Annotated in this window: 108 protein-coding genes and 1 pseudogene (1 of these 109 running past the window's edge); 54 read left to right on the top strand and 55 right to left on the bottom strand. The window is 56.3% G+C overall.

Annotation, left to right across the window (positions count from 1 at the left end):
- The 3 genes in view from DSM25558_RS10340 to DSM25558_RS10330 are tightly spaced (at most 26 nt apart) and all read right to left on the bottom strand, a layout consistent with a single transcriptional unit that may run on beyond the window.
- Positions 1-327, bottom strand: the 5' portion of a protein-coding gene (locus DSM25558_RS10340; protein WP_077104411.1) for a sarcosine oxidase subunit alpha. The gene continues 2,637 nt to the left of window position 1, outside the view; 327 of the gene's 2,964 nt are visible here — the first part of the coding sequence; it begins with the start codon at positions 325-327; its stop codon lies off the left edge, out of view.
- Positions 324-602, bottom strand: coding sequence for a sarcosine oxidase subunit delta (locus DSM25558_RS10335; protein WP_077104409.1), 279 nt, complete (start codon positions 600-602; stop codon positions 324-326). The genes DSM25558_RS10340 and DSM25558_RS10335 overlap by 4 nt, the downstream gene beginning before the upstream one ends.
- A 26-nt stretch (positions 603-628) precedes the next feature.
- Positions 629-1,879: a sarcosine oxidase subunit beta family protein gene (locus DSM25558_RS10330; protein WP_077104407.1), complete on the bottom strand. Its 1,251-nt coding sequence runs from the start codon at positions 1,877-1,879 to the stop codon at positions 629-631.
- A gap of 96 nt (positions 1,880-1,975) precedes the next feature.
- Between DSM25558_RS10330 and DSM25558_RS10325 the strand changes: the two genes are divergently transcribed.
- The 18 genes and pseudogenes from DSM25558_RS10325 to DSM25558_RS10240 all read left to right on the top strand — a co-directional run bounded on the left by DSM25558_RS10325 (position 1,976) and on the right by DSM25558_RS10240 (position 19,204).
- The gene (locus tag DSM25558_RS10325) at positions 1,976-2,950 is read left to right on the top strand and encodes a GlxA family transcriptional regulator (protein ID WP_077104405.1); all 975 of its coding nucleotides are present in this window, start codon (positions 1,976-1,978) and stop codon (positions 2,948-2,950) included.
- Positions 2,951-2,986: 36 nt separating this feature from the next.
- Positions 2,987-3,646: a helix-turn-helix domain-containing protein gene (locus DSM25558_RS10320; RefSeq protein WP_077104403.1), complete on the top strand. Its 660-nt coding sequence runs from the start codon at positions 2,987-2,989 to the stop codon at positions 3,644-3,646.
- Positions 3,647-3,736: 90 nt separating this feature from the next.
- The gene (locus tag DSM25558_RS10315) at positions 3,737-4,642 is read left to right on the top strand and encodes a class II glutamine amidotransferase (RefSeq protein WP_077104528.1); all 906 of its coding nucleotides are present in this window, start codon (positions 3,737-3,739) and stop codon (positions 4,640-4,642) included.
- Between the two features lie 29 nt (positions 4,643-4,671).
- Positions 4,672-5,358 (top strand): GltB/FmdC/FwdC-like GXGXG domain-containing protein, encoded by a 687-nt coding sequence (locus tag DSM25558_RS10310; RefSeq protein ID WP_077104401.1) that lies wholly within the window; start codon positions 4,672-4,674, stop codon positions 5,356-5,358.
- A gap of 15 nt (positions 5,359-5,373) precedes the next feature.
- Entirely contained in the window at positions 5,374-6,702 is a 1,329-nt protein-coding gene (locus DSM25558_RS10305) for an FMN-binding glutamate synthase family protein (RefSeq protein ID WP_077104399.1), read from the top strand.
- 84 nt (positions 6,703-6,786) lie between these two features.
- Entirely contained in the window at positions 6,787-8,094 is a 1,308-nt protein-coding gene (gene glnT / locus DSM25558_RS10300) for a type III glutamate--ammonia ligase (protein WP_077104526.1), read from the top strand.
- Positions 8,095-8,174: 80 nt separating this feature from the next.
- Positions 8,175-9,059 (top strand): formyltetrahydrofolate deformylase, encoded by an 885-nt coding sequence (gene purU / locus DSM25558_RS10295; RefSeq protein ID WP_077104397.1) that lies wholly within the window; start codon positions 8,175-8,177, stop codon positions 9,057-9,059.
- Positions 9,060-9,199: 140 nt separating this feature from the next.
- Entirely contained in the window at positions 9,200-9,901 is a 702-nt protein-coding gene (locus DSM25558_RS10290; RefSeq protein ID WP_077104395.1) for a GntR family transcriptional regulator, read from the top strand.
- 208 nt (positions 9,902-10,109) lie between these two features.
- Positions 10,110-10,712 carry an amino acid synthesis family protein gene (locus tag DSM25558_RS10285; RefSeq protein ID WP_077104393.1) on the top strand — a complete coding sequence of 201 codons (603 nt, stop codon included), beginning with the start codon at positions 10,110-10,112 and terminating at the stop codon, positions 10,710-10,712.
- Between the two features lie 14 nt (positions 10,713-10,726).
- Positions 10,727-11,563: an alpha/beta fold hydrolase gene (locus DSM25558_RS10280; protein ID WP_077104391.1), complete on the top strand. Its 837-nt coding sequence runs from the start codon at positions 10,727-10,729 to the stop codon at positions 11,561-11,563.
- Positions 11,563-12,489, top strand: coding sequence for a flavin reductase family protein (locus DSM25558_RS10275; protein ID WP_077104389.1), 927 nt, complete (start codon positions 11,563-11,565; stop codon positions 12,487-12,489). Before DSM25558_RS10280 ends, DSM25558_RS10275 begins: the two co-directional genes overlap by 1 nt.
- A 2-nt stretch (positions 12,490-12,491) precedes the next feature.
- Positions 12,492-13,532, top strand: a complete 1,041-nt coding sequence (locus tag DSM25558_RS10270) for an LLM class flavin-dependent oxidoreductase (RefSeq protein WP_077104387.1) — start codon at positions 12,492-12,494, stop codon at positions 13,530-13,532.
- A gap of 3 nt (positions 13,533-13,535) precedes the next feature.
- Positions 13,536-14,999: an aldehyde dehydrogenase gene (locus tag DSM25558_RS10265; RefSeq protein WP_077104385.1), complete on the top strand. Its 1,464-nt coding sequence runs from the start codon at positions 13,536-13,538 to the stop codon at positions 14,997-14,999.
- Between the two features lie 5 nt (positions 15,000-15,004).
- On the top strand, positions 15,005-15,337 hold the full coding sequence (locus tag DSM25558_RS10260; RefSeq protein ID WP_077104524.1) for an NIPSNAP family protein: 333 nt from the start codon (positions 15,005-15,007) through the stop codon (positions 15,335-15,337).
- 50 nt (positions 15,338-15,387) lie between these two features.
- The gene (locus tag DSM25558_RS10255; RefSeq protein WP_077104384.1) at positions 15,388-16,398 is read left to right on the top strand and encodes an ABC transporter substrate-binding protein; all 1,011 of its coding nucleotides are present in this window, start codon (positions 15,388-15,390) and stop codon (positions 16,396-16,398) included.
- Between the two features lie 162 nt (positions 16,399-16,560).
- A pseudogene (locus DSM25558_RS10250) lies at positions 16,561-17,331 on the top strand (ABC transporter permease); the annotation flags it as partial.
- Positions 17,331-18,131 (top strand): ABC transporter permease, encoded by an 801-nt coding sequence (locus DSM25558_RS10245; protein WP_077104380.1) that lies wholly within the window; start codon positions 17,331-17,333, stop codon positions 18,129-18,131. The pseudogene DSM25558_RS10250 and the gene DSM25558_RS10245, both read left to right, overlap by 1 nt.
- Positions 18,128-19,204, top strand: coding sequence for an ABC transporter ATP-binding protein (locus DSM25558_RS10240; RefSeq protein ID WP_077104378.1), 1,077 nt, complete (start codon positions 18,128-18,130; stop codon positions 19,202-19,204). The genes DSM25558_RS10245 and DSM25558_RS10240 overlap by 4 nt, the downstream gene beginning before the upstream one ends.
- A gap of 67 nt (positions 19,205-19,271) precedes the next feature.
- Here DSM25558_RS10240 and scpA read toward each other — a convergent pair whose 3' ends face one another.
- Both scpA and DSM25558_RS10230 read right to left on the bottom strand, forming a co-directional pair.
- On the bottom strand, positions 19,272-21,413 hold the full coding sequence (gene scpA / locus DSM25558_RS10235) for a methylmalonyl-CoA mutase (RefSeq protein WP_077104376.1): 2,142 nt from the start codon (positions 21,411-21,413) through the stop codon (positions 19,272-19,274).
- A 203-nt stretch (positions 21,414-21,616) separates the two neighbouring features.
- Entirely contained in the window at positions 21,617-22,618 is a 1,002-nt protein-coding gene (locus DSM25558_RS10230; RefSeq protein WP_077104374.1) for an AraC family transcriptional regulator, read from the bottom strand.
- A 78-nt stretch (positions 22,619-22,696) separates the two neighbouring features.
- Between DSM25558_RS10230 and DSM25558_RS10225 the strand changes: the two genes are divergently transcribed.
- Positions 22,697-23,899: an MFS transporter gene (locus DSM25558_RS10225; RefSeq protein WP_077104373.1), complete on the top strand. Its 1,203-nt coding sequence runs from the start codon at positions 22,697-22,699 to the stop codon at positions 23,897-23,899.
- Positions 23,900-23,973: 74 nt separating this feature from the next.
- Here the strand turns inward: DSM25558_RS10225 and DSM25558_RS10220 are convergent, their stop codons facing one another.
- The 6 genes from DSM25558_RS10220 to DSM25558_RS10195 all read right to left on the bottom strand — a co-directional run bounded on the left by DSM25558_RS10220 (position 23,974) and on the right by DSM25558_RS10195 (position 29,574).
- Positions 23,974-24,285, bottom strand: a complete 312-nt coding sequence (locus DSM25558_RS10220) for a hypothetical protein (protein WP_077104371.1) — start codon at positions 24,283-24,285, stop codon at positions 23,974-23,976.
- Between the two features lie 111 nt (positions 24,286-24,396).
- Positions 24,397-25,362: a magnesium/cobalt transporter CorA gene (gene corA / locus DSM25558_RS10215; RefSeq protein ID WP_077104370.1), complete on the bottom strand. Its 966-nt coding sequence runs from the start codon at positions 25,360-25,362 to the stop codon at positions 24,397-24,399.
- A gap of 144 nt (positions 25,363-25,506) precedes the next feature.
- Positions 25,507-26,535 carry a hydroxyacid dehydrogenase gene (locus tag DSM25558_RS10210; RefSeq protein ID WP_077104368.1) on the bottom strand — a complete coding sequence of 343 codons (1,029 nt, stop codon included), beginning with the start codon at positions 26,533-26,535 and terminating at the stop codon, positions 25,507-25,509.
- Between the two features lie 42 nt (positions 26,536-26,577).
- The gene (locus DSM25558_RS10205; RefSeq protein ID WP_077104366.1) at positions 26,578-27,219 is read right to left on the bottom strand and encodes a ThuA domain-containing protein; all 642 of its coding nucleotides are present in this window, start codon (positions 27,217-27,219) and stop codon (positions 26,578-26,580) included.
- A 17-nt stretch (positions 27,220-27,236) separates the two neighbouring features.
- Positions 27,237-28,337 (bottom strand): Gfo/Idh/MocA family protein, encoded by a 1,101-nt coding sequence (locus tag DSM25558_RS10200; protein WP_077104365.1) that lies wholly within the window; start codon positions 28,335-28,337, stop codon positions 27,237-27,239.
- Between the two features lie 37 nt (positions 28,338-28,374).
- A complete protein-coding gene (locus tag DSM25558_RS10195; RefSeq protein ID WP_077104363.1) occupies positions 28,375-29,574 on the bottom strand; it encodes an ROK family transcriptional regulator in 1,200 nt (399 codons plus the stop codon).
- A 241-nt stretch (positions 29,575-29,815) separates the two neighbouring features.
- On the opposite strand from DSM25558_RS10195, the gene DSM25558_RS10190 reads away from it, so the two are divergent.
- From DSM25558_RS10190 to DSM25558_RS10175, 4 genes are all read left to right on the top strand, one after another.
- On the top strand, positions 29,816-31,075 hold the full coding sequence (locus tag DSM25558_RS10190) for an ABC transporter substrate-binding protein (RefSeq protein WP_244554157.1): 1,260 nt from the start codon (positions 29,816-29,818) through the stop codon (positions 31,073-31,075).
- 74 nt (positions 31,076-31,149) lie between these two features.
- Positions 31,150-32,088, top strand: coding sequence for a carbohydrate ABC transporter permease (locus DSM25558_RS10185; protein WP_077104360.1), 939 nt, complete (start codon positions 31,150-31,152; stop codon positions 32,086-32,088).
- Positions 32,081-32,929: a carbohydrate ABC transporter permease gene (locus DSM25558_RS10180; protein ID WP_077104357.1), complete on the top strand. Its 849-nt coding sequence runs from the start codon at positions 32,081-32,083 to the stop codon at positions 32,927-32,929. Before DSM25558_RS10185 ends, DSM25558_RS10180 begins: the two co-directional genes overlap by 8 nt.
- Positions 32,930-32,942: 13 nt before the next feature.
- On the top strand, positions 32,943-34,016 hold the full coding sequence (locus DSM25558_RS10175) for an ABC transporter ATP-binding protein (RefSeq protein WP_077104355.1): 1,074 nt from the start codon (positions 32,943-32,945) through the stop codon (positions 34,014-34,016).
- Positions 34,017-34,088: 72 nt separating this feature from the next.
- Here DSM25558_RS10175 and DSM25558_RS10170 read toward each other — a convergent pair whose 3' ends face one another.
- The 6 genes from DSM25558_RS10170 to DSM25558_RS10145 form a co-directional block, all read right to left on the bottom strand.
- Positions 34,089-34,493, bottom strand: a complete 405-nt coding sequence (locus DSM25558_RS10170) for a host attachment family protein (RefSeq protein WP_077104353.1) — start codon at positions 34,491-34,493, stop codon at positions 34,089-34,091.
- 146 nt (positions 34,494-34,639) lie between these two features.
- Positions 34,640-34,873, bottom strand: coding sequence for a helix-turn-helix domain-containing protein (locus tag DSM25558_RS10165; RefSeq protein WP_077104351.1), 234 nt, complete (start codon positions 34,871-34,873; stop codon positions 34,640-34,642).
- Positions 34,874-35,127: 254 nt separating this feature from the next.
- Positions 35,128-37,128, bottom strand: a complete 2,001-nt coding sequence (gene fhuB / locus DSM25558_RS10160) for a Fe(3+)-hydroxamate ABC transporter permease FhuB (RefSeq protein WP_143240069.1) — start codon at positions 37,126-37,128, stop codon at positions 35,128-35,130.
- Positions 37,112-37,996 (bottom strand): ABC transporter substrate-binding protein, encoded by an 885-nt coding sequence (locus DSM25558_RS10155; RefSeq protein WP_077104349.1) that lies wholly within the window; start codon positions 37,994-37,996, stop codon positions 37,112-37,114. Before DSM25558_RS10155 ends, fhuB begins: the two co-directional genes overlap by 17 nt.
- A gap of 89 nt (positions 37,997-38,085) precedes the next feature.
- The gene (locus DSM25558_RS10150; RefSeq protein WP_077104347.1) at positions 38,086-40,248 is read right to left on the bottom strand and encodes a TonB-dependent siderophore receptor; all 2,163 of its coding nucleotides are present in this window, start codon (positions 40,246-40,248) and stop codon (positions 38,086-38,088) included.
- Between the two features lie 133 nt (positions 40,249-40,381).
- Positions 40,382-41,266, bottom strand: a complete 885-nt coding sequence (locus DSM25558_RS10145; protein ID WP_077104345.1) for an AraC family transcriptional regulator — start codon at positions 41,264-41,266, stop codon at positions 40,382-40,384.
- Between the two features lie 169 nt (positions 41,267-41,435).
- Between DSM25558_RS10145 and DSM25558_RS10140 the strand changes: the two genes are divergently transcribed.
- A complete protein-coding gene (locus tag DSM25558_RS10140; protein WP_077104343.1) occupies positions 41,436-42,248 on the top strand; it encodes an ATP-binding cassette domain-containing protein in 813 nt (270 codons plus the stop codon).
- 8 nt (positions 42,249-42,256) lie between these two features.
- Here DSM25558_RS10140 and zwf read toward each other — a convergent pair whose 3' ends face one another.
- The 3 genes from zwf to DSM25558_RS10125 all read right to left on the bottom strand — a co-directional run bounded on the left by zwf (position 42,257) and on the right by DSM25558_RS10125 (position 45,336).
- A complete protein-coding gene (gene zwf, locus DSM25558_RS10135) occupies positions 42,257-43,765 on the bottom strand; it encodes a glucose-6-phosphate dehydrogenase (RefSeq protein WP_077104520.1) in 1,509 nt (502 codons plus the stop codon).
- A gap of 72 nt (positions 43,766-43,837) precedes the next feature.
- Positions 43,838-44,419 (bottom strand): histidine phosphatase family protein, encoded by a 582-nt coding sequence (locus DSM25558_RS10130; protein WP_077104341.1) that lies wholly within the window; start codon positions 44,417-44,419, stop codon positions 43,838-43,840.
- A gap of 68 nt (positions 44,420-44,487) precedes the next feature.
- The gene (locus tag DSM25558_RS10125; protein WP_077104339.1) at positions 44,488-45,336 is read right to left on the bottom strand and encodes a GGDEF domain-containing protein; all 849 of its coding nucleotides are present in this window, start codon (positions 45,334-45,336) and stop codon (positions 44,488-44,490) included.
- Between the two features lie 75 nt (positions 45,337-45,411).
- Here DSM25558_RS10125 and DSM25558_RS29250 point away from each other — a divergent pair, with 75 nt between their 5' ends.
- Both DSM25558_RS29250 and DSM25558_RS29245 read left to right on the top strand, forming a co-directional pair.
- Positions 45,412-45,636 (top strand): RNase H family protein, encoded by a 225-nt coding sequence (locus DSM25558_RS29250; protein WP_244554152.1) that lies wholly within the window; start codon positions 45,412-45,414, stop codon positions 45,634-45,636.
- Positions 45,637-45,675: 39 nt separating this feature from the next.
- Positions 45,676-45,936 carry an RNase H family protein gene (locus DSM25558_RS29245; RefSeq protein WP_256387060.1) on the top strand — a complete coding sequence of 87 codons (261 nt, stop codon included), beginning with the start codon at positions 45,676-45,678 and terminating at the stop codon, positions 45,934-45,936.
- A gap of 99 nt (positions 45,937-46,035) precedes the next feature.
- On the opposite strand, the gene DSM25558_RS10115 is transcribed toward DSM25558_RS29245, so the two are convergent.
- Together DSM25558_RS10115 and DSM25558_RS10110 are read right to left on the bottom strand one after the other, a co-directional pair.
- Positions 46,036-48,507 (bottom strand): glycoside hydrolase family 3 C-terminal domain-containing protein, encoded by a 2,472-nt coding sequence (locus tag DSM25558_RS10115; protein ID WP_077104337.1) that lies wholly within the window; start codon positions 48,505-48,507, stop codon positions 46,036-46,038.
- 73 nt (positions 48,508-48,580) lie between these two features.
- Positions 48,581-49,864: an MFS transporter gene (locus DSM25558_RS10110; protein ID WP_077104335.1), complete on the bottom strand. Its 1,284-nt coding sequence runs from the start codon at positions 49,862-49,864 to the stop codon at positions 48,581-48,583.
- Between the two features lie 206 nt (positions 49,865-50,070).
- On the opposite strand from DSM25558_RS10110, the gene DSM25558_RS10105 reads away from it, so the two are divergent.
- Positions 50,071-50,712 (top strand): TetR/AcrR family transcriptional regulator, encoded by a 642-nt coding sequence (locus tag DSM25558_RS10105; protein ID WP_077104333.1) that lies wholly within the window; start codon positions 50,071-50,073, stop codon positions 50,710-50,712.
- Between the two features lie 67 nt (positions 50,713-50,779).
- Here the strand turns inward: DSM25558_RS10105 and DSM25558_RS10100 are convergent, their stop codons facing one another.
- The 10 genes from DSM25558_RS10100 to DSM25558_RS10055 form a co-directional block, all read right to left on the bottom strand.
- Entirely contained in the window at positions 50,780-51,598 is an 819-nt protein-coding gene (locus DSM25558_RS10100; RefSeq protein ID WP_077104331.1) for an alpha/beta fold hydrolase, read from the bottom strand.
- An 86-nt stretch (positions 51,599-51,684) separates the two neighbouring features.
- On the bottom strand, positions 51,685-52,602 hold the full coding sequence (locus DSM25558_RS10095; RefSeq protein ID WP_077104329.1) for a LysR family transcriptional regulator: 918 nt from the start codon (positions 52,600-52,602) through the stop codon (positions 51,685-51,687).
- Positions 52,603-52,806: 204 nt separating this feature from the next.
- Positions 52,807-53,472, bottom strand: a complete 666-nt coding sequence (locus DSM25558_RS10090) for an RraA family protein (RefSeq protein ID WP_077104327.1) — start codon at positions 53,470-53,472, stop codon at positions 52,807-52,809.
- A 12-nt stretch (positions 53,473-53,484) separates the two neighbouring features.
- On the bottom strand, positions 53,485-54,306 hold the full coding sequence (locus DSM25558_RS10085) for a carbon-nitrogen hydrolase family protein (RefSeq protein WP_077104518.1): 822 nt from the start codon (positions 54,304-54,306) through the stop codon (positions 53,485-53,487).
- A gap of 29 nt (positions 54,307-54,335) precedes the next feature.
- Positions 54,336-55,070 (bottom strand): HpcH/HpaI aldolase family protein, encoded by a 735-nt coding sequence (locus tag DSM25558_RS10080; RefSeq protein ID WP_077104325.1) that lies wholly within the window; start codon positions 55,068-55,070, stop codon positions 54,336-54,338.
- Between the two features lie 25 nt (positions 55,071-55,095).
- Positions 55,096-55,887, bottom strand: coding sequence for an ABC transporter permease (locus DSM25558_RS10075; protein ID WP_077104322.1), 792 nt, complete (start codon positions 55,885-55,887; stop codon positions 55,096-55,098).
- A 13-nt stretch (positions 55,888-55,900) separates the two neighbouring features.
- Entirely contained in the window at positions 55,901-56,791 is an 891-nt protein-coding gene (locus DSM25558_RS10070) for an ABC transporter permease (protein WP_077104320.1), read from the bottom strand.
- A gap of 3 nt (positions 56,792-56,794) precedes the next feature.
- Positions 56,795-57,916, bottom strand: coding sequence for an ABC transporter ATP-binding protein (locus DSM25558_RS10065; RefSeq protein ID WP_077104318.1), 1,122 nt, complete (start codon positions 57,914-57,916; stop codon positions 56,795-56,797).
- A 154-nt stretch (positions 57,917-58,070) separates the two neighbouring features.
- Positions 58,071-59,009, bottom strand: a complete 939-nt coding sequence (locus DSM25558_RS10060) for an extracellular solute-binding protein (protein ID WP_244554151.1) — start codon at positions 59,007-59,009, stop codon at positions 58,071-58,073.
- 326 nt (positions 59,010-59,335) lie between these two features.
- Entirely contained in the window at positions 59,336-60,229 is an 894-nt protein-coding gene (locus DSM25558_RS10055; RefSeq protein WP_077104314.1) for a LysR family transcriptional regulator, read from the bottom strand.
- A 125-nt stretch (positions 60,230-60,354) separates the two neighbouring features.
- On the opposite strand from DSM25558_RS10055, the gene DSM25558_RS10050 reads away from it, so the two are divergent.
- The 6 genes from DSM25558_RS10050 (at position 60,355) to DSM25558_RS10025 (ending at position 67,720) form a co-directional block, all read left to right on the top strand.
- Positions 60,355-61,275, top strand: coding sequence for an ABC transporter permease (locus DSM25558_RS10050; RefSeq protein WP_077104312.1), 921 nt, complete (start codon positions 60,355-60,357; stop codon positions 61,273-61,275).
- A 10-nt stretch (positions 61,276-61,285) separates the two neighbouring features.
- Complete coding sequence (locus DSM25558_RS10045) at positions 61,286-62,125, top strand: ABC transporter permease (protein WP_077104311.1); 840 nt, start codon at positions 61,286-61,288, stop codon at positions 62,123-62,125.
- A 27-nt stretch (positions 62,126-62,152) separates the two neighbouring features.
- On the top strand, positions 62,153-63,730 hold the full coding sequence (locus DSM25558_RS10040) for an ABC transporter substrate-binding protein (protein WP_077104309.1): 1,578 nt from the start codon (positions 62,153-62,155) through the stop codon (positions 63,728-63,730).
- Positions 63,731-63,831: 101 nt separating this feature from the next.
- Positions 63,832-65,478 carry an ABC transporter ATP-binding protein gene (locus tag DSM25558_RS10035; RefSeq protein ID WP_077104307.1) on the top strand — a complete coding sequence of 549 codons (1,647 nt, stop codon included), beginning with the start codon at positions 63,832-63,834 and terminating at the stop codon, positions 65,476-65,478.
- Complete coding sequence (locus tag DSM25558_RS10030; RefSeq protein WP_077104305.1) at positions 65,475-66,155, top strand: RraA family protein; 681 nt, start codon at positions 65,475-65,477, stop codon at positions 66,153-66,155. The genes DSM25558_RS10035 and DSM25558_RS10030 overlap by 4 nt, the downstream gene beginning before the upstream one ends.
- A complete protein-coding gene (locus DSM25558_RS10025; protein WP_077104303.1) occupies positions 66,155-67,720 on the top strand; it encodes a gamma-glutamyltransferase in 1,566 nt (521 codons plus the stop codon). The genes DSM25558_RS10030 and DSM25558_RS10025 overlap by 1 nt, the downstream gene beginning before the upstream one ends.
- A gap of 43 nt (positions 67,721-67,763) precedes the next feature.
- Here DSM25558_RS10025 and DSM25558_RS10020 read toward each other — a convergent pair whose 3' ends face one another.
- Positions 67,764-68,135, bottom strand: a complete 372-nt coding sequence (locus tag DSM25558_RS10020; protein WP_077104302.1) for a DUF4406 domain-containing protein — start codon at positions 68,133-68,135, stop codon at positions 67,764-67,766.
- Positions 68,129-68,725: an NUDIX domain-containing protein gene (locus DSM25558_RS10015; protein ID WP_077104300.1), complete on the bottom strand. Its 597-nt coding sequence runs from the start codon at positions 68,723-68,725 to the stop codon at positions 68,129-68,131. The genes DSM25558_RS10020 and DSM25558_RS10015 overlap by 7 nt, the downstream gene beginning before the upstream one ends.
- Positions 68,726-68,786: 61 nt before the next feature.
- Here DSM25558_RS10015 and DSM25558_RS10010 point away from each other — a divergent pair, with 61 nt between their 5' ends.
- A complete protein-coding gene (locus DSM25558_RS10010) occupies positions 68,787-69,551 on the top strand; it encodes a DeoR/GlpR family DNA-binding transcription regulator (protein WP_103585938.1) in 765 nt (254 codons plus the stop codon).
- Between the two features lie 18 nt (positions 69,552-69,569).
- Here DSM25558_RS10010 and DSM25558_RS10005 read toward each other — a convergent pair whose 3' ends face one another.
- From DSM25558_RS10005 to DSM25558_RS09985, 5 genes are all read right to left on the bottom strand, one after another.
- The gene (locus DSM25558_RS10005; protein WP_077104296.1) at positions 69,570-72,761 is read right to left on the bottom strand and encodes an autotransporter domain-containing protein; all 3,192 of its coding nucleotides are present in this window, start codon (positions 72,759-72,761) and stop codon (positions 69,570-69,572) included.
- Positions 72,762-72,925: 164 nt separating this feature from the next.
- Entirely contained in the window at positions 72,926-73,876 is a 951-nt protein-coding gene (locus DSM25558_RS10000; RefSeq protein WP_077104294.1) for a sugar-binding transcriptional regulator, read from the bottom strand.
- A gap of 20 nt (positions 73,877-73,896) precedes the next feature.
- Complete coding sequence (locus DSM25558_RS09995) at positions 73,897-75,363, bottom strand: FGGY family carbohydrate kinase (protein ID WP_077104292.1); 1,467 nt, start codon at positions 75,361-75,363, stop codon at positions 73,897-73,899.
- A 69-nt stretch (positions 75,364-75,432) separates the two neighbouring features.
- Positions 75,433-76,389, bottom strand: coding sequence for a transketolase family protein (locus tag DSM25558_RS09990; RefSeq protein ID WP_077104290.1), 957 nt, complete (start codon positions 76,387-76,389; stop codon positions 75,433-75,435).
- Positions 76,386-77,198: a transketolase gene (locus DSM25558_RS09985; protein ID WP_077104288.1), complete on the bottom strand. Its 813-nt coding sequence runs from the start codon at positions 77,196-77,198 to the stop codon at positions 76,386-76,388. The genes DSM25558_RS09990 and DSM25558_RS09985 overlap by 4 nt, the downstream gene beginning before the upstream one ends.
- A 230-nt stretch (positions 77,199-77,428) precedes the next feature.
- On the opposite strand from DSM25558_RS09985, the gene DSM25558_RS09980 reads away from it, so the two are divergent.
- The 5 genes from DSM25558_RS09980 (at position 77,429) to DSM25558_RS09960 (ending at position 82,615) form a co-directional block, all read left to right on the top strand.
- Entirely contained in the window at positions 77,429-78,409 is a 981-nt protein-coding gene (locus tag DSM25558_RS09980; RefSeq protein WP_077104286.1) for an ABC transporter permease, read from the top strand.
- Positions 78,410-78,525: 116 nt separating this feature from the next.
- Positions 78,526-79,455, top strand: a complete 930-nt coding sequence (locus tag DSM25558_RS09975; protein ID WP_077104284.1) for a sugar ABC transporter substrate-binding protein — start codon at positions 78,526-78,528, stop codon at positions 79,453-79,455.
- Positions 79,456-79,491: 36 nt separating this feature from the next.
- Complete coding sequence (locus DSM25558_RS09970) at positions 79,492-80,970, top strand: sugar ABC transporter ATP-binding protein (RefSeq protein WP_077104282.1); 1,479 nt, start codon at positions 79,492-79,494, stop codon at positions 80,968-80,970.
- Between the two features lie 22 nt (positions 80,971-80,992).
- Complete coding sequence (locus DSM25558_RS09965; RefSeq protein WP_077104280.1) at positions 80,993-81,781, top strand: SDR family oxidoreductase; 789 nt, start codon at positions 80,993-80,995, stop codon at positions 81,779-81,781.
- Positions 81,782-81,832: 51 nt separating this feature from the next.
- Positions 81,833-82,615, top strand: coding sequence for a glucose 1-dehydrogenase (locus DSM25558_RS09960; protein WP_077104278.1), 783 nt, complete (start codon positions 81,833-81,835; stop codon positions 82,613-82,615).
- Positions 82,616-82,643: 28 nt separating this feature from the next.
- Here DSM25558_RS09960 and DSM25558_RS09955 read toward each other — a convergent pair whose 3' ends face one another.
- From DSM25558_RS09955 to DSM25558_RS09925, 7 genes are all read right to left on the bottom strand, one after another.
- Positions 82,644-83,591, bottom strand: coding sequence for a sugar kinase (locus tag DSM25558_RS09955; RefSeq protein WP_077104276.1), 948 nt, complete (start codon positions 83,589-83,591; stop codon positions 82,644-82,646).
- A gap of 6 nt (positions 83,592-83,597) precedes the next feature.
- Positions 83,598-84,656 carry an ABC transporter ATP-binding protein gene (locus DSM25558_RS09950; RefSeq protein WP_077104274.1) on the bottom strand — a complete coding sequence of 353 codons (1,059 nt, stop codon included), beginning with the start codon at positions 84,654-84,656 and terminating at the stop codon, positions 83,598-83,600.
- A 29-nt stretch (positions 84,657-84,685) separates the two neighbouring features.
- Entirely contained in the window at positions 84,686-85,507 is an 822-nt protein-coding gene (locus tag DSM25558_RS09945) for a carbohydrate ABC transporter permease (protein ID WP_077104272.1), read from the bottom strand.
- Positions 85,507-86,445, bottom strand: coding sequence for a carbohydrate ABC transporter permease (locus DSM25558_RS09940; protein ID WP_077104270.1), 939 nt, complete (start codon positions 86,443-86,445; stop codon positions 85,507-85,509). The genes DSM25558_RS09945 and DSM25558_RS09940 overlap by 1 nt, the downstream gene beginning before the upstream one ends.
- Positions 86,445-87,773 (bottom strand): ABC transporter substrate-binding protein, encoded by a 1,329-nt coding sequence (locus DSM25558_RS09935; RefSeq protein ID WP_077104268.1) that lies wholly within the window; start codon positions 87,771-87,773, stop codon positions 86,445-86,447. Before DSM25558_RS09935 ends, DSM25558_RS09940 begins: the two co-directional genes overlap by 1 nt.
- Positions 87,774-87,857: 84 nt before the next feature.
- On the bottom strand, positions 87,858-88,517 hold the full coding sequence (locus DSM25558_RS09930) for a GntR family transcriptional regulator (protein ID WP_077104266.1): 660 nt from the start codon (positions 88,515-88,517) through the stop codon (positions 87,858-87,860).
- Between the two features lie 11 nt (positions 88,518-88,528).
- Positions 88,529-89,413 (bottom strand): dihydrodipicolinate synthase family protein, encoded by an 885-nt coding sequence (locus DSM25558_RS09925; protein WP_077104264.1) that lies wholly within the window; start codon positions 89,411-89,413, stop codon positions 88,529-88,531.
- Positions 89,414-89,847: 434 nt separating this feature from the next.
- On the opposite strand from DSM25558_RS09925, the gene DSM25558_RS09920 reads away from it, so the two are divergent.
- The gene (locus DSM25558_RS09920) at positions 89,848-92,385 is read left to right on the top strand and encodes a DNA translocase FtsK (protein ID WP_371479789.1); all 2,538 of its coding nucleotides are present in this window, start codon (positions 89,848-89,850) and stop codon (positions 92,383-92,385) included.
- A 57-nt stretch (positions 92,386-92,442) separates the two neighbouring features.
- On the opposite strand, the gene DSM25558_RS09915 is transcribed toward DSM25558_RS09920, so the two are convergent.
- Positions 92,443-94,440 carry a putative bifunctional diguanylate cyclase/phosphodiesterase gene (locus DSM25558_RS09915; protein WP_077104516.1) on the bottom strand — a complete coding sequence of 666 codons (1,998 nt, stop codon included), beginning with the start codon at positions 94,438-94,440 and terminating at the stop codon, positions 92,443-92,445.
- A gap of 309 nt (positions 94,441-94,749) precedes the next feature.
- Between DSM25558_RS09915 and DSM25558_RS09910 the strand changes: the two genes are divergently transcribed.
- Positions 94,750-95,796 carry a class I SAM-dependent methyltransferase gene (locus tag DSM25558_RS09910; RefSeq protein ID WP_077104260.1) on the top strand — a complete coding sequence of 349 codons (1,047 nt, stop codon included), beginning with the start codon at positions 94,750-94,752 and terminating at the stop codon, positions 95,794-95,796.
- A 129-nt stretch (positions 95,797-95,925) separates the two neighbouring features.
- Entirely contained in the window at positions 95,926-96,747 is an 822-nt protein-coding gene (locus DSM25558_RS09905) for a bifunctional allantoicase/(S)-ureidoglycine aminohydrolase (RefSeq protein ID WP_077104515.1), read from the top strand.
- 37 nt (positions 96,748-96,784) lie between these two features.
- On the opposite strand, the gene DSM25558_RS09900 is transcribed toward DSM25558_RS09905, so the two are convergent.
- The 3 genes from DSM25558_RS09900 to DSM25558_RS09890 all read right to left on the bottom strand — a co-directional run bounded on the left by DSM25558_RS09900 (position 96,785) and on the right by DSM25558_RS09890 (position 100,392).
- A complete protein-coding gene (locus DSM25558_RS09900) occupies positions 96,785-98,221 on the bottom strand; it encodes an endo-1,3-1,4-beta-glycanase EglC (protein WP_077104258.1) in 1,437 nt (478 codons plus the stop codon).
- 108 nt (positions 98,222-98,329) lie between these two features.
- Positions 98,330-99,124, bottom strand: coding sequence for a hypothetical protein (locus DSM25558_RS09895; RefSeq protein WP_083716399.1), 795 nt, complete (start codon positions 99,122-99,124; stop codon positions 98,330-98,332).
- 131 nt (positions 99,125-99,255) lie between these two features.
- Positions 99,256-100,392: a citrate synthase gene (locus DSM25558_RS09890; RefSeq protein ID WP_244554154.1), complete on the bottom strand. Its 1,137-nt coding sequence runs from the start codon at positions 100,390-100,392 to the stop codon at positions 99,256-99,258.
- A gap of 14 nt (positions 100,393-100,406) precedes the next feature.
- On the opposite strand from DSM25558_RS09890, the gene DSM25558_RS09885 reads away from it, so the two are divergent.
- The 3 genes from DSM25558_RS09885 (at position 100,407) to DSM25558_RS09875 (ending at position 104,450) form a co-directional block, all read left to right on the top strand.
- Positions 100,407-102,614 carry an EAL domain-containing protein gene (locus tag DSM25558_RS09885; protein WP_083716396.1) on the top strand — a complete coding sequence of 736 codons (2,208 nt, stop codon included), beginning with the start codon at positions 100,407-100,409 and terminating at the stop codon, positions 102,612-102,614.
- A 127-nt stretch (positions 102,615-102,741) separates the two neighbouring features.
- Positions 102,742-103,554 (top strand): amino acid ABC transporter substrate-binding protein, encoded by an 813-nt coding sequence (locus DSM25558_RS09880; RefSeq protein ID WP_244554150.1) that lies wholly within the window; start codon positions 102,742-102,744, stop codon positions 103,552-103,554.
- Positions 103,551-104,450 (top strand): amino acid ABC transporter substrate-binding protein, encoded by a 900-nt coding sequence (locus DSM25558_RS09875; RefSeq protein WP_244554149.1) that lies wholly within the window; start codon positions 103,551-103,553, stop codon positions 104,448-104,450. Before DSM25558_RS09880 ends, DSM25558_RS09875 begins: the two co-directional genes overlap by 4 nt.
- Before the next feature lie 45 nt (positions 104,451-104,495).
- Here DSM25558_RS09875 and pcaF read toward each other — a convergent pair whose 3' ends face one another.
- From pcaF to DSM25558_RS09860, 3 genes are read right to left on the bottom strand one after another with little or no spacing between them, the layout of a single operon-like run.
- Positions 104,496-105,701 carry a 3-oxoadipyl-CoA thiolase gene (pcaF, locus tag DSM25558_RS09870; RefSeq protein WP_077104255.1) on the bottom strand — a complete coding sequence of 402 codons (1,206 nt, stop codon included), beginning with the start codon at positions 105,699-105,701 and terminating at the stop codon, positions 104,496-104,498.
- Positions 105,702-105,711: 10 nt separating this feature from the next.
- The gene (locus DSM25558_RS09865; protein WP_077104253.1) at positions 105,712-106,413 is read right to left on the bottom strand and encodes a CoA transferase subunit B; all 702 of its coding nucleotides are present in this window, start codon (positions 106,411-106,413) and stop codon (positions 105,712-105,714) included.
- Positions 106,410-107,117, bottom strand: a complete 708-nt coding sequence (locus DSM25558_RS09860; protein WP_077104251.1) for a 3-oxoacid CoA-transferase subunit A — start codon at positions 107,115-107,117, stop codon at positions 106,410-106,412. The genes DSM25558_RS09865 and DSM25558_RS09860 overlap by 4 nt, the downstream gene beginning before the upstream one ends.
- Before the next feature lie 119 nt (positions 107,118-107,236).
- Here DSM25558_RS09860 and DSM25558_RS09855 point away from each other — a divergent pair, with 119 nt between their 5' ends.
- Complete coding sequence (locus tag DSM25558_RS09855) at positions 107,237-107,995, top strand: IclR family transcriptional regulator (RefSeq protein ID WP_077104249.1); 759 nt, start codon at positions 107,237-107,239, stop codon at positions 107,993-107,995.
- Positions 107,996-108,001: 6 nt separating this feature from the next.
- Here DSM25558_RS09855 and pcaQ read toward each other — a convergent pair whose 3' ends face one another.
- Positions 108,002-108,916 carry a pca operon transcription factor PcaQ gene (gene pcaQ, locus DSM25558_RS09850; protein WP_077104247.1) on the bottom strand — a complete coding sequence of 305 codons (915 nt, stop codon included), beginning with the start codon at positions 108,914-108,916 and terminating at the stop codon, positions 108,002-108,004.
- Positions 108,917-109,007: 91 nt separating this feature from the next.
- On the opposite strand from pcaQ, the gene pcaD reads away from it, so the two are divergent.
- From pcaD to DSM25558_RS09810, 8 genes are all read left to right on the top strand, one after another.
- The gene (gene pcaD, locus DSM25558_RS09845; RefSeq protein ID WP_077104245.1) at positions 109,008-109,805 is read left to right on the top strand and encodes a 3-oxoadipate enol-lactonase; all 798 of its coding nucleotides are present in this window, start codon (positions 109,008-109,010) and stop codon (positions 109,803-109,805) included.
- Between the two features lie 3 nt (positions 109,806-109,808).
- A complete protein-coding gene (gene pcaC, locus DSM25558_RS09840; protein ID WP_077104243.1) occupies positions 109,809-110,225 on the top strand; it encodes a 4-carboxymuconolactone decarboxylase in 417 nt (138 codons plus the stop codon).
- Entirely contained in the window at positions 110,222-110,962 is a 741-nt protein-coding gene (pcaH, locus tag DSM25558_RS09835) for a protocatechuate 3,4-dioxygenase subunit beta (protein WP_077104241.1), read from the top strand. Before pcaC ends, pcaH begins: the two co-directional genes overlap by 4 nt.
- A 1-nt stretch (position 110,963) precedes the next feature.
- Positions 110,964-111,584 (top strand): protocatechuate 3,4-dioxygenase subunit alpha, encoded by a 621-nt coding sequence (gene pcaG / locus DSM25558_RS09830; RefSeq protein WP_077104239.1) that lies wholly within the window; start codon positions 110,964-110,966, stop codon positions 111,582-111,584.
- A 7-nt stretch (positions 111,585-111,591) separates the two neighbouring features.
- A complete protein-coding gene (locus DSM25558_RS09825; RefSeq protein ID WP_077104506.1) occupies positions 111,592-112,644 on the top strand; it encodes a 3-carboxy-cis,cis-muconate cycloisomerase in 1,053 nt (350 codons plus the stop codon).
- Positions 112,645-112,853: 209 nt separating this feature from the next.
- On the top strand, positions 112,854-113,075 hold the full coding sequence (locus DSM25558_RS09820; protein WP_077104504.1) for a hypothetical protein: 222 nt from the start codon (positions 112,854-112,856) through the stop codon (positions 113,073-113,075).
- A 38-nt stretch (positions 113,076-113,113) separates the two neighbouring features.
- Positions 113,114-113,674, top strand: coding sequence for a type 1 glutamine amidotransferase domain-containing protein (locus DSM25558_RS09815; RefSeq protein WP_077104237.1), 561 nt, complete (start codon positions 113,114-113,116; stop codon positions 113,672-113,674).
- Between the two features lie 910 nt (positions 113,675-114,584).
- Positions 114,585-114,941 carry a hypothetical protein gene (locus DSM25558_RS09810; protein WP_077104235.1) on the top strand — a complete coding sequence of 119 codons (357 nt, stop codon included), beginning with the start codon at positions 114,585-114,587 and terminating at the stop codon, positions 114,939-114,941.
- On the opposite strand, the gene DSM25558_RS09805 is transcribed toward DSM25558_RS09810, so the two are convergent.
- Positions 114,938-115,343 (bottom strand): hypothetical protein (locus DSM25558_RS09805; protein ID WP_210189138.1); only part of this gene is annotated, 406 nt, incomplete at its 5' end. The two genes, DSM25558_RS09810 and DSM25558_RS09805, sit on opposite strands and share 4 nt — an antisense overlap.

The raw sequence follows: 115,343 nt of genomic DNA, 5'->3' as shown, positions 1-115,343 counted from the left end.
GATGTCGAATTCCAGCGTCGGCCAGCGGCTCTGGCTTTTGGCTTCCAGCCCTTGGTAGAGCTCCTGCATCGTTGCGCGGGTATTGGCTTCCGTGCGTCCGCCGCGCCCGATTGTCATCAATGCGTTCGGCTCTGCCGAACCGGCCGTTAGAATGCCGCGTGGACGGTGATATTTGAAACTGCGCCCGACCAGCAATTGGCCATTGGCCAGCAAGGCGGAGGCGAAGCTGTCTCCCTCGAAGCCCAGCATGCGTTTGCCATCGAAGGTGAAGGAGACGGGTGTCTGGCGATCGATCAGGCCGCCGCTTTCTAAACGGTAGGATGTCATGGGCGGATATCCGATGCCTGCGCGATTGCCACGTCGCGGCTTTTTTCGATCTCATTGGTCGCTGTGTCACGTGTCACAACCAGCCAGCGTCGGCAGCCGGACGTGTGGTGCCAGTATTCTTCATAGAGACCGCGCGGATTGTCGCGCAGATAGACGTAATCCATCCAGACATCCGTTCCTGCATCCGGTGACGGCCGCGCAAGAGCAGCACCCTTGATAGTGAATTCTTCCTTGGGTCTTGCACCGCAATGCGGGCAGGGGACGAGACTGGCCATGTCAGGCTATTCCTTGTGCTGCACTGTCAGTGAAGATTGGGCTGGGCACCTTGGCCCTTTTCATCCAGCATGTGGCCGCGTGCGAAACGATCCAGCCGGAAGGCCGTTGCAGTTGCCTGCGGCACGTCCCGCGCCAGAAGATGGGCAAAGCAGAAACCGGAGGCCGGTGTCGCCTTGAACCCGCCGTAGCACCAGCCGGCATTCAGGTAGAGATTTTCCAGATGCGTGCGGTCGATGATCGGTGAACCATCCATCGACATATCCATGATGCCTCCCCAGGAGCGCAGAACGCGAACGCGCGAAAGGGACGGGATCATGGCCTTTCCGGCTTCCGCCACATGCTCCACGGTCGCAAGATTGCCGCGCTGGGCATAGGAATTGTAGCCATCGATATCGCCACCGAAGACGAGACCGCCCTTGTCCGACTGCGAGACGTAGAAGTGCCCGGCCCCGAAGGTGACGACGCCATCGATGAACGGCTTTAAACCTTCCGAGACAAAAGCCTGAAGCACATGGCTTTCGATCGGCAGCTTCAGCCCCGCCATTTCAGCCACGCGTGATGAGTTTCCAGCCGCCGCAAGGCCCAGCTTGCCGCAGCCGATGAAGCCTTTTGTGGTCTCGACGCCGGTGACGCGTCCGTTTTCGCGCCTGATACCGGTGACTTCGCAATTCTGAATGATATCGACACCACGCATGTCAGCCCCGCGTGCATAACCCCAGGCAACGGCATCATGGCGCACGGTGCCGCCACGCTTTTGCAGCAGGCCACCCTGTATCGGGAAACGGGCATTGTCATAATCGAGGAAGGGCAGCATCTTGCGCACGGCGGCCTTATCCAGCAGATCGGCATCGACTCCGTGCAGGCGCATAGCATTGCCGCGCCGCGTGTAGGCATCGCGCTGGGCATCCGAATGGAACAGGTTGAGCACGCCGCGCTGGCTTACCATGGCGTTGAAATTGAAATCCTGCTCCAGACCTTCCCACAGCTTCATCGACAATTCGTAGAATGGGTTGTTGCCTTGAAGCAGGTAGTTGGAGCGAATGATGGTGGTGTTGCGCCCCACATTGCCGGAGCCGATATAGCCCTTCTCCAGCACGGCGACATTGGTAACGCCAAACTCCTTGGCAAGATAATAGGCCGTCGCCAACCCATGCCCGCCACCACCGACGATGATCACGTCATAATGCGGTTTCGGCTCTGGCTGCCGCCAGGCAGGTGTCCACGCCTTGTTGCTGCGAAGTCCGTTTAAAAGCAGGGAAAGAGCCGAGTAACGCATTGTATTGCCGCATCTCTACATCAGTTGACGACGAGCTTATGCCACGACGGACGCGGCGGATTGCATAAACGGGACGAATAGATGTAGAAATGAGCCATGTCGTTTTCTGATCCACAAAGCTTGCAACGCATCGGCTTCGTGCTGATGCCGAATTTTGCGCTGATGTCCTATGCATCAGCAACGGAACCGCTTCGTGCAGCCAATCTGATCGCGGGTTTGCCGTTATACGACCTTATGCCGCTTTCAGCCGACGGACAGCCGGTTCGCAGCTCTTCGGGGCTAAGCGTCGAATGTGCGGATATGGTTGCGCAGGGCAGTGAGTGTCACACAATCTTTGTTTGTGCCGGTGGAGGTCACGCGGACTGGGGCGATTATTGCGGGCTTCATGCGAGCTTGCGAAAACTGGCGCGGCAGGGCATGCGCATTGGCGGCATTTCCAGCGGCGCTTATATTTTGGCCGCTGCCGGTCTGCTGGAAAACCGGGATTTCACCATTCATTGGGAGCATGCAGGTGTGTTCAGGGAGGCGTTCCCCCACCTCACGCCGCGCCAGGCGCGTTATGTTATCGATGGCGATAGGGTGACGTGCGGCGGCGGTGTGGCACCTCTGGACATGATGCATGCGATGATTTCGCAGCGCATGGGGTCGCATTTCGCCCGCAGGGTCAGCGACTGGTATCTGCACACCGCAATCGCCGAACCGACGGCTCCGCAGCGCGGCTCGACAGCGCAGCGCTTCGGCACACATCATCCGGCATTGCTCATTATTCTTGAAAAAATGGAAGCGACGATAGAACAGCCCATGGACCGCTTAACGCTTGCGGCGTTGGGTGGCGTCAGTGTCCGACATCTTGATCGGCTTTTCACCGAACAACTCGGCAAGACGTTTCTGGAAACCTATCGCCTTATCCGCCTTCGCCATGCCCAGAACCTGCTGGAACAAAGCGCCCTGTCGATCTCTGAAATTGCCTTCGCTACCGGCTTCTCCAGCGCAAGCCATTTGTCACGTGTTTGCAAAGCCGTGCTCGGCAAATCCCCAGGCGCTTTTCGTTTGAAGTTTCTTAGTGATTAATAGAATATTCCTCTCAGGATAATTTAAGGAACAGATATGGCCGACACCAGTGCTAAAGACGGGACAATAGCGGTCTTGTCACAGGACCCGCACGCTGTCAAAGAGCCACGCGGCAACAATCTGGAAATGGCCATCGGTCACGAGGTGCGGACCTATCGCAAGAAGCTGGGGATCACTGTTACCGATCTCGCGGCTGCCACCGGTGTGTCCGTCGGCATGCTGTCGAAGATCGAAAATGGCAATATATCGCCATCGCTCACAACGCTACAGACCCTTTCACGCGCACTCGGTGTTCCGCTGACAGCGTTTTTTCGAGGCTTCGAGGAGCCACGCAGTGCCACCTTCGTGAAGGCGGGCGAAGGCGTCAATCTTGAGCGTCGCGGCACCCGCGCGGGTCACCAGTATAGCCTTTTGGGCCATATCGACAACAACAGTAGCGGTGTGACCGTCGAGCCCTATCTCATCACGCTGACAACCGACTCTGACGTCTTTCCGACGTTTCAGCACGAGGGCATGGAGTTTCTCTACATGTTGGAGGGAGAGGTTGTCTATCGCCATTCGGAAAGCCTCTACGCCATGCAGCCCGGCGACAGCCTGTTCTTCGATGCGGATGCGCCGCACGGCCCGGAACAGCTGGTGAAGCTGCCTGCGCGCTATCTTTCAATCATCTCTTATCCCCAGAACAAGACGCCATAAATTGCCTTAGAAGAAAATATTATTCTTCATAGTTGATATATGGAATGCCATATGCTAGCAATTTTCCATCGAAGAATGGAGATGCTGGCCATGTGCGGTATTGTTGGATTGTTCCTGAAAGACAAAAGCCTCGAGCCACAGCTTGGGGAATTGCTGTCGGATATGCTGATCACAATGACGGATCGCGGCCCGGACTCGGCTGGCATCGCGATCTATGGAGCACCGGCATCTGGCAGGGCCAAGGTGACGTTGCAATCGGCCCAGCCGGATGTGGATTTCGCGGGACTGGATGCGGATCTCGCGGAGGCAGGCATCAATGCGACGGTTGCAGTCAAGAGCACGCATGCGGTGGTCGAAATTGCCGCTGACAAGCTGTCATCTGTCCGTGCCGTCCTCTCTGACATTCGCCCCAACATCCGCATCATGGGTTCCGGCGATAGCGTCGAGATTTATAAGGAAACCGGCCTGCCGAAAGACGTGGTCGCTCGTTTCGACGTGCGATCCATGGGTGGCACGCATGGCATTGGCCACACTCGCATGGCAACGGAATCTGCCGTGACCACGCTCGGTGCTCATCCGTTTTCGACAGGTGCAGACCAATGCCTCGTACACAATGGCTCACTGTCCAACCACAACAATCTGCGCCGCGAACTGGTGCGGGAAGGCATGACCTTCGAGACACAGAATGACTCGGAAGTCGCCGCCGCCTATCTGACGGCCGAAATGGCGAAGGGCAAGGATCTGGGCGAGGCGCTGACCGGTGCGCTGGATGATCTGGACGGGTTCTTCACTTTCGTCGTCGGCACCAAGTCCGGCTTCGGCGTGGTGCGTGATCCCATTGCCTGCAAGCCTGCGGTCATGGCCGAGACGGACCAATATGTCGCTTTCGGTTCGGAATATCGCGCTCTCGTCAATCTGCCGGGCATCGAGACCGCACGCGTCTGGGAGCCAGAGCCTGCCACCGTCTATTTCTGGGATCACGACAAGGCCGCCTGAGACAAGCCCATATCGAGAAAGTTCAAATCATGCCAGTTTTCGATCTCTCCACCACGCCCTTGCGAGAACTCAACAGCGCGCTGCATGCCCTGTCCAAAGGCGCGAATGACACCGAATTCGAAGTCATCAACCCGCGCGGTAGCCACTCGGTTGCGGTCGGTATCGATGCGCCCGTGACGGTCGAAGTGCGCGGCTCTGTCGGTTATTATTGCGCTGGTATGAATGATGGCGGCACCGTCACCGTTCACGGCTCAGCTGGCCCCGGCGTTGCCGAAAACATGATGTCAGGCACCGTCATAATCGAAGGCGATGCCAGCCAGTATGCCGGTGCCACCGGTCGCGGTGGTCTTCTGGTCATCAAGGGAAATGCGGCGTCGCGTTGTGCCATTTCGATGAAGGGTATCGATATCGTCGTTCACGGTAATATCGGCCACATGTCCGCCTTCATGGGCCAGTCCGGGCACCTCGTGGTGTTGGGCGATGCGGGCGATGCTTTGGGCGACAGCCTTTATGAAGCCAAGCTCTTCGTGCGCGGCACCGTCAAGAGCCTGGGCTCCGACTGCATCGAGAAGCAGATGAAGCCGAAGCATCTCGCGAAGCTGGCTGAACTTTTGGAGAAGGCTGGCGTGACGGACGTGAAGCCGGAAGAGTTCAAGCGCTATGGCTCGGCCCGCACGCTCTACAATTTCAACATTGATAACGCCGACGCGTATTAAGGCGAGGGACATTTCATGAGCTATCACAATCCCCATACCCCGCCGCGCAAATCCGCCACATTCGATGATGCGACGCTGGCCGAAATCCGCCGTGCGGCCGCCACCGGTATCTACGATATCCGTGGTGCCGGCACCAAGCGCAAGGTTCCGCATTTCGATGATCTGCTGTTCCTCGGCGCGTCGATCTCGCGTTACCCGCTGGAAGGTTACCGTGAGAAATGCGACACCTCCGTCGTTCTCGGCACACGTTTTGCCAAGAAACCGATCCATCTGAAAACACCGATCACCATCGCGGGCATGTCCTTCGGTGCACTCTCGGGCAATGCCAAGGAAGCGCTGGGCCGTGGCGCGACGCTGGCGGGCACATCCACCACGACGGGTGATGGCGGAATGACGGATGAGGAGCGCGGCCACAGCCAAACGCTCGTCTACCAGTATCTGCCATCGCGTTACGGCATGAACCCCAAGGATTTGCGCCGCGCCGATGCTATTGAAGTGGTTGTTGGTCAAGGTGCCAAACCGGGCGGCGGCGGTATGTTGCTCGGGCAAAAGATTTCCGACCGCGTGGCGAACATGCGCAATCTGCCCAAGGGCATCGACCAGCGCTCGGCCTGCCGCCACCCGGACTGGACTGGCCCGGACGATCTGGAAATCAAAATCCTCGAACTGCGCGAAATCACCGATTGGGAAAAGCCGATCTACATCAAGGTCGGCGGCGCTCGCCCCTATTACGATACCGCTCTTGCCGTCAAAGCCGGTGCGGATGTGGTCGTGCTCGATGGCATGCAGGGCGGGACGGCGGCCACGCAGGATGTGTTCATCGAAAATGTCGGCATGCCGACTCTCGCCTGCATTCGCCCCGCCGTTCAGGCCCTTCAGGATCTGGGCATGCACCGCAAGGTGCAATTGATTGTCTCGGGCGGCATCCGCTCCGGTGCCGATGTGGCCAAGGCCTTGGCGCTGGGTGCAGATGCTGTTGCTATCGGCACTGCGGCGCTCGTGGCGCTGGGGGATAACGACCCGAAATGGGAGGATGAATACCAGAAGCTCGGCACCACGGCTGGCGCTTATGATGACTGGCACGAAGGCAAAGACCCGGCTGGCATCACGACGCAAGACCCTGAACTTGCCGCGCGTCTGGACCCAGTTGCTGCTGGTCGACGTCTTGCCAACTATCTCAAGGTCATGACGCTGGAAGCGCAGACCATCGCGCGCGCCTGCGGCAAGAACCACCTGCACAATCTGGAGCCGGAAGACCTCTGCGCGCTGACAATGGAAGCCGCCGCGATGGCGCAAATCCCGCTGGCGGGAACCAGCTGGTATCCGGGCAAGGGCGGTTTTTAAACTACCATACGACAATGGCGAGCCGTGTTTGGGAGGATGCGGCTCGTTGACGATGAGTGTCTAAAATCCAAAAAGGGGAACAAAGTGACACTGGATCTCTCGCAATACGCCGCCGAAAACGGCGTGAAATATTTCATGATCAGTTTTACCGACCTCTTCGGCGGACAACGGGCCAAGCTCGTTCCGGCTGAAGCCATTGCCGATATGCAGGAAAACGGTGCCGGTTTTGCGGGCTTTGCCACATGGCTTGATCTGACGCCCGCCCATCCCGATCTCTTTGCCGTGCCAGATCCATCATCCGTCATTCAGCTTCCGTGGAAAAAAGATGTCGCCTGGGTTGCTGCCGATTGCGTAATGGAAGACAAACCGGTCGAACAGGCCCCGCGCGTTCTGTTGAAAAAACTGATCGCAGAGGCTGCCGAAAAAGGGCTGCGGGTTAAAACCGGTGTGGAGCCTGAATTCTTCCTGATTTCGCAGGACGGCTCGAAAATATCAGACGAATTCGATACCGCAGAAAAGCCGTGTTACGACCAACAGGCGGTCATGCGCCGTTATGATGTCATCGCAGAGATTTGCGATTACATGCTGGAGCTTGGCTGGAAGCCCTACCAGAACGACCATGAGGACGCGAACGGCCAGTTTGAGATGAACTGGGAATATGACGACGCGCTTCAAACCGCCGACAAGCATTCCTTCTTCAAATTCATGGTCAAATCAGTCGCTGAAAAACACGGGCTGCGCGCCACCTTCATGCCCAAGCCCTTCAAGGGGCTGACCGGCAACGGTTGCCACGCCCATATTTCGGTGTGGGATACGGAGGGCAAGGTCAATGCATTCGCGGATAAGGCGATGGATTTCGGTCTCTCCGCGCAGGGACGTACGTTCCTCGGCGGCATCATGAAACATGCGTCTGCTCTGGCAGCTGTTACAAATCCCACCGTCAATTCCTACAAGCGCATCAATGCACCGCGCACGATTTCCGGTGCGACATGGGCGCCGAACACGGTGACATGGACCGGCAACAACCGTACCCATATGGTGCGTGTGCCCGGTCCCGGCCGTTTCGAGCTTCGTCTGCCGGATGGCGCGGTCAATCCATATCTCTTGCAGGCGATCATCATTGCCGCTGGCCTGTCTGGCATCCGCACCAATGCAGACCCTGGTCCGCACCACAATATCGACATGTACCGCGAAGGCCACACGATCACGAACGCGCCCAAGCTGCCGTTGAACCTGTTGGATGCGCTGCGTGAATACGAGAAAGACACAGAGTTGCAGCAGGCGTTGGGAACGGAGTTTTCCGCCGCTTATCTCAAACTCAAGCATGGCGAATGGAACAGCTACTGCTCGCAGTTCACCGCCTGGGAGCATGACACGACGCTCGACGTCTAGGCCGTTGATGCCACGCTGTAAAGTTTGGCCCCGCGCTCTTGTGCGGGGCCTTTTATCGCCGTTCCAAGAGAGATCGCCCGATGACGAAATTCATTCTGACAGTCACATGTACATCGACCCGCGGCATTGTTGCGGCATTGTCCGGTTATCTGGCTGAATTGGGTTGCAATATCCTCGACAGTTCGCAATTCGACGATCTGGATACGAACCGATTTTTCATGCGCATCAGTTTTCTCTCCCAGACGGGGGCGACGCTTGAGCAACTCGCGCAAGGCCTGCTGCCGATCTCTGAAAAGTTTGAGATGGAGGCCGAAATCCACGATGCTTCGCAGCGCATGAAGGTGCTGTTGATGGTGTCACGTTTCGGTCACTGCCTCAACGATCTGCTCTATCGCTGGAAGATCGGTGCGTTGCCCATCGATATCGTGGGCGTCGTGTCCAACCATTTCGATTACCAGAAAGTGGTGGTCAATCATGATATCCCTTTCCACCACATTCCTGTGACCAAGGAAAACAAGCCGCAGGCCGAAGCGAAGATCATGGATTTGATTGAGAGCACGGAAACAGAGCTGATCGTGCTGGCGCGCTATATGCAAATCCTGTCGGACCGCATGTGCACGGAAATGTCCGGCAAGATCATCAATATCCACCACTCCTTTCTGCCCAGTTTCAAGGGTGCCAACCCTTACAAACAGGCCTACCAGCGCGGCGTGAAGCTGATCGGCGCAACGGCGCACTATGTCACCGCAGATCTGGATGAAGGCCCGATCATCGAGCAGGATACGGTTCGCGTCACCCACGCCCAGAGCCCGGAGGATTATGTGTCGCTTGGCCGGGATGTGGAGGCGCAGGTGCTGGCGCGTGCCATCCATGCGCATATCCACCGACGCACCTTCATCAATGGAAACCGCACCATCGTTTTTCCACCAAGCCCCGGCTCCTATGCTTCCGAGCGCATGGGATAGGCACCCTGCCGCTTTCACGGTCAGTTGCAAAGATCATGCGCTCGCAGTATGTACCTGGCACGCCATAATACCAGATGTCGCACAATCGAGCCGCACGGTTCGATAACTGCCACACAGTGTATCAGCACAGGGAGCGGATAATGAATACGATTTTGCAGGCCTCGACAATCAAGGTGGAGCGTCCGGCAAAAACGTTGCGCGAACTGGCCCTAGAGAAAGTCCGCGAAGCGATCGTCAGCGGTCATTTCCGTCCGGGTGACCGGCTGGTGGAGCGTGATCTCTGCGCTCAACTCGGCGTCAGCAGAACCATTGTGCGTGAGGTTCTTAGGCATCTCGAATCCGAAGGGCTGGTCGCCAACCTTCCCAACAAAGGCCCGATTGTCGCTCAGCTGGATCTCAATGAGGCCCGTCAGATTTACGAGATCCGTGGGGCTCTGGAAGGCATGGCCGCGCGTCTATGTGCCGAACGCAACGATCCTGCCATCGTCGCGGCCCTTGAAAAATCGCTGCATGGCATTCGCCAATCCTATCACGAGAAGGATATGCAGGGTGTTCTGACGCATACATCTGCCTTCTACCACGCATTGTTCAGCAGCGTGGAGCGCACGGTGGCGTGGGGTATCGTCAATCTCCTGACAGTACGTATCAACCACTTGCGCTCGATGACGATCAAGACGGAAAGACGCAATATCGATGGTCCTGCCCAGATGGAGAAGATCATCGAGGCGATCCGCAAGGGCGATGGGGAGGCAGCCTATCAGGCAGCCATGAAGCATGTGGCCAGTGCATCGGCAATTGCAGAAGCCGTGCTTTCCGCGCAGCCGCAGATTTCTCGCATTTAACGGCGCTCGATCAAACGGCGGCCGCTGTCGTCGACGTCGTGCGAAAAGGACAATGCAGCCATTTCAAGTTGCAGTTAGTTTCGTTAATACACTGGTTTTAAAAGATAAATCCATAAATATCAATCGCCCGCAATGCGGGCGTAAAAAGCCTATTGACACCCCTATATTATGGCATACCATAACCTCATACAAAGTTTGAGGACGGGACATGACGATCCAAATTCGCAAGACGCTGTTGCAGGTCGAAACCACTCTGATCGAAGGTGGAAGGGCGGCCCCGGTTCCTTTGAAGCTCTATTCCGCCTTCGCCGTGGTGAAGAACCCTTGGGCCGGACGTGGCTTTGTCGAAGACCTGAAGCCAAATATTCACGCCCTCGCGCCCGTGCTCGGTGAGTTGCTGACCAAGATGATCATCGATGCAGTTGGGTCTGGCGAAGCCGTGGAAGGTTACGGCAAGGCGGCAGTCGTCGGTCTCGATGGCGAGATCGAACATGCGTCGGCGCTTATTCACACCTTGCGCTTCGGCAATCACTACCGCAACGCCGTTGGTGCCAAATCCTATCTTGCTTTTTGCAACACGCGTGGACCGGCCAATGCGCCGATCATGATCCCTCTGATGGACAAGAACGATGAGGGACGCCGTTCCCATTATCTGACCATTCACACCGCCATTCCAGACGCGCCAGCCGCAGATGAAATCGTCGTGGCCTTGGGTGCATCCGTTGGCGGTCGTCCGCACCATCGCATTGGAGATCGTTATCAGGATCTGAAAGATCTGGGGAACGACGTCGCCAATCCTGCAGGCGTGTGAGATCGGTTATCGCCATGCACACCAGCCAGACGGTTTCGCCAGAGAATAAAACGGAGCCGCTGCGGTTTCAGCGTCTGCACACGGCTGGCGGCGTCTCTTATGTCGAGATGCGGTCTGGCGAGCCATTGGTTTTGATCCATGGCGTCGGCATGCGGCTGGAGGCATGGGCTCCGCAGATCGCCGTTTTTTCGAAAACGCACCGTGTCATTGCCGTCGATATGCCCGGTCATGGTGAAAGCGCAAAATTGCCTGCTGGCAGCACACTCGAAGATTTCGTTGCCTGGTTTGGCCGGTTTCTGGATGAGATGAACATCGACACGGCCAATGTGGCCGGTCATTCCATGGGTGCACTGATTGCCGGTGGAGCTGCCGCCACGTTTGGAAAGCGCATCAAACGGGTCGCCTATCTCAACGGTGTCTACCGCCGTGATGCTGAAGCGAAAGCTGCCGTGATGGCACGGGCGGCGTCGATCGGAACCACCGGTGTTGACCGTGACGGGCCGTTGAAGCGATGGTTTGGCGATGATGCCAATAGCGTTCATGCGCGGGAACTGACCCGCAATTGGCTGGGGCTGGTCGATCCAGAAGGTTACGCCGTCGCCTATTCCGCCTTCGCGGGCGGTGATGAGACCTATGCAGACAATTGGCGCGATGTTCGCTGCCCGGCTTTGTTTCTGACGGGTTCGCACGACCCCAATTCGACGCCTGACATGGCGCAACAGATGGCGGAGGTAACGCCTAATGGCTGGGCGCGGATCGTTGACGGACACCGGCATATGGTCAATCTGACCGCGCCGGATGATGTCAACGCCCTGCTTGCAGAGTGGCTTGAAACAGAGGAGCCGAAGTGATGCCGGATATCATTGATCCACGCGCATTGAGAGATGCTTTCGGTGCCTTTCCAACTGGTGTTACGGTCGTCACCACACGTGATGCGGATGGTAGGCCGATCGGGTTTACGGCAAACTCGTTCACGTCAGTCTCGCTCGATCCTCCGATGCTGCTGGTCTGTCTGGCACGCACGTCCCGCAATTTCGGGGTCATGACCGGCACGAAAACCTTCGCCGTCAACATTCTCTCGGAAACGCAGAAGGATGTTTCCAACACCTTCGCTCGGCCCGTCGAGGATCGTTTTGCAGCCGTATCGTGGAGCGATGGCCCCGACGGTTGCCCTGTTTTCGATGGTGTCGCTGCATGGTTTGAATGCACGATGGAAAACGTGCTGGAAGCGGGCGACCACGTCATTCTTCTTGGGCGGATTGCAGCCTTCACCAACAGCGGTCGCAACGGTTTAGGTTACGCACGCGGCGGCTATTTTACGCCCCAACTGGCGGGCAAAGCGGTTTCGGCGGCAAGTGAGGGTGCGTTGGAAATCAGCGCCGTTCTTGAGCGCGATGGCGACGTTCTGCTGCTGGGCACCGAACCCCTGTCACTGCCAACCTGCCACAGCACGGATGGCGATCCGACGCTTGTGCTGGCCGCCTATCTTGAAAAGCTGACGGGCCTCAGCATCACAGTCGGCTTTCTGTATTCCGTCTTTGAGGACAAAAGCGATGGTCGCCAGCACATTGTCTATCGTGCTTTCGCCTCCGAAGGAGCGCCGAAAGAAGGTCGGTTCTTTTCGTCCTCCGGCCTGTGGGACCGGACATTCAACACGCCCGCCACTGCCGATATCGTCAATCGTTTTGCGATGGAAAGTTCAATCGGCAACTTTGGGGTCTATGTCGGCAATGAAACGGCTGGACGCGTTCACTCCATCAGCATGAAGGGCGTCTGACCGTGAAATTTTCCCTGTTCGTCCATATGGAACGCCTAGACCCGAGCCAGAACCACAAGGCTCTGTATGAAGAGTTCGTGGCGCTGTGCGAAATTGCCGACAAGGGCGGCATGCATGCCATCTGGACTGGCGAGCATCACGGCATGGATTTCACCATTGCCCCCAACCCCTTCGTGACGATCGCCGATCTGGCGCGGCGCACGAAAAACGTTCGGCTGGGAACAGGCACGGTGATTGCGCCCTTCTGGCACCCCATCAAGCTTGCTGGTGAAGCGGCCATGACCGACATCATCTGCGATGGCAGGCTGGATATCGGCATTGCCCGCGGTGCCTACTCCTTTGAATATGAGCGCCTGCTGCCGGGGCTTGACGCTTGGGGCGCTGGCCAGCGCATGCGCGAGTTGATCCCCGCGATCAAAGGCATTTGGGATGGCGACTACGCTCATGATGGCGAGTTCTTCAAGTTCCCGGCAACGACATCCGCCCCCAAGCCGTTGCAGCAGCCATATCCGCCGATCTGGGTTGCGGCACGCGATCCAAATTCCCATGAATTTGCCGTCGCCAATGGCTGCAATGTGCAGGTCACACCACTTTGGCAGAGTGATGAGGAAGTTACCACGCTGATGTCGCGTTTCAACGATGCCTGCGCTGTGCACCCGGATGTCAAGCGGCCAAAAATCATGCTGCTGCGTCACACTTATGTGGGGTCCGACGAGGCAGACATCGCCCAGGCCGCACATGAATTGAGCGTCTATTACAATTACTTCTTCGCCTGGTTCAAAAACGAAAAGCCGGTCACTCAGGGGCTGATCGAGCATATTCCCGATGACGTCATTGCCGCCAACGAGATGATCTCGGCCAAATCGATGCGCCAGAACAATGTCGTCGGCAATGTCGATGATGTCATTGCGCGTTTGAAAACATACGAGGCCATGGGTTACGACGAGTATTCCTTCTGGATCGACACTGGCATGAGCTTCGAGCGCAAGAAAGCGTCGCTCGAACGCTTTATGACCGGGGTCATGCCGGCATTTCAGGAGTAGATCATGCAGCACTTCCAGCACTACATCGACGGACAGTTTCTGGATGGGGAAGCACGCTTCGACAGCCTCGATCCGGCGACCGGGCAGGTGTGGGCGACCATACCGGAAGCGCGTGAAGGTGATGTCGATCGCGCTGTTTCTGCCGCCCACGCCGCCCTTTACGAAGGCCCATGGTACAAGCTGACCGCCACCCAGCGCGGTAAGCTGCTGTATAGACTGGCTGATCTGGTCGCCGCGAATGCGCAAAAACTGGCGGAGCTGGAAACACGCGATACCGGAAAAATCATCCGCGAGACCTCGGCCCAGATCGCTTACGTGGCTGATTATTACCGCTACTATGCGGGCCTCGCCGACAAGATCGAAGGTTCGTACCTGCCCATCGACAAGCCAGATATGGATGTCTGGCTGCGGCGTGAACCGGTCGGCGTCGTTGCCATGGTCGTGCCATGGAACAGCCAGCTGTTTCTGTCTGCCGTTAAGGTCGGACCTGCACTGGCGGCTGGTTGCACGATGGTGGTCAAGGCATCGGAAGATGGCCCAGCACCGCTTTTGGAACTGGCCCGGCTTATTCATGAGGCAGGCTTCCCGCCAGGTGTCGTCAATATCCTGACCGGCTTCGGTCCCTCCTGCGGCTCGGCATTGGGGCGGCATCCGAAAGTGGCACATGTGGCCTTTACCGGCGGCCCGGAAACGGCACGCCATGTGGTGCGCAATTCTGCGGAAAACCTTGCATCCACATCGCTGGAGCTGGGCGGCAAATCACCCTTCATTGTCTTTGCCGATGCTGATCTGGAAAGTGCCGCCAATGCGCAGGTGGCAGGTATTTTCGCAGCCACCGGCCAGAGCTGCGTTGCCGGTTCGCGGCTTATCGTAGAGAAAAGCGTCAAGGACCAGTTCGTTGCGTTGTTGAAAGCGAAGGCAGAGGCGATCCGTATCGGCGCGCCGCTGGATATGGCAACCGAGGTTGGTCCGCTAGCAACCAGTCGTCAGCGTGAAGGTATTATCGATCTTGTTGGGCGCTCCATCGATGCGGGTGCCACACTCGTCACCGGTGGCAAGGCCATCGAAGGCGAGGGGTTCTATTACCAGCCGACGATCTTGGATTGCGACGGCGTTGCTTCTCCTTCGTTGGTCCATGAGTTTTTCGGTCCCGTGCTGTCTGTAGTGTCTTTCGAAACGGAAGAGGAGGCATTGCGCCTCGCCAACGATACGCTGTTTGGCCTCGCCTCCGGCATTTTCACGCAGAACCTCACGTGTGCGCATCGCCTGATGAAGGGCATCCGGGCAGGCGTCGTCTGGGTTAATACCTACCGCGCCGTTTCCCCCATCGCGCCTTTCGGCGGCTTCGGCATGTCCGGCCATGGACGTGAAGGCGGCATGGCAGCGGTGATGGATTATACGCGCACCAAAACCATCTGGCTGCGCACGTCCGACGATCCCATCCCTGATCCCTTCGTGATGCGGTGATGGCGATGTTTTATGAAATCCGCACCTATCGACTGAAGAACGGAGCGATTCCGGCCTATCTCGACGTGGTCGAGAAGGAGGGCATCGATATCCAGAAATCGCATCTGGGTGAGCTGGTCGGCTATTTCTTCAGCGAAATCGGCACCATCAACGAGATCGTTCACATCTGGGGTTTCACCAGTCTTGATGACCGGGAAAAGCGCCGTGCTGCGCTGATGGCGGACCCCGCATGGCAGGCCTTTCTGCCCAAAATTCGCGACCTGATAGAGGTCGCTGAAAACAAGATCATGAAACCAGCTCGTTTCTCTCCCTTGGGAGGCAGCGTGCCGAAGGCATAGGCATCAAGCATACGCATAAAAAGCTCTAATAAAACAAGGAGTACGGGAACATGAAAATTACATTCGCATTGGCGGCCTTTGCTGCAACGCTCTCCGCATCGGTACCGGTTTTTGCTGCCGATATCGTCTTTTCGAGCTGGGGTGGAACGACGCAGGACGCACAGAAGGCCGCATGGGCCGATAAATTCACCGAAAAGACCGGCATCAAGGTTTTACAGGACGGACCGACCGACTACGGCAAGATCAAAGCCATGGTGGAAGCCAAGGGTGTGACCTGGGATGTAGTCGATGTCGAGGGTGACTATGCAGCCCAGGCCGGAAAGGGCGGGATGCTCGAAAAGCTGGATTTTTCGGTCATCGACAAGTCGAAGCTCGACCCACGCTTCGTCACGGATTATTCCGTTGGCAGCTTTTATTATTCCTTTGTCATCGGCTGCAACGCCGATGCAGTCGAGGCCTGCCCGAAGTCTTGGTCGGATCTTTTCGACACGGCAAAGTTTCCTGGCAAACGCACATTCTATAAGTGGTCGGCACCCGGCGTCATCGAAGCCGCCTTGCTGGCAGATGGCGTTCCCGCCGACAAACTCTATCCGCTGGATCTCGATCGCGCCTTCAAGAAGCTCGATACCATCAAGTCTGATATTGTCTGGTGGTCCGGTGGCGCGCAGTCACAGCAGCTTCTGGCATCTGCCGAAGCACCGTTCGGCAGTGTCTGGAATGGTCGTATGACCGCGCTCAAGAGCAGCGGCGTCAATGCCGAGACATCCTGGGAGCAGAATATTACCGCGGCTGACTCTCTGGTGGTTCCAAAGGGCGCAAAGAACAAGGAAGCGGCCATGCAGTTTATCGCATTGGCAACGTCGGCGCCGGCGCAGGCCGATATGGCCAAGGCCACGGGTTACGCTCCTGTCAACATAGAATCCGCCAAGCTGATGGATGCTGAGGTCGCCAAGACCTTGCCTGACCAGCAGACCGCAAGCCAGGTCAATGCCGACATGAGCTACTGGGCCGATAACCGCGATGCCATCGGCGAGCGCTGGTACGCATGGCAGGCCAAGTAAGCTGAACCTTGTGACATGCTGTAGCCGTTTAATTGGCGGCTACAGCCGGCAACGGAAATTTTGATGCCATCACCGACAAAGGCTTCAACCATGGACACGACAGTGCAATATAAGAGGCCGAGCGGCATGCGGTGGACACTGCCAGCGCTGGTCTACCTGACGCTGTTTTTCGTCGTGCCGGTGGTGGCGCTGTTGATGCGCAGTGTGACGGAGCCGCAACTTGGGCTTTCGAATTATGTCGCTCTGCTGGGATCATCGACCTATCTGAAAATATTTGTCAACACCTTCCTGGTGTCAGCGGTGGTCACGGTCATCTCGCTGCTCATCGGCTTTCCGGTGGCGTGGGCGCTGGCAATCATGCCCGGCAGGCTTGCCTCCGTCATCTTCGCAATTCTGCTTTTGTCGATGTGGACGAACTTGCTGGCACGTACCTATGCATGGATGGTGCTTTTGCAACGCACCGGCCTCGTCAACAAGATTCTGATCGGCATGGGGCTGATCGACAAGCCTCTGGCTCTGGTCAATAATCTGGTCGGCGTCACCATCGGCATGACTTATATCATGCTGCCCTTCATCATCCTTCCGCTTTACGGGGTCATCCGCAAGATCGACCCTGCCATCTTGCAGGCGGCGGCGCTTTGCGGCGCAAATCGAGGCCAGGCTTTGATGCGGGTGCTTTTGCCGCTTTCCATTCCTGGCATGGCCGCAGGTGCCCTGATGGTCTTCGTCATGTCGCTTGGATATTTCGTCACGCCCGCTCTGCTCGGCGGCACGTCCAACATGATGCTCGCAGAACTCATCGCGCAATTCGTCCAATCGCTGGTCAATTGGGGCATGGGTGGCGCGGCCGCTTTGGTGTTGCTGGTCGTTACGCTGGCGCTTTATGCCGTGCAGCTTCGTTTCTTCGGCGATCAACGTTTGGGAGATCGCTGATGCTTCTGAATTTCTCACGCCTCGGCTGGTGGAAATATGCGCTGCTCGGTATCACTCTGCTGACGGCGGCATTCCTGCTGTTGCCTATCCTGTTCATTGCCGCCTTGTCATTCGGCTCCTCGCAATGGCTGATCTTTCCGCCGGCGGGCTGGACGTTGAAATGGTACGCCGATTTCTTTGCCGATCCTCGCTGGCTCGAGTCGGCGTGGACGAGCTTCAAGATTGCCGCCATCGTCACCGTCCTGTCGGTGCTGCTCGGCCTCGTCACATCTTTTGGCCTCGTGCGCGGAAAGTTCATGTTTCGGGAGGCGCTGAGAGCGCTGTTCATGACGCCGATGATCCTGCCGGTTGTGGTGCTTGCCGTCGGTCTCTATGCGTTTTTCTTGCAGATCGGCCTCAACGGCACGATGCTGGGTTTCCTCATTTCGCATCTGGTACTGGCACTGCCATTCTCGATTCTGTCGATTACGAAGGCCCTTGAAGGGTTCGACAAGTCTATCGAGGATGCCGCGGTATTGTGTGGCGCTTCGCCGTTGGAGGCCAAGATCAGGGTTACATTGCCAGCCATTAGCCATGGCCTGTTTTCCGCAGCGATCTTTTCGTTTCTGACCTCGTGGGATGAGGTGGTGGTGGCGATCTTCATGTCCAGCCCGACTCTCCAGACCCTGCCGGTAAAGGTCTGGTCCACATTGCGGCAGGACCTGACACCTGTCGTCGCTGCGGCCTCCACACTCCTCATTCTGCTGACCGTAATTTTGATGGCGCTGTTTGCGCTCGTGCGCAAGGGACTGAAATCATGACGAAACCGTTCCTCGAGATCAAAGGCATCAAAAAGCAGTATGGCCCGGTTGTGGCTGTTCAGAACGTCGATTTGCAGGTGGAGCGCGGTGAGTTTCTGACATTCCTCGGACCATCCGGCTCGGGCAAAAGCACGACGCTTTATATCGTGGCAGGGTTCGAAGACCCGACTGCGGGTGACATCTTGCTGGACGGAAAGTCCATTCTGTCCACCCCCTCGCACAAGCGTAACATCGGCATGGTGTTTCAGCGATACACGCTGTTTCCGCATCTGTCGGTCGGCGAGAACATCGCTTTTCCCTTGAAAGTTCGCCGTCTGCCGAAGGCAACGATAAACGCCAAAGTCAAGGAAATGCTGCGGTTGGTGCGGCTGGAAGGCTTTGAGAACCGCAAACCCGCGCAAATGTCAGGGGGGCAGCAGCAACGCGTGGCGCTTGCTCGGGCTCTTGCCTACGATCCGCCAATTCTGTTGATGGATGAACCTTTGTCGGCCCTCGATAAAAAGCTGCGTGAGGAAATTCAGCACGAAATTCGTCGCATCCATCAGCAAACGGAAGTCACGATACTCTATGTCACCCATGATCAGGAAGAAGCGCTACGGCTATCCGACCGTATCGCCGTGTTCTCGAAAGGTGTGATCGACCAGATCGGCACCGGCCCCGAACTCTACGCCGATCCGCGCACGCGTTTCGTCGCGGAATTCATCGGAGACAGCAATTTCCTCTCCTGCGATCTTGTTTCCACGTCATCGGGTCGTGCAACGGTAGCGCTTGGCAGCCAAGCCATCGTCAGCCAGATTCCGGTTCATGGAGATGTAAAGCTGGGCGCAAAGGCGGCTCTGATGCTGCGCCCCGAACGCGTGCGTCTCTCTCGTATACAGACCGAAAACAGCTTCCCCGTAACCGTGAACGACATCACCTTTCTCGGCAACAACATCCATGTTTCCACGGAGCTGTCCACCGGCGAGCCCCTCTCCGTCCGTTTGCCCTTCGGGCATGAGGCCATCACAGGCCTCAGTCGCGGTGAGAACGTGCATATCGCGTTCGATCCAGAGGCGGCGCATGTGTTTGGTTGAGACGCCGTGCTGAAGTATTTGAGTAAGCGGACTTGGCAACCTCGAAAGGCCGCCAAGCCTTGAAACGTCAAGCGTTTCTAAGGCGTCCCTGCATCAGATCGATGACCGCACGGGCTGCTTCCAGCACGTTGGTGCCCGGTCCGAAGACGGCGGCGACGCCATTGTCGAGCAGAAACTGATAGTCTTGTCTTGGCACCACGCCGCCAACGATGACGATGACGTTCTCAGCCCCCTTTGCCTTTAGCGCCTGTACCAGTTGCGGGGCTAGCGTCTTGTGGCCGGCTGCCAGTGACGACATGCCGACGACATGGACCTTGTTTTCAACGGCAAGGTCTGCCGCCTCTTCCGGCGTTTGAAACAAGGGGCCTGCGACCACATCGAAACCAATATCGCCGAAGGCCGAGGCGATGATCTTCGCCCCGCGGTCATGGCCATCCTGTCCCAATTTGGCGATCAGCATGCGCGGTTGGGTGCCGACAGCGGCAGAGAGCTCGCCGAGACGTGTGCATAACGTTGCATATTCCGGGTCGTCCTCGTAGGCGGCGCCATAGACATCATGCACAACTTCCGGCACCGCAGTGTGGTCGCCGAAAACAACGCGCAATGCGTCGGAAATCTCACCCACCGTTGCGCGGGCGCGGGCTGCTTCGACGGCCGCTTCCAGCAAATTGCCGTTACCACTGCGGGCAACTTCCGTCAAAACAGCAAGCGCATTTTCGACTGCTTTCGGGTCGCGTTGACGGCGCACGGTTTCAAGCCGCTTGATTTGCCCGGCACGAACTGCGCTGTTATCGATGTCGAGAATATCGATGGGATCTTCGTTTTGCAGGCGGAATTTGTTGACGCCAACGATGATTTCCTCACCGCGGTCGACGGCGGCCTGTCGCCTGGTCGCTGCCTCCTCAATCAGCCTTTTCGGCAAGCCGTCATCGACAGCCTTAGTCATGCCGCCAAGCGCCTCGACCTCTTCGATCAACGCCCAGGCTTTTTCAGCCAGTTCATTCGTCAGACTTTCGACGTAATAGGAGCCTGCGAGCGGATCAACCACCTTCGTGACGCCGGTTTCGTGCTGGAGAATGAGCTGGGTGTTGCGAGCGATGCGGGCGGAAAAGTCCGTCGGCAATGCCATGGCTTCGTCCAGCGCATTGGTGTGAAGCGATTGCGTGCCGCCGAGAACAGCAGACAGGGCCTCATAAGCGGTACGGATGACGTTGTTATACGGGTCTTGCTCCTGCAACGACACCCCGGAGGTCTGGCAATGGGTTCGCAACATCATCGATGATGCTTTTTGCGGCTCGAACTCTTCCATGATGCGCGACCATAAAAGACGGGCGGCGCGCAGTTTTGCCGCTTCCATAAAGAAATTCATGCCGATGGCGAAGAAGAAAGAAAGGCGGCCAGCGAAGTCATCGATATTCAGCCCCTTTTTCAGGGCTGCGCGAACATATTCGCGGCCATCTGCCAGAGTGAAGGCCAGTTCCTGTACCAGCGTCGCACCCGCTTCCTGCATGTGGTAGCCGGAGATCGAGATCGAATTGAAGCGCGGCATTTCCTTGGCAGTGTATTCGATGATATCGGCGATGATGCGCATCGAAGGTTCAGGTGGGTAGATATAGGTGTTGCGCACCATGAATTCTTTGAGAATGTCGTTCTGGATAGTGCCGGAAAGTTCAGCTTTCGAGCAGCCTTGCTCCTCTCCGGCCACAATGAAACTGGCGAGAATTGGGATGACGGCACCGTTCATCGTCATGGAAACGGACATGTCCTTAAGCGGAATACCGTCGAAGAGCACTTTCATATCTTCAACGCTATCGATAGCGACGCCCGCTTTTCCGACATCGCCGACGACACGTTCGTGATCGCTGTCATATCCGCGGTGAGTGGCCAAATCGAAAGCAACGGAAAGCCCTTTTTGGCCCGCGGCGAGATTCCGTTTGTAAAAAGCGTTGGATTCTTCTGCCGTGGAGAAACCAGCATATTGGCGGATGGTCCACGGACGGCCCGCATACATCGTGGCGCGTGGTCCACGCATGAACGGTTTGAAACCCGGTAAGGTGTCGAGATGCGGAATGTCTTTTACGTCATCGGCGGTATAAAGCGGCTTTACATCAATGCCCTCAGGCGTATGCCAAACCAGGCTTTCGGGTGAACGTTTCAGTTCTTTTTCGGCAAGTCCCTGCCAGTCCTTCACCGTCTTATCACCTGACATCCATTTCTCCTGTTCAATCAGCGTTTGCCATCTGCGCAGACGGTAACGCTTTACCTCCCGAATTGGACGCATATTTTTTACGACCGCTGGCGGCAAGATATGGAGCCTGCGATACTTGCACAACCAAAACCGGTGTTACTTTCACGAATAAGATCGGACGAACTGCCGCTCCAAAGAGCCACAGGTAACCAACACGTTGAAGGTTAGCCGATGTCAGCGCGGACCATTCGGTCCATGCTTCCTCGGGCTGTCAGCGATCCCGGCGGGTGCCCGATAATGCGTTTGAAGGCGCGGCTAAAAGCGGCTTGAGATCCATAGCCGAGTTTGATGGCCGCGGTTTCAATCGGCATATGTTCCTTGCCGATCCATTGCGAAGCAAGGCGCATGCGCAATTCCGTCAGATAGCGCAGCGGCGTGATGCCGGTGACCTCCAGAAAACGTTCGGCAAAGACGGAGCGTGACGCACCCATCTGGTTGGCGAGTTCTGCGAGGGACCAGTCATGGCCGGGATTGTTGTGAATGGCCAGAATAACGCGGCCAAGACGAGGATCACGCAAGGCTGCAATCCAGCCCGAGGAATCACCGCAGCCGCACTCCACCCACGCCCGCACGATAAAGGCGGCAACCACGTCTGCCAGTCGGGCAAGAATGCCTGCGAAACCAGCTCTTTCCTGTCTCGTTTCCCGCTCCATGGCCTCCAGCATCGGCAAGAGTTCCGGGTAACGGGTGATGAGGGTGTCGACGAACATGACTTCCGGCATAAGACCGACCAGAGGATGCAGGCCGCCCAGGTCGAACTCCATGCAGCCACTAAAAATCAAAACGCGTTTTTCGTTGGGTATATCTGGATTGCAAGCCTTGATATCAGTGACGGAGTTGCAAAGCGGCGCAGCATCGAGCGACCGGATGTTCTTGCAGGGGATGTCAGGACTGGAGATCAGCGAATGCGCGCCACCACGCGGCAACAGAACAGCATCGCCCGTATTCATGGTATGGAGTGTTCCGGCAGGTGATCGCAAATAGACCGGGCCGCATGCTACGAAATGAAACTGCGCACGTCCTTCGACCTCGCCAAAACTCAAACCAAACGGCGCTGTCGCTTCTATTCGACGGTAGTCCAGCCCGACAAGGCGCATGCCCATCAGCAATTCACTGATGAGATCAGGATCAGGCAATAATCGATTTTCGGACTTTTGATCAAGCATGGCGGATTATGTGGCATAGAAAGTCCGGAAAGTCCAGTTTATGGTCAGCGCATTCTCATCCTCCCAAAGGACCCGACTATGAACCCGACTTTTAATAGCGTTTCCACTGACGCAAGTCCGCAAGCGCCCAACTGGGGTGCGGTAACATCCATGGCGTTGGGCGTTTTCGGACTTGTGACAGCCGAGTTTTTGCCTGCAAGTCTGCTGACGCCCATTGCTGCCGAGCTGGGTATTACCGAAGGTGCTGCTGGACAGGCCGTAACGGTTACTGCCGTTGTCGGCATGGTGGCCAGTCTGCTGATCACCTCCGTCGCCCAACGCATCGACCGACGGCACCTGATGATGTTCTTCTCTGCGTTGCTGGTCATTTCCAACCTGATGGTGGCTGCCGCTCCGGGAATGACGGTGCTGTTGATCGGGCGTCTGCTCTTGGGCGTAGCTCTCGGAGGCTTCTGGGCCATGTCGACCGCCATCGTCATTCGGTTGGTGCCAACGGCCAGCATTCCGCGCGCACTGTCCATGGTGTTCAGCGGCGTATCGGCGGCAACCATCGTTGCTGCTCCCGTCGGCAGCTACGTGGGTGAGCTTGCGGGTTGGCGTACTGTGTTCGTCTTGACCGCACTGCTGGGTGTCGTCGCCTTCGTCATGCAGTTTCTGACATTACCGAAGCTTGCGCCGACTGGCACGACCAGCGTAAAAACTCTCGGTGTCGTGCTGGCGCGACCCGGTATTGCGTTGGGGCTTTTGGCTGCAACGCTGGTCTTTGGTGGTCATTTCGCCTTCTTTACCTACCTTCGACCTTATCTCGAGGCGGATATCGGCGCTGGTATTGGAATGGTTTCGGCCTTGCTTCTGGGATTCGGACTTGCCAATTTCGTTGGAACATTGTTGGCGGGATCGCTGATCAGCCGCAGCTTGAAGTTTTCGCTCGCAGCCTTGCCGCTGTTGATGGCGGTGATTGCGCTGCTGCTCGTCACCACGGAGCCACCACTGCCAATTGCCGCTGTCATGGTCGCCGTCTGGGGCTTCCTGTTTGGTGCGGTTCCGGTCTCTTGGTCGACATGGCTGGCACGCACCATTCCCGACGAAGCTGAAAGTGCAGGCGGCCTGCTTGTCGCCTCTATTCAGTTCGCAATTGCCATGGGTGCCGCCGTCGGCGGGATCATTTACGACCTGAACGGGGCCACGAGTGTCTTCGGCACCAGCGGCCTGGTACTGGCTATTGCCGCCATTGGCATCATTCTCGGCGTTAAGCCACGGTCACAGGTCAGCATTGCCTGATATCGTACAGATATCTTCCAACAAAAAAGCCGGGGTTTGTCCCCGGCTTGATGCGTTATAGCAATTATCTTACTTTAGTTAGGGCAAGCGGTACCGGTGGTGCCGGTCGTTGTGGTGTTGCTACCCTGTGTCGACGCTGCACCATTAACGCAGTTGGTGTTATTGGTGTTGCCGCCTGTGCCAGCACCTGTGCCGGTTGCCGAGTTGTTGGAGCCTGTTCCGGTCGTACCGCCCGCTCCAGTTCCGCTCGTGGAACCGTCAGACGTGCCCGAACCTGCGTTCGATCCACCATTGCCACCAGATCCTGTTCCGCCACTCGTTCCCTGCGCGACCGCGAGGGATGCAAAGCTCAACGCAAAGACTGTTCCGATAAGATATTTTTTCATTGTGTTTCCTCCAAATTTTTCTGTTGTCTGCACCGTCCTAACCGGATGGGATGAGCAGAGTTCCCGAAAAAGCGGAGTAAATGGTCGGAGGCAGATTCAGGCTGGCTGGCATTATAGCCAGCCAGCCTTTTTGAAGCGCACGTACAAGACCGAACATAGTGTCGCAATGACAGCGAGCACGATGAAGTACCCATATCTGGTCTCTAGTTCGGGCATATTCTTGAAGTTCATGCCGTAGATGCCAGCAATGGCTGTCGGCACTGCCAAAATAGCGGCCCATGCGGCGAGTTGCCGGGTGATCGCGCCCTGCCGCTGCTGCTCGAGCAAATTCGAAGCCTCGAAAACGGACGTCATGATTTCCCGCAAGCCGCTGACCATACCGTCCACACGCCTTATGTGATCGTGAACATCCTTGAAGAACGGTTGGACATTTTCATCCACGCAGGGAAGCTCGAGGTGGCTCAGCTTGCCAACGACTTCCGCCATCGGGCCGAGGATGCGCTGAAAGCGGATGACCTGCCGTCGCATTCTGAAGATGCGTCTGATCTGCTCCGGCTGTAGCAAGGACATCAGGATGTGCTTTTCCAGCTCCAGAACCTTGTCTTCCAGCGTTTCCACCATGGGCAGGTAACCATCTACGACAAAGTCGATGATGCCGTGAAGCACGTAATCCGGCCCCTGCCGTAGCAGCCTCGACGAATGCTCGAGCTGCTCACGCAATTCCTTGTGCGCACGCGCCGAGCCATGTCTGACAGAGATAAGGTGGTTGGAGCCGACGAAGATAGAGGTCTCGCCATAGGCAATCTTGTCGCCTTCGAGATGGGCCGTTTTGACGACCACAAAAAGCTGGTCGCCGTAAACATCGACTTTGGGCACCTGTCTGCCATTGAGTGCATCTTCGACCGCCAGAGGGTGCAGGCCGAACATGGCTTTCAGATCGGACATTTCCTCGGCGGTTGGATCGACCAGTCCGATCCAGACGAATTCGCCGTCTTTGGCCTCAAATGCCGTCGAGGTCAGTTGTACCTCTTCGGCGCGTTTACCGTCCCGGTAAAGATAAGATGCTAGAATTGTCATCGGAGCCTGTGTGCGGAATAAAAATGCGGACTTCCAAAAACGCGCAGAGCGAATAATCGCTCCCTGATCGCCTCCTGAAAGTTCAGGGGGCGACGATAGGGGTAACGATTGCGAAAGTCTCGGCTTTTCAAAACGAGAACTGAATTATGAAACGCTGACCGGCTTCGAGCGAAGTCTGCTGGCCGTGGCGGGATCGGCACGGCGGCAAAGCTGCGGCGGCAGGCCTTTCATGATCAACTCCGCGTCTGCGACTGCCATGGAGCCCAGTCTGTAGAACGCATCGAGGGTGCCGCCGGTGCGGTGCGCGGAAAGCAGCAGACCGGGGATCGAACGGACCGGATCATCCGCCGCTACTGGCTCATCGGGAAAGACATCGGTCGCAGCGCGAATGTGGCCGGATTTGACGGCCTCTAGCATCGCAGGAAAATCCACCACCGCAGCACGGCTCATCAGCAGGAAGGCAGAGCCCGGCTGCATGGCATCGAACTGGCGTTTTCCGATAAAGCCCTGGTTTTCGCTGGTCACGCTGGCGAAGACATAAACGACGCGGGATTTGGAAAAGACTTCGTCCAGCGTGCTCGGAATACAGTCCAGACGTTCGATGATTTCCTGCGGCAGCCATGGATCGTAGACATGGACCGTGTTCTTGAACGGGCGGGTCAGCTCGCGCAATTCGCGCCCCAGATCCCCGAAGCCGATGATGCCGATAGGTGCACTGGCATAGCGGAACGTATCAACGTTCCCGGCAAGGCCATATTCCTCGGTTCCCTCGCGAAACTGGCGGTCGGCCATGGTTATGCCGCGTGCCAGATCGAGCGCAATGCCAAGCGAGGCTTCAGCGACCGGGGAAGAAAATGCGGACGCGGGAGTAATGACCCAGATGCCGCGCTCGACGCAGGCTTGATAGTCGATATTCGGCAGGAAGTTCGATTCCACATTGATGATCGCCTTGAGCTTCGGCGCGCGATCCAGCCTCTCTTTCGGCATGTCGGTCTGGCCGAAGATCAGGACGGTATCGGGAAGAAGGGCATCCACCTGTTCCGGAGGCATCTGCCGATCTTCCGAAATGACAAGTTCACCCAGCTTTTCCAGCCGCGCGCGAACATCGGGCTCCATGATCAGTTCAAGGGTCCGCGGCAGCGGATCGACCAGCACGATGTTGCGACCTGTCATGATACCTCCACGTATGGGACGGCATCTTCCGTCCCGATTTCGTTACCGCGCGGCCCAGTTTGCGCCACGACGGAAGATTTCCCGCATTTGCGGAACCTCGAACTCTTTCGCCACATGGCCGAGCGCCGAATAGAACACACGGCCCTTGCCGTAGTTCCGCTTCCACGCCACCGGCATCACCACGCCATCGATCCACCGCGCATGATCACCAGTAAAGGTGGTCGTCGCCAGCACCTCGTTGGATGGATCGACATGCATATAATACTGTTCGGACGTATAGGGAAAGTCGGTGATCCCTTTCATGATAGGGTCATCCGGCTTGGTGATGTTGACCGTGTAATCGATGATGTTGCCGGGATGCGCGACCCATTGGCCGCCGATCATGAACTGGTATTCCACGCATTCGCGGAAACTGTCACCCGCGCCACCGTGGTAACCTGCAATGCCCACGCCGTTTTCGACGGCGGCGGCAAGGTTCTTGATCTCTTCCTTCTCGATCTTGGACATGGTGACAATCGGCACCACGAGGCTCAGATCATGTACGGATGGGTCCGCGAAGGCCTCGGTGCTGTGCTCGACATAGACCTTGAAACCTTCTTCCTCCAGAAGATCCTTGATGATGACAGAGCATTCCTGCGGTTCGTGACCGCTCCATCCGCCCCAGACTATCAGTGCTTCACGCATTTCATTCCTCCTTGAAATTATTTGCCGATCTGGCCGTCAACCAGCGATTCCGCCAGCGGTGCTGGACGATCGACGGCAGTGGTGATGGTGATGGTCGTGCCGGTGTCGGATGCGGTCTGGAACGCTTCCATCACCTCAAGCACATGCAAGGCGAGATCGCCATTGGCGCGGTGCTGCCGGTTGGAGCGGATGGCGTGGGCCATATCCGCCACGCCGATGGAGCGGTAATTGCCATCCGCATAGGGCGATGACAGGTCCTGATTTTCGAACTGGCCACCCTTCTTCAGCAACTGCACTTCGCCACCAAAATGGTTGGGGTCCGGCACAATAAGCGTGCCTTCGGTGCCGTAAAGTTCCAGCGGCACATGCTTGTGCCCGGCCACATCGAAGCTCATGCCGACCTGCACAACAGCGCCGTTCTGGAATGCCAAAGCGCCGGCTACGTGGGTGGCAATCTGCACCGGAATCTTTTCGCCATTGCGCGGTTCGCTGGTAATCAGCCGTTCTGTGCGTGGCGAGAAGGCAAAGCCTGCGACTTTGGCGACCGGGCCGAACAGGTTGACGAGGTCGGTGATGTAATACGGCCCCATATCCAGCATCGGCCCGCCGCCAACCTCATAATAGAAGGCGGGGTTGGGGTGCCAGCGCTCATGGCCAGGGCACATGAAGGTCGCCGTGCCGCCAACGGGCATGCCGAGAACGCCCTGGTCGATCAGAGTGCGGGCCGTCTGATGTCCGCCGCCGAGGAATGTGTCGGGGGCAGCGCCGATGCGCAGGTTCTTCGCTTTGGCCGCTTCGGCAAGTTTTTTACCTTCCGCGAAATTGATGCCAAGCGGCTTTTCGGAATAGGTGTGCTTGCCCGTTTCCAGCGCCCGCAACGCCACCTCGACATGCGCCTTGGGGATTGTCAGGTTGACGATGATTTCGATGTCCGGGTCAGCGAATAGCTCATCCACTGTCCGGGCTGTGAGGTTGAACTCCTCGGCCTTGGCCTTTGCCATATCCGCATTCATGTCGGCCACGCCGCGAATGTCCAGAATGGGAAAGGATGCCATCGCTTTTAGATAAGCACCGGAAATATTGCCGCATCCGATGATGCCTATGCCGACTTTCTTCATATTCTCTCTCCCGTCATGATGTGAATTCGCTCCCTCCTCAGAGAGCCGGACCCGTTGTGTTCCACGGCGATTCATAAAGCTCGTAAAGTGCTACGGCAGCCGCCCCCTGCGCCCACAATTCGTCGCTCGATTTATCAAAAACAAGCTCCGCAACACCCTGCAGGGAAGGGGGTACGGAAGTCTCGAAGGCGGTGCGGATGCTGTCGATGAAGGGTGCGCCGAGTTCCAGGCTGGACCCAACGATGATCACCCGTGGCGGCGCAAACAGCGTGACGATATTGGCCAATGTCAGCCCGATGGCCGCACCCGCGCGCTCGGCTGCGGCAATGAGGTCATTGTCTTGCGCCAGCACCAGCGTCTGCGCATGTTGCATGCCGCGGCCCAGCCGAATGGCCTCCGCAAAACGCCCATCAGCATGCCGTGACCCTAAAATGGCATTCTCTCCGGCATGGCTCGCAAGCCGCACGGTCCCTTCCGGGCTGGCAACCAGCACAAGATCCCCGAGATTGTGGCTGAGACCACCGGCACCGCGAAACAGATCGTTCCGGTGCAGCACGCCAAGCCCCAATGTCTGCTCCAGCGAGATCAGCACCATATCTTCCAGGTCGCGTGCCTTGCCGAACCAGTGATGGCCGAGCGTCACGGCATGGGCATCGCTTTCGATGATGGTCGGTGTGCCGAAACGCGCCGTCATCTCATCGGCAAAGTCGATATTCACTTCTCGCAGCACCGGGCTGGAGCGGATTTTGCCGGTGCGATGTTCGATAACGCCGGGCAGACCGAGACATACCATATCGACATCTTCCAGCGACAGCCCGGCATCCACCACGCAGCGCCGCACGCCATCCTCTATCAGATCTGCGATGACGCCAATCGGCTGACGGTCGATGCGGATGGGCAGCGCAAGCGTTGACAGCACATTGCCGCAGAAGTCCGTGACCACGAAAACCATACGGCTCGCCGCGATCTTCGCACCCACAACGCGCGCCGCATCCGGGTTGAGTTCCAGCATCACCCGGGGTCGGCCCCGTGCGCCTTCTGTGCGAATATCTCCAAGATGCCGTGAGAGAATCAGCCCATCATCCAGAAGCGATGCGGTGATGGCGGAGACGGTTGTCGTGGAAAGCTGCGTTCTTTCGGTGATCTCCACCCGCGAGATCGGCCCGTGGCGACGGACGGTGTCGAGGACGTTCAGGCGATTGATCGCACGCATCAGTTCCGGGTCTGCGGTCTTCATGATTTCCAGTCGCGATCAAAGCAAAGTCTGAGACGGTATTTATATCGGATTGCGGATTAAATAACCGGGCAGGGGAGGGGTATGTCAAGCGGAAAGCTGAAAATATCAGCAATATGCCTTGACATTGAGCGCGTCCTTATATGAATTAATCCGCATTGGGGAATAATTGGTGAGGAACGTCCCCGGGAGGAATACCATCATGACTGATAAGCACGCAGGCGCAAGCCTGAGCGGCAAGTGGATGTCGTTTGCCGCGACCACAGCCATCACATTCATGCTCGGAACCGCGGCGGCATCTGCCGCAACAGTCGTCAAATGGATGCATGTGGAGCTCGATCCGAAAGCCGTGGCCGTCTGGGAGGAAATTGCCAAGGATTTCGAAACGAAACATCCTGACGTCGATGTGCAACTGCAATTCCTGGAGAACGAGGCGTTCAAGGCAAAGCTGCCGACGCTGCTGCAATCCAACGATGTTCCCGATTTCTTCTACAGCTGGGGCGGTGGCGTGCTGGAGGAACAGTCCAAGACCGGCGCATTGAAAGATCTCTCCGAGGTTTTCGATGCCGATGGCGGCAAGATCCGCAACGCTTACAACCCCGCCGCCGTCGATGGCTTCTCCTTCGATGGCAAGGTCTGGGCCGTGCCTTTCAAGGTCAGCCTCGTCAGCTTCTTCTATAACAAGGAGCTTTTCGCCAAGGCTGGCGTGAAGGCTGATGACATCAAGTCCTGGGATGATCTGGGCAACGCTGTCAAAACCATCAAGGCTGCGGGTATCGTGCCGATTGCCGGTGGCGGCGGTGAAAAATGGCCGATCCATTTCTACTGGAGCTATCTCGTCATGCGCAATGGCGGACAGGCCGTGTTCGATGCCGCGCGCAAGGGTGAGGGCGAAGGTTTCATGGACCCGGCCATCATCAAGGCTGGCGAACAGCTGGCGGAATTCGGCAAGCTTGAGCCTTTCCAGCCCGGCTACCTCGGCTCCACATGGCCACAGGCGCTTGGCGTTTTTGGTGATGGCAAGGCGGCGATGATCCTCGGTTTCGACAACACCGAAGCCAACCAGCGCAAGAATGCCGGCGACGGCAAGGGTCTTGCGCAGGACAATATCGGTCGCTTCGCATTCCCCGCCGTCGAAGGCGGTGCGGGCAAGGCAACCGATACGCTCGGTGGCCTGAACGGCTGGGCTGTCACGAAGAATGCCTCCAAGGAGGCCATCGAATTCGCGACTTTCCTGACCAATACGGAAAACGAAAAAAAGATGGCCAAAGCCGGTATGATCCTGCCCGTTGCCGTTGATGCAAACGAAGCAGTGACCAACCCGCTGCTGGCGAGTTCCGCCAAGCAACTCGCAGAATCCACCTGGCACCAAAACTTCTTCGATCAGACGCTGGGTGCCGCCGTCGGCCGCGTCGTCAATGACGTGTCCGTCGAAATCGTTTCGGGCCAGATGACATCGGAAGAAGGCGCCCAGCAGATTCAGGATGCCTTCGAGCTTCGCTGATCCCGCCTGAACGACAGGACGCCGCCGCTTTCACGCGGCGTCCTTCGCCCCGCGTGAAAACGAAAGCGGACAAAATGACGAATATTTCCATCAATGCAGCACCTGCATTGGCCAAACCACTGACGAAGCTGAAGCGCAAACAAAGCTCGGTCGCCCATGACCGTGCCTTGACGCTGCTGATCTTCCTGCCACCGGCACTTCTCCTCTTTACCCTCTTCGTCATCCTGCCGATGGGCGAAGCGGCCTGGTACAGTCTTTATCGCTGGAACGGTTACGGTACGCCCACCGATTTCATTGGGCTGAAGAACTTTCAGGTTTTGTTCGGCAATGCTGCCTTCTCGCAGGCACTGATCAACAACGCCCTGATCATCGTCATTTCGATCTGCATCCAGATTCCGCTGGCCATCTGGCTAGCAACCATGCTGGCGCATAAAATTCCGGGCGTCGTCGCTTTCCGCCTCGTGTTCTTCCTGCCCTATGTTCTGGCAGATGTGGCCGCAGGCCTTATTTGGCGCTTTGTCTATGACGGTGACTACGGCCTCTTTGCCGCCATCTCCAACTTCTTCGGCTTTGCCAACCCTTATGTGCTGGCAGACAAGGATGTGGCGATCTATGCGGTGCTCGCCGTTATCGTCTGGAAGTATTTCGGCTTTCACATGATGCTGTTCATCGCAGGCCTGCAATCGGTCGACAAGAACGTGCTGGAAGCTGCCGAAATCGATGGCGCGACCGGCTGGCAGAAGTTTCGCTATGTCACGCTGCCCATGCTCGGCTCCACCGTGCGTCTCTCGATCTTCTTTGCCGTGATCGGCTCACTGCAACTCTTCGACATGATCATGCCGCTGACCGGTGGCGGTCCGTCCAACTCCACGCAGACCATGGTGACCTTCCTTTATACCTACGGCGTCATGCGCATGCAGGTCGGTCTTGGCAGTGCGGTCGGCGTGGTGCTGTTCGTCATCTGCGTCACGCTCGCCTTTGGTTACAAAAGGATTTTCATGCGCCATGACTGATACATCCACATCCATCCGCGTGAGTAAGCAGACGAAGCTTTATCTTTATGTATCGCTCGGCCTTGTCGCAGCCATCGTGCTGGTGCCGCTTTTGACGACGGCGCTGGGCGGCTTCAAGACGCTGGGTGATCTGCGCGTGAACCCCTTCGGCCTGCCTGCCGAATGGCAATGGTCCAACTACGGCGATATTCTCTTCGGCAAGCGCTACTGGTTGCAAATCTTCAATTCACTGATTATTGCCGTTTTGACTGTGTTCCTGACGCTCGTCGTGTCGGCCATGGCGGCCTTCACCTTTGCGCATGTGAAGTTCTTCGGCTCCAACTTCCTGCTGAATTACTTTTTGCTGGGGCTGATGTTTCCAGCCGCCACGGCCATCCTGCCGCTGTTCATCCGCATCCGCGATCTTGGGCTTCTTGATACTTATTGGGGCGTGGTGCTGCCGCAAGTGGCATTCGGGCTTGGCATGAGCATCCTGCTGTTTCGTAACTATTTCAGAAACCTGCCGGATGAGCTGTTTCAAGCAGCCTTTGTAGATGGCTGCGGTTACCTGAAATTCTTCTGGTACATTTCCATGCCGCTCTCGCGCCCCATCATTGCAACGGTTGGCATCGTCTCTTTTGTGGGAAGCTGGAACAGCTATATCCTGCCGCTCATCATGCTCAATTCGGAATCGAAATACCCATGGCCGCTCGGCATCATGGTCTATCGTGGCGAATTCGGCACCGAGTGGCAGCTGGTTCTGGCCTTCATAACCATGACGATCCTGCCCACCATCATCGTCTTTTTCCTTGCACAGAAACACATCATTGCGGGTCTGACGGCTGGCGCCGTCAAGTCCTGATCAGGAGCAGAACATGGCATCCGTCGAACTCAAAGATATCCGCAAGTCCTATGGCTCGCTTGGTGTCATTCACGGCATTTCGCTGGATATTGCCGATGGCGAATTCATAGCACTCGTTGGCCCCTCCGGCTGCGGAAAATCTACGCTTCTGCGCATGATTGCCGGGCTGGAAGAAATCACCGATGGCGACATCATGATTGGCGGAAACGTCGTCAACGAGATGACGCCAAGGGAGCGCAACATCGCCATGGTGTTCCAGTCCTATGCGCTCTATCCGCATATGACCGTGGCCGAAAACATGGGCTTCAACCTCAAGATCGCAGGTCAGCCGAAGGCCGTGATCGAGGAGCGTGTGACTGAGGCCGCCCGCATGCTGGATCTCGCCAGCCTTCTGGAGCGCAAACCATCGCAACTCTCCGGCGGCCAGCGCCAACGCGTCGCCATGGGTCGCGCCGTGGTGCGCAATCCCGCCGTCTTCCTGTTCGATGAGCCGTTGTCCAATCTCGACGCCAAGCTACGCGTGCAGATGCGCAGTGAAATCAAAACCTTGCACCAAAAGGTCGGCACGACGTCTATCTACGTTACCCATGACCAGATCGAAGCCATGACGCTGGCCGACCGCGTCGTCGTTCTCAACCAAGGCCGGATCGAGCAGCAGGGTACACCGCTGGAACTCTACAAGACGCCCGCTAACCTCTTCGTCGCCGCCTTCATCGGCTCTCCCGCCATGAACCTTATCGAATGCATTGTCGATGGTGAAGACGGCGCGCCTGCCGCACGTCTCGATGACGGCACTGCCATCCGCATTTCGCCAGACCGTAGGGTCAAGCGCGGACAGTCGGTGACAATCGGCCTTCGCCCCGAACATTTCGCAATGGGCGGCGGCGGTGATGTGGCGGTATCTGGGCAGACGCTACTGGTCGAACCGACAGGCGCGCAGACGCATGTCATCTTCGATCTGGCCGGTCATCACGTCACGGCGGTGGTGGATGGCGAGCAACTGGTTCGCACCAATACGCAATTTGCCGCAAACATCAGCCATGAGCGTGTGCATGTGTTCGACCGAGCATCAGGTCTGGCACTTTAAAAAACAGGAAAATATTCTTAAGCTGGAAAATAGAAATGGAGCGGCACCAACCGCTCCATTTAACATGATGTCTTACGCAGCAGCGAGTGCTTTTTCGACGTCTTGAATCGAGTGGCCGGTCAGGTCCTTGTCGAGTTCGCCCAACAGAACGTCCGATAGAGACTTGTGATAACCCTTGCGCATCTCACCTAGCGTGCGAGGTGCAGCGACGACGATCAATCCCTTGATGTTACCGCCCAGAACTTTCTTATTCAGCATTTCGGCAATACCGGCACTGAAGCCGTCTTCATCCTGCTGGCTGTCATCAGGATTTGCGGAACTGCTGGAGTGACGTGCACCGGAGGGAATTTTGGAGCTGTCCACGTCCGCATCTGGAAGTGCTTTCAGCTTCACATTCTGTGCATCGCCCTCATTCTTGAAGAGGCTGAGCTTTTCGCCATCAGCTACCGCGACCACTGTATTCTGTGGAATGTCCATAATCTTCTCCCAATATTTTCATTCAAAGCGTGGTCATTTTGGACCTTGGCTTGCCTTGAATAACCAGTCGGGGAAGAATCCGTTCCTTAATCCGCTGCATTCGACAAAGATCGCGCCCGAAATCCTAGTGCTTGCTTTATGCAGGCCTAGCGAAAGATGATCTTGGCAGAGAGTTGAAAGCCGGAACCATGGATGACCTGTATCGGCAATTCCGTCCCAGCGTCTCGTGCCTTTACGCGCAAACGCTGCAAGACGGCATCGAGACTCCGTGTGTCCAGAATCGTCTCATATCCCATGGCAAGGCCGAGTTCGGCGCGGGAACTGATACGCCCGCTCTCTTCTGCAAGTTTGGAAATCAGCGCGGCCTCATTCTCAAGCATCAATGTCCCCTGATACGAAGGTCAGACGGCGCCCGGCCGCCATGCGTGAGTCCCTTCACGCGATGGGGATATTTTCACTCAAGTCATTGAAAAAAGCGATTTTTTCGATCGTAGCAAATGTAACGCTATGCAACGACAGGCAGTGGAAAGCGTGGCGCAAACACCACAGGACACATCAAAGTGAGAGGCCTTTTCTGACGACGTTGATCACGATGATAAGGCTGCTGCTTTTGGCCGAATCGGCGGCATGCCGATCAGCTGCGCTTTTCGATGCGTGCGATGAGCCAGAGGAGGTAGGGGCCGCCGATGAGAGCCGTAAACACGCCAACCGGCACCTGATAGGGATAAATGACCACCCGCGACAGCCAGTCAGCGCCTATCAGCAGGGCAGCCCCTATCATCAGTGATGCAAGCATTTGCTGGCGTGCGTCATTCAGCCCGATCAGCCGGGCAAGATGAGGTGCAACGAGCCCGGCGAGACTGAGCGGCCCGACGAGGAAGGAGGCCACTGCCGTCATCAGTGCGGCCAGTATCGCCAACGCAAGCCGCGACGATGTCAGGCCAAGGCCAATGCTTTTCGATAGGACGGTGCCGAGAGGCAGGATGGTGAGCCAGCGGCTCATGAAAAGAAGGGGGGCTGCGAAGAGTGCAAGCGCGATGAGCGCCGCAAAGGCTTCGAAATTGCCGGCTCGGTTGGTTGATCCCGCCATCCACATCAACAGAATGAAAGAGCGCATATCGCCCTGCGCGAGCACGATCGTGACGATGGCCATCGAAATGGCGCTCATCGCAATGCCTGTTAAAAGAAGCCGTTCCGCAGAAAGTTCTCGCGCAGCCGTGATCGCAATCATGATCGAGAACACCGTCAGCGCGCCGAGTGACATTCCAACCAGCATGATCGTAGGCGACGGAGAGCCGACTATGTAGAGCGTTGCGGCAAGACCTGCCCCTCCGCCAGCCGATACGCCAAGCACTTCGGGGCTTGCGATCGGGTTACCCGTTACGCGCTGCATGATAAAGCCTGCCGCGCCCAGAAGTGCACCAGCACCACCGGCAGCCAAAATGCGCGGCAACCTGAAGGGCAAGAGTTCCCAAAGGTCTTGGCCGAACGTAAACCGCAAGCCCGTGGGTGAGGGGCCGATGATGAGGGCTGCAAGGCCGAGTGCGACGATTATGGCGGCTATAAAAATATTACATGAAATCGGGCGTGCCAGCCGTCGTTCTATTGGAGCGGTAGCGGCGGTAACGGGCGCAATTGCATGAAGTCTTGGCAGAAGAAATAAAAGAACGGGCCCACCCATGAGCGCGGTTGCAGCACCCGCAGGCACGAGATCAGAAAAGCCGGCACCCAGAAGTTGGCTCGTGCCATCGGTTATGAAAAGTAGTGCGGCACCCGCCAGCGGCGCGGCGATCAAGACTTGGCCTCTGGTCCGTGCACCACAGAGCTTTGCAAGTGCAGGGGCGGCAAGCCCAAGGAAGCCGATGACGCCGACATTCGCTGTAACGGATGCAGCCAACCAGACGGCCAAAAGCAAGATCGCCAGTCGAAGCCAGAGGAGGGATAGTCCGAGGCTTTTGGCGCTTGCATCATCAAGTGCAAGCAAATTGAGCGGTCGAATAAGGACTAGGGCCAGGACGGCACCGAAGACAAGCCGAGGTGCAAGAGAAACGACACCCTGCCAGTCCTGCTGACTGAGAGACCCTGCGCCCCATATGCTGACGGACAGCGCGTATTCGCCCCGCGCCAGAATGAGCGTAATGGTCAGCGAGGCTGTGATCATGCTTACGATCAAACCGGAAACCGCAACCGTTACCGGATCGAACGACTGCCGCCAGGATAAGGCCAGCACCAGAGCCACCGCTGCGAGCCCGCCGGCAAAGGCGACGATCTCGCGGGAAAACCCAGCCAATAACGGTGACAGGCTGAGCCCGGCCACCAAAGCAAGCTCGGCACCAGCAGCGATGCCCAATGTCGAGGCATCGGCAATCGGGTTGCGCAGGACCTGCTGTAGCAACGCTCCGGCAAGCCCCAAAGCGGCCCCCGCAAACAGTGCGATGACTGCTCGGGGAAGCAGGCTGTTCCACAGCAGAATATTGCCAAGAACTGCTGCCGTGGTCGGATCACCCGGCACTAGGGGACGCGTCCAGATAAGCAGAGCCAGCATGGTGATACATGCTGAAGCGACCGCGACGACCGAAATAACGGCACGGTTGGTAGTGGCGCTTTGCGACGCGGTGCTAGCCATGCCAGGCATAGGTCAGACCTTTCGCAAGCTCCTCGGCAAAACGCCGCGCCGCAGGCAGCGCGCCATAGGGATTGATCGAGCCGAGCGTGATTATCCTATTCTCACGGACTGCGGGTAAAGCATTCCAGAACGCGCTGCGATCAAGCGCCGCCAGTGCGTCAAGCGGGTGGGGTGGAATCATGACGATCCACGCATCAGGCATCGAAGCCAATGTTTCGATGCCCATCGGAGCCGCGGCAGAATAGGCGGTTGCACCCTTCCAGGCATTTTCGATACCAAGCCGCTTCAGCACGCAGCCGAACATGCTGTCTGTACCGAAGACGCGGTAATGTCGGGCATCACCCAGATTGATGGGCAGTACCGGCCTACCATCGCCCCTCGCCAGTGCCGATTTCAACTCATCCAGTCGACTGGCAGTATTGGCCACATAGGCCTCGGTTTCCAGCGCGATTTGAAGATGTCCACCGATGGACAGCGTTGCCCGTTCCGCCATTAGATAAGGGTCTTCGCCGAGCACGTAGATGCCAAGATTTTGCGTTGGCGCGATGCGGCCCAGCAGAGGATCAGCCCAGGCGTAGAAATTGGAGTTGAAGATGATATCCGGTTTTGCAAAGGACAGCGTTTCCAGATTTGGAAGACCCCGCAGTCCGAGATCGGACACCATCTCCGGCACCAGAGGTTCAACGGCGACCTCACGAAATTGCCGAAGCTCAGGTGCCGCAACGACGTTTGCGCCGAGGGCGAGGAGAGTTTCGAGAAGGGCCCAGTCAAGGGTTGCGGTTTTGGGGCGGGTACTTGCGGTGCCCGGACATGGGAATGCTAACGTCGCTGCCGCCAACAAAATGGATCTACGGCAGAAAATGAGATGGGAATTCAAATCTGCCTCCAGTCACGAAAGGAAGGCCCTTTCGGGCCTTCCTCATAAAGTTACCAACATTATTAGGCTAGCTGCGCAGGTCTCAATAATCACCAGATCTTGCTAAGTTTGACGGTAAAAGTCCGCGCTTGGCCATAACCACAAAAGTATTGCGTGGCGCAACCTGCGACATATTCTTTGTCAAAAAGATTTGTCACGTTAACCGATGCTTTCCAGTCGTTCTTTTCGTAGTGAATACCTGCATCGAAGACCGTCGCGTCTGGGACACGGAGTGTGTTTTCATTGTCTGCCCATGATTTGCCGCGGTAGCGGACGCCCGCACCACCGCCAAATCCCTCCAGGGGTCCGTCAACCACAGTGTAATCGAGCCAAAGTGCTGCCGTCGTGTCCGGCACAACATATGGTGTGTTTCCGACCATAGCCGGACTACCTGGATATTTTGTAAATTCCAAATCCGTATATGAGGCAGACGCGATGACTTTCCAGTTCTGATCAATATTGAACTTGCCTTCCAGCTCTACGCCACGGGACCTGACGGTTCCGAGCTGCTTGTCGCCTTGGCCCGGAACATTCACGGTGTAGTTATCTTTGTCGATCTGGAATACAGATGCCGTTAGCAAACCGTCGAACCAAGATGGCTCATACTTTACACCGGCTTCGTATTGCTCGCCTTCTTCTGGTTTCAGTGCGCCATCTGCCCCAGCGCCTACGAGTGGGCTGAAGAATGTAGCGATACTGGCGTAGGGTGTCAGGCCGTTTTCGAATTCATAGGCGATACCAGCACGGCCGCTCCATGCGTTTTCTGCAAGAGAGGAGTCCGGTAAGGTATTGCGCAGATCGTCTGCTTCGCTTTGCAAATGATCGTATCGACCATTCAATGTCACGAGCCAACCATCACCAAACTTGATTTGATCTTGAGCATAAATAGAGATCTGGTTGATCGTCACGATCTGGTTCGAACCTGGGGAAAGCACCGGATCCGTTGAACCATAAACCGGATTTGCAGGGTCAATGTCAGATGCGAACCCAGCATATTTGTCGGTATCGAGGCGGTAATATCGATAGTCGAGGCCGCCCATGATTTTATGGGTCGTGCCACCGATTTCCAAGTCATTTTCAAGTCGATTATCGATGTTGAAGGCATTTGCCTTGGAAATAATATCTTCTGCATAGCGGCCGACGAGTGCATCGCTTTGAGTGAAGTCAAACGCATAGATGTAGCGTTCACGCTTGTATAAGTTTGCGTAACGCGCTGTCTGCGTGAATTTCAAACCATCTTCGAATTCATGTTCAAACTCGTAACCAACCAATGTTTGGTTGGCTCGACCGATATCGTAGTCCTTTTCACCCAAATAAGTGTCACGTCCAATCTTGCCGAAAACTGGATTATCGACCACCGTCCCCCCGTAGGGAAGCAATCCGTTCGTCGTATGAGTTTGGTCTAGGCCGCTGATGTAAGCATAGATATTAAGGCTCGTCGTATCATTCGGTGCGATTGTGAGCTGAGGCATGATGAAGCCGCGCAGATCATCTGTGTAGTCGACGTAATTGTCGCCACCGGCAACCTTACCTGTAAGACGGTAACTAACCGTACTATCCTCTGTGACTTTGTCTGAAATGTCGAAGCCAAGGAAACCGTTTCCGTCGCTGTTGATTCCGGTTTCAGTATAGAAATAGGGCTCGTCTGCGGGACGCTTGCGAACGAGATTTACTACTCCGCCAGCGTTCGCTCCGCCGATCAGTACCGATGATGGGCCTTTCAACACTTCCACCCGCTCCAGCATGAAGGCATCAAGCTGGAAGTTGCCGTAAGCGGTGCTGGTAAAGGGAAGATTATCTAGGCTAAGGCCGGTCTGGCTCGCCTCGAACCCGCGAATGTAAAACCAGTCCGTATCGGGATCGGAACCAAAAGGCTGCGTCAGCACTCCAGGTGTATAAGTAAGTGCTTCGTCCACTTTGGTAACAACGCCACGGTCAGACATTTCTTCACGACCAACAACAGAGACAGACTGCGGTATCTCTTTCAGCGGCGTGGCCGTCTTAGAGCCGGTCGTGGTCTGCTTGGCAACGTAACCGCGCACCGGACCTGTGCCGCCTTGCTCGCCATCGCCTTGAATGGTGATTGGCTCAAGGACCGTGCTGCCGCCCTCATTGGCGCTTTGCGCCAGCGCCCACGAGGCGTTCAGACCCAGTGCTGCGACGCTGGCCAATAAGCTCACCCTGATCAAGGGATATATGATCGATCTTTTCATTCCACGCCCCACTCGCGCCAATACCCGATAAGGTGAGTGGTTAACTCAAATTTAAATCCTTCGCTTGCCTTGATGCGCGACACTTGAATGATTTTGGGCAAACTTCACATCATTGCGCATTTGCTCACATGTTTTATTCAGAGTGTGACTTTTTCCACTGTGATGGTGTAACGCCCACATGTTTGCGAAACGTACGGCTGAAATGGGCGTGGTCGGCAAAACCGGTTTCTGCAGCAATCGTCGTCAGCATGTAACGACCGGATTTCAGCAAGTGCTTGGCACGATCAAGCCTCGCATTCATCTGCCACTCATGCGGGGCCACGCCCGTGGCGGCCTTGAAGGAGTGGCTGAAATGCGATTGCGACAAGCCTGTGATCGTCGCCAGTTCCTCGAGCCTGATATTGCGCAGGCAATGCTCTTCGATGAAGTCCAGGGCACGGCGCAATTGCCAAGGGGAGAGGGCTCCCCGCTTGCGTGGTTCGGACCTGTTCAGTTTCAAGACGTCGATCAAGAGCGAGAGTGCCAGCCCATCGCCGTAAAGGTCATGCAGTGGTTCGGGATTGGCGAGTTCGGTCGCAATCAGATGTGAGAGCGTGACAATTCGGCTGTCGGCGAAGGATAATCTGCATTCTCTTAGCCGTTGTGGATCAAGGTCGTCGCCGAGGCGACGGTTCATGGTGTCCACGTCGAAATGAATATCGAGATGGCGGACATATTGAACGTTTTTGATGTCGACCCACAACTCAACATCTGCCGGTATGTAGGATATCGGGCTGAGATGACTGTCCTGCAGGATACCTTTCTCGCCAGCCTTGCGTCTCACCATAGGTCTGCCTGCGCCCCGGTGTTCCAGCAGGATGAATAGCCTCGGATCGCGGGCAACATAATGGCCGCCAGCATAATTCGCGCACTCCACATCCCAGAGGTCAGCAGTAATTCCGTTCCAGTATCGCCGACGAAGCCCACCGAGAACGGAGAATCCTTCTATGTGATTTTGCATTCTCGGCTGAAACGCCATTCTTAGGAACCTGATACGGATTAAAGTTTCGTTTAATTATCAAGTTTTGTGCTATGGTTCAAGGAGTCGTCATCGCAGCCCCACGTGCACGGCTCTACCGTGTTGACCATCTTTGATTAATTGGCCAAACAGGCAATACTCCTCGTCTAAACGAACATGCGGTAACCAAATGCAATCGAATGCTCACAAAACGTCACCAGATGCCGGCGCGCCACTTCTGTCGCTTTCCAATGTGAGTTTTGCTGTCGAGGGGCGCATACTTCTTCATCCTTTGACGCTGGAGCTTGGGTCGGGCCGATCCATCGGGCTGATTGGCCATAATGGCTCAGGAAAATCGACGCTTCTCAAGCTTATTGGCCGTCAGGAGATGCCGAGTAGTGGCCAGATCGTGTTTGAAGGCAAGGCATTGGCCGATTGGGGAAACCGCCCCTTTGCGCGTAGGCTGGCCTACATGCCGCAGCGCACTCCGGCAGCGCCGGGAATGCTGGTCAGAGAGCTGGTCGCACTTGGACGTTATCCGTGGCACGGGGCACTTGGACGATTTGGAGAAGACGACCGTCTGAAAGTTGAAGAGGCTCTGGAACTCACCGGCACGGCCAAATTCTCGGACCGCATGGTCGATAGCTTGTCAGGCGGAGAGCGGCAGCGGGTGTGGCTGGCGATGCTGGTTGCGCAGGACGCAAGCTGCCTGCTGCTTGACGAGCCCATTTCAGCGCTGGACGTGAGGCATCAGTTGGACGTTCTGGCTCTGACTGCTGATCTATGTCGAAAGAAAGGCATCAGCATCATCATGGTGCTGCATGATATCAACATGGCAGCTCGATTTTGCGATGAGATCATCGCTCTTCACTCCGGCCAGCTGGTAGCTCATGGCGCCCCGGCAGATATCATGAGCAGTGAAGAACTACAGCGGATTTACGACGTCCCGATGGACATCATACGTCAACCGTCGAACGGCAATCTCGTCGCCATGGCGCGATAGCGAAGTTTTCAGGGTTGCTTATGCGGGTGCGGACCTATTTGACGCCAACTGCGCCCATCTCGTTCAATAAGATCCTGCGCTGATTTCGGTCCCGTACTGCCCGGTTCATAACTTTCAGGTGATCCGCCCTTGGCCCAGAGATCAAGGAACGGCTGAACAGCCGCCCATCCGGCTTCGATGCCATCGGCGCGCTGGAACAGCGTCTGATCGCCCACGAAGAGTTCGTAGAGTAACGACTCGTAGCCAGTCGTCTTGCTGATGTCGAACTGGTCCGCATAACGAAAGTCCAGCGACACTGGTACGGTATCGACCGACTGACCCGGTGACTTGATTGACAATTCCATGCTGATTCCCTCATCCGGCTGGACCTGAATGACGAGCCGGTTTGGTGGCAGCTTTCGCGCGACGTCGGTTTCACGGAACTGAGCAAAAGGAACCTGCTTGAAGGTGACGACGATTTCCGTATCGCGCGCGTTCATTGCCTTGCCGGTTCGAAGGTAAAAGGGAACACCCGCCCAACGCCAGGTATCCGCGTAAAGCTTTAAGGCCACGAAGGTTTCAGTATGGGATTCGGGCGCGATATCTTTCGTTTCCCGATAGGCGGGGATCGTCGCGCCATTCACCGTTCCTGCAGTATATGCGCCGCGGGCTGAGTGAGTTTGCGCTTCCTCGGGAGTGTAGATCCGCAATGCTTCCAGCAGTTTGCTTTTCTCATTACGAATGGCTTCCGCACCGAAACTGTTTGGTGGCTCCATGGCGACCATGGCCAGAAGTTGAAAAAGGTGGTTGGGGACCATGTCACGTAACGCGCCGGTGGCATCATAAAATTTGCCCCGCGAACCAACGTCCACGACTTCAGCGGCTGTTATCTGCACGTGATCGATGTAGTTGCTGTTCCACAGCGCCTCGATCATCATATTGGCAAACCGCGTCGTCATAATGTTCTGGACGGTCTCCTTGCCCAGAAAATGATCCAGCCGATAGACTTGTTTCTCAGACACGGTATTCAAAATTTGCGCGTTCAACGCTCGCGCAGATGCGAGATCGGTTCCGAAGGGTTTTTCGATCGCGATCCTCCTAAAGGTATTATCATTTTCGGTGACAAGCCCGTGTTGCCCTAGTTTTTCAGTGATTGTCCCGAAGAACTGCGGGGGAACTGCGAGATAGAACGCGGCGTTGCTAACCGTGGTTTGTGCAAGACGCTTTGAGATTTCGAGGAAGACGTCATCTTTCGTGAAGTCACCGCTGATATAGGAAATGCGTTGTTTCAGTCGAAGCCAGGCCTGATCCATGGAGATGGGTTCTGCCCCGCCCAACCCTGCCAAAAATGTATCGAGCCGTTCCACGAGCATGGCATCGTCACCAGGTTCGATGCCCACGCCAAGAATATGCAGGTCGTCACCCACCAGCCCACTGCGTGTGAGGTTGACCAATGATGGGATCAAGAGGCGACGCGTGAGGTCACCAGTGGCACCGAAGATGACGAGTGTAACCGGAGGGGCAGGTGCAGCGTCCAAGATCAGGTCTCCAACATTCGCAAGGGCAATCATAGGGTCTGGTGTGAAAGCTAGATCAGGTTTCAGACGAGACTATGTCTGGTTCCAGCTTCGAACCACCGGTTCTTGCATATTGTGTTCATAGCCGAGAATACTGATGCTGGTCGTGTCCAGAATAAAAAACGAGCCTGCTTCGGCTCCCAGTCCAAGCCATCGAGCCCCTAGAACCCGCAGGAAGTGTGAGCTCGAAAAAATCAGGACATTCCCATCGACTGCTCTGATCTTCTTTATCACGACATCGGCACGGGCGGCGACATCCGAGACGCTCTCTCCATCAGGGCAACCGTCTCGAAAGACGTTCCAGCCTGGACTATGGGTTTGGATGTCTTTAGTGGTGATGCCTTCATAGCGGCCATAGTCCCACTCAGCGAGATTATCGTCTATCTTGACTTTGGAGCCAAAACCGGCCAATTCGCAGGTTCTTCTTGCGCGTTGAGATGGGCTTGAAAAAACCGCGTCGAAATGAATTTGAGGTATTCGACCTTCCACAAGCCTCGCAGCACCCTCTCCGTTTTCCGTAAGAGCTATGTCGCTGCGGCCGGTATGCCGCCCTAAAAGTGACCACTCGGTCTCTCCGTGACGAACTAGGAAGATTTGAGGGAATTTCGTACTCATGTTGCCTGCCTCGATCACTTGATATCACCGATATCCCATCTTTAGGCAGCAAACGGAAGGGCACCCTTTTATTTCTGAATGGACCTTCTTTTCACGGGAACGCGCGCCTTGTGTGCTTCAGGTCGTTCCAGAGACTGGATGTCCCTGCTGTGCACGACGCGATTTCTGCCAGACGCCTTGGCAAGATAGAGTGCCTTATCGCACGCCGTGTAAAGAGCCTCGAACGTGGGATGATCTTCCTGATCTGCCACACCACCGGAAATCGTAACGTGAAAACGCGATGATCCTGCCTCAAATGATTGGGCGGCAATGAGTTCCCGGCAACGTTGGGCCAAAGCAAACCGCTCCGTGGGGGTCAGCGCCGAGACCAATACCGCAAACTCCTCTCCGCCGATGCGAGCAACGGCTTTGCAGTGCGCAAAAATTTCCGAAAGGTTGGTCGCAACAGCGATGATTGCCTGATCGCCGATGTCATGGCCGTACTGATCGTTGATCGATTTGAACTTATCGATGTCGAACAAAATCAATGACGAGTTTGCAGGCGCGCGCATCGCTTCCTCAAGGAAAGCTCTCCGGTTGAGGAGGCCCGACAGCATGTCCGTGCGGCTTAAACGTTCGAACGTTGCTCTCGATATCGTCAGATGATGGATAGCAAGTCCTACAACGTAAGTGATGGAAAATGTCAGGCTGGACGCTACTAGGGTGGAGATGATCACGCCGACAGTTGCTGCCGGAACGACATCATATGGCAGCCATCCCAGCCCATCCAGGCTGTAATGCGCCACCACATTAAGGACATCCGCCGCAATCGTAACGCAGATGGTGATAGACAGCGCAAAGGACAGGACGTCGCGACGGGTCTCGAAGCGGTTTGTCGAACATGCCTTTTTTACATAATGGTCGATAAATGCGAGCATAGCCGATGGCTCCATGAGTGCTCGTGAGATATCTAGCATCGTTGCCTTAAATAACTTTAAATGAATTTAAGAGTCGTGAACCTGGCCACTGAAATCCCCGATCTTGACGAAGCACGTCAGCAGGCTCTGAACCCAGAGCCTGGACGTATGGATATTTACGTCGATGGATCCTACGATGCCGGATCAGGAAAGGGCGGCTGGGCTTTCGTTGTCATGAGCGCTGAAGAGACGCTCGCAACGGGATCGGGTCGCTTTGATGGTGCTACCAATAACGCCCTTGAACTGGTCGCAGCGCTTTAGGCCGCGAAATGGGCGAGCGATCAAGCAAAGTCATACGCAATAACCATCTGGTCGGATTCTGCATATGTCGTAGAAGGTAGCAACTATTGGCTACCAATCTGGAAAAACAACGGTTGGCGACGATACAATTCTAACCCGAGAGCGCGAAACCGGGGTATTCCAGATCAGGATTTATGGAAATTACTCGATCGCCAGCTTTTGGAAAATAAGCTTCTAACCATAGCTTGGTGCAAAGGCCATCAGGGAAACATTGGCAACGAACTTGCAGACCAACTCGCGGCTGCAGTTTACCGTCGATAAGTCTGGGCTACTGTCCCACAACACGACCCAGCCGGGATAACCCTTTTACAAGGGTTATCCCGGCTTTCGCATTACTAGTTAGGGTGCCGATCATCCCTCTCAGATGGAGGGATCACTGATATGACCGAGCCATAGCGTTGGATTTTCGATTGCAATACGGCTGCGAATATCAGCGGCATTTGCGGCGATCAGTAGCTCATAACCTCCGACATCCGAACGGAAGGCCTTTGCCTCGACATCGAAGAAGCTGAGATCGCGCGATGTCACTTTCAGCGTCGCGGTTGCTGTTTCGCCGGCTGCCAGCTCAAGTTTGGCAAAAGCCCGCAGTTCCTTTTCAGGCCGCGAAACCGAAGAGTTCAGCGAACGTACATAAAGCTGCACGATCTCTGAGCCGTTGCGCGCCCCGGTATTGGTCACATCCACCGTGACGGTGATACCGTCCTCGCCCATAATGGCAGACGAGGCCTTGGCTTCGCCCCAGGTGAATTGGGTATAACCAAGGCCGAAGCCGAAGGGAAACAAAGGCTCTACGCCGTGCGTATCGTGGTGACGATAACCGACGAAAACGCCCTCATCATAGCGCACGTGACCATCCTGCCCGGGATAAACCAGCGGGTTATCGGTGATGGCGGAATTGTCCGAGAGAGATTTCGGGAAGGTCTGCGGAAGACGGCCGCCGGGTTCCGCGTCGCCGAAGAGAACATCTGCGACGGCGTTGCCGAGTTCCTGACCGGGATACCACATTTGCAAGACTGCCTTGACCTTGTTCAGCCATGGCATCTCTACGGGACCACCCGTTTGAAGCACCACGACAGTATTGGCGTTAGCGGCAGCAACCTTCTCGATCAGCTCTTCCTGGCGACCGGGAAGGCGCATGTCAGGCAAATCGAGACCTTCGGTATCCCACTGACCTTCGCGGCCAACAAAGACGAGTGCCACATCGCAGGCGGCGGCCTTGGCAACGGCCTCTTCAATGGCGGCATCGCCCAGTGGCTTTTCGACGCCAAAGCGAATGGCAGTCAGATGAATGCCGTCAGCGGTCGCCTCTGGTGCGCAATATTCGATGGTCAGCGTGTAGCTGCGTCCCGCTTCTAGTTCCAAGGCCTGTCGCTGTTCGCTGTTGGCGGTGCCGAAGTAGTTGTCGCCTGGCGTCCAGCCATCGTAGCCGTTCACCACCAGCTTGCCATCGACATAGAGCTTGGCAAGGCCGGCATTGGTCATGCCGAAGACATGTTCGCCGCTATCGGAAGGTACATAGCGCGCGGTGATGCGGGCCGAGAAGTCTGCCGGATCAAGTTCCGCCGAGGGCAGGTCGAACCAAAAGAATTCACCCTTGGTCGCTGTTTCGGTATGAACCGGCGCGCCTTCCCACTGTCTGCCCTTGAAGTAATCGACATGCATCTCGCTTGAGAAAACCTCGATCAGGCGGTTGTTCGTGCATCCGGTAGCGTGATGAACGCTATTGGCATTGGAGAGCGCTGCACGGATACCCTGAAGAGGGCTGACGGTGTAATGCGCGGCAATCTGGGCGCTGCCGCCACCCATGACGCGGGCTTCGGCAGCATTGGGGCCGACAACCGCGATACTGTCGAGGGAGGTTTTGGCCAGCGGCAGAATACCCTCATTTTTCAGAAGAACGGCACCTTCGGCACCGATCTGGCGTATGAGCGCGCGGTCTTCAGGAATGTCGAGAGAACTTTCGGTGAGATCAGGTACCGTTTCGAAAGCGCCGACACGTTCAAGAAGCGTCAGAATACGGCGTACCGCCTCACGCACGGTCTCCGCTTTCACCTCGCAGTTGCGAACAGCCTCGACCAGCTTCTCGCCACGGTCGCGGCTTGGGCCTGGCATTTCAAGGTCGAGACCGGCATTGACGGTAGCTGCCGTGGAATGCGAGCCGAACCAGTCGGACATGACGATGCCGTCGAAGCCCCATTCCTTGCGCAGCACCTGCGTCAGCAGCCACTCATGTTCGCTGGTATAGGTGCCGTTGAGGCGGTTATAGGATGACATGACGGCCATCACGCCAGCCTTCTTCACCGCCTGCTCGAACGGCAGCAGGTAGAGTTCGCGCAGGCTGCGCTCATCGATATCCGATGACATGGTTTGACGTTCGATTTCGGATTCATTGCCGACGAAATGCTTGATCGTAGCCGCGACACCCTTGCTCTGCACGCCCTGAATATAGGCAACGGCCAAAGCAGCCGTCAGCAACGGGTCTTCGGAATAGCATTCGAAATTACGACCATTGAGGCCTGAGCGGTGAATGTTGACGGTTGGTGCCAACAGAACTGACGCACCCTTGCTTTTCGCCTGACCTGCCAATGCAACACCCATGCGCTCCACGAGCGCCGGGTTCCACGTTGCGCCGAGCGCGATTGCGACTGGAAAGCAGGCCGCTTTGACACCAGCCACGAGTGATCCGGCACCACGGGCACCATTGGGGCCATCCGTAACCTTGATTTTGGGAACGCCAAGACGCTCAACGGGCACGGTGGTCCAGAAATCGGCACCGGCAAGCAGCGAAACCTGCTCTTCAAGCGTCATTTGGTTCAGGATATTCTCGATCATACGAGCCTCCAATATCTCTCATGCGATTGAAAAATGAGACGCACCCAAAATCGAGTGGCGCGTCTTAGCTATGTCAGCGAACCCCGCGCACGGGGGCGATGGCCAGCGCACCGAGAAAGGCACTGATGGCCGCAGCAGCATAGAGGACGCCATAATTCTGGCCTCCTGCATTGCCGATGGCGAGAAGAAATGGCGCGACAGCCGGCGCGATGGATTGCGGCACGGCATTGGCGATGTTGAGAACGCCTAGGTTTCTGGCCGCATGGGTTTCCCGGTCCGGCAAGATATCCACGACCAGTGCCTGATCGACCGCCATGTAGACGCCGAAGCCGATAGAGGTAACCGCGATGCCGCTATAGAAGCTGGTGAGGTCTGTTGCGAAAACGATGACCACGATACCCAACGCATAGGTCATGGCTGCGATCAGCACGAAGGCCTTGCGGCGGCCGATGCGGTCCGACATGTAACCGGACACGAAAGATGAGCCGACGACGCAGATTGCGGTGATCAGCGTTGAAATGAACATGATATCGCCGATATCGGCTTCCGCTATCTTCAAGTGGTCCATCAGGTAGTAGACCTGATAGGATGTCAGCACCGCAAAGCCGAAGAACACCAGAAAGCGGCTGAGCCAGGCATAGCCGAAATCCGGGTGCTTGATGGGGTTGACCCAAAAGCTGCCCAGCAGTTCAGACAGTCCTGGCGCGGATTGCTGAGGTGCCTCAGTCAATGGGCGATCTTCAATCACCAGAACGAAGACGAGAACCGACACAAGACCAATTGCTGTAGGTACCAAAAACATCGCGTTGCTGGCAGTTCCGGTCAGTGCCAGAATGCCGCTGCCGATCAAAAGGGCGATGTAGATCGACATGCCCGCAAGGGCCGACACCAGACCGCGCTGATGTTCCGGCACTTGGTCCGGCACGGTTGCTACAAGTGCTGCCAGCATGGCGTTATAGGCTGTCTGGATCACACACCAGGCAATACCGATGACCACCAAGCTGGACGTATAGGCCATGAAAATCTGGGCAATACTACCCAATATGACGCCACCCACCAGCCAGGGTTTGCGCCGACCGAAGCGAGAGCGCGTGCGATCGGAAAGCTGGCCAAATATGGGGTTAGCCAGCAGCGCAAAAAGCGCGCCGAGACCAAGAATGGCTCCGAGGCTTGCGCCTTTGCCTGCCGGATCGAGCGTGTTGACCCGAATGGCCAGCGTCATGGCGACGGGCGTCATGACGGCCGTAAAGAAGCCGACACTGGCAAGTCCGTAAGTGAGAATAAAGGGCAAACCGACTGAGCGCTGAGTGCCCGCTCCTGAAGGCGGAGCGACAATATTCGGGGTTGCAATACTCATTTTTGAAAACCTCCACCGCAATACATTCGAAAACAACGTCGTCCTCCACCGAACTCCGCGTTAAACCTACCGACTACTCGGTTATCGTTGCAAGTCAACTTTTTTCTGTGCAGAGTCGAGAGTGCAGTGGCTCAAATGAATGGCCTTTGCCCGGTTACTCGCGTGAAAATTCAGGGTAAAGCATTCCTTCGGATGTGGGAGTGAATATGATTGGTGAACCAAAAGCGGAGGGCGTGTTGGATGCAACGCCTGCCAAAAAGCGAAAGTCCCCAAAAGGTGCGATTCGCAGGGAAGCCATTCTTGCGGCGGCGATGCAGCATTTCGCTCGGGATGGCTACCAAAGCGCATCCTTCGCATCCATAGCCTCCGATGTCGGCCTGTCCTTGCCGGGGCTTCTTCACTACTTCCCGACAAAGGTCGATCTGCTTCTCGCCATTCTGGAAAAGCGAGACATTGAGAGCGCTTCGGCTGTGGGAGCAAAATACGAGGATTGGCGCAAGGTGCTTGTCGGCCTGATAGATGTTGCCAGGTCGAACCAAGATATTCCGAATGTCGTCCAGGCATTTGCGGTGCTCAATGCAGAAAGCCTGACCGCAGACCACCCTGCAAGCACATGGTTCGCGCTACGCGTGAAACACCTTACAGACAACCTCGTCTTTTCTCTGCAAAAGGGCATGGCCGAAGGTGAGATCAAACCCGATATCGATCCGTCATCTGTTGCGGCAGAACTTATAGGGATGATGGACGGGCTTCAGATGCTCTGGCTCAGATCGCCCGAGGAGATTGATATGGTGAATATATTTGCGGGCTATATAAGCCGACTGATCAACGCGATAGAACTTCGCTGAGCTCAGTGTTTTGTGATGCCGGTCTCGCCTCGCACAGGACGCGAGACGAGAGGCATTGGACGTTGTTTTATCCCAGAAACGCGATCAAATCTCTGTTCAGGCGATCTGGAACTGTAGCAAACAGGCCATGCGGTTCGCCGTCATATTCGATGAGCTGGGCACCGGGAATACCCTTGGCGGCAGCACGACCCGATGGATCAATCGGCACGGTCTTGTCGGCTGTCCCATGGATAACCAGAGTTGGGATCGTGAACGCGTCGAGATCAGGCCTGAAATCGGTCTTGCCGAATGCGTCGACACAATCGATCGTCGCTTTTGGGCTTGCCATCACGCCGAGAACGAATGACCAGTCCAGAACACCCTGGCTAACCGGGCTGCTGACAAGACCGACACCGTAGAATGTCTTGGCAAAGCTCTGAAGGAATGCAAAGCGATCCTTGCGAATGTCGTCTTTCATGCCCTCGAACACACTTGCGTCGACGCCATCAGGATTGCTGTCGTCCTTGAGAAGGTAAGGAGCAACCGATGCGACGAGAACCGCCTTGGAAATCCTGTCGGCACCGTGGCGCGAAAGATAGCGGGCGATCTCACCACCGCCCATGGAGAACCCAACCAAAGATACATTCCGTAGATCGAGGCTTTCAATCACGCTGGCAAGGTCGTCGGCGAATGTATCGTAATTGTATCCGTCAGCGGGATGGCCGGACTGACCAAATCCGCGACGGTCGTAGGTGATCACGCGAAAACCTGCCTCAAGAAGTGCCACTGTCTGATACTCGAACATATCGCCTGTCAAAGGCCAGCCATGGATGAGAATGACCGGACGTCCTGTTCCCATGTCCTTTACGTGCAGCGTCGTGCCATCTTTTGCGTCTATGAAAGCCATCTGAAACTCCTCTGATGATGCTGCATGGTAAAGCCCGTCAGCGGGATACGGTTCCACCATGCGCTGCTGCGGCTCTGGCTTTTGGATCAGATGTGAACGGCGAGTGCGTTGTCATACAGAGAGCAGAACTCTGCGGCCACCTCGGATGCAATCGATGCGATGAGAGGAGACAAGCGAGAGGAGGGGTTTTCAAGATAGACGGCGAAGTAATCGGTTGCGGGAAAAGGTTGGCGGACGTTCAGCACCTTGAGGGTACCGAGCCGCAATTCGTTCTGAATGACGATGGGCGGCAGAACCGAAATCCCGATTCCAGCGGCGACCATGCTGATCGTCGTGGCGAGCGAATTGGAATAGTGCACCACGCCCTGGCCGAAAGAATTGGTGGGCAGATAGTCTACCATGCGCTTATAGGCCTGCGTCCCGACTTCGTAGGATATGATCGGGTGCATCATCAGATCGGCCCGGCTCATATTGTCTTCATCCGCAGGAAATGCGCTGTTGGCAATCCAGAACATGCCGAGCGTACACAGATCAACGATCCGGTACTTTTCCACCTGCGTGCCATGGAAACCGAGAATGATGTCGAGTTCGCGTTTCTCCAACTTGGAAAGGATCGTCAGTGATGCATCCGTTGTGACGGCCACACGGACGCGGGGGAAACGCTGCCGCAGCGTTTCCATGATGCCGGGAAGGATGGCCAGCGCCATCGACGGAACGAGCCCGATGCGAATGGTGCCTTCGAGTGTTTCCGGTGGGGCGACGTCGGCGACCAGACGATTGTATCGGGTAATGATGTCCCGCGCACCGGAGACAAAAGCGCGTCCCTCACGCGTCAGATGCACATCCCGCGTATCGCGCTCGAAAAGCCGAATGCCGAGTTCCTGTTCCATCGCCGAAATACGATTGGAAATGGCGGCTGGTGTGATGTTCATGCGGTCGGCAGTAACGCGAAAACTTCTCAGTTCGGCAAGCCAGACGACTGTCTCCAGAAAACGAATATTCATTGCGTAAAAGCGCCCCACCGTTTTTCGACAAAATCGCGCGAAGTCGCGCTAAAATTGTCGCAAGCTGCTGTTTTTTACAGACTATGTTCCCGGTCACCACGTTACACCGCAACGGCGATATGACAACATCGGGTCGGTAGAGTTTGTGAAATCGTATCGACAATGCGGCCCGAACGAAGCCCGGGGCCGCATCACTGATATCGATCAGGCAAGCTTTGCCAGAACCTTGGCGCTGGCACCCGTCATGTCACCGAGCTTCTGCACCTTGTCGCGTACGCTGGCCTCACGTTTCTTTCCGGTTTCCTGGCGTTTCAACGCCTCCTCCGATACAGCGCGTACCTCATCGCGCGGGATGACCAGCACGCCACTTTCATCGGCAAGGATCGCGTCTCCCGGCATCACGACGGCACCGCCGCAGCTGACCGGGATGTTGAATCCGCCACCGAGATCGTAGAGCCGCGTCGTGATCGGCGAGAGCCCACGCGACCACATTGGGAAATCGGAATCCTGAATTTCGGTGAGGTCAGTGCAGGGACCGTCCACGATCCCGGCAACCGCGCCTGCAGCCTTGGCTGCAACGGTCACGCCGCCGCCCCAGCAGGCATATTTGTCGTCGCCCAGGCGATCTACGACCAGAATGTCCCCCGGTCGCAACTGGCCGGTGGCGTGGTGCAACAGCGTGGAATCCGGTCCGGCGATGGCCAGTGTCACTGCCGTGCCCACCACGCGACGACCGGGAAGAAGCGGCTGAATCTGACGGTCCATAAAGCCGAGCAGACGCCAATGGCCCACGGTTGCCGTTTCCACACCGCTCAGAAGATCGAGGTCTTCTTGGCGAACCTGCTCTGGCATGTCCTTGATGACGTACATGATCGAACCTCCTTACGCACAGGCCAGACGGCGGTGCTGTGTCATGGGGATGAGATTGCGTACGCGCTTGATTTCCTTTTCATCAATTCGCGCGGTGACGTAACCAACCGGATCAGAAGCGCGGGCAATCGTATGGCCCCATGGATCGCAGACAAGTGAGTGGCCGTAGCAGGCCCGCTTTTCACCATTGACGGTGACGCTGCCGGTCTGGCCGCAAGCAACAAAATAGGTTTGTGTTTCGATGGCGCGCGCACGGGCCAGAACTTCCCAATGGTCCTTGCCCGTTTGCAAGGTGAAGGCGGCAGGCAGCACGATGATGTCGCAGCCTGCTTTTTCCAGCTGGAGGAAGAGTTCGAAAAAGCGGATGTCGTAGCAGATTGCGCAACCCACTTTCATGCCGTCGATCTCATAGGTGACGATGTCTTCGCCCGGCTTGACGGTTGCCGATTCCTTGTAGGCTGTGCCATCTGGCGCGACGATGTCGAACATGTGAATCTTACGGTAAGCAGCGACTTCGGTGCCCTCGCGGTCGAACACGAAGCTCGTGTTGTAGATACGGTTTTCACCCTCGACCTTTTCCATGATGGTACCAGCATGGACGAAAACTTTGTTCTCGCGGGCGAAGTCCTGCGCCATAGTATAAGCCGCTCCCCCGGCTGGCTCGGCAAGGGCAAGCTTTTCTTCTGTCGTCGTGCCATAGACTTCGAAATATTCCGGCAGAACGATGAGGTCCGGCTGGTCCGTCTTGAGCGCTTCCGTCATCAGGTCGCGGGTGATCTTCAGGTTGGCATCGCGGTCTTTTTGCGGATTGGTCTGGATAAGGCTGATTTTCATGGATTTCCCTCCTGTTGTGTCGATCGCCATCAGGCGACGATCTTTTCCTGCTTGAGTGCATTGATGGTGGACATGATGCCGGCGCGCAGCGTCATGGTCTGGGTAGCGACAACCAGCATTTCTACGCCTTCTTCGAGCGCGAAATTTCGCTCTGCGGGCGTCCAGGCAGGCATGATCCATCTCTTGCCAGCATCACGCGCGGCACGGGCAATGCGGGAAAGGTCTTCACGGTCCGCATCGTCGAAGGCATAGGCCCCGCGGCCACGGGCGAGCGCCAAATCGGATGGTCCCGGAAACAGGCCATCGACCGTATCGAGAGCAATGATCTTTTCGACGTCGGCCAGGCTTTCTGCCGTCTCAATCATGACGTAGCATTTGGTGCGTTTGTTCTCAGCCTCGAAGGCATCTGAGGACGGGCGGGCATAACCAAAGACGCGACCTCCCGCATAGGAGCGGATACCCAGTAGCGGATATTTAGCCGCTTTCGTCACGTATCGTGCATGATCAACGCCGAGAATGTGGGGAAGGATGACGCCATCCGACCCGAAATCGAGCGCCTGCTGAATGGCTTCCGTCGTTGGCGCGATGACCTTGGTCAGGGTCGGGATGCCGAGTGACTTTGAAAAGGCCAGAAACTGGTCGAGTGTGCCGAGATCGAATGTGCCGTGTTCCAGTTCGATCACCAGTTGCTTGACGCCACAGGTCTTTGCGATTTCCAGAAAGCCGAAATGCGGCTGCGACATCCAGAGCGCGATATTGTCCATGTCAGAAGTCTCCATTGCAAAGTCGTTATTTGCCGACGGTCTTGGAAAGGCCGAGCGTGCGTTCGATGAGGAAGATGATGGCAAGGGTGGCGGCCACGAGAACGACCGAAACGGCGGCGGTCATCGGGTCGGTCTGGCTCTCCACATAGTCGAAGATTTCCACCGGCAGGGTGCGCAGGCGCGGGCCGGTGATGAACAGCGAGATGACCACCTCGTCAAAGGAAAGAAGAAAGGAGAGTGCGGCACTGGCGATGAAGCCCGGCATCATCAAAGGCAGGGTGATGCGGCGCACGACTGTGAAAGGCGAAGCACCGAGCATGGTGGCCGCTTCCTCCACGGATGGGGGGAGGGTGGAAAACGCCGTCAGCATGATCCGGATCACATAGGGTGTCGTGATGATCAAATGAGCGATGATCAGACCGGTATAGGTGCCGAGCAGCCGTGCCTGAACGAACACTAGAAGAATGGCGAGACCAAGCACGATGGACGGCAAAAGCAGGGGCGCTGTGAAGAGGTTCAATAGAAATTCACGGCCAATGAATTTCCGGCGGCGGATGGCAAAGGCCGCAGGCACACCGGCTGCCAGTCCCAGCACCGTCACGGTGACCGCAATGGTGAGGCTGATCCAGAGCGCGTTTATGAAACCGCTGTGGCTGAACATCGCGACATACCAGCGGATGCCCCAGCTTTCCGGTGGAAAGGTAATGTAGCTGTCATTGCTGAAGGACAAAGGCAGCACGATCAGAATGGGAGCCAGCAGAAAAAGATAGATGCTGGCGACGAGAAGCCGGAATGGAATGCTCAATTGGCCGATCATATCAGTTTCCTTCCTAGTCGAAGCGCTTGACGACGCGGGAGTAGACGGCAAGGGCGATGCCGAAAATGATGAGGACGATGACGGAGATCGCCGCGGCGGTTGGCCATTCCAGCTGGATGACCGCCTGATCGTAGATTTCGGTCGCCAGCAGGAAGACACGTCCGCCGCCCAGAAGCTTCGGCGTGATGAACGAGCTGATGGAGAGAACGAAGCAGAGCAGGCAACCGAGCGCGATGCCGGGTGCCGTTAGCGGAAGGATGACACGGCGAAAGCGGGTCCAGCTGTTGGCCCCGAGAGAAGCGGCAGCTTCCTCATAGACATTTTCCAGACGTCCAAAGCCGGCGATCAACGACAGTGCCATATAGGGAATGAGCACCTCGACCATGCCGATAAAGACACCCAGCGTGTTGTTGGTGAGGCGCAAGGGGCTGTCGATGATGCCCGATGACATCAATATGCCGTTGACGACGCCCTGGTCTCCCAGGATGACCATCCAGCCATAGGTTCGCACCACGCTGCTGACGAGCAACGGTGATACGGTGATAACGAACAGCATGTTGCGCCACTTCGGGGAAACCCGGTGCAGGAAAAGCGCGATCGGATAGGCGCAGCACAGCGTAATGCAGGTTACGCCAAAACCCAGGATCAGGGAGTTGGAGATAAGCTCAATGCTGAAACTGTCGGTGAAGAAATCGACGTAGTTTTCCAGCGTGTAGTTGTTCGTCAGCACGCCACCGCTTCGGCTTTCGATGAAGGATATCATCGCCAGTCTGGCAACGGGCAGCACGAAGGCGATGAAGTTGATGATCGCCATCGGCAAAAGCAGGGCGATGATCAGAAACGGAAACGTTCGTTTGCGCGCTGGCGCTTGAGCGAGTGGAAAGGTGTCGGTTACGGTTGCCATGGTTCAGCTCCCGAAAACTTGCATGTCTTGCGGCTTCCATTCACACAGAAGCTTTTCACCGCTTTGAAAGCTGTGGCCGGCACTGGCCGTATGCACTTCGGTGGTCAGAATATTGCCGCCGATGTCGATGTCATATTGCACCACGTCACCGATATAGGTCACACGCACGACCTTGCCGTGGGTGGAGTTGGTCGCAATACTGACAAGGCTGCGGTCGCGACTTGGTGTCAGACTGATCCGATGCGGGCGAATAGCCGCTTTGGCTTTGCCCGATGTCAGCCCTTGCGTCTTGCAGGGGTAGACGGCACCACCGATCCGCACGCGGTCGAGCGCTTCGATTTCGCAGTCGAGAACATTGGTGCGGCCAACGAAATTGGCGACGAAAAGATCGGCTGGGCGCTCGTAAATGTCTTCCGGCGTGCCGAGTTGCGCGACCTTGCCGCGATGCATGACGCCGACGAGATCGCACATGGTCAGCGCCTCCACCTGGTCATGGGTCACGAACACGGTGGTGATTTGTAGACGCTGCTGGATCTCACGGATTTCGATGCGCATGTCGTCGCGCAATTTGGCATCGAGATTGGAAAGTGGTTCATCAAGAAGAAGAAGGCGCGGGCGGATGACGAGGGCGCGGGCCAGTGCCACACGCTGTTGCTGGCCGCCGGACATTTCCTTGGGTTTACGCCCGCCATAGCCGGGCAGGCGCACCATTTCCAACGCCTCTTCTACGCGGTCCCGCGCCTCGATGCGGGATATGCCGCGCATTTCGAGGCCGAACGCCACGTTCTGCGCCACCGTCATATGTGGAAACAGGGCGTAGTTCTGAAAGACGAGACCAATATCGCGCTTGTGTGGTGGTTCGTGGGAAATATCGTCGCCATCGATAGAGATTTTGCCTCTGGTGATGTCCAGCAGGCCAGCGATCATGCGCAGGGTCGTGGACTTGCCACATCCGGAAGGCCCCAGAAGTCCGAGAAGCTTGCCTTTGGGAACATCGATGGCGAGATCATCAACCGCCATGTAGTCGACGCCATACCGTTTGGTCACGCCCTCAAGCTTGAGAAAGGTCTGATCACCGGCAGGCGAGGCGGCCTGATCATCCAGCTGTCTTTGTTGAGTGTACATGTCATCACCATCCGCGGATTGAGGTCGTCATCTTGGGAGCGAAACGCGCTGCCGAAATTCTCGGCACGTGCCTACGCTCACGTGCGGGCACGCGGTGCAGTCATCGAGCTGATTTCGTTTGGGTAAGAAGCAGCACGCTTCCAGCTTTCAGGCGTTAGCGTCCTGCTGGAATGATCTTACGGCGCCAAGGCTGGAGAAGATCGTCGCGCATATCGCCGATGGTCATCCAATCAACCTTGATGAGCTTTTCCTGTTGTGCCGGGTCCATCATTGGAATGCGCTTGGCTGTCGCCTCGTCTACCTCGGCTTTTTTGTTTGTGGGCGCGTAGAACATCGCTTTTGCAAAGGCAGCCTGGGCCTCTGGCCCAATCGCGTAGTTGATGAAGGTCTGCGTTGCCTCGGCTTCGGATGCCTTTTCGATGGCGCTGATGACATTGATCTGCGACGCAGTGCCTTCCGCCGGAGCAATGGAATTCAAGCGGCCTTCCGTCTGGTCGAAATAGAATTGTGAGCGAGCGTTCCAGCCGATGGAAACCGTGGCCGTGCCGTTGGCAATCAGCGTGTAGGCATCCGGTTTGGGTTCCCAGGTTTGAACACGCGGTGCCAGTTCCACCAGCTTCTCAACGCCGGGATCGATTGTTTTCTTGTAGTCTTCCTCGCCCGCCAGACGATTGGCAATGATGGTCAGCACGATTGCCTGAATATCTCCGCCGCCCTGAGCGGGGAGAACGACTTTGCCAGCCTGCTTTTTATCCCACAGTGCTTCCCAGCTGACCGGCGGTGTTGGGAAAGCTTTGCTGTTATAAATCAGCGTCAGGGTATCATATGTCAGTGGAATGGCGGCAGCACCAAGCTCCTTGCCGATATCGAACAGATCGGCATAGTTTGGAGTCTTGCTCGTATCGAGTTCGGCAACCAAGCCCTCTTCCTTTGCGATCTTGGCCACTGAAAGGTCATAGATAACGGCGTTAACCTGCGGCGCATCCCTTTGAGCGCGCATATTGCCAAGCGAGGTGGCTGCGTTTTGCACGCCGTAATAGTTCACCTTGATATCGGGATTGGCCTTCATGAAGGGCTGGATCACCGACTTCATGTAGTTTTCCTCAAATGGGCCGCGGTAGCCCATAACAGTAATTTCCGCAGCGCTCGCATAAGCACCCGACAACATTGTCGCTGCGAAAAATGTAGCAGAAAGGACTTTCATGGAGATGCACGTCATATCGATATTCCCCTTTGCCTTGTGGTTTCTGTTGTTGAGGGGAACGATATGCAGCGTATCGAAAGGGGTCCAACGACTAAAATCTATCGCCCGGTTAGAATTTCTTTTTAATGGTTCGGCCGATTGGAGTTGGTTCGTCGCCGGAAAGAAATTATGGGATTGGCCAGAAATCGATCATATCTGGCAACGCGATGATCCCTTCACCTTACGTGGGCTCTGGCGAACTCAACGAAATCCAAAACAACTTTCGATTTCTCATTGACCTGCCATCCAACAACCAGTTCCACTTCGTCGGGAATCTCGGCTAGTGGCCGATAAACGAGATGCGGGCTGAGATTGTGGGCAAGCCATGACGGCGCAATGGCGATGCCCACACCAGCGGCGACAAGTGTTGCGATGGCAAGTGTGTGCGACACTTCCTGCACGACCATGGGATAGATACCGGCACGGCGAAATGCGTCCATGATGACATGGTGGTAACTTGCGCCTATTGTGGGCGCATAGGTTATGATTGGCTCTCCGGCGAAGTCCTTGACGCTGACATGTCTCTGATCTGCAAGTCGATGGTGCTTGGGCAGAACTGCGACAAAACCTTCTTTGAACAGATGCTCCGTTTTCATGAAACCGGCACCATTCGTCTGGCGAATGAAAGCCACCTGAACCTTGCCGCTTTGCAGCAGTTCCAACTGACTGGCGGTGCCCAGCAATTGTACATCCACCTGCACTGCGGGATATTTCTTGTGAAACTCCGCGATCACGCCCGGCAGGACATGCGACAGCGCAACATGGACGCCGCTCACGTAAATCTTTCCACTATTATCGCCAGAAATAGAACGCGTGTGCGTGACCGCCCGGTCTATGCCGCCTAGAATTTCCAAGGCATGCCTCAGAAATATCTCTCCAGCCGGTGTCAGCTTCACGCTTCGTGTCGTGCGGATCAGCAAACGCGTTCCGATGCGATCCTCAAGCTGACGTATTTGCTGGCTGAGAGGTGCTTGCGCCATGCCCAGCTTGTCCGCTGCCCGGCTGAAATGCAGCTCTTCGGCGACGCAGGTAAAATAATGAAGGTGACGAAACTCAATGCCGTATTTCATATGCTGTAGATATCAATGGCAGGGCTATTTTGTAATAGATAATAACGTATTCCCGTGATTATCTTTCCAAAAAATACGCGAATGGCGGGAACAGCTGAAACATCGGTCACAGAAAACGGAGCACCATGACGCGATTCTGGTTGCTAAAAATACTACGCACAGCCCTTACCCTATGGTTCGTCGTAACATTCACATTCGTCGTGCTGAGAACATCCGGAGACCCGGTCGTGGCTCTGGTTGGGGCAGATGCAACCGCCGAAGAAATAGAGCAGTTCCGGGCGCTGTGGCGTCTCGATGACGCGTTGTGGCTGCAATATCTGCGCTATATCGGGCAGATGGCGACGGGACAGTTCGGAATCTCCTACCGGGACGGTCGGGAGGTCATCGATATCATCGCCGAGCGGGTGCCATGGACGATCATGCTTGGTGTGTTCGCCTATGTCGGCGCGATCCTGATTGGTATCCCATCGGGCATAGTTGCTGCTATCAAGCGCGGCTCCCCGTTTGACAATCTCATCATGGCCACAGCCGTTTTCGGGTTTGCCATACCAAATTTCTTTCTTGGAATCCTGCTTATCCTTCTGTTTTCACTGGCGTTGCAATGGCTGCCAAGTTCCGGCACCGGAACCATCTGGCATCTGCTCATGCCTGCATTGACACTTGCAACCTTTACTGCCGGTACGCTTGCTCGCTTCACTCGCTCGGCAATGTTGGAAGTGTTGGACAAGCTGTATATCCGCGCAGCCGCCGCCAAAGGTGTCAGTTACTGGAAGCGTATTGTTTTTCATGCGCTACCGAATGCAGGCATTCCCATTATTACCATTATCGGTCTCAATCTGGGTGAGTTGATCGGCGGCGCAATCGTGGTCGAGACCGTTTTTGCCTGGCCGGGCGTTGGTAGATTGCTTGTCACGGCTGTTTCATCTCGCGATCTGGCTGTTGTGCAGGGACTTGTACTGGTCATGGCGGTGACCATGGTCACGGCCAATCTCATCGTCGATTTGCTCTACGGTTTGCTCGACCCGCGCATTCGCGTCTCGAATTAGGACGAAAACGATGAAGCGCCGCTCTCCCATTCTCATCTTCGCCATCATCGTACTGGTGCTGGCCGTATTCGTCGCCATCGTCGGAAATATTTTCACACCCTATGGCGTGACGCAGCAAAACCTGCTGGCTCGATTGAAGCCACCAGCATTTCTTACGGGCGGAAATCCGAATTTTCCGCTCGGAACGGATCGTATCGGTCGTGACATGGTGGCGCGCGTTATCGCCGCGTTGCAGATGTCGCTGTCGGTCGCCGTTGCAGGCACCATTATCGGTGCCGTTTTTGGCTCGCTCATCGGCTTCGTTGCTGCGCATTTCCGCGGTTGGGTGGATGAAGCGCTGATGATGCTGGTGGATTTTCAGGCGTCCCTGCCGTTCATCCTCATCACGCTGACGCTGCTGGCCTTCTTCGGCAACAGTCTCGTGCTCTTCATCCTTCTGATGGGCCTTTTCGGATGGGAAAAATATGCCCGTCTTTCTCGCGGCGTCGTGCTTTCGGCGGTCAATCAGCCCTATGCCAAGGCCATTGTCGCGCTGGGCGCGGGAAATGGTCGGTTATATCTACGGCACGTGTTGCCAAACGTCGCCAGTGCGTTGATCGTCCAGGTCACATTGACCTTTCCGCAAATCATTCTGCTTGAGACCTCACTCAGTTTTCTGGGTCTGGGCATTCAGGCACCGCAAACAAGTCTCGGCCAGATCCTCGGTGATGGCCGCGATTATCTCTCGACTGCCTGGTGGATTTCGGTCGTGCCCGGCACGGTGATTTTTCTCGTAACACTCTCAATGAGCATTGTCGGCGATTGGCTGCGTGATCGGCTCGATCCGATGCTGCAGGGCCGTAACGCTTAAATAGAACGCGACCAAGGAAGGTAGAACATGTTTACCAGGCGTGAAGTTGGAAGTCTCATTCTCGCAGCAGGCGCTGTCACATTGGCAGGTCGTGTACCGTTGGCGCATGCCCAGCAGCGACCAACGCTGAATATTGCCGTCGATAACCTTTGGGCCACCATGGCTCCCATCAACGGTATCTCGACCACATCTCGTCGCATCTTCCCGAATTTCTACGATACATTGGTGGAGCGGGATTATATCAACGACGAAAACGGGTTGATCTTCGCGCCCAAGCTGGCCACGAAATGGGTGCAGAACGGAAACATCTGGACATTCACCCTGCGCGAAGGCGTAAAATTCCATGATGGCAGCGAAATGACGGCTGAAGACGCGGTCTTTACCCTGTCGCCGGAGCGTCTGTGGGGCGAAAAGCCTTTCGAGCCACGCGGCAAAACGTTCACGGCTGGCTTCAAACGTGTCGAAGCGACGGGCAAATACACCTTCGAGATTGAAACCGTCAAACCGGACCCGAACATCCCCAGCAAGCTGACCGGCTATATCGGCTTCGTCGTGCCGAAGAAATATTACCTGGAAGTGGGCGTTGATGCCTTTGGTCAGAAACCCATCGGCACCGGCCCTTACAAGGTTGAGACTTTCCGCTCTGGCGAAGTGATGGTGCTGGAGGCCTTCGATGAGTATTGGGCCGGTCCGCCACCGGTGCAGAAAATCAACTGGAAGATCGTCCCGGAATTTGCTGCCCGCATGGCAGGTCTGGTATCGAAGGAATTCGACTTTATCGTCAACATTCCCACGGACCAGGAAGCCACGCTCGAAGGCTATGACGGCGTGACATTGAAGCGCGTGCTGGCCGACAACTATCCCGCACTCGCCTTCAACACCCGCCCTGATCCGGAAGACAACCCGCTTGTCGATCCGAATTTGCGCTATGCGATGGTTCAGGCCATCGACATGAATGCCATCGTGCAGGCCCTGTTCAACGGCACAACCGAGCACCCGGCGGTGCCTTTCAACTTCACCGAATACGGCAAGTTCTATGATCCGAACCTGCCGGTGAAATTGCCCTATGACGTGGAAGCGGCCAAGGCACTGGTGGCCAAGACGAAATATAAAGGTGAGGTCCTGATCTGGCACATCACCCGTCAGTTCTACCCGAACTATGAGGCCGCTGCCGAGATCATGATCGAGCAATGGCGCGAAATCGGCGTCAATGTTCAGGCGCAGGTTCTGGACAATTTCGAGCTGGTTTATCGCCGACCGTACCACCTGATGAACATGTCCATGAGTTCGGACTTCATTCCGGGTGACCCATACCAGCCGCTCTGGCTCGATTGGGGTCCAACGGCATCACGTTCTACGGCGACCTGGAAGACGTGGGATCCTTCACCCGAATTCCTCGAGCTTGGCAAGAAGTTCGACGCCGCAACGGACTTCGAGGAACGCAAGAAAGCCTATCTTGCCCTTTCGGACGAGTGGCAGCGCATTACGCCCGGCTATTATCTCTGGAAGAGCGTCTATAACTGCGCGCACCGCGCGGGGATCGAGTTCCGATACAAGCCCAACGGTGAAATGCGCATCTATGGCGATTACTTCAAATTCGTCTGATGGGCGAGCAAGGACACCCTCAAGGATATGGCGTTCGCGGAGTTCCGCGAAAGTCTTCCAGAAATTCCGGCTGTCCTTGAGAATACAAAGGCGAAGTGACCATGAGTGATGTGCGGCTGTCGATCGATCATCTCAGTGTTCCGCTACCGCAAGGCGCAGATCGCGGCTTTGCCGTGGAGGATTTGTCGCTCTCGGTGGCCAAGGGCGAAATCCTCTGTATCGTCGGTGAATCCGGTTCCGGCAAATCCTTGACGGCGCTCGCCGCCATGGGATTGCTGCCGCGCAATCTGGGCAAGCCCACTGGAGAGGTGAGGTTCGAGAATAAAAATCTGCTTACCATTGACGACGCGACAAGGCGCGGCATCACCGGCCGTAGCATCGCCATGATCTTTCAGGAGCCAACTGCCGCCCTCAACCCTATCTTTAGGATCGGCAAGCAGGTTTCGGAAGCGTTCCAGGTTCATACGTCTCTGTCAAAAGCAGAGATCAAGGAACGTGTCATCAGGCTGTTTCAGGAGGTGCATCTCCCCAACCCGGAACAGATTTTCTATTCCTATCCGCACCAATTGTCTGGCGGACAATGCCAACGTGTCATGATCGCCACGGCTCTGGCGCTTGATCCTTCGGTACTGATTGCCGACGAGCCGACGACCGCGCTCGATGTAACCACGCAGGCGCAAATTTTGAAACTGATGCTGGAATTGCGTGAACGGCACGGCACGGGCATCATTTTCATCACGCATGATTTTGGCGTGGTGGCGGAGATCGCAGATCGCGTTGCCGTTATGCAAAAAGGCAAGCTGATTGAAATCGGCACGCGAGATGAGGTCCTCAATCATCCGCAGGAGGACTATACGAAGCGCCTGCTGGCGGCCGTCCCCACGCTGACGCCGCGCAAAGAACGGGAAGGGCTGGGTTCGCCTGTCCTCATTGCCAAAAACATCATCAAGACGTTTTCACGCTCTGGCCTGTTCGGTGCAGGGCGCGTCGTCAAGGCTGTCGATGACGTCGATATCACCATTCGCCGGGGCGAAACGCTTGGGCTTGTCGGCGAGTCCGGTTCGGGAAAATCGACGCTGGCGCAATGCGTGATCCGTCTCGTTCAGCCTGAGAGCGGCGATATCGTCATCTCCGATGGCGACTTCTCTGGGCTGCGTGGCAAAGCGCTGCGTGACGCGCGCCGCAAGGTGCAGATCGTCTTTCAGGACCCCTACACCGCGCTCGATCCACGCCAGCGCATCGGCGATGCCATTGCCGAAGGCCCCATCGTTCACGGCCTCGATTCCAAGGCAGCCATGGTCCGGGCACTCGATTTGCTGGAAGCCTGCGGCCTGGACCGGGCGTCGGCAACACGCTTCCCGCACGAGTTTTCCGGCGGACAAAGACAACGCATCTGCATTGCCCGCGCTCTTGCCGTGGAGCCTGAGCTCCTCATCGCAGACGAGTCTGTTTCGGCTCTCGATGTTTCGGTGCAGGCACAGGTTCTCGATCTTTTGGCCAAAATGCAGGAACGGCTTGGCTTTGGCATTCTATTCATTACCCACGATCTGCGTGTCGCGAGCCAGATTTGCGACAATATCGCGGTCATGCGCCACGGTCGCATCGTGGAGCGTGGTGATCCCGCATCACTTTTCGGCGCGCCGAAAGACGCTTACACCAGAGAATTGCTTGCTGCGGTTCCGGGCAAGGGCTGGCAGCACAAGCCGGTCTTGCAGGATGCCAGCATATCCCCAGAGGAAACCCTATGAGAAAATACCATATCGGCGCTCAGCCTGCGCAGATCGATTCCGATCTGAGGAAAAGATTTGAAGCGGTTGAAGTTGCCACCATCGGACATTTTCGCCACCGCGGCTTCGTTCATCATGCGATCACCCCGGTTGTCGAAGTCGGCCGCACGCTGGTTGGCACGGCCGTCACAGTGGCTATTCCCGCGACGGATTCGACTTTGCTCCATCACGCCGTCTCCGTCATTCGCCCCGGCGATTTTCTGTTCGTTGACCGGTTGGGAGACGACCGCCACGCCTGTATCGGTGGTGGCGTCGCTTTCGCTATCAAAACGGCGGGCGCGATTGGCGTCGTCATCGATGGGCCGTGCACGGATGTAGAAGAAATCATCGAACTCGGCATGCCCCTTTGGTCGCGCGGCGTCTCCGGTATCACCACTCGGCTGAATGATCTTGGTGGCTCGCTGAACCTTCCGATCTCCTGCGGCAATGTACCTGTCATGCCCGGTGATGTCGTGATTGCCGATGCCAGCGGTATCGTCGTCATCCCGATTGGTGAGGCCGAAGAGGTGTTGCAGGAGGCCGAGGCCAGACAGGCGCGTGCGGGTCGAAACAAGGGCAAGATCGAGGCTGGTGAAAAGCTCGGCGATCTCTCAGGCGCAAGCCGAATGGTTGCCGCCGCGCTTGTGGAGGCCAAGTGATGGAGAACCCACAATTCAATCATCTGCGTGTCGAACGCAGTACGACGCGCAAAGTCGCGGGCGTCAGCGCGCGGGGTGTCGTCACCTCTCAGCACTACGTCGCAGCAGAAGCAGGTGCCGCAGTCCTTCGTGAAGGCGGCAATGCTGTCGACGCGGCGGTCACGGCGGCATTCACCCTTCAAACGGTCGAGCCATGGATGACCAGCCTTGCCGCCTGCGGCTATATGCTGGTGGCCCAGCCGGATGGTACCGTTGAGACGATCGAGTTCACCGGTCGCGTTCCATCGTCCTTTGATACCGTTTTCTACAGGCCGGACCCTGGTATCAAGACCTTTATCGGTCATCCGGCATCCGTTGAGAACCGCAATGTCGATGGCTTTACGGCCGCCGTCGTTCCCGGTTGCGTGCGCGGTTTTGCGCAGGCGCTGAAGCGACATGGAACGATCAGGTTCGATGCCGCACTTGCACCCGCCATTGAAAGAGCACGTCAGGGGCTGGTCGTTGACTGGCATACGACATTGGCCATTGCCATCGCTGCATCGGATCTCGCCAAGGATGAGGGTGCCCGATCTGTTTTCTTGCCCGATGGTTTTCCGCCCGAGCCGGGAACCATCTTACCCTTGACGGCGCTGGCCCAAACTCTGGAAACATTAGCGAATGAAGGACCTGATGCGCTTTACGGCGGCTCAATCGGTACGCAACTGATCGCGGATATGCAGACCGGCGGCAGCTTCATGACGCTTGAGGATTTGGCGGCCTATGAGCCACTGATTTACCGGGCACGCAGTATGACGTTGCAAGACAAGACCGTCCACGTGGCAGGCGAGACGAGTGCGGGGCAGCGCCTGTTCGACGCTTTGTCCTTCTTCGATCAGAAGCGTGGCGTCGGCCCGGTGGATGCGGATTTCTTCACGACCATGTCGCAGGCTCTATGGGAATCATTCAGCGCCCATCGCCGCAGGCTGAACCCGGCAGAAACGACGAACAAGACCAGCACAACGCAGGTTAACGCCGTGGATAGCGAAGGGCGTATGGTGGCGATTACCTTCACGCTGCTCAACCGCTTCGGTGCGCGTGCGCTTTCACCTTCGACCGGCATATTGCTGAACAATGGCATGTCCTGGTTCGACCCCACGCCGGGCCGAGCCAATTCGTTGACGCCAAATGCCTATGCCCCCAGCAACATGTGCCCCGTCGTCGTCACAGATGCGAATGGCACTTTCGCGGCATATGGCGCTGCTGGCGGTAATCAAATCGTACCATCTCTCGCTCAATTAACGGGCATGATCGTCCATGCCGGCATGGATATCGAAGAGGCCATGAACACGCCACGCATGACGACGGGACCGCATAGCGATATCATCGTCAACGTGGATATGCCCGCTGAGTACATCGAAGCTTTGGCGAAGATCGCCAAAGTCAGACCTGCGGCGCAGGTGGTGTTTCCAAGGCCATTCGCTGCACCGGGCATGATCGGTAGGCGAGGCGACAGCTTTGTTGGCATGCCCGACACGACTTACCCTGCCGCTTACGCGGCAACTGTTGAGACGCAATCCCTATCGTGAATCCATTCAGACGCCGTGATGCGTCGTTCGCGAAAGGACCGTTTCACTCCAACGCGACTTCGTTTGCAGACGGAACATCTGCGATATCGAAATAGACTGGAAGTCCTCTTTCGCGGGCCAGACGAACATCATTGTCTGCCCCGCGACTTTCGCCCGGCAGACGAAGCACGGCATCGCAGATTTGGATCAGCCGTTGGGCCGTCGGGTAGAAGATTTGCTCGTAAAGATCGTCGCCTACCTCTTTGCCGCCCGCCGTGTGCCAAACTGGCTGAGCCACCCATTCGCCTATCATGGGGATATGCCCGGCCTGAAACAACGGCCATGAAGCCTGTTCCAGTACCCTCTGGTTCGCTCTCATCTTTTCCGGATCGTCACCCGTTCCGGAACGATAGGGACCTGCGATCAAAATCAGCATGACGAAACCTTTTTCCGTAACAGTCTGATGGTCAGGTGCTGCAAAAGAATGATCGTTTTGGCATCGCGGATGTCGCCGTTTTCGATCATGTTTATGGCTTCCGTCAGTGGAATTTGCAGCACGTCGATGTCCTCGCCTTCGTCAGCGGAGCCGCCGCCTTCACCAACCTTGTCTTTGTCGGAATATTCGCCTTCGAAGAAGGCAAGATACTCCGTCACGGAGCCGGGGCTCATGTAAATGTCGAAGAGGTGGGTCAGCGCCGATACGTCGTAGCCGGTCTCCTCAATGAGTTCGTCCTGCATCCGGGTTGCCGGTTCAGCTCCCTCAAGAAGGCCCGCAGGGGTTTCGATCAGAAACTCAAGCGCTCCATTTACGAATGCAGGCAACCGGAACTGCCGTGTCAGCAGCACCGTGCCTTTGTCCTTGTTGTACAGCAGGCACGTTGCTCCGTTGCCGCGGTCATAGGTCTCCCGTTGCTGGCGCTGCCAGGTGCCATCGCGCAGGCGAAGATCGAATTCGTATTTTGTCAGGCGTCCCCAATCATCCGCCAGAATGCGCTCGGATACGAGCCTGTAGTTGCTATCGCTCATCGGTGTCCTCATTTACTTTCGTGCATTTTCGTGTAAATTCGTGTAGAGTCAAGGATGAAAAATGATGTTGGTTGACGAGAGAAAAGCACAGCTCCTGCAACTGCTGGCACAGACCGGGCGTGTGATTGCCACGGATGAGAGCCAGCGAATGGGCGTGTCCGAAGACACGATCCGTCGGGATTTGCGAGAGCTGGCCAGGGATGGGCAATTGAAACGGGTGCACGGAGGAGCCGTCCCCCTCTCTCCAGCCGTGGCGAATTATTCAAGCCGGATACATATCTCCGATGCCGAGAAAACAAATGTCGGCAGGTATGCGGCGGGAATGATCGAGGACGGGCAACTGGTCTTTCTGGATGGCGGGACGACAGCGGTTCAGCTTGCCCGCAGTCTGCGCCAGGATTTACGCGCCACAATCGTTACCCATAGCCTCAACGTGGCTCTAGAGTTGGCAACCCACCCCCATGTGACAGTGGAAATCATTGGAGGGCGCTTGTTCCGCCACTCCGTCGTCACGGTCGGTGCTGCGACTTTGTCTTGGTTGTCGCGATATCGGCCAGATATCTGCTTTATAGGAGCAACAGGGGTGCATCCTAATCAGGGCATTACGACTGGTGACAGCGAAGAGGCCGAGGTTAAACGCTTCGTGGTTTCGATGTCGGGAGCCGCCTATATCCTTGCATCATCGGAGAAAATAGGGGCCGTGTCGTCATTTGAAATCACGGAATTCCAGAACGTCGATGGTATCATCACGACATTGCATGCGGATGATGCGGCTATCGCCAGTCTCGAAAAGCTAGGATGCAATGTCATTATTGCCAATGGATAAGGTGCGGCTGGCCGCATATTAAAAATCAATCGACAAGTTTGCGTGTGCCGTATTCGACTGGAACCCGCCGGTGAATTCGCCGGAATAGGTTAGCGATAGGCGAGCGGATTTGGAAAGGATGGCTGTAATACCTGCCTTCAACACAAGCGAATTTTTTGGAATTGTAATTCCTTCGAGGATGAACGGGGAGCCACCCGCGAAGCTGGTCAGCAAATCTGGCGTTAAATCGCCTGCGGCGTGACGCCAACCTATCGTGCCAGAAGCGACGACTGGTAGATCGCTGGTCTGCAAGGCGGTGGACCAGCGTATACCGAGGGTCGACATGGACACATCGCTGCTGCCTCCCGATGCCGACAAAGCCGCTGCTCCGCCACTTTCATTGAAATCATCGGTCTCAAGGCTGATGTAAGACAGATTGGCGAAAGGCTTGAGGCTGAAACTCTCTCCCTCCAGCTTCCAGGATATATCTCCGAACACCTGTGTGGAGGCGCTGTCATATTTGGCGTCAAGCTGGTCGGTGAATGTGCCAAACGCGATCTCGCGCTGTGTCGATACCTCGTTCTTCGTGTGAATTGCACCGCCGACGACATTCAAAGGGCCAATATCGCCCGCCGTATAAAGGCCTATATGATAGGAATCGGCGCTGGCTTGAGGTTGCGCCGCAAGATGGCCGTATCCCATGACGCCACCAAACCGCCAATGATCGGAAACCGCTATGTCGGCTCCAAAAAATGTAACGGCGGTCTTGGTATCAAACGCTCTGGCATTACCGTCACTAGCAAAATCGTTTTGAGCCAGGATGCCCGAGGTCCAGAAGTGGGTATCATCAACAGATACAGATGTCCGCTCATCCAGAGCGTACATCTGGTCGAGGATGGCCTCCCGGGAAAATTGGCTGTCTTTTATAAAAGCACTCTTGAGCGAGGAATGGATTTCTCCGTTTAGCTGCGAGAAGGCGCTTTGCGCGGTCTGGATATCCAGCGGCAATATTGCCGAAAACAGCGTATTCGTAACACCAAAATCTTCAACTGCCGCAGCAGTTGCACCATCATTTGCCGTCAGCGCAACGTCTTTAAACCGAACAGCATTGCGATCGAGGCTAAGATCGACGCTGCTGCTGCCATAGGTAAGTGTCGGGGATAGGAAGGCAAAGTCGCTGTTAATGCTGTCGAACGTTCCAGTGATGTTGTTGGCGGTCAGGATCGTATAATTCGTTGAGAACCCATAGGTGCTCGAGGCAGCGCGGATATCCAAAGTGCCGCCGTTAATGTCTATCGTTCCTGCGTTGATCCGATCGGACAGACCATTGGCATTGATGTCGAGCTGATAGGTCGAGCCGGTATGGAACGTGAGATTTCCAGTGACGTCGAGCGTCGCGACGCCGGGTCCGGGAGAGAGGATGCCCCCTGCATTTACGGTCAGCCCCCCAGACACACCACTGCCGGACAAGAGGCCGCCGTCAAATATGTCGATGGTACCGGCAATCGTTCCCTGATTGACGAGTTCACCGCCTGTAATGGCTGCTCCTCCGGCGATCGTCCCGGTATTGGAAAAATAGCCATCAGTATTCACTAGAGAAGCAATGGTGCCGTCATTTGCGGCTGTTCCCGCATTCGTCACCGTGCCTGCCGTAGCGCCGTTGTTGTTCGTGAATATTCCTTGTTTGCCGATCTCGACATTGGCAAGCCTCGCGTTGTTGACGATCGTTCCTCCGTCAATCTTCGTCGTCCCCGTAACCTCACCACCACCGTTATTGGTAAAGAGCCCGCCGTCATTTTGCAGAGACGCTATAGTACCCGCATTGGTAACCGTGCCTGAATTGCGGATAGCGCCAGCTGTTGCACCAGCGTTGTTGACGAAGGCGGCAGCGGCTGCAACGTCGGCGTCCGTAACAACGAAATTGTTCGTGACCGTTCCGCCATAGACTGTGGTTGCGCCGGTCACCACGCCTCCGACATTGTTCGTGAAGGTTCCGGCATCATTCTGAACCGAAGCGACGGTACCGGCGTTCGTTACTGTGCCGGAGTTTCTGACATCGCCCGCGGTCGCGCCGGTGTTGTTGACGAAAGCCGCCGCCTCCGCGACGTCTACATCCGTCACGACAAAGTTGTTCGTCACCGTCCCACCGGAAACCGTCGTCTTTCCGGTGATCTCGCCGCCACTATTATTGGTGAAGTTTCCTGCCGTGTTGGACAGGGAGGCAATAGAGCCGGCATTCGAGGCGGCTCCTGCATTTGTCACGGCACCAGCAATAGCATTCGTGGTGTTGGTGAAGGTGCCGCCAGTCCCGATCTCGACATCGTTCAGTTCTGCATTGTTTGTAAGGTTGCCGCCAGAAATGGCTGCGAGGCCTGTCACCACACCGCCTGTGTTGTTCGTAAAGTTTCCTGCATCATTTTGAAAAGATGCTATCGTCCCGGTATTCGTAACCGAACCGGAATTTCTGATAGCGCCAGCTGTTGCACCAGCGTTGTTGACGAAGGCTGCGGCCGCCGCAACATCCGCGTCGGTCACGACGAAATTGTTCGTCACCGTTCCACCGGAAACGGTGGTTTTCCCGGTGATGGTTCCGCCCGCATTGTTTGTAAAGTTGCCTGCCGTGTTCGTCAGCGACTCAACCGTGCCAGCATTGGAAGCCGTGCCGGCATTTGTCAGCGCGCCCGCGGTGCCTGAGCTGTTGTTGGCAAAGGTTCCGCCTGATGAAACGGACACATCGCCCACCGTTCCGTTGTTGGAAAGCGCAGTCCCGACGCCCACGGACGCACTGCCTAGAGCCCCATTCACCGTTACATTGCCGTTGTTCAGATTTAGTTTGCCGTTCAACGTGCCGTCAATGCCGAGACCTCCGCCATTGAGATCCACATTCGAGTTCAGCACACCACCTGCATTGATGCCGACGCTGCCTGACGTGATGGTGCTACCGCTCGTTACCGTCAGCGCACCGGTGTTGGTAACGGTGACATTGCCGCCGTTCACACCGAGCTGGTCGATTGTGGCTTCATTCGTAACTTGCGGCGAGCCGGTATTCACCGTTGCCGTATCTGTTTCACCTGGAAGGTTCGGATTCCAGTTCGCCCCTTCGCTGAATTCATTGTTGGTAGTGCCTGTCCAGACGGACTGACTGAAGGAAGGCGTCGTGAGGGCGAGCGAGACCAGTGCTGTGAACAAGCCGAGGCGCCGGGAGAATTCCGGAAGCAGTTGTTGGTTCATTCGCTAACCAATGCTAAGAGCGCCAGCCTGCATCGGCGGACGGTTAATAACGTCTAGCGGATCATGGTTAATTGCGTGTTAAGCAGCAGGTAATCAACCTTGGCCGCCAGTCCGACGGCGGGCCAAGCTAGCCCTTCAGGGCCTTACGCCCTGTTGAACTGCCATCACGTCGTCAGGCGCTCGGCGGTAAACTTGTCCGTTACGAGCATGTCGATGACGCCGATGCGAAGTGCGCCGGCGATTGCTGCGGTTTTTTCACGGCCCCCAGCTAGAGCAATCACGCGCTCGACTTTCGAGAGGTCTTCGAGCGAAATGCCGATCACGCGTTCGTCCAGCGGCGTTTTGACGAGATTTCCATCCTTGTCGAAAAAACGTAACGAGACGTCGCCAACCGCGCCGGCTTCCGCCAGATCCGCCAGCTCGCGCGCGGAGAAGATATTGCCTGAGCGTGCCAGAAGCTCTGAAGGTTCGACAGCCCCGATGCCGACGATTGCCAGCGAAATGCTGCCGAAAAGGTCGAGCGTATCGCGGACGAACGGATCGCCCATCATCAGCAGCTTGGCTTCACGAGATGTCGTGACGCCCTGGACGGACAGAAGTTTTGGCTCCGCGCCGGTCAGCTTGGCCAGTCGCGTCGTCAGTTGTGTGGCGTGGGTTTGCACCGAGGGGTCACCCATACCACCAAGCGTCTGCACGACATATTTCGCCTGCGCGCTTTTCTGCGGGTGGATGTTTTCGACCATTTTAAAGATCGTCTGGCTCCAACTCGAAACACCGATAATTTCGCCGGGTGTCAGGGTAATTTCCAGAAGATGTGCCGCTGCCTCGCCAATCCGCGCCATGATCGCTCCGTCCCGGTCCTCGGAACAATCGACGACGACGGCTTCTGGAAGATTATAACGCTCACGCAGAGCCTGCTCCAGATCGGCATAGGTGCCAGCTGGCGGGATGACCGTGGTGCGCACGATATCTTCCGCTTCCGCACGCTTCAGCATCCGCGAAACGGTTGCCTGCGACAGACGCAGATGTTGCGCAATGTCGGCCTGGCGCTTGTGCTCGATGTGATACATCTGCGCGACGCGAGAAATCAGACGGAGTTCATTGAGTCGTCCCATCGTCACTCCATGGTGAATTTTTATTCACCTTTATCGAGTGCCGGTTGAAACGTCGAGCGAGCAATTGCATCATTCCACGCTTCAACACGTTTCAAGCTATCAATTCCGGTTGGTTCTATGGTGGTGGTGATGCGCGGGAGTGCCGATATCGCTTGGACATCTGCCCACATTCCAAGAGACAGGCCAGCAAGATGGGCAGCGCCCAACGCTGAAACTTCCGGTGCCTCGCTCTGAATGACCGGATGCGCCAAGGCATCCGCCACCGTCTGCATCAGAAACCGGTTCTGGCTCGGTCCGCCATCCACATGCAGAGCACCAAAGCGTGTCTGTGTCTGGCTTTGCATGGCTGCGAAAACATCTCGAACCTGAAAACCGATGGAATCCGTTACTGCCCGTGCCATCTGCGCGCGGGTGGTATTGAAATCGATCTGGGAGAAGAGGGCGCGCGCCTGCGAATCCCAATGGGGGGCACCAAGGCCAACAAAGGCGGGAACGAAGCCCGGTCCGTTCGGCTCGGCAGTGGCGGCAAGATCGACAAGGGCTGCGACATCTGGCAGCCCCAGAATGGCCATCATCCAGGGCAGGCTGGCGGCCGATACCAGAATATTGCCCTCGAATGCGAATGTCGGCACGCCGCCGATGCGCCATGCAACGGTGGTGGTGATACCGTGTTTCGGTGCCAGAAACTCCGGCAATGTTGTCATGACCGAAGAGCCGGTGCCGAATGTCACCTTGGCGTCTCCGGGGTTGAATGCGCCGTGTCCGAACAGAGCGCCATGACTATCGCCGATTGCTGCGCGGATTGGCGTGCCATCGGCCACACCGGGAAGACCGCGTGTGACGCCGAAGTCGCCGGAGCTGTCGCGCACCTGCGGCAGGGCGTCTTTCGTAACGCCGAACAACGCGCACAATTCCTCGCTCCAGATCTGCTGCTTCAGATCGAACAACTGGCTGCGGGCAGCATTTGAGGCATCGCAGGCATGCAGCGTTCCGCCCGTCAGGCAGTGAATCAGCCAGCTATCGATCGTGCCGAGGCGAACGGCGCGTCCCGCCGGCGCGCGGTCCAGCAGCCAACGCATTTTGGGTCCGGGAAACATGGGGTCGAACGGCAGGCCGGTGATGGATTGCACATTCTCCAGATGTCCGGCCTCGATCAATCTGGCGCAGTCAGCGGCTGTGCGGCGGCATTGCCAGCTGATAACGGGCGCGAGCGACTGCCCGGTTTCGGCATCCCACATGGTCACGGATTCGCGCTGGTTGGAGATGGCGAGCGCTTCGATCGTGACGCCTGGTGATGCGCTCAAACAGGCTTCGACGGCCTCGCAAACCGATTGCCAGATACGGTCTGCACTCTGCTCCACCCAGCCGGGTTGCGGGTAGGAAATGCCGACCGGGGAAGTGCCACGCGACAGAACAGTGCCGGTCTCGGCAACAAGCACTGCCTTGGAATTTGTGGTGCCCTGATCAATTGCGAGAATGGCGCGCATGATGGTGTTTTCCCTGCGTTCATAAAAGCCGGGCCGCCCTTCAACGGCCCGGGCAGTAGTCTGAATGGCTTACTTGCGCTTGAGAAGAGCTTCCGTCGCATCTGCAATGGCAGCAGGTGCCATACCGAATTCGTCCAGGAGGAATTCTGCCGAGCCGGTGGGCGCGAAGATGCCGGGAACGCCCAGACGCTTCATCGGAACCGGCGCATGATCGACTACTACTTCGGCAATCGCGGAGCCGAGGCCGCCATAGATCGAGTGTTCCTCGGCCGTCACGATTGCGCCGGTCTCATTGGCCGCCGCGATGATCGCGTCTTCGTCGATTGGGCGAACGGTCGCCATGTTGAGCACGCGCGCATCGATGCCACGGGTGGCTAGAATGTCGGCAGCCTTTATCATCCGGTGCGTCAATGTTCCGTTGGCGATCAGCGTCACATCGGACCCTTTTCTCAGAACGTTGGCACGGCCGAGTTCGAAGACGTGACCCTCCGGCAAGAGGTCCGGAACGCCGACGCGCGACAGCCGCAGGAAGCATGGGCCGGCGTAGCTGGCAGCCCATTCGATGGCTGCTGCCGTTTCGATCCTGTCACAAGGGGCGATAACCGGCAGGTTCGGCAGCACGCGCGTCCAGGCGAAGTCTTCGATGGAATGGTGCGTCGGTCCAAGGTCGCCATAGGCCATGCCCGAGGAAATGCCGACCAGCTTCACGTTGACGTTGGAATAGGCGAGGTCGGCTTTGATCTGTTCCAGCGCGCGGCCGGTCAAAAAGCAGGAGGCTGCGCAGACGAAGGGAAGGCGGCCGCCATTGGCAAGACCTGCGCCGACGCCGATCATGTTCTGTTCGGCAATGCCGACATTGATCAGCCGTTCAGGAAACTTGGTTTTGAAACCGCCAAGCTTGGAAGAACCAACGGAGTCGTTGCAGACGGCAACCACGGTATCGTCATTGGCGGCCAGCTTTTCCAGCGTTTCGGCAAAGGCGTCGCGGCAATCGTAGAGTTTCGGGCTTGATACGGGTGCGTTCATGATGATGCCTCCGACAGTTCGCGCATGGCGATGTCATATTGTTCCTTGCTCGGCACCTTGTGATGCCAATCGACCCGGTCCTGCATGAAGGAAATGCCATGGCCCTTGTTGGTGTGGGCGACGATGCAATGGGGGCGTGAACCGCGATGTTCGAATGCCGGGACGATCTGCGACATGTCGTTGCCGTTGATTTCCGTCACCTCCCAGCCGAACGCTTCCAGCTTTGGACGCAACGGTGCTATATCGTTCGTGTCGGATAAGGATGCACCCTGCTGGAAGCGGTTGTGATCGATCGCCAGCGTCAGATTGTCGAGACCAAATTGCGCGGCCGACATGATCGCTTCCCAGTTGGAGCCTTCCTGCATCTCGCCGTCACCGGTGATCACATAGGTATGGTAATCGGCACCGGACAGTTTCGCAGCCTTCGCCATTCCCACAGCAACCGGCAGGCCATGACCGAGCGGACCTGTATTGGTCTCGACGCCGGGAACCTTGTTGCGGTTCGGGTGGCCGTTCAAGCGCGAGTGGGGCTTGAGAAAGGTCGAGATTTCGTCTTCGGGAATGAAACCGCGCTTGGCCAAAGTCACATAAAGCGCGCATGCCGTGTGTCCTTTGGACAGGACGAACCGATCGCGATTGGGATCCTGTGGCGCATCCGGCGAAACACTTAGGACGTGGAAATATAACGCCGTCAACATGTCGATGACCGACATCTCGCCACCAATATGTCCCGCGCCAGCCTCGAATACGGCCTGCAAATCGCGCCGGCGAATCTGTCGGGCGATGAGCTCAAGCTCCTTCAGCTGCATGTCATGTCTCCCTGAATAAATATTCACTAATAGATATATTTGCACATTCGCCTGATTAGTCAAGAGGGAGATCATGTTTTGCAATTGTGCAGAGGTTAGTTTGAAAAACATAGCCCTTGCCTTCTCTCTTGACAGCAGTAGAAAGGATCGGTAATGAATTTTCCAGCAAGTGTGAATATTTATTCTGATACGGCACGTTACGGCCCTGTGCCGAACCATTGGGAGGAACAATGGCTGCGATTGATCTAAAAGAGCAAAGCCGCTCGTCCAGAAATCCCTTTGCCAAACTCAAGGGAGCGACCGGCCCGCTGATCGGACTGCTGGCGCTGTGCGTTTTCTTAAGTGTTGGCACCGACACGTTCCTGTCCGTCCGTAATGGACTGAACATTCTCGACCAGATTACCGTCATCGGCATCATGGCTGTGGGCATGACCTTCGTCATTCTCATCGGTGGTATCGATTTGTCGGTCGGCTCGGTTCTGGCGCTGTCGATGATGATCATGGGGTGGACAGCCAATGTTGCTGGCCTGCCGATGGGCGTCGCTATTGTTTTTGCGCTCGTTGCATCCGGCGTCAGCGGCCTGATCGTCGGAATATTGATAACCACGTTCAGGGTGCCCGCATTCATCGCTACGTTGGCCATGATGTCGGCGGCCCGTGGTGTCGCAAACATGATCACCGATGGACAGCAAATCGTCGGTTTTCCGGACTGGTTCATGATGCTGGCCATTGACCGCCACTTCGGCGTTCTGACCGCGACAGTCTTCGTCATGCTGGCCGTTCTGATTTCCGCCTGGCTGTTTCTGCAGTTCCGCGCTGAAGGCCGGATGGTCTATGCAGTGGGCGGAAATCCGGAAGTGGCACGCCTGGCTGGCATCAAGGTGCACCTCGTCACCATCGGCGTCTATGTGCTGTGCGCCGTGCTTGCAGGACTTGCGGGCATCGTACTGGCCGCGCGGCTTGATTCAGTCCAGCCGTCGAGTGGTTTTGGTTACGAACTCGATACGATTGCAGCCGTGGTCATCGGTGGCACGTCTCTGACGGGCGGTGCAGGTGGCATTGGCGGCACCCTGATCGGCGTCCTTATTATCGGCGTGCTTCGAAACGGTCTCAACCTGCTCAATGTCTCACCCTTTTTGCAGCAGGTCATCATCGGCGTCGTCATCGTTCTTGCCGTTGGCGCGGAAACGCTCCGTCGCCGTAGAAGCTGATTTTTCCGGGCCGCGTGGCCCGGACATAAGAATTCCCCTTCAAGACATTTGAGGCGGAGCAAAGACCTGAGGGCGGAGGACGTACCAAAAGGTCAGGTTTAACCCAGGAGGAAATAATGAAACTAGCTCGTATTCTGATGACGTCCGCTGCCCTTCTTTCGCTTTCATTCGGTGCCGTGCAGGCAAAGGAAGTGAAGAAAATCGGCCTTGCAGTCGCCAATCTTCAGGCAAACTTCTTCAACCAGATCAAGCAGGCCGTCGAGGCTGAAGCCAAGACACGCGGCATCACGGTCGTCACCGTCGATGCGAAGGGCGATGGCCCGACGCAGGTCAACCAGATCCAGGATCTTCTGACGCAGAACATCGACGCGCTCATCTACATTCCGGCTGGTGCCGCGGCTGCAACCGTTCCCGTGAAGCTGGCAAAGGCTGCTGGCGTTCCCGTTATCAACATCGACCGTAATGCCGATGGTGCACCGGGCGACACATTCCTCGCGACCGATTCAGTGGCTTCCGCCAATGCCGTTTGCAAGCACATCCTCGAAAAGGCCGGCGGCAAGGGTAAGATGGTCATCATCCATGGCCAGAAGGGCACCACGCCTGAAGTTGACCGCACCAAGGGCTGCATGGAAGCTGTAAAAGCATATCCGGATGTCAAGGTCGTTGCCGAACAGTGGTCCAATCTCTGGAGCCAGGATGAAGGTTTCCAGATCATGCAGAACATGCTTCAGGCCAATCCCGACGTTTCGATCGTCTTTGCTCAGGCTGACGGTCTGGCGCTGGGTGCGGCACAGGCCATCAAAGTTGCCAAGCCCACACAGACAATCGCTCTGGGCGGCTTTGACGGTGATACTGCCGCTCTCGAAGCCCTCAAGAACGGTGTCTTCGACGTAACCGCAACACAGCAGACACAAAAGATGGGCCGCGAAGCCGTCGATTCTGCCGTGAAGATCGTTGCCGGTGACAAGGTGCCAGCGGTTCAGTTGCTGGATGCCACTTTGACCACGAAGGACAACGTGGCCGGCTTCATCGCCAACCACCCATAATCTGGTCTTTCGCAAGCAATCAACGGAGGGTGCGACATGGCTGAACCGGTGCTGTCACTGAAGGGCATATCCAAGCGATATGGTCCTTTGGAAGTCGTCAAGAATGTGAGCCTTGATATCTATGCCGGCGAAGTCGTGGCGCTTCTCGGGGAAAACGGTGCGGGCAAGTCCACCTTGTCAGGCATCATTGCCGGGTCTCGCACGCCCTCCGAAGGTTCCATGACATGGCTGGGGCAGCCTTATGCCCCAGCCTCCCCAAGAGAGGCAATCGACAAGGGCGTTGTGCTGATCCACCAGGAACTGCAGTTGCTGCCTGAACTGACGATAGCCGAAAATGTCTTTCTGGGTCGCTGGCCGACCCGTAACGGTGTTGTTGACCGGGCGCAGATGGTCAGCCGCGCGCAAGAACAGATGTCGCGTCTCAACCTGCATATACCCGCCACTCGCAAGGTCGCAGGTCTGTCCACCGCCAACCAGCAACTCGTCGAGATTGCCAAGGCGCTGGCGCTGAATGCCAAGCTTCTCATTTTGGACGAACCGACGGCAGCGCTTGGCGGCGCGGAAACCGAGGCCCTTTTCGAGCAGGTCCGCAAGCTGCGCGCCGAAGGCGTTGGCATCATCTACATTTCCCACCGTATGGATGAAATCCGCAAGATCACCGACCGCATCGTCGTCCTGCGCGATGGTGAGCGCGTCAACGAATTTGCCGATAGTGCAACCCCGGTCAGAACCATCGTTGAAAGCATGGTAGGGCGGCCTCTGGAAAGAATGTTCCCCCAGCGTTCGCTGCCCACGGACAATGTTGTGCTGCAAGTTGCCGGCCTGACATCGGCGGCCAATTCTTTTAGAGACGTGACCTTCGATCTGCATGCGGGAGAGATTCTTGGTATTGCCGGGCTGGTAGGCGCGGGCAGAACCGAATTGGTTCGCGCAATTGCAGGCGCTGATCCCATTCGATCTGGCGCAATCCGCCTCAATGGCAAGGAACTGGCACTGCGCAGCCCATCCGACGCCATCGACAACGGTATTGTCATGGTGCCGGAAGACCGCAAGGATCAGGGTTTGATCGTCTCGCATCGCATCGGCGAAAATTTGATCTACGCCAATCTCGACCAGTTGGGCGGTCGCTGGCTGAGCAGTGGCATGAAGCGCGACTTTGCCAACAATGCAATTTCCAAGTTCGGCGTGAAGGGGCGTGGCGAACAGCCTGCATCCGATCTTTCCGGCGGCAATCAGCAAAAGGTGGTCATTGCCAAATGGCTTGCCCGCAATCCCAGCGTCGTCGTGCTGGATGAACCGACCCGCGGCATCGACGTTGGTGCGCGTGCAGGCATCTACGATATTATCGCCAACCTCGCCAAACAGGGCGTTGCGGTTATCGTCGTCAGCTCCGATCTTGAGGAGGTGCTGGGCGTCTCACACCGTATCCTTGTGCTCGCGCAGGGCAATCAGGCCGGCATTCTTAACCGTGACGAGGCCAATGATGTCTCGATCATGGAACTCGCAACCAGTTGAATTATCAATGAAAGGAAGAGCGATGGCCGACATTACGCTCAATGCTCCCAAGCTTTTCGATCTGTCTGGACAGGTCGCCATCGTTACCGGTGCCGGAAGCGGCATCGGCCAGAGGATTGCCATCGGTCTGGCACAATGCGGTGCCGACGTGGCGCTGCTCGATCGTCGCAGTGATGATGGTCTGGCCCAGACGGCGGAATTCATCCGGTCTGCGGGACGCAGGTCCATCCAGATTGCGGCAGACGTGACGAGCAAGTCGGCTCTGGTTGACGCTGTCAGTCGCACCGAAACCGAACTTGGAAATCTTTCCCTTGCCGTCAACGCCGCTGGCATCGCCAATGCCAACCGCGCCGAGGATATGGAAGAAGATCAGTATCAGACCCTGATGGATATCAATCTCAAGGGAATTTTCCTGTCCTGCCAGGCGCAATCGCGCGCCATGCTGAGACATGGTAAGGGGTCCATCGTCAATATCGCCTCCATGTCCGGCGTCATCGTCAATCGCGGCCTCAATCAGGCGCACTACAATGCCTCCAAGGCAGGCGTCATCCACATGTCGAAGTCGATGGCGATGGAATGGGTGGATCGCGGAATCCGGGTCAACACCATCTCGCCGGGCTACACGGCAACGCCGATGAACACCCGCCCGGAAATGGTGCACCAGACAAAGCTTTTCGAAGAGCAGACACCGATGCAGCGTATGGCAAGCGTCGATGAAATGGTCGGTCCCGCCGTCTTCCTCCTGTCCAACGCCGCAAGCTACGTCACGGGTGTCGATCTGCTGGTGGATGGTGGTTTCTGCTGCTGGTGAGAGGCGGCTAACCTCTCAGAACTCACCCAAACACCATCAAATGGAGGTCGCATGTCCCGGTTTCATAACAAGACGGTCGTCATAACCGGCGGTAGTCGCGGCATCGGTGCCGCAATTGCCAAGCGCTTTGCGGAGGAGGGGGCCAACCTCGTGGTCTCCGCCAATGAAGAGGCGGTTCACGCCGTGGCTGAACAGATAAAGGCGGATGGCGGAAAAGCCATTTCGGTTGTCGGGGATGTCACCAGCAAGGCTGATGTCGTCGCGCTTTACGATGCAGCCGAAAAGGCATTCGGCTCCGTCGATGTGTCCATCCAGAATGCAGGCGTCATCACCATCGCCAAAATCGAGGACATGACCGAAAACGAGTGGGACAAGGTCATGGCGGTCAACACCAAAGGTGTTTTCCTCTGCGCCCAGGAAGCGATTGCCCGTATGCGCAAGCACAAGCGTGGTGGGCGCATCATCAACACGGCATCCGGGCAGGCGCGTGACGGTTTCATCTACACACCACATTACGCCGCATCCAAAATGGGTGTCGTTGGCATCACTCAGAGCCTTGCAAAAGAGGTGGCGGTGGAAGCCATCACCGTCAACGCCTTCTGCCCCGGCATCATCGAAACCGATATGTGGGCTTATAATGACGAGGCGTGGGGCAAGCTGCTGGGAACCTACGCGCCAGGAGAACTCATGAAGGAATGGGTTCAGGGCATTCCCATGAAGCGTGCGGGCTCCGGTGCGGATGTCGCTGGTCTCGTGACGTTCCTTGCAAGCGATGATGCTGCCTATATCACCGGCCAGACCATCAATGTCGATGGCGGTCTGATCATGTCCTGATGCAGGTCATTTCGCAGGCTGCTCTCAATCACGGCTCGTGAAGCGTTGATATCCACTGATGAAGCCGAGCCTCTGTTTCGGCTCTCGTCGGTGTACCTGCACGACCGCCGAAGACAGTACATTTAAGAGCGGCAGCGACCGAGGACAATTGAATGGCTTCGCGGCTTTTGATGCCTTCCGCAATCGCAAGGGCGAATGTACCGTGGAACACGTCTCCGGCCGCCAGCGTATCGATGGCATCCACTTTCAGTGTCGACTGGAAATGAACAGCCGAATTGTTCGGCTCCGTCCAATAGCAGCCCGCAGGTCCTGCGGTGACGGCAATGAAGGTCTGTGGATAGCGTGCATGCAAGATCGGCAACATCGCGGGCACATCGCTGGTGTCCGTCAGCCGTTCGGCAGCAGGTTCTGAAAAGATAATGTGCGTTGCCGCCGGTGCGAGCCGTTCCAGCGTTTCCACGGGCGCAACATCGCCATCGAGAACGGCATGTTTACCGAGTGAGCGTGCAAGCGTCAGCACATCGAATGCCAAGTCCGGCCAGCGCACATCCACCAGAACGGCATCAAAGGGTGCCAAGTCTTCCGTCGTGCAGGAGCGCTTGGTCTCATGCAGTTTATGATCGTAAAACGGCACGATCAGCCGCTCGCCATTGTCATCGATAATGATCGTCGAGAGGGCTGAGCGTGCGCCTTTTGCGACTGTCATACCCGATGTATCGATGCCGCTTTCGGTGAGGTCGCGAAGAATGCGGCGGCCCGTCTCATCGTCGCCCACGGCACCCCACAGGCTGGCGCGGCCGCCCATGCGGTGAACCGTATAAGCGGCGCTCGATGCCATGCCTTCGGCAATCTGCAGCATGTCGTAGGGCAGCACCTTGCCTTGGCCGGTGGGCATGTCGTGTACCCTGAACAGCGTGTCCAGCACGGCAGCACCCACGCACAACACATGCTTGCCGTGTTTTTCGTTTTCACCCATGGACGATCAGATTCGCTTGCCTGTTTCCCGGTCGAACAGATGCACGGAGGCGGGATCAATGGCAATGCTGACGGTGTCGCCAAAGCGGATATCCAGTCGCTCGCGGAACAGGCAGGCAATGTCCTCGCCCATGCAATCCAGCTTCGCATAGATTTCCGAGCCTGTGCCTTCGACCAACCCAACCCGGCCTGCGATCCCGTTTTCGGCAACACGGATATGTTCAGGTCTGATGCCATAGACGAGATCACGCCCGCCGAGTTCAGCGGGATTTGCCGTCTGAGGCAGGGGCAGTGTCAGCCCCTTGGAGGTGCGGAAGACGCCTTCTTCTACGCGGCCACGAATGAAGTTCATCGCGGGTGAGCCAATGAAACCAGCCACGAAGAGGTTGGCGGGGCGGTCATAAAGCTCAAGCGGCGCGCCGATCTGCTCGATGACGCCATCATGCAGCACCACGATCTTGTCGGCCATTGTCATGGCTTCCACCTGGTCATGGGTCACATAAATGGTGGTGGTGCCGATGCGCTGATGCAGGGCCTTGATTTCACCGCGCATCTGCACCCGCAGCTTGGCATCAAGGTTGGACAGGGGCTCATCGAATAAGAAGACCTGCGGGTCGCGCACCAGGGCGCGGCCCATGGCGACGCGCTGGCGTTGCCCGCCGGAAAGCTGGCGTGGGAAACGATCCAGCAGCTTGTCGAGACCCAGAATAGCGGCCGCCTTGTTGACCTTCTCGGCGGTTTCGTTGGCGCTGACCTTCTTGAGCTTCAGCGCAAAACCCATATTTTCTTTAACCGTCATGTGCGGATAAAGGGCGTAGTTCTGGAAAACCATGGCGATATCGCGATCACGGGCAGGCAGATTGCTGACCTCCCGTGCGCCAATGCGGATTTCGCCGTCGCTGACTTCTTCCAGACCCGCAATCATGCGCAGCAGGGTGGATTTGCCGCAGCCGGAGGGGCCGACGAGGACGACGAATTCACCATCGCCAATATCGATATCGATGCCGTGGATGACGTTGACTGCGCCGAAGCGCTTTTGAACATTTTGAATATTGACCGGTGCCATGGTTTTGATCCCGTAATGAATTTAATGAGTTAACCGCCTTTGACAGCGCCGGCTGTAAGGCCTGCAACGATCTGCTTCTGCGCGAACATCGTGAGCAACAGCACTGGCAGCGTGACGATCAGCGCCGCGGCCGCAAGCGGACCCCAACTGACCTGCTCGAAGGACAGCATGTTATAGACCGCGACCGGCAGGGTGCGCGTTTCACGGCTGGCCAGCACGATGCCGAAGACGAAGTTGTTCCAAGAGAAGATGACGGCGAGAATGAAGGACACGACGATGCCAGGTTTGGCGATGGGCAGAGCCACGAGCCGGAAGACCTGCCATGACGACGCGCCGTCCATACTGGCTGCTTCCTCGAGTTCCTTCGGCGTCGTTTCGAAATAGCCGATCATGATCCAGACCACGATGGGTACGGTGACGACCAAGTGGATGATGATCTGCGGCCACAGCGTGCCCAGCAGGTTCAGCCATTGGAACAGGAGAAACAGCGGAATGAGGAAGGAAAGGCCTGGCGTCATGCGTGCAATCATGATGACGATCGCCGCCTTCTCCGCCTTCAACCGCGCGATGCCGTAACCGGCGGGAACGCCGATGACGAGTGCGAGGAAGGTTGCCGCGCCGGTGACGAGCACAGAATTCCAGAAATAGAGGAAGAAGTTGTTCTCCTCGAACACCTTCACATAGTTCGACCACGCGATGCGTTCCGGAATGAGGATGGGCGGATAGGCTCCGTTGTCGATTTCGTATTTCAGCGAGAGCGAGATCATCCAGAGGAAAAATAGGATGACCGGCGAAATCATCACGAGCGCGACGAAGAACAGGCCAATCTTATTGAGCGTCTTGCGTTTCATCAGCGATCCTCCATCTCGTTCCATTGGGTGCGGGCACGTACCATCAAGAGTACGAAGGACAGCGCGACGATGACGATGAAGAACACGACGGCCATGGCCGAGCCGTAACCGATGTCGTAATAGGCAAAGGCCGTGTTGTAGAGATAGATGTTGATCGTTTCAGATGCCGTACCGGGTCCGCCCTGCGTCATCGCATAGATGATGTCGAAGCTTTTAACGGCGTCGATGGAACGGATGATGACGGCGATCATCAGGAAGGGCGCGATCATCGGCATGGTGAGATAGCGGAACTTCTGCCAGGCATTGGCACCGTCGATTTCAGCACTTTCATAGGGCTCACGCGGCACGGCGGCGAGACCACCGAGAACGATGAGCATGACGAGCGGAGTCCACTGCCATGTTTCCACCAGCACCAAAGAGGGAATGACGGTCGACTGGTTATAGATCCACTCCAGCGGGCCAATGCCGATGAAGGACAAGAGATAGTTTAAGACGCCAAGCTGGGGATGGTACATCATGGTCCAGACGAGTGCGATGGCAACCGGAGTTGCCATCATCGGCATGACGAAAATGCCACGCAGAAAACCGCGTAATGGAAATTCCGCATCGAACAGCAATGCCGCCAGCGTACCCAGAAACAAGGGCGCGACAACCGATAGCGTCGTATAGACCAGCGTATGCCAGAGCGATTCCCAGAACCGCGCATCGCTTGCCAGACGGATGTAGTTGTCGAAACCGATGAAGCTCTGTTCCTGCCCCAGCGTCCAGCGCTGCGCGCTCATCCACAGAGTAAACACCCATGGAAAAACGATCACCGCTGCGATGACGACGAGGGCGGGTATGACGAAAGGCCAGTAATTGGGAGCAAGCCGCGTGGGCTTGCTCCTTCTGATGACTTTCGTCGTCTTGGCTGTGTTTTCGATGCTGACGGACACCATTATCCCTCGCTACGTGCCAGAACAGGTGCGAACTGTTCGGTCGCTTTCTTGAGTTCGGCTGCCGGGTCTGCGCCACCAATCATGTTGGTGAGGCCGACGCCGTAGATGTCGCGGAATTCCGTGACCGGGATGATGACGGGAAGGGCCAACTTGGAAACCTTGCCGGAACCGACGACCGCATCCAGCCACTCCGCTGGCATCTTCACGCCTTCGCGAACTTTGGCATCTTCCAGAATGGACTGACGGAACGGCACGCCTGCACCAGCCTGCAACAGGCGGGCACCCATTTCGTGGGAAATCGCCCATTGGCAGAAGAGGTAAGCTGCTTCTTTCTTGGTGGAGGCTTCGACCACGCCAAGGCCGTCCCCGAACGTGCCTGCAGCCTGTTGCGCCGGACCCTTCGGCATGACGCCGTAGCCTGCCTTGCCGACGACGCGCGACTTTTCCGGGTTTTCGATAGGCGGTGCAAAGCCGACGCCATCCAGCCACATGCCGATCTTGCCCTGCAGGAAGGCAGACTGCGCCTCTGCCCAGTTGAACCCGGAAACGCCGGGAGGTGCCGCTTTGGTCATCAGGCGTTGGTAAAGCGTTGCCGCTTCCACTGCTTCCTTGGTTGTGGCGTCGATCTTACCATCTACGATTGGCGCTGCGCCGTAACCCAGCATCAGCGATGTCCAGACCGGCGTATTGGCATTTTTCAGGCCGCGTGCCACGAAGCCATAGGTGTTGGTGGACGGATCGGTCAGCGCTTCCGCTGCAGCAACGAGCTCGTCGAAAGTCTGCGGATATTTCAGGCCCTTGGCTGCAAACAATTCCTTGTTCCAGTAAAGAATCCAGTAATCCACCGAGAAGGGAAGGGAGCGCAGAACGCCATCGCTATCCTTGGCAAACTGCATGCCTGCTTCGGCAAAATCGCTCTCGACCAGCGAAGGATCTGTCAGTGTAGGGTCTTTCAGGAAGCCGCTGATATCGGCCAGCCACTTGCCCTTTTCGAACTGGCGCTTCTGGACGTGATAGCTCAGGTGAACCACGTCGAAACTTGGTCTGCCGGAGGACAGTTCGATGACGACTTTCTGGCGCTGCTGCTGTTCAGGCGTCGCCTCGGCATTGACCTTGATGCCGGTCAGCTCTTCGAATTCCTTGATGTATTTCAGAAGCGTTTCGCTGCGCGGGCTTTTGACGAGATTGACTTCCAGCGTCGTGCCAGCGTGCTTCTTCCAGTCGACGGCAGCGGCGGCTGGGCGAATGCCGAATGCGGCAGTGCCGGCAATAGCTGCCGTTCCGGCCATGAATGCACGGCGTGTGGGATTGAGCAGTGAATGCGTCATGTGTTCCTCCTCCTGTTTGGCCGAAAATCTCCTCACCTTCGGCCGATGATTTATAGTCCGTTCCTCATCGGATCGACCGATGGTCTAAACTGCTAGAGCCCGGTCTCTCGCATTGCGAATGTGGGCGACCAGTCTTTCCGCCGCTTCTTCCGGTGCCCGTCGCTCGATGGCTTCGAGAATGGTCAGATGCTCCGCCATCACAGATTTGACGTGACCGGCAATGCGAAAGCGCTCCTGGTTGATCAGTCGCATCTTGATCGAATTGACCCGGTAGGCATTCGAGATGATGGAGTTGCCGAGCGAGTCGATGAAAGCATCGTGCATGCCCCAATCAACGGCCTGAGCACGCGCATCCAGTTCCGGCGAAGTCTTGCCGCTTTGCGCTGCCTCCCCAATATCGCGGTGCTCCTTTATCATCCCTGCAATCGTGTCGTCGGAAGCTGTGCGCGTAAAAATAGCGACTGCTTCCTTCTCCATGAAAATGCGAAACTGAAACGCCTCACGGATGAGGTTGATGTCGATATGCGCCACCTGAAGCCCACGCTGCGGCACAGTCTTGATCAACCCGTCCGCTTCCAGCCGTGGAATGGCCTCACGGATTGCGCCAAGTGGCAATCCTGTCAGTTCCACGAGGCGACGTTGGGAAATGAACTGGCCTGGGCGAACATCGCGCGCGAGAAGGTGGAGCGTGAAGCTCTCATAGGCCTTTTCGCGCAACGTGGTCTGTTCGCCAGTGTCATCCATGCATTTTCTTTCTAAGCCGCTTGGCTGCGGAAAAGCGACTCGAACGCCGCCACAAGCTTTGTACGGTTTTCAGCGGAAATGGAAACCAGTGGTGGACGTACGGAATTCCATATGTTCTCGCCGGTCACATGCGAGACGAGCACCTTCACCGCAGGCGTAACCGGATATTTCAACAGTTCACCGACAAGGTCCAAGACGCGGGGGTCATCCACACCGTCCACAGCCATGGCGCGGACTTCATTTGGAAGGAAATTTGCGCAGCCAGAAATGGCACCCTGACCGCCGAGGCGAACACCTTGTGCCAGATGACGTTCGTCTCCGATGAGGATGATGAGGTCACGGTGTTCGGCCAGCAGTCTTTGCGTGTAAGGCCAGTCACCGGACGAATCCTTTACGCCGGTAACGATGCCCGGAAATGCGTGACGCAGGCGGCCGATCAATTCGACCGAAAGCGCGACCATGGTGACCGAGGGGATGTTATATACGAGAATGTCGCGCGCCTTGTCTCCAAGCTGCTGAAAAACAGCTGAGAACCATTCGAACAGGCCTTCATCGCTGACATTCTTGAAATAGGATGGTGGCGCGAGGAGAATGTTGCGCACGCCAGCATCGAGAGCGGCTCCGGCTTGATCGGCGGCATCTTGCGCTGAGTCGACCAGAACACCTGCGACGAGAGACGTTGGATCAATGCCCGCGTCCAGACACGCCGACAAGACCTCGGCCCGTTCCCTGTTGCCGATGGAGCTGCCTTCACCGGTCGTTCCAAACAGTGTGACGCTGTTGCAGCCAGCGGCTAGCGAGCGCTTGGCTTGCGCAACCAGTGTCGGGAAATCAATGCTTCCGTCCTGCGCAAAAGGGGTTGTGAGTGCTGCCGAAAGGCCGAATTTACCAGTCAATGTCCTGCTCCTCCTGAACTGACCATCATCTGATACGACATTAACATGTTAGTTGTAAAGTCAATATTTGTTAGACTTGACTGACTATTGGATAAATTGAGTTTAGTAACGATTTAAAGAGGTTATGATGTCGGTAAGTAGCTGGAATAACTGCGATTTTCATTTGTATCTGCAGATTTCGGCCGCGTGGCCGTGCAGACACAGCCATAAATAAGATGATGAAAACGCATCCGAGAGGGGCCGTTGGCAACATGTGATTAACCTTTATTTTCTATCTCATTTGTTGTGCCGAATGTCCGTTTATGATGAGTGTACAGGCTGTGATGCGTTTTCCTCGATCGAATTCAAACTATTCCCTCAACATGATAGATGAGCGAGGACAGGAACAGTCCATTGCGGAGCCTAGCGCTTCTCAAGACATCCGCCCTGAGTTGATGCCGTTAACGGCAGATCAGCGTGCCGTTATAGGGCATAATGCCGACCAGAACGCAGCCAATGCGATCGAGGGCCGTGAAGAGATGCCTTTGTGGCAAAACCACTTTACGCTTGGGCCAAATGTACGTTTTACCCGCACGCCGCAAAATCTTGTTGCTGGAAAGCAGGCTCCAACCTCTGCGCAAAGCAGAGCCGAGACTGAAATCGCGCCTGTGGCTGCTGCGCCAGAGCCAGCGGCGGTTGCCGCCGTCGAAAAGACCGCGCCGAAGCAAGAGACTGTAGAACGCCGAATCGCAAAACCAGCCGTGCTGCCGCAGCCGCCCGGCGCAACAGGAGCGCTTGCGTTGACCTACCGTCTGCGCCGCGAACTGGCTTTGCGTCAGGAGCAGGAAGCATTCGCGCCGATCGAAGCCGCTGCCGACGTAACGCAGGTATCGGACGCAGTCAGTGCCGAACAGATAGACGTTGCATGTTTTCCGACAGAGCAGCCCGCCGCTTCATTCAACGTTCCTGCCTTTGCAGAAGTCCTGTCCGACGAAATGTTCTGGGAAGCGATGAGCCTGGATGTCGGGACGACCATCCTTCCACCGTCCCAGCCTATGCGGCTTGCGGAACTGGCGCGCATCAAGGCACAACGGGTCGCTGCAGCACCGGTGCCCGCCGCTGTCGTAAAGCCTGCTCCGCGTCCGGCGCAGGTCATCCGGCAACCACTTCCAGCCATTGAAAAGCCGGCGTTCATCAAGCCGGAAGGCTCAGCCGTTGCGCTCTATCGGCAGGTCGATGTCCGCCCTGTGCAACAGTCCGATATCCAAGAGGTTGAACAGGTTGAGGTCGTCGCTGCGGTCGAAGAGCCAATGCCTGCTCCTGCCGTTGTCGAGGAAGCGGTGGTCGAACCTGTCGCGCTGACCGCGCCGCGCCGTGAAATGCGCACGGTTGCCCGCAACGCCAATCAGCCGATGTTCCTGGACGCGCCGGTTTTCGGTGAGGGTGAATACGAATTTCCACCGATCGATCTGCTTCAAAAGCCGCAGGTTCTACAAACCACGACGATGACGCCTGAAGCGCTGGAACAGAGTGCTGGCCTTCTGGAAAGCGTGCTGGAAGATTTCGGCATCAAGGGCGAAATCATCGATGTGCGTCCCGGTCCGGTCGTGACGCTTTATGAATTCGAGCCCGCCCCCGGTGTTAAATCTTCGCGTGTCATCGGCTTGTCGGACGATATCGCTCGTTCCATGTCGGCGCTCTCTGCCCGCGTTGCTGTGGTGCCCGGCCGCAACGTCATCGGTATCGAGCTGCCGAACCCGGTTCGCGAGACGGTGTATTTCCGCGAACTGATCGAATCCCCGGATTATTCCGAAACGCGCATGAAACTGGCGCTTTGCCTTGGCAAAACCATTGGCGGCGAGCCTGTCGTGGCGGAACTGGCCAAGATGCCGCATCTTCTGGTCGCGGGCACCACCGGTTCCGGTAAATCTGTTGCAATCAATACCATGATCCTGTCGTTGCTCTACCGGTTGAAGCCGGAAGAGTGCCGCCTGATCATGGTCGATCCCAAGATGCTGGAGTTGTCCGTTTATGACGGCATTCCGCACCTGCTGACACCTGTCGTAACCGACCCGAAGAAAGCCGTCATGGCGCTGAAGTGGGCGGTCCGGGAAATGGAAGACCGGTATCGCAAGATGTCGCGTCTGGGTGTTCGCAATATCGATGGCTATAATGCCCGTGCGGCTTCTGCCCGTGCCAAGGGTGAAACCGTCATGTGCAATGTGCAGACCGGGTTTGATCGCGCCACCGGCGAAGCCGTCTACGAGCAGGAAGAGATGGACCTGACGGCCATGCCTTACATCGTCGTTATCGTCGATGAAATGGCCGATCTGATGATGGTGGCGGGTAAGGAAATCGAAGGCGCTATTCAGCGTCTGGCGCAGATGGCCCGTGCCGCCGGTATTCACCTCATCATGGCAACGCAGCGTCCATCGGTCGATGTCATCACAGGCACCATCAAGGCCAACTTCCCGACGCGTATCTCCTTCCAGGTCACGTCCAAGATCGATAGCCGTACCATTCTGGGCGAGCAGGGTGCTGAGCATCTGCTGGGGCAGGGCGATATGCTGCACATGGTTGGCGGTGGGCGCATTTCTCGTGTGCACGGTCCATTCGTTTCGGATGAAGAGGTCGAAAAGGTCGTCGCGCATCTGAAAACACAGGGACGTCCCGAATATCTGGGCACCGTTACCGAAGACGCAGACGAGGCGGATGAGGGCGTGGAAGAAGACAGCGCCGTTTTCGACAAATCGGCCATGGGTGAAGACGACACGGCAGACCTTTACGAAAAGGCCGTAAAGGTCGTGCTGCGCGACAAGAAATGCTCGACGTCATATATCCAGCGTCGCCTCTCCATCGGCTATAATCGCGCAGCCTCTCTGGTTGAGCGCATGGAGCAGGAAGGCATCGTCGGACCTGCGAACCATGTCGGCAAGCGGTCGATCATCGTCGGTGAGCGCGAGATGTGCGAAGTGCCGGGTGCGATCGACTGAGACGTCAGCTCATGAAGAATATGAAACCCGGCGACGCACAAGTGCCGGGTTTTTCATTCAAGCAGGGCGCATAAGGCCGGTGCGGGGGAGGTAACGTGTAGAGCAGCCTTCGAGCTTGTCCACCGGGGCAGGGCGCCCCACATAATAGCCCTGGACCTGATCGATCCGCAGCTCTTTCAACAGCTCAAGTTGCTCGGCGGTCTCGACGCCTTCGACCAGTATCTTGTGGCCGCGGTTGCGAATGAGGCCGATGATATCGCTCAACATTGCCCTGCCGCGCGGTGTCATGCCGTCATGAAGGAAAGACTTGTCGATTTTCACAGTGTCGAAGTCGATCAGGCGCAGCCACGACAGTCCAGCAAAGCCGGTGCCGAAGTCATCCAGCCAGATTTTGATGCCCAGCGTCTTGAGATCGCTGATGCAACGCAGGACATCTGAATTCATATCCATCTCAAGACCTTCGGTAATCTCGAAAGCGAGCCTGCCGCCGGATACGCCCACATCACCCAGAATGGCGGCGATGGAGGTAGCAAAGCCTGGGCTTTTCAACTGAATTGGCGAAACATTGACGCTGACGACTGACATCCTGTCGCAACGGATGACCTGCTGGCAGGCAGTACGCACGGCCCAAAGGCCAAGTTCCATGATGGTGCCGGTGCGTTCCGCGATTGGAATGAATATGCTGGGTGGTACAGACGTTCCATCCAGCAGCTTCAGCCGCATCAGAGCCTCCACGCCATCGATCTTGCCGGACGAAAGGTTCTTGATCGGCTGATAGACAAGCGAAACCAGATCTTGCTCAATCGCAATATTGAGAAGAGCTGCGACGTTTTCCGTATCGTCGCTGTTGTGGGGATCGTTTGGATCGAACAGCTTGACCGTGTTGCGACCATTCGCCTTGGCGAGATACAGCGCGCGGTCGGCCTCGTTGACGATGCGCTCCAGCTTCGGATCGGGCTGTGGCCGCGTGAAGGACGCACCGACGCTGACGGTGATGACGGACGTGCCGTCCCGCCGTCTCTCATGTGCCAGGGCCATGCCCTCTACGGTTTTTCGCAGTGTCTCGGCTATGTCTTCAATGTCTTTGTGCGTTCTGAACCGGGCAAGCGCGATGAATTCTTCGCCACCATAACGTCCGATCACCGCGTCGAAACGGCTCATGCTGGTTTCCAGCATCTGCGCGACCTGTATCAGGCAACGGTCACCTTCCTGATGGCCGTAATAGTCATTGTACTTCTTGAAGAAATCGACATCGATCAGAAACACCGCGAAATTATGCTCGGCCTTGATCCACTCATCCCACAGCTGACGCAACCTGCTGTCGATTGCCCTACGATTTTCAAGGCCCGTCAACGGATCGGTGTTGGAAAGCCGCAAAAGCGCTTCGCCGCGATCTTCCGCCTCCTTCTGCTGCACCTTGGCTTCGATGGCGTTGAGGAACACATGGTAGCGCTCGCGGTTAAGACGCAGGTTCACGTAGGACGTGAAGGCGAAGCAAGTGAGGTAAAAGGTACCAAAGGCAATCAGGTAATAGATATCTTCATGGAAATAGCTCAGCGCGACGAAATAAGTCCCGAGGATCAGGCTGGACGCGATCAGCGACAGCTTGAAATTGAAGGTGAAGAAAAGGTTCGCCCCCATCATGAATATCGCGCCGAAAACCATGTAATAGGACATGTTGGTGACGTGACTGCTCATCATCGCTGGCAAAAGCCAGCCGATATAGCTGCTGACCACCGCAGCAGCGCAGGTGATGTCCATCTGGTCCGTCTTCACTTCGGCGCGGACCTGCATTTCCAACGTCATCAGCGCTAAAATGCCGACAACGAAACGGACGAACATCGTATGGATGGCGACGTCTGGAATGAGAAGAAGGTCGGTTAGCGAGAACATCAGATAGATTGGCCCGGAGGCCCAAAGGCCTCGCCGTATCGCCAGTCGTCTTTTCGTATCGGCTTCGTCCAAGAAGAGTGCGCGCATCGTATCAGCCGATCTCTTACGAGAAGCGTCCGCATGCAAATCAAACTCAACCACGTCTGCTAAACTGTGCTTCATGCACTGACCCATTGGTTGCAATAATTTCGCAATAATGCCTTCGCTATTCCGCCGATTGTTCGACAAACCTGCTCCAAGACTTTGGTCTTTCATGCGCGGATTGCAGAGTAACAACGAGCGCCGAACTCTATTCCGGTGCAGATTAAGTTTCTTTGAATCCCCAGCAGGAAAAGCTTGGGTATTAGATTTACCTTAAACGTGAATACCTAGAAATAAATTGCTGCAACGCAAGATTCTACTGTTTCCGCCCCTCGCCATCCCGTTCAAATTGTTATAGCGTTAACAATGTGTTAAACGTTGGAGGTGTTGGTGTCCCAGCTCAAGAATAAATCATTCGACGGAGAGAGTTTGATCACTCCGGAAGCCATATCCCAGGAAATTTTTGCCAAGAGAGGGGAGCTATTTCAAGAGCAGTTGGTGCTCGGACAAGCAGAGCTTGCCCTCATTCTCAATTTGGCACAACAGCAATTTATTGGGAACAATTTCCCACAGAACATTATACATTCAGTCGCCGAGAGATTGCATCGACTACGAAAAAAATACCATTCTGGAGTGTGGAAAGAGCTTATTCCCATCGCTCAAAACCACGCTGTCGCCGAATATTTGCATCAGGATCCGTTTACCAATTGGTCTTTCGAAAAGCCGCGTGGCTATTCCGGTGACGCACAACTGCTCGATTTCATTTATGGGCACGAAGCTGTTGCCGATAAGGTGAGTGCAGCATCTCCTTTGGGCGCGGCACTTTATGAATGCACCAGAAACTCTTTATCCTCGGCCGCAGTGCGCGAACGCCTGGATATTCTGACACGCTACGTCGACCAGATTGCTGAGCAGAAGGGGCCGGAAACCGAAATACTGACGGTGGCAGCAGGGCATCTCCGCGAAGCCAGTCGGTCGAAGGCCTTGGCAAAAGGCCAGATCAAGCGGTGGGTCGCGCTCGATCAGGACCCGATGAGTATCGGCGCAATTGCAAGAGACTTTAGCGGCACCGCTATCGAAGCTATCGACGGGTCGGTTCGCGGCCTCATGTCCCGCAAGCATGACCTTGGAAAGTTCGATTTCGTCTACGCCGCAGGCCTTTACGATTATCTCGTCGATAAGGTGGCAATCACTTTGACACAGCGTTGCCTTGACATGCTGAAACCGGGCGGCACATTCCTGTTCGCCAACTTCGCACAGGATATTGACGACGACGGTTTCATGGAGACCTTCATGAACTGGGCGCTGCTGCTGCGCTCGAAGGCGGACATGTGGAGCATCATCAATGCCAGCATCGATCCGTCGGCCTTCGAAGCGGAGGTGTTTTTCGGAGAAAACCGCAATATCGTTTACGGCGTCATCCGGAAAAAGGTTTGATCCTTTAGGGAAATTGCAAGCCGCGCTGCTGTGGAGGTGGCGCGGCTTGCGCCTGACGAAATGAAGATTCCATTTGGCTCTGAAAGGCTCTAAAGCATTCTATGACGTAGCATGGCTTTGGAGTGCATCATGGAAAACAAACGGTATTATTCTGATTTTGGCGGGCTTCCGGGCCAGACGGAGCTTCTGTCCAGCAAGGCGACATTCACGACTGCCTATGCGGTCATTCCAAAGCGCGTGATGTCTGACATCGTCACCAGTGTCCTTCCCCACTGGCGTGACACACGGGCGTGGATCATTTCTCGCCCGATGACGGGATTTTCCGAGACCTTTGCGCAATATGTCATGGAAGTTTTGCCCGGTGGCGGCAGCGAAAAGCCTGAGCCGGATCCACGTGCACAGGCCGCAATTTTTGTGGTCGATGGCGAGATGACAATCGAGCATGAGGGCCAGCAACATGCAATGCGGTCCGGTTCCTTCGCATATATTCCCGCTGGTCATGCGTGGACAATCAAGGGCATCGGGTCGGTTCCCGCCAAGTTCCACTGGGTCCGCAAAGTGTTCGATGTCGTGGAGGGGCTCGAGCTGCCACCAGCCATCTTCACCCATGAAGATGAGCATGAATTGTCTGCGATGCCGGATACGGATGGCAAATGGGCAACGACCCGCTTCATCGATCCCGCTGACGGTCGCTACGATATGCACCTCAACATCGTGACATTCGAGCCAGGCGCGACCATTCCCTTCATGGAAACCCATGTCATGGAACACGGGCTTTTCGTGTTGGAAGGCAAAGCCGTCTATCGCTTGAACAATGACTGGGTCGAAGTCGAGGCCGGTGATTTCATGTGGCTGCGCGCATTTTGCCCGCAGGCCTGTTACGCAGGCGGCCCCGGACGCTTCCGCTACCTGCTCTACAAGGATGTGAACAGGCATGTGAAGCTCTGGTAATCGACTTCGATACCAAAGCTTCTGTCATCGGATGATCTCAGACCAGCAGATTGTCCGATGACGTTGTTTGCGACATAGCACTTACTGCGGGATCATTGATCGAATAAGCGTGGATGTAGTCGATCTTCATCTCAGACCCATTAGGTAATCCGTTTGTCGGCGTACCGGCTATGCCGCCGACAGCGAGATTGACGATCATATACATGGGGTCATGCATGTCGGTTGGCGTGTCGATCTGGGCAACCGCGACATCATCGAAGTACCATGTGATGTGATCCTCATCCCACAGCAGTCCGTATGTGTGAAAGCCTTCGGTGCTGGTCACGTTGACGTTGTTGATGGTCGACGTCTGTTGACCTGTCTCGTTGGAATGCGCTGACAGGATCAACGTATTTGGGTTTTGCCCGCGCATTTCGATGACATCGAGTTCAGGCGGCCATTTTCCGTCTTCCGGCAACAGCCAGAAAGCAGGCCATGCGCCTTGATCGCTTGGCATGTCCGCCCGCATTTCGAAATATCCGTAGGTCTGCGAAAAGGATGAATGGGTCGTCAACATGCCGGAGGTATAGTCATATCCGTTCACAGCGTCGGAAATCGCATCTGGTGTTGCCGCTGCTGTGATGGTCAGTACGCCGTTCTGGACGGAAAATGGATTGACTGAAGAGGTCGGCTGATAGGCGGGATTGATATACCACTGTTTTTCGGAGTTGGTGTGAAGGCTGCCGCCTTCCTCTCCGGCCCACCAGAATTTCGGCTCCCAAACACCGCTTTGCCCGTCGCTGAGGGAAAGCGAGTTGAATTCATCGGCAAAGGTCGATGTAAGCTTGGAGCGATCTAGCGTCAGCCTGAATTGATCTGCATCGAGGCTATCGGCCGTTGTGTTGGCCAGCACGACGCTCTCGCCATTGTCGAAGTTGAGCCAGAGGTCCGCACCCTTCTGCGTGGACGTGCTGATGAGGTGGTCGAAGGATGTCACCCCGTAGCCATCCAGCCGGATGAAGTCGTCAGAGCCGAAATCTGTGATCAGATCCGTGCCATTGCCCTTGGCGAAAACGAAGGTGTCTGCTCCGCCACCACCGGTCAGCACGTCGTTGCCTGCGCCGCCATCGATCGTCTGTTTGGCAGAGCCGCCACTGATGATGTTATCGAGCGCGTTTCCAAAGGCGTTCCGTCCATCGCCCGTAACAATCAGGTTTTCAATATTGTCGGGGAGCGTGTAGCTCATCCATGTGTTGATGGTATCGGTGCCCTGATCGGCTGCTTCCGTGGCGCGATTGATGGTGGAATACAGGTAATAAATGTCATCACCCGTCCCACCATGCATGGTCACGTTGACGCCGCTGTCGCCCCACATCGAATCGTTTTTGGTGGTGCCATAAAGGTCAGGGCCGGAGCCTGTGGCCGAGAAAAAACCGGTTGACGTATCGCTATAATAAAGCGGCTTGCCAAGAGCATTCATGATCGACTGCGCCATCGAAATATCTCCTGTTAAAACTGTTCAACGACAATTTCTTCAGGTTTCAGTGTAGCAGTGATGAGGGGTCTCTGCGCCCTGTGAAAAGTCACGGGTGCGCTGCAGCATTCAAGCCGGCAGCACCAGCGTCATTTCTGCGATGCCATCCCATGACGCTTTTATTTTCGTCTGTCCGGATAGCCGGATAACGCCGCAAAGGCTGCCGGTGGTCACGACTTGCCCACGTTTCAGGCCGCCGAGATGGTCAAGCGGTGCATTGGCATAGGCAAGTAATGGAGCAATCGGATCGGCTTGCGGATGTTTCGCGGCTGCCGCAAACAGCACCTCGTCATCGCCTTCGATAATCAGCGCCGGCAACGTGGCATCCTGATTGGCGACGCGCTCCAGAACCGCGCTGTCGAGTTCCGGACCCAGAACAAAGGAGTGGTTGCCAAGGCGGTCCGCCAAAAACAGCGGGAAGGGCACCTTGTTTTCTTCCGCAAGCCGGTAGCTGACCAGCTCTGCCCCCAAGTGAGCGGATGCGATGTGCGACAGCACGTCTTCTCGGGAATATTCTGCTCCTGTTGCGGGTGGCGGAATGTCGTTCGCCAGAACGAAACATATCTCGATTTCGACGGCGACTGCGCCTGGTTTCGGCACCTCGAACGAGACATCGATGCTGGTGTCGTACACGTCGAGAAGGGGTGCAGCGATAGCCCGCCCACTGTTGAATGATATCTTCCAGCCGTCGACTTCCCTGCCGATGGCTGCTGCCGCGATTGCCTGCGCAGCCATGCCGATCTCGATTGTCTCCGGCACGAGACCGTTGCTTTCAAGGATCGCAACGCCGAGCGATGACTGCTGATTTTCAGCCTCGGCGAGAATAGCACCAAGTCTTATATTCGCCTCTGTCATCGTGGTCATGCGAAACCCTCCCGTAACGTCAATTCAGGACAATTTCATTACAGTCATTTGCGATGCTGGCAAGTGAAGCGACTATCGTTGATCTGAGAATTACATTGTCTTCAACATATATTCGTTATCGCCAATATCCATTATGTCCGTTCGGGTTGTGGCCCGGCATAGCGCGCACGGGGGCGGATCAGCTTTTTCTCCTGAAATTGCTCCAGTGCGTGCGCGATCCAACCCACTGTTCTGCCTGCGGCAAAAAGCGCCAGTGCTGCACCTGGTGGGAGACCCAGTTCACGGCGAATGGACACCAGCGCCACATCAACTGTTGGCAGTTTTCCCGTCGTTTCGGCCACTGTTTCTATCAGGGACTGGCGCTTTTCATTTGGTCCCAACAAAGGTAGCAACGCTGCCGCTCTCGGGTCGCCTCCCGGGTATAAGGGATGTTCGAAGCCGGGCAGACCATCACCGCGTCGCAATCGTTTTTCCACGACCTCGGCTGCGCTTCTGGCGTCTTCGATTTCATCGAAAAGAATTTCAACAAGGCTCGTCATGCCACCGTGCAAAGGTCCGCTGAGCGCCGAAAGACCAGCGTCAAGGCATGCTCCAAGCGATGCGCCGGTGGACGCCACGACACGCGTTGCAAAGGCTGAAGCGTTCAGCTCGTGATCTGCGAGCAGCACAAGTGTGCGCCGAATGATGTCCGCACCTGCCTCATCGATATTCCAGACTCTCGCCAGATGCAGATGCACAGGCAGGGCACTAGGCTGACTGCTGCTGATTGCTGCCGTTATCGATCGCAACAGCGCGACGGCACTCGGCCACAACACTCTGTTATCGCGCTGCCATGCCGTCATCCTGCCCGCATCGACAAATGCAAGCAGCGCCTGGCACCGCTCGGTCAGTGGCAAATCCTTGGTAAGGTCGAGAAGCGCAGCGTTCCACTCAACGTTTACTGTTTTCACGAATGGATCATGATCTTCGCATGACCATAGCAGCCGGGCGACCTTCTCGAGTGTTTGATGCTCGGCCAGCTTCACTGCGTCGCGACCTCGATAAAAGAGGTGACCATCCTCGATCAGAGTGATGCCGGAGGACAGAACCGGTAAGCCCCAGTCGAGCGTCGTCGCCGCCACGTCGCGCGGTTTTCGACCCACCGACTTGTTTTTGCTCAAACGGTCTATGTCGTGTCGGCTGTAAAGCCGCCGGCGAGGATCGTCCGGTCCCTCCATCGTGCGAACCAGCCCACGGCTGACATAAGCGTAGAGCGTCGCACGGCTGATACCGAGCGCTTGTGATGCCGCTTCAGCATCAAGTCGCCGATCTGCACGCGGGCCAAACCCGACTTGTATGGTACCATTCGCTTTTCTGGAAAATAAACGTCTTCCTCGTATCGAGTGTCGTTCTTGCCTATGTCATGGGTGCAACGATCGGTTGGGTCATGGTCGAGCGGGACTCGCTGGAACAATGGCGTCGTCAGGCCGAGTTGAATGCACAAGTCACGAGCTCGGCTATTCGCTCCATCTACACCTTCATCGCGATTGAAAGTGGCGATGATGGTCAGATCACCAAGATCATCAGCGAGCGCCCCCTGGGTGACGATGCGTCCATACTGGATACGGGTTTCAACCCGGCAGACGTTCTTGGTCTGGCCGCCTCGCAGACGAAAAACAATATCTGGCTCTTCCAGAAATCGTCTGGCCAGCAAGCATTTACCAGCTCAGCTGAAGCCTTCGGCTCCAGCAACGGTCTCGACCTCTCCCTGCCTGATTACACCAATCCAAGCCATTTCTTCGTCGGATTTGCGGACGTGGATAAGGTTCGTCACTTCATCGCCTATGTGCCCGTCGTCAATCTGAAGGGTGAATTGCAAGGCGCGCTCGTGACGACCATCGGCGAGGCCGATGCGCTGCAGGAAAGCCAGAACAAGCTCCTGCGCAATTCTTTTGTACTGCTCTTGACCATTCTGATTTTGACCGGTGCCGCGGTTACGCTGATCATGCGCAAGGTTTTCAAGCCGGTTCCGGCACTCGTCAGCGCTTTGAGCCGTATCGCCCGCGACGATACGCGATCCGTCACACCGTTTCAGAACCGCCATGATGAAATTGGTCGTTTCGCTGTGGCAATCGAAACGTTGAGAGAGGCGGTTGTGGAGCGCGAGCACTTGCGGCAGGTTCGCGATGTTGCCAAGCACATGGAGCATCTTGCTCACCACGACGCTCTCACCGGGCTCCCGAACCGCACATTCTTCGGCAAGAAGCTGGAGGAAATGATTGCCGGAATGGGTGAGGGTGGTCGTCGCGTCAACATCATGCTGCTGGACCTCGATCGCTTCAAATCGATCAATGACGGCTTGGGTCATGCCAGTGGCGATGCTTTGCTCGTTTCTTTCGCCGAACGTTTGCTGTCTCTGATGAGGCCTGGTGATATCGCGGCGCGTTTCGGCGGCGATGAATTTGCCATTATCCAGGCCGTGCGCAAGGATTCGTTGGTTGAAGCCAGCAAACTTGCGTCAAGCATCATTCGTTCTTTAACCAGACCCTTCATGCTGCTGGGCAAAGAGGTTTCTGTCGGCACCAGCATCGGCATTTGTACGGAAGTCGCCGTTGGCAGCGAGATTTCCGAACTGCTCAAGAAGGCCGATATTGCTCTCTATGCAGCAAAATCTGAAGGCAGAGGCACGTTCCGGTTTTTCAAGCAGGGCATGGAAATGTCCGGTGAGCGAGGTCATGTCCTCCAGCACGATCTCGATGCCGCTTTGCGAAACGGCGAATTCGAGCTGCATTATCAGCCAATATTCTCGGTTTCGAAGTTGGAGCCTGTCGGGTTCGAAGCCCTTTTGAGATGGCACCATTCAAAACTTGGCTGGGTTTCGCCCGCAGACTTCATTCCCGTTGCCGAAAAGACGGGGCAAATCGTGGCAATTGGCGAATGGGTCTTGAACAAGGCCTGTTCGGATGCCGCAAAACTGCCGCCAGATACATTTCTGGCCGTCAACGTCTCTCCCGCGCAGTTACAACAGGGCAACTTTGCGCAAAAGGTGAAATCCGCACTGTTCACGCACGGACTTCCAGCCAACAGGCTGGAACTGGAATTGACCGAGAGCGTGCAGATATGTTCGCTCGAATGCCGGGAAATGCTGGCGGGTCTACGGGCGCTGGGTATCGGTATCGCTCTGGACGATTTCGGCACAGGGTATTCCGGCATCAGCTATCTTCTGACGCTGCCGATCACCAAAATAAAAATAGATCGTAGTTTCGTCATGCATCTTCAGGAACAGGCCGAAAGCCGGACAGTGGTTGCAAACCTGCTTCAACTGGCAAAAGGCCTCGGTTTGGAGACCACAGCAGAAGGTATAGAGACCGAATACCAACTCCAGTTTGTGCGCTCTGTGGGCTGCACATTAGGGCAGGGATTTCATCTTGGACGTCCTGCAAACATTAAAGAGCTTCAGCATACGTATAACGATTTTTATCCCCGGATGGTGTCATCGCTAGGAGCATGAAAGAATGCGATATCCTCAGTTTTGGTGTGTGAATAAAAAGCTTTTAAAATTCGCGCTTTTCAGTGCAATCCTGTTTCAGATCTCAGGCGGTGCCGCGTCTTTGGCCCACGCGCAAGAGAGCGGCACCTTGGACAAGATTGCCCGAACGAAAACAATATCGATCGGTTATCGCGAAGACGAGGTCCCCTTCGCCTACAAGACAGCGGATGGTAGCGCCATCGGATATACGGTTGAACTGTGTAACGACATCGCAGAACATATCCGGGCCCAGCTCAATCTGGACAAAATCAATATCAATTACGTGATCGCAACGCCCGCCACTCGTTTTCTTCTGGTTAAAAGCGGTAAGATCGATCTGGAATGCAGTGCCACAACCAACAATGCGGAACGGCGCGAGCAGGTCGCCTTCTCCTATCCGCACTTCATCACGGCGACCCGTTTCGTGGCGAAAAAATCAAGTCAAGTCAAAAGCATAAGAGATTTGGCCGGGCGCACAGTCGCCTCCACCACCGGTACGGTGAATGTCGATCAGTTGCAGAACATCAACCGCGCCGACAATCTCAATATTTCGGTGATGTTGGCACGACAGAACTCCGATGGTTTTGCCTTTGTGGAAACAAACAAGGCAACGGCATTCGTCATGGATGGCGTCTTGCTCGCGGCACATGTCGCGTTTTCCAAGTCTCCCGATGAGTACATGATCTCGTCGGAGACGTTCGGTCCACCGGAGCCCTATGGAATATTGATGCGCAAGGGTGACGATGCTTTCAACAAGGTCGTGAACGACGCTTTGCGACAGCTGTTTGTCAGCGGTGAAATCAACCGCATCTACGACAAATGGTTCATGTCTCCTATCCCGCCGGAAGGTCGCAATTTCAATCTGCCGATGTCTTCGGAACTACAGGCTGCGTTTCATGATCCCAAGGAGTACTTGCAATGAGACGTGCTCTTTCCGATTTCCTTGTTCTACCCGCGGCGCTGTTCATGCTGTCTGCCACTTTCGCTTTTGCCGACTTCAACACACCGACGCTTGAGCGTATCAGGGAAACCGGCAAGATCAGGATAGGTTACGGCGTAACCGCGCCGTTCTCGTTTACGGCACCGAATGGAGAGGTCGTTGGCTATTCCATCGATCTCTGCCGTCAGGTTGCTGAGAAACTCAAAACGCGCTTGAAGCTGGAAGCCATCGACATCGAATTCGTGCCGCGCACACCCAGCAATCGTATTCAACTGCTCAACGATGGCACGATCGACATTGAATGCAATGCCAGCACCAACACGGTGGAGAGACGAAAAAGCGCCAATTTCGCCATCAGTCATTTCTACAGTGCGACGCGTTACGTGTCTCTTGCCAAAAATCATCTTGAGACAGTTGCGGATCTAAAAGGGCGATCCGTCAGTGTGGCGCTTGGCACGGTCAATGTCAGTGACATCAACGAAATCAACCGCGCTCAGAAGCTCAATATTTCCGTCGTTCCAATGGATTCCTTGCAGGCCGCATTTGACCTTGTGACGGATGGGCGCGTGTCTGCCTTTGCAATGGACGAAGTGCTGCTCAGCACGATGATTGCGCAGAGCAAAAATCCGGCGGATTACCAAGTCTCGACCGAGAAGGTGACTGGTTCCCAGCCTTTCGGCTTCATGATGCGATTGAACGACACCGAGTTCACTGCCGCTGTGAATGATGCCCTTGCCGAAATTTACAAAAGCCCCGATATGGCCGAGCTATATAAGCGTTGGTTCGAAAGCCCTATTCCCGGCAAAGGTATCACTCTCAACGTTCCCATGAGTGAAGCGTTGAAGGCCACGCTGGCAAACCCCGCACCGATACAGTAATTCACCATCGCAAGACGCGTTGCGGTTTGCGATGGTGAGGTGCGTTCACACCCGTTCGAGAGCGATCGCGATGCCTTGGCCGACACCGATGCACATGGTGGCGAGCGCTTTGGTTTTGCCTGTGAGCGAAAGTTCCAGCGCCGCAGTACCCGCGATGCGCGCTCCACTCATGCCAAGCGGATGACCGAGAGCAATCGCGCCACCATTGATGTTGGCACGCGCGTCGTCGTCGGCGAAACCAAGCTGCCGCAGCGTTGCAAGCCCTTGAGACGCGAACGCCTCATTGAGTTCGATGACATCCAACTGTTCCTGCTTTAAGCCAAGACGGGCCAGAAGCTTCTGTGAGGCGGGGGCGGGGCCTATGCCCATGAGGCGGGGAGGAACGCCAGCCGTCGCACCGCCGAGAATGCGGGCAATCGGTGTTAGACCGTATTTCTTGGCTGCTTCCGCAGATGCGATGATCAAGGCCGCCGCACCGTCATTGACGCCGGATGCGTTACCCGCCGTCACCGTCGCGCCGTCCATGCGGTTAACGGGTCTCAACTTCGCCAGCGCTTCGATGCTGGTTTCGCGCGGATGCTCATCCTTGGAAACGATGACGGGATCGCCCTTGCGCTGTAAAATGCTGACCGGCGTGATTTCCTTCACCAGCCTTCCGTTAGCCTGGGCTTGCGCAGCCTTCTGTTGGCTCCGCACCGCAAAGGCGTCCTGATCCTCGCGGGACACGCCGTAGTCGATAGCGACATTGTCACCCGTCTCGGGCATGGAATCGACGCCGTAGAGCGCTTTCATGGCCGGGTTCACAAAACGCCAGCCGATGGTGGTGTCGTAAATCTCGGCATTGCGGGAGAAAGCCGCTTCCGCCTTTGGCATCACGAAGGGCGCGCGGCTCATGCTCTCCACGCCACCGGCAATCATCAGCTCGGCTTCGCCGGATTTAATGGCGCGTGCGGCGGTGATGACGGCATCCATTCCGGAACCGCACAAGCGGTTGATGGTTGTTCCCGTCACCGAAACCGGCAGTCCTGCAAGCAGCAGGGACATACGCGCGACATTGCGGTTGTCTTCACCGGCCTGATTGGCGCAGCCGAAAATCACGTCGTCCACCGCTTCCCAATCCACCGATGGATTGCGCTCCATCAATGCCTTCAAGGGAATTGCGCCGAGATCGTCAGCGCGAACGGAGGAGAGGGCGCCGCCGAAGCGGCCGATGGGAGTGCGAATATAGTCGCAGATAAAGACGTCAGTCATATCGGATACCTCACAGTTCGGGAGCAACGAGATCGGCCACGGGGCCATCCGTGTGCAGCTTGGCACCGGTCATGGCTTGCAGGTCTTCAATGCTCATGCCCGCCAGCTTTTCCTGCAACACGAAGTGACCGTCCACGACATCCACCACCGCGTGGCTGGTATAGATGCGCGTGATGCAGCCGACGCCGGTCAGAGGAAATGCGCATTTCTCGACGAGCTTGGGTTCGCCCTTCTTCGTCACATGTTCCGTAATGACGAAAACCTGTTTTGCGCCGTGGACGAGGTCCATCGCGCCGCCCACGGCAGGCACGCCCTTGGAGCCGACCCGCCAGTTTGCGAGATCGCCATTCTGCGCAACCTGATAGGCGCCCAGAATTGCGACATCCAGATGCCCACCGCGGACCATCGCGAAACTATCCGCGTGATGGAAGAAGGCAGCACCCGGCTTCAGCGTAACGGCCTTCTTGCCGGCATTTATCAGATCCCAGTCTTCCTCGCCCTCAGGCGGCGCTTCGCCGAAGTTGAGAATGCCGTTTTCGGTGTGGAAAATCGCCTCGCGGCCCGGCGGCTGATACCGCGCAACCATTTCCGGAAAGCCGATGCCCAGATTGACATAAGCTCCATCGGCAATGTCCTGCGCCGCGCGCCATGCGATCTGCGCATTGGAGAGCTTGATGTCTTCGAATGTGTTGAGAGCTTGAGTATCGGTCATACGTAGGCCACTCCTGCGCGGATCAAGGCTTCTTCCTGTTGCGGATCATTGATTTCGACCACGCCGTTGACGAATATTCCGGGGGTGACGACTTGCTCCGGATCGATCTCGCCTGCGGGAACAAGCTTTGAAACCTGGGCAATCGTCGTTGCCGCGGCCATGCACATCAGCGGGTTGAAGTTGCGACCAGCCTTGCTGTAGGTCAGGTTGCCTTGGGTGTCCCCCAAATGCGCTTTGACGATGGCGAAATCCGCTTTCAGCCAGCGCTCCTGTACATAATGGCGTCCGTCGAATTCGGCGATCGGCTTGCCATCGGCAAGTTCGGTGCCATAGGCGGTCGGCGTGTAGAATGCCGGAATGCCAGCCCCACCTGCACGAATACGTTCGGCCAGCGTGCCCTGCGGAACCAGTTCCAATTCGATCTCACCCGCCAGATAGCGGTCGGTGAAAGCGCGCGGATCGGAAGAGCGGGGGAAGGAGCAGATCATCTTTCTGACCATGCCAGCATCGATCATGGCGGCAATGCCGATGCGTCCGTTACCGGCATTGTTGTTGATGACGGTGAGGTTTTTCGAACCCTTGTCGATCAGCGCATGGATCAATTCAATTGGCGCGCCGGAGCCGCCAAAGCCGCCTATCATCACCGTCGCGTCGTCACCGATGGCGGAGACCGCCTCAGCCGCGCTTTTGATCGTTTTATCCATGGTGCCTCCCAAGCGATGCTCTTTCGTTGTTTTGAGGTAAATCCGAACCGAGCTCGACTGCAAGGTATTTGTGCGTTATATCACTTTTGTTCGATTATCGCACAAAATGGATGTGTCCTATGACCAGCGAGAGAGACTTGATGGGAGGGCTCGCAAAGGGTCTGAAGGTGATCGAGGCATTCAGCGCCGAACATCCGCGGCTTTCCATTTCCCAAGCGGCAGACATCGCCGGTCTTGACAGGGCAACGACACGGCGTTGCCTGCTGACATTGGCGGAGCTTGGATATGCCGCCTATGACGGGAAGTTCTTTACCGTAACGCCTAAGGTTCTGCGTCTGGGCACCGGTTGTCTCGCCACCATGCCGCTGCCGCGTATCGTTCAGCCACTGCTGGATCAATTGTCGGAGCGGATCGGCCAGAGCACGTCTGTGTCCATTCTGGACGAAGCGGAAATCGTCTATGTCGCCCGCGCGGCACAGCGCCGTGTCATGTCGATTGCACTCATGCCTGGTTCGCGACTGCCGGCCTATTGCACATCCATGGGTCGCGTCCTTCTCGCTGCTTTGGCTGAGCCAGACTGCCAACGCATCCTCGATATCTCGCATCTCGAAGCGCGCACGCCACGGACATTGACCGACAGGGAGACGCTGACGGCAGAACTGGCTCGCATTAGAGCGCGGGGTTATTCACTGATCGATCAGGAAGTCGAGGTCGGCCTGCGGTCCATTGCGGTGCCTATCCTCAACATGCGCGGCCAGACGGTTGCGGCACTCAATGTCGGGCTGCCTGCGACTGCGGCGTCGATGGACGATCTTGTCGAACAATATCTGCCGCCCTTGCTCGTCGTTCAGGCCGAACTGCGCAGAATGCTGGTTTGATTTGCCTCAAAGCGTGCCAGCGGTTTCGCGGATCGTTTGCATGAGCAGCGCAAGCGGCAGAGAGGGTTGCGTATCGGCGCGCATTGTCAATCCCACAGGGCCGCTCGTATCAGCCGTGTCTAGCGGCAGCATGGCGAGCGTCCCGTCAGCGATATCAGCCGCAACAACACCTTCTGAGATGATCCAGATGGCATCGCTCATTCTCAAAAATGCCCTGCCGAATGCGTCCGAAACCGTCTCGATCCGGGTTGGCAGGGGTGCGACCCCATGCGCGAGCAGGAATTGATCGACGACTGGGCCGATGACGGAATTGCGCGTCGGCGTTAAAACTGGAAATTCATGAAGTCGGTCGAAGATGGATGTGCTTTCCGCTAGCAGGGGATGATTGGTCCGTACGACGAAACGAACCCTTTCCGAATAGAGATGCTCGAACGAGAATCCACTCATCTTTTCCGGTGTTGCCAGACGACCAACGACGAGATCCAGTTCGCCGACCCGCAATTGCTCCAGAAGCACCGCGTTTTCTCCGGTCACGATTTTGACCGTGCTGCCTGTATCTTCTTTCAAAAAGATGGCCATGGCTTTCGGCATGATGCTGACGGACACCGTCGGCAGCGCACCGATCCTGACCGGTAGACCTATTTTCGCAGCATCCTGCGAAACGGAATCCACCGCCTGGCGCGCCGCCGTCATCGTTGCTCCCGCATGTTTCAGAAATATCTCGCCGTAGCGGCTGAGCTTGATGCCACGGCCATCGCGTTCGAGAAGGGAAACACCCAGGACGTCTTCCAGTTCACGAACGGTTTTCGTCACCGCAGGCTGGCTGATGCGCAAAACAGCCGCCGCCTGCACCACGCTTTTATGGCGTGCGATCTCTACAAAAGTCTGGATGTGACGAAATTTCAGACGCGCATCGAGCATGAATCATAATCTGTGGGTTATGTTATGTGATGAAAAACTTATTTTACTTAACCTTTTCCATCTTGCAATATCGTCAACGGGAGGAATACGCATGCAATTTTTGCTGTCGAACGATCGGGCGATCCATTATCGCGCGGTTGATCTGGACCAAGACAAGCCGGTTATCGTTTTCATCAACTCGCTGGGTACCGATTTTCGTATCTGGAACGCGGTGATGGACACGCTTGGGGAGCGATATGCTTATGTCCTGCACGACAAGCGCGGGCACGGGCTGTCGGACACCGGTGTCACACCTTACTCTATAGACGACCATGTCGATGACCTCGCAGTTCTGCTCGATCATCTCTCCATCAACCAAGTCATAATCTGGGGGCTTTCCGTCGGCGGCTTGATAGCGCAGGGTCTTTACGCTCGTCGTCCCGATCTCGTGCGCGCGCTGATCCTCAGCAACACCGCGCATAAGATCGGCACTGCCGATATGTGGAATGACCGTATCGGCAAGATTGAGCGCGATGGCCTCGCTCCTCTGGTGGATGGCGTCATGGAGCGCTGGTTTACACCGACATTTCGCCAGCCTGATAATGCTGCCTATCTTGGCGCACGCACCATGCTCGCCCGCCAGGATGCGTCAGGTTATGCCGGAACATGTGCGGCTATTCGTGATGCGGATTTCACGGCACTGGCAAGCAAGATCGCAGTGCCGACATTGTGCGTTGCGGGTGATGGCGATGGCTCGACGCCGCCAGAACTGGTTCGTGAGCTTGCGGCGCTCATCCCCGATAGCCGCGTCTCTGTGATCGAGAATTGTGGACATATACCGTGTCTCGAACAGCCTGCTGCCTACGCCGCTGCTGTCGATGCTTTCATAAAATCCTTGCCGGAGCTTTGATCCATGGCTGATGCGAATAAGACTGATAGGTTCGATGCTGGCATGAAAACCCGTCGCGAGGTTTTGGGCAACGCGCATGTGGACCGCGCGCAAGCCGCATCCACGCCGTTCGATCAACCCTTTCAGCAGTTGATTACGGAGTCGGCCTGGGGAAATGTCTGGTCGGGTACGCAGTGGACGAAGCGCGAGCGCTCTATTGTGACGATAGCGCTGCTTGCTGCGCTCGGCCAGGATGAGGAGGTCGCCATGCATGTGCGCGCCACTGCCAATACCGGTGCAACGGAAGAGGATATCCGCGAAGCGCTGATGCATGTCGCTATTTATGCTGGCGTTCCTGCCGCCAACCATGCTTTCAAGATTGCGAAGAATACACTCGCGGAGATGCGGGCCGCTTCTTCGCGTGAGGAGGAACAGAAATGACCAATACACCGCCCGAAACCGGACCATTTTTTGCCAGAGATCGCAGCATTCACCCGCCTGCTTTTGCGCCGGGATATAAGACTTCGGTTCTTCGTTCGCCGCAGCGTGCGCTTATTTCACTGGAATCCACCACGAGCGAAATCACGGGTCCGGTCTTCGGCCACAGCATGCTCAACCCGCTGGATAATGACCTTATCCTCAATTACGCCCGGCCCGGCGAAATGCCCATCGGCCCGCGCATATTGGTGCATGGTCGTGTTCTGGATGAGCGCGGCAAAGGCGTGGATGGTGCATTGGTAGAGTTCTGGCAGGCCAATGCTGGGGGGCGTTATCTTCACAAGAAGGAAAGCTATCTGGCTGCCGTCGATCCGAATTTCGGTGGTGTCGGCCGCACGATCACGGATGCGGATGGCTATTACTGGTTCAAGACGATCATGCCCGGAGCCTATCCATGGCCAAACGGCGTGAATGACTGGCGTCCGGCGCATATCCATTTTTCCGTCTTCGGCCATGGTTTTGCGCAGCGCCTGATCACCCAGATGTATTTCGAGGGCGACCCGATGATCTGGCAATGTCCGATCGTTAAAACAATCCCTGACAAAGCAGCGATCGAGCGGCTGGTTGCGGCACTCGACATGACCAATGCCATCCCCATGGATATGCGTGCCTACAAATTCGATATCGTGCTGCGCGGACGCCGCTCCACCCTGTTTGAGAATCGCGTGGAGGGAAATTAAAATGGTTCAGCCACTTTATTACTTCAAGGAAAGCGCTTCGCAGACCGCTGGTCCCTATGTCCATATCGGCTGCACGCCCAACTTCGTCGGTATTCACGGCATTTTTTCCGAAGATCTTGGCTCAGGCGCACTTTATAATGAGAACGCCAAGGGTGAGCGGATCACCATTCGCGGCACCGTTTACGATGGTGGCGGCAATGCCCTGAAGGATGCGCTGATCGAAATTTGGCAGGCGGATGCGCAAGGGCTTTATAACAGCCCCAGCGAGACACGCGGTGCGGCCGACCCGAATTTTTCCGGTTGGGGCCGCTCTCCCGGTGATATGGACACGGGCGAATTCGTGTTTGAAAGCATTAAGCCGGGCAAGGTGCCGTTCAAGGACGGGCGCTGGATGGCCCCGCACATCACCTTCTGGATCGTCGCACGCGGCATCAATATTGGCCTGCACACCCGCATGTATTTCCCGGAAGAAACCGATGCCAATGCGGCTGATCCCATTCTGGCCCGTGTCGAGCACAAAGCAAGGCTTGCAACGCTGATCGCCAAAAAGGAAGAAGAGGGCACATATCGCTTCGACATCCACCTTCAAGGTGACAGTGAAACGGTCTTCTTCGACATTTGAGATGAAAATGAGCCTTTCCCCTTTCGAACATCCGTTTCTCGGTGGTCTTTTCGGAGACGCGGAAATTGCCGCGCTGTTTTCTGCAGATGCAGATGTCGCGGCTATGCTGCGGTTTGAAAGCGCGTTGGCGCAGGCGCAGGCCGCAACGGGGGTGATCTCGAAAGAGGATGCCGCACACATCGTCGCGGGCATCGAAAGCGCGTCGATTGATGGAGACGCGTTGCGTCAGGGCGTCGCGAAAGACGGCGTGGTCATCCCTGAACTGGTGCGTCAGTTGCGCGGTGCCGTAGGCGGAGACGCAGCGGCAAAGGTACACTTCGGCGCGACCAGCCAGGATGTCATCGATACTAGCCTGATGCTGCGTCTGAAAGCTGCGACCCAAATTATCTACGCACGCCTGTCCTCATGCATCACGGCGCTTGAGGATGTTTCCAAACGGGATGGTTCGAAACCTCTGATGGCCTACACGCGCATGCAGGCCGCAATCCCTATGACCGCTGACGACAGAGTTTCGACATGGCTTGAGCCTTTACTGCGTCACCGCGAGCGTCTGGCGATTTTTGCGAGCGATGGTTTCGCCATCCAGTTCGGTGGGGCTGCCGGTACGCTCGAGAAGTTTGGCGATAAGGGAGCCGCAGTACGGGCAGAGCTTGCGCAGCGGCTGGAGCTTGCCGACGCACGGCAATGGCATAGCCAGCGCGATGGTATTGCAGATTTCGGCCATATCCTGTCCCTTATCACAGGCTCACTTGGAAAATTCGGACAGGATATTGCGCTGCTGGCGCAGGTTGGTGGAGAAATCCGGCTTTCAGGCGGCGGTGGCTCTTCGGCTATGCCGCACAAACAAAATCCGGTAGCGGCTGAAACACTCGTTGCACTGGCCCGCTTCAATGCCGTGCAGATATCAGGTCTGCATCAATCCATGGTGCACGAGCAGGAGCGTTCGGGTGCGGCCTGGATGCTGGAATGGCTGGTTTTGCCGCAAATGGTGGCCGCAACCGGCAGTGCACTTTTCTCTGCGCATCGTCTTTTAAAGCAGCTCGACGCCATCGGTTCCTGATCGTTCCCTCATATTCGTATTCTATTTTTTAGGAACCATTGTCCAAGGGGTACGTTCTTTTGGCAGGAGAGCCGTCGTGTCAAACGGACATGATGGCGCTGAAGAACATCAGGATTTTTCTTTTTCTTGATGGCCAACGAACTGGCAAACGAGCTTCTCACCATCCGGTGTCCTCCGATCTCGCCAGGTCCCGTCAATGGAGACAAGACATGGAAAAGACCGAAACGCGTAAGCTTGCGGAAGAATACATGCTGCTTGGCGGAACCCGTCAGGTGATGATCGACGACAACAAGACGTTTGTTCGTCAGTACGATGAGGAACCTGAAGAAGCGGAGCGCTTCTGGCAGGAGAAAATCGCGGTTCTGGAAAAGGCTCGAATGGAAGATGTCGAGTTCTTCTTGCCCTCCGTGAATTCTGACGAGGCCAATTGAGCCTCCAACTTTAAGAATCCAACAACAGGAGAAGAGATATGACAGCGATTAATGCTGCAAAGATCGTTATTCTTGCGACTGATGGCTATGAACGTTCAGAACTGCGCGTGCCCTATGATCAGTTGAAAGCAAAAGGTGCAGACGTGAAAATCGCGTCGATTGAGAACGGCGAGATCAAAAGCTGGGATGAGAAGAATTGGGGCGATGCAATCAGTGTTGACCTGTTGGCAAAGGATGTCCGCGTTGAAGACTTTGACGCGCTCGTTCTCCCAGGCGGGCAGATCAATCCAGACGTTCTAAGAGCCGATGAAAGCGCGATGCGTGTGGTAAAAGACTTCGTTGCCTCCGGCAAGGTCGTCGCCGCAATTTGTCACGCGCCGTGGCTGCTGGTAGAAGCAGATGCAGTAAAAGGCCGACAGATTACATCCTACGGCTCCATTAAAACCGACGTTAAAAACGCCGGCGGCATCTGGAAAGACGAGGAAGTTGTTTGCGACAAGGGCATCGTTACGTCACGCTCGCCAGATGACCTTGACGCATTTGTGGCAAAGATCGTCGAGGAAGTGGAAGAAGGTCGTCACGACCGACGTGCGGCATAGCTGCCAGACCGATATTCCTATCCATCAGAGCCGCCATACCCATGGCGGCTCTTTTTTTGCCTCATAGGATGCACTTTAAAGTTCGCTACTCGCTTTTACGCATGGCTAGTGATTTTTGATAATCGGGAAGAGCTGAGAGAATCACACTTATTTCATTGGCGTAAATGCTGTTCGCCGCATATGTGGCGACGCCCCTTTAAATCTTCCGTTTTTGCTTTGAAAAACCCATGTTTTCTGGGCCTTTCCAAAAATTACGTTATGCAAGCATTTGCCAAATGCCCGCTTAGCTTCTGCCGCTAACCGATTTCATTCGCATACTTCGTTTTCGGTCTCCTAGAGAGATCGGATAGAGATCGGATAGAGAGCGAAGGAGCGGGGTGTGCGCCAATCGCTCAAGATTTGAATTACGGGGATGCCACCTTATGACGAGCAGTGTTTGAGACTGCAGCTGTCGGTGAACTGCAGTTCAAGTTGGCCTTGATTGTCGCCTGATGAAAACTAATTTTCGCAGCAGTTTCTTTTGTGTCTCGGACACAGAATGCCGCATTGGAGACGTTGATCGACTTTATGAGTTGGATTTCCAAAATCGGTTTAACGAGCCCATAGACCAAGGACGCATCATCTTGAAATCGCATGAAGCGGGAGCGTCATCGAGCTTGTCAGTGTTGATGACAACCTACGAGACAGGATAGCATCGTCTGCTGATCATAAGTGCGAACAGGTCAAAGTTTCGGAAGTTTTTGTAGCTGCTAGTAAGGTTATGCGGCTAGATGTTTCGGCGGCCGGGCGCAGGAAGTGCCGCATCTGGCAAAACAAATTTAACAATACGCATTATTCAAGAGCGGCGATCCGACACACGTCTCGAATAACCATCGAGAGTCGAAATGCCGACCGAGGAACAGGATTTACCATGTCAATGCAGATTTACCGTGTGCCGCAGGAATTTGGGAGCCATCTGAGGCTATTCATCGAGGGCGATCTCTATAATCTGTCGTTTACCAATATGCGGGACATGAAGGAATGGTTCAGGACGCGACCAAGGCACCTCGGTGGAAATGTCTTGGATGACAACACGATAATTTACGATACCGAGATAGTCCGGACATACGGGGTGCAGAAGACCCACTTTGTGATCAAACAATTCGACCGGGCAACGCCGTTTTTCGTTATCGGAGCTAGTCCCTACATGCACAACCATCGTTTTGAAGAGGCGGAGGACGCCTTTGATTTTGCGGCTGCCAAGGCGAAGGAATACGATGCTATTTAATGGGCAGGTACCGGAGGGGAAATAAGACCCCAAGATATGTTTTGTTCATTCAGAGGGTCGATTAGCGACCCTTCGCCCTCTCTCATTTCGATACTCCAAGCTTCTGTGGCTCGGACCATCAATTGCGCAAAATCACGCACAATGTAGAGATCTTTGCTGCCTGCAACTTCGGTACCTGTGTAGAGAACGTGCGCTCGAAGAGTTCGATAGTCTCTGCGTTTTTCGCTGTTCAACATTGCTTTCAACAACTGCCTCTCCATCAAAACACCCATACTCATCTCCCCCTGTCGCGCTGCCCTGTATCGGAGCGGTAAGAATTCTCGTATTAAATATTGTGTACGAGAAATCTGTCGGCGCAAACCCTCGGTTTTTGACACGCCGGTGCAAAGATATTGTCCTGTC

Origin of the sequence: Agrobacterium sp. DSM 25558 (genome assembly GCF_900100825.1) — a bacterium.
Lineage (GTDB): Bacteria > Pseudomonadota > Alphaproteobacteria > Rhizobiales > Rhizobiaceae > Agrobacterium.
This window is presented reverse-complemented; position numbering and strand designations above follow the sequence as displayed.

Coding starts and splice junctions, on each gene's coding strand:
- DSM25558_RS10335 (WP_077104409.1), bottom strand. CDS start 602: ATGGCCAGTCTCGTCCCCTGCCCGCATTGCGGTGCAAGACCCAAGGAA.
- DSM25558_RS10330 (WP_077104407.1), bottom strand. CDS start 1,879: ATGCGTTACTCGGCTCTTTCCCTGCTTTTAAACGGACTTCGCAGCAAC.
- DSM25558_RS10325 (WP_077104405.1), top strand. CDS start 1,976: ATGTCGTTTTCTGATCCACAAAGCTTGCAACGCATCGGCTTCGTGCTG.
- DSM25558_RS10320 (WP_077104403.1), top strand. CDS start 2,987: ATGGCCGACACCAGTGCTAAAGACGGGACAATAGCGGTCTTGTCACAG.
- DSM25558_RS10315 (WP_077104528.1), top strand. CDS start 3,737: ATGTGCGGTATTGTTGGATTGTTCCTGAAAGACAAAAGCCTCGAGCCA.
- DSM25558_RS10310 (WP_077104401.1), top strand. CDS start 4,672: ATGCCAGTTTTCGATCTCTCCACCACGCCCTTGCGAGAACTCAACAGC.
- DSM25558_RS10305 (WP_077104399.1), top strand. CDS start 5,374: ATGAGCTATCACAATCCCCATACCCCGCCGCGCAAATCCGCCACATTC.
- purU (WP_077104397.1), top strand. CDS start 8,175: ATGACGAAATTCATTCTGACAGTCACATGTACATCGACCCGCGGCATT.
- DSM25558_RS10290 (WP_077104395.1), top strand. CDS start 9,200: ATGAATACGATTTTGCAGGCCTCGACAATCAAGGTGGAGCGTCCGGCA.
- DSM25558_RS10285 (WP_077104393.1), top strand. CDS start 10,110: ATGACGATCCAAATTCGCAAGACGCTGTTGCAGGTCGAAACCACTCTG.
- DSM25558_RS10280 (WP_077104391.1), top strand. CDS start 10,727: ATGCACACCAGCCAGACGGTTTCGCCAGAGAATAAAACGGAGCCGCTG.
- DSM25558_RS10275 (WP_077104389.1), top strand. CDS start 11,563: ATGCCGGATATCATTGATCCACGCGCATTGAGAGATGCTTTCGGTGCC.
- DSM25558_RS10265 (WP_077104385.1), top strand. CDS start 13,536: ATGCAGCACTTCCAGCACTACATCGACGGACAGTTTCTGGATGGGGAA.
- DSM25558_RS10260 (WP_077104524.1), top strand. CDS start 15,005: ATGTTTTATGAAATCCGCACCTATCGACTGAAGAACGGAGCGATTCCG.
- DSM25558_RS10255 (WP_077104384.1), top strand. CDS start 15,388: ATGAAAATTACATTCGCATTGGCGGCCTTTGCTGCAACGCTCTCCGCA.
- DSM25558_RS10245 (WP_077104380.1), top strand. CDS start 17,331: ATGCTTCTGAATTTCTCACGCCTCGGCTGGTGGAAATATGCGCTGCTC.
- DSM25558_RS10240 (WP_077104378.1), top strand. CDS start 18,128: ATGACGAAACCGTTCCTCGAGATCAAAGGCATCAAAAAGCAGTATGGC.
- scpA (WP_077104376.1), bottom strand. CDS start 21,413: ATGTCAGGTGATAAGACGGTGAAGGACTGGCAGGGACTTGCCGAAAAA.
- DSM25558_RS10230 (WP_077104374.1), bottom strand. CDS start 22,618: ATGCTTGATCAAAAGTCCGAAAATCGATTATTGCCTGATCCTGATCTC.
- DSM25558_RS10225 (WP_077104373.1), top strand. CDS start 22,697: ATGAACCCGACTTTTAATAGCGTTTCCACTGACGCAAGTCCGCAAGCG.
- DSM25558_RS10220 (WP_077104371.1), bottom strand. CDS start 24,285: ATGAAAAAATATCTTATCGGAACAGTCTTTGCGTTGAGCTTTGCATCC.
- corA (WP_077104370.1), bottom strand. CDS start 25,362: ATGACAATTCTAGCATCTTATCTTTACCGGGACGGTAAACGCGCCGAA.
- DSM25558_RS10210 (WP_077104368.1), bottom strand. CDS start 26,535: ATGACAGGTCGCAACATCGTGCTGGTCGATCCGCTGCCGCGGACCCTT.
- DSM25558_RS10205 (WP_077104366.1), bottom strand. CDS start 27,219: ATGCGTGAAGCACTGATAGTCTGGGGCGGATGGAGCGGTCACGAACCG.
- DSM25558_RS10200 (WP_077104365.1), bottom strand. CDS start 28,337: ATGAAGAAAGTCGGCATAGGCATCATCGGATGCGGCAATATTTCCGGT.
- DSM25558_RS10195 (WP_077104363.1), bottom strand. CDS start 29,574: ATGAAGACCGCAGACCCGGAACTGATGCGTGCGATCAATCGCCTGAAC.
- DSM25558_RS10190 (WP_244554157.1), top strand. CDS start 29,816: ATGTCGTTTGCCGCGACCACAGCCATCACATTCATGCTCGGAACCGCG.
- DSM25558_RS10185 (WP_077104360.1), top strand. CDS start 31,150: ATGACGAATATTTCCATCAATGCAGCACCTGCATTGGCCAAACCACTG.
- DSM25558_RS10180 (WP_077104357.1), top strand. CDS start 32,081: ATGACTGATACATCCACATCCATCCGCGTGAGTAAGCAGACGAAGCTT.
- DSM25558_RS10175 (WP_077104355.1), top strand. CDS start 32,943: ATGGCATCCGTCGAACTCAAAGATATCCGCAAGTCCTATGGCTCGCTT.
- DSM25558_RS10170 (WP_077104353.1), bottom strand. CDS start 34,493: ATGGACATTCCACAGAATACAGTGGTCGCGGTAGCTGATGGCGAAAAG.
- DSM25558_RS10165 (WP_077104351.1), bottom strand. CDS start 34,873: ATGCTTGAGAATGAGGCCGCGCTGATTTCCAAACTTGCAGAAGAGAGC.
- fhuB (WP_143240069.1), bottom strand. CDS start 37,128: ATGCCTGGCATGGCTAGCACCGCGTCGCAAAGCGCCACTACCAACCGT.
- DSM25558_RS10150 (WP_077104347.1), bottom strand. CDS start 40,248: ATGAAAAGATCGATCATATATCCCTTGATCAGGGTGAGCTTATTGGCC.
- DSM25558_RS10145 (WP_077104345.1), bottom strand. CDS start 41,266: ATGGCGTTTCAGCCGAGAATGCAAAATCACATAGAAGGATTCTCCGTT.
- DSM25558_RS10140 (WP_077104343.1), top strand. CDS start 41,436: ATGCAATCGAATGCTCACAAAACGTCACCAGATGCCGGCGCGCCACTT.
- DSM25558_RS10130 (WP_077104341.1), bottom strand. CDS start 44,419: ATGAGTACGAAATTCCCTCAAATCTTCCTAGTTCGTCACGGAGAGACC.
- DSM25558_RS10125 (WP_077104339.1), bottom strand. CDS start 45,336: ATGCTCGCATTTATCGACCATTATGTAAAAAAGGCATGTTCGACAAAC.
- DSM25558_RS10115 (WP_077104337.1), bottom strand. CDS start 48,507: ATGATCGAGAATATCCTGAACCAAATGACGCTTGAAGAGCAGGTTTCG.
- DSM25558_RS10110 (WP_077104335.1), bottom strand. CDS start 49,864: ATGAGTATTGCAACCCCGAATATTGTCGCTCCGCCTTCAGGAGCGGGC.
- DSM25558_RS10105 (WP_077104333.1), top strand. CDS start 50,071: ATGATTGGTGAACCAAAAGCGGAGGGCGTGTTGGATGCAACGCCTGCC.
- DSM25558_RS10100 (WP_077104331.1), bottom strand. CDS start 51,598: ATGGCTTTCATAGACGCAAAAGATGGCACGACGCTGCACGTAAAGGAC.
- DSM25558_RS10095 (WP_077104329.1), bottom strand. CDS start 52,602: ATGAATATTCGTTTTCTGGAGACAGTCGTCTGGCTTGCCGAACTGAGA.
- DSM25558_RS10090 (WP_077104327.1), bottom strand. CDS start 53,472: ATGTACGTCATCAAGGACATGCCAGAGCAGGTTCGCCAAGAAGACCTC.
- DSM25558_RS10085 (WP_077104518.1), bottom strand. CDS start 54,306: ATGAAAATCAGCCTTATCCAGACCAATCCGCAAAAAGACCGCGATGCC.
- DSM25558_RS10080 (WP_077104325.1), bottom strand. CDS start 55,070: ATGGACAATATCGCGCTCTGGATGTCGCAGCCGCATTTCGGCTTTCTG.
- DSM25558_RS10075 (WP_077104322.1), bottom strand. CDS start 55,887: ATGATCGGCCAATTGAGCATTCCATTCCGGCTTCTCGTCGCCAGCATC.
- DSM25558_RS10070 (WP_077104320.1), bottom strand. CDS start 56,791: ATGGCAACCGTAACCGACACCTTTCCACTCGCTCAAGCGCCAGCGCGC.
- DSM25558_RS10065 (WP_077104318.1), bottom strand. CDS start 57,916: ATGTACACTCAACAAAGACAGCTGGATGATCAGGCCGCCTCGCCTGCC.
- DSM25558_RS10060 (WP_244554151.1), bottom strand. CDS start 59,009: ATGAAGTCGGTGATCCAGCCCTTCATGAAGGCCAATCCCGATATCAAG.
- DSM25558_RS10055 (WP_077104314.1), bottom strand. CDS start 60,229: ATGAAATACGGCATTGAGTTTCGTCACCTTCATTATTTTACCTGCGTC.
- DSM25558_RS10050 (WP_077104312.1), top strand. CDS start 60,355: ATGACGCGATTCTGGTTGCTAAAAATACTACGCACAGCCCTTACCCTA.
- DSM25558_RS10045 (WP_077104311.1), top strand. CDS start 61,286: ATGAAGCGCCGCTCTCCCATTCTCATCTTCGCCATCATCGTACTGGTG.
- DSM25558_RS10040 (WP_077104309.1), top strand. CDS start 62,153: ATGTTTACCAGGCGTGAAGTTGGAAGTCTCATTCTCGCAGCAGGCGCT.
- DSM25558_RS10035 (WP_077104307.1), top strand. CDS start 63,832: ATGAGTGATGTGCGGCTGTCGATCGATCATCTCAGTGTTCCGCTACCG.
- DSM25558_RS10030 (WP_077104305.1), top strand. CDS start 65,475: ATGAGAAAATACCATATCGGCGCTCAGCCTGCGCAGATCGATTCCGAT.
- DSM25558_RS10025 (WP_077104303.1), top strand. CDS start 66,155: ATGGAGAACCCACAATTCAATCATCTGCGTGTCGAACGCAGTACGACG.
- DSM25558_RS10020 (WP_077104302.1), bottom strand. CDS start 68,135: ATGCTGATTTTGATCGCAGGTCCCTATCGTTCCGGAACGGGTGACGAT.
- DSM25558_RS10015 (WP_077104300.1), bottom strand. CDS start 68,725: ATGAGCGATAGCAACTACAGGCTCGTATCCGAGCGCATTCTGGCGGAT.
- DSM25558_RS10010 (WP_103585938.1), top strand. CDS start 68,787: ATGATGTTGGTTGACGAGAGAAAAGCACAGCTCCTGCAACTGCTGGCA.
- DSM25558_RS10005 (WP_077104296.1), bottom strand. CDS start 72,761: ATGAACCAACAACTGCTTCCGGAATTCTCCCGGCGCCTCGGCTTGTTC.
- DSM25558_RS10000 (WP_077104294.1), bottom strand. CDS start 73,876: ATGGGACGACTCAATGAACTCCGTCTGATTTCTCGCGTCGCGCAGATG.
- DSM25558_RS09995 (WP_077104292.1), bottom strand. CDS start 75,363: ATGCGCGCCATTCTCGCAATTGATCAGGGCACCACAAATTCCAAGGCA.
- DSM25558_RS09990 (WP_077104290.1), bottom strand. CDS start 76,389: ATGAACGCACCCGTATCAAGCCCGAAACTCTACGATTGCCGCGACGCC.
- DSM25558_RS09985 (WP_077104288.1), bottom strand. CDS start 77,198: ATGCAGCTGAAGGAGCTTGAGCTCATCGCCCGACAGATTCGCCGGCGC.
- DSM25558_RS09980 (WP_077104286.1), top strand. CDS start 77,429: ATGGCTGCGATTGATCTAAAAGAGCAAAGCCGCTCGTCCAGAAATCCC.
- DSM25558_RS09975 (WP_077104284.1), top strand. CDS start 78,526: ATGAAACTAGCTCGTATTCTGATGACGTCCGCTGCCCTTCTTTCGCTT.
- DSM25558_RS09970 (WP_077104282.1), top strand. CDS start 79,492: ATGGCTGAACCGGTGCTGTCACTGAAGGGCATATCCAAGCGATATGGT.
- DSM25558_RS09965 (WP_077104280.1), top strand. CDS start 80,993: ATGGCCGACATTACGCTCAATGCTCCCAAGCTTTTCGATCTGTCTGGA.
- DSM25558_RS09960 (WP_077104278.1), top strand. CDS start 81,833: ATGTCCCGGTTTCATAACAAGACGGTCGTCATAACCGGCGGTAGTCGC.
- DSM25558_RS09955 (WP_077104276.1), bottom strand. CDS start 83,591: ATGGGTGAAAACGAAAAACACGGCAAGCATGTGTTGTGCGTGGGTGCT.
- DSM25558_RS09950 (WP_077104274.1), bottom strand. CDS start 84,656: ATGGCACCGGTCAATATTCAAAATGTTCAAAAGCGCTTCGGCGCAGTC.
- DSM25558_RS09945 (WP_077104272.1), bottom strand. CDS start 85,507: ATGAAACGCAAGACGCTCAATAAGATTGGCCTGTTCTTCGTCGCGCTC.
- DSM25558_RS09940 (WP_077104270.1), bottom strand. CDS start 86,445: ATGGTGTCCGTCAGCATCGAAAACACAGCCAAGACGACGAAAGTCATC.
- DSM25558_RS09935 (WP_077104268.1), bottom strand. CDS start 87,773: ATGACGCATTCACTGCTCAATCCCACACGCCGTGCATTCATGGCCGGA.
- DSM25558_RS09930 (WP_077104266.1), bottom strand. CDS start 88,517: ATGGATGACACTGGCGAACAGACCACGTTGCGCGAAAAGGCCTATGAG.
- DSM25558_RS09920 (WP_371479789.1), top strand. CDS start 89,848: ATGCCGTTAACGGCAGATCAGCGTGCCGTTATAGGGCATAATGCCGAC.
- DSM25558_RS09915 (WP_077104516.1), bottom strand. CDS start 94,440: ATGAAGCACAGTTTAGCAGACGTGGTTGAGTTTGATTTGCATGCGGAC.
- DSM25558_RS09905 (WP_077104515.1), top strand. CDS start 95,926: ATGGAAAACAAACGGTATTATTCTGATTTTGGCGGGCTTCCGGGCCAG.
- DSM25558_RS09900 (WP_077104258.1), bottom strand. CDS start 98,221: ATGGCGCAGTCGATCATGAATGCTCTTGGCAAGCCGCTTTATTATAGC.
- DSM25558_RS09895 (WP_083716399.1), bottom strand. CDS start 99,124: ATGACCACGATGACAGAGGCGAATATAAGACTTGGTGCTATTCTCGCC.
- DSM25558_RS09885 (WP_083716396.1), top strand. CDS start 100,407: ATGCCGCTTCAGCATCAAGTCGCCGATCTGCACGCGGGCCAAACCCGA.
- DSM25558_RS09875 (WP_244554149.1), top strand. CDS start 103,551: ATGAGACGTGCTCTTTCCGATTTCCTTGTTCTACCCGCGGCGCTGTTC.
- pcaF (WP_077104255.1), bottom strand. CDS start 105,701: ATGACTGACGTCTTTATCTGCGACTATATTCGCACTCCCATCGGCCGC.
- DSM25558_RS09865 (WP_077104253.1), bottom strand. CDS start 106,413: ATGACCGATACTCAAGCTCTCAACACATTCGAAGACATCAAGCTCTCC.
- DSM25558_RS09860 (WP_077104251.1), bottom strand. CDS start 107,117: ATGGATAAAACGATCAAAAGCGCGGCTGAGGCGGTCTCCGCCATCGGT.
- DSM25558_RS09855 (WP_077104249.1), top strand. CDS start 107,237: ATGACCAGCGAGAGAGACTTGATGGGAGGGCTCGCAAAGGGTCTGAAG.
- pcaQ (WP_077104247.1), bottom strand. CDS start 108,916: ATGCTCGATGCGCGTCTGAAATTTCGTCACATCCAGACTTTTGTAGAG.
- pcaD (WP_077104245.1), top strand. CDS start 109,008: ATGCAATTTTTGCTGTCGAACGATCGGGCGATCCATTATCGCGCGGTT.
- pcaC (WP_077104243.1), top strand. CDS start 109,809: ATGGCTGATGCGAATAAGACTGATAGGTTCGATGCTGGCATGAAAACC.
- pcaH (WP_077104241.1), top strand. CDS start 110,222: ATGACCAATACACCGCCCGAAACCGGACCATTTTTTGCCAGAGATCGC.
- pcaG (WP_077104239.1), top strand. CDS start 110,964: ATGGTTCAGCCACTTTATTACTTCAAGGAAAGCGCTTCGCAGACCGCT.
- DSM25558_RS09825 (WP_077104506.1), top strand. CDS start 111,592: ATGAGCCTTTCCCCTTTCGAACATCCGTTTCTCGGTGGTCTTTTCGGA.
- DSM25558_RS09820 (WP_077104504.1), top strand. CDS start 112,854: ATGGAAAAGACCGAAACGCGTAAGCTTGCGGAAGAATACATGCTGCTT.
- DSM25558_RS09815 (WP_077104237.1), top strand. CDS start 113,114: ATGACAGCGATTAATGCTGCAAAGATCGTTATTCTTGCGACTGATGGC.
- DSM25558_RS09810 (WP_077104235.1), top strand. CDS start 114,585: ATGTCAATGCAGATTTACCGTGTGCCGCAGGAATTTGGGAGCCATCTG.